General features: G+C 57.8%; 102 protein-coding genes and 1 pseudogene (1 of these 103 running past the window's edge). 38 read left to right on the forward strand and 65 right to left on the reverse strand.

Going from position 1 to position 115,343, the window contains the following annotated elements; translation table 11 throughout:
• From LG383_RS11435 to LG383_RS11480, 10 genes are all read right to left on the reverse strand, one after another.
• Window positions 1-1,139: the 5' portion of a winged helix-turn-helix domain-containing protein gene (locus LG383_RS11435; protein ID WP_225759153.1), read on the reverse strand. Its footprint begins 91 nt before the window's first position; the window shows 1,139 of its 1,230 coding nt (coding positions 1-1,139); its start codon is at window positions 1,137-1,139; its stop codon lies off the left edge, out of view.
• Window positions 1,140-1,150: 11 nt separating this feature from the next.
• A complete protein-coding gene (gene lpxK, locus LG383_RS11440) occupies window positions 1,151-2,149 on the reverse strand; it encodes a tetraacyldisaccharide 4'-kinase (protein WP_225759154.1) in 999 nt (332 codons plus the stop codon).
• Window positions 2,146-3,894 carry a lipid A ABC transporter ATP-binding protein/permease MsbA gene (gene msbA / locus LG383_RS11445; RefSeq protein ID WP_225759155.1) on the reverse strand — a complete coding sequence of 583 codons (1,749 nt, stop codon included), beginning with the start codon at window positions 3,892-3,894 and terminating at the stop codon, window positions 2,146-2,148. Before msbA ends, lpxK begins: the two co-directional genes overlap by 4 nt.
• Before the next feature lie 36 nt (window positions 3,895-3,930).
• Window positions 3,931-6,195, reverse strand: a complete 2,265-nt coding sequence (locus tag LG383_RS11450) for a ComEC family protein (protein ID WP_225759156.1) — start codon at window positions 6,193-6,195, stop codon at window positions 3,931-3,933.
• A 215-nt stretch (window positions 6,196-6,410) separates the two neighbouring features.
• Window positions 6,411-6,698 carry an integration host factor subunit beta gene (gene ihfB / locus LG383_RS11455; RefSeq protein WP_032617358.1) on the reverse strand — a complete coding sequence of 96 codons (288 nt, stop codon included), beginning with the start codon at window positions 6,696-6,698 and terminating at the stop codon, window positions 6,411-6,413.
• A gap of 120 nt (window positions 6,699-6,818) precedes the next feature.
• A complete protein-coding gene (gene rpsA / locus LG383_RS11460) occupies window positions 6,819-8,492 on the reverse strand; it encodes a 30S ribosomal protein S1 (protein WP_004860074.1) in 1,674 nt (557 codons plus the stop codon).
• A 111-nt stretch (window positions 8,493-8,603) separates the two neighbouring features.
• Window positions 8,604-9,287, reverse strand: coding sequence for a (d)CMP kinase (gene cmk / locus LG383_RS11465; RefSeq protein ID WP_032617356.1), 684 nt, complete (start codon window positions 9,285-9,287; stop codon window positions 8,604-8,606).
• 187 nt (window positions 9,288-9,474) lie between these two features.
• Complete coding sequence (aroA, locus tag LG383_RS11470; protein WP_225759157.1) at window positions 9,475-10,758, reverse strand: 3-phosphoshikimate 1-carboxyvinyltransferase; 1,284 nt, start codon at window positions 10,756-10,758, stop codon at window positions 9,475-9,477.
• Window positions 10,759-10,826: 68 nt separating this feature from the next.
• A complete protein-coding gene (gene serC / locus LG383_RS11475; RefSeq protein ID WP_106992583.1) occupies window positions 10,827-11,915 on the reverse strand; it encodes a 3-phosphoserine/phosphohydroxythreonine transaminase in 1,089 nt (362 codons plus the stop codon).
• A gap of 162 nt (window positions 11,916-12,077) precedes the next feature.
• Entirely contained in the window at window positions 12,078-12,770 is a 693-nt protein-coding gene (locus tag LG383_RS11480; protein WP_106992582.1) for a DUF421 domain-containing protein, read from the reverse strand.
• 139 nt (window positions 12,771-12,909) lie between these two features.
• Here LG383_RS11480 and ycaO point away from each other — a divergent pair, with 139 nt between their 5' ends.
• From ycaO to pflA, 4 genes are all read left to right on the forward strand, one after another.
• On the forward strand, window positions 12,910-14,670 hold the full coding sequence (ycaO, locus tag LG383_RS11485; protein ID WP_106992581.1) for a 30S ribosomal protein S12 methylthiotransferase accessory factor YcaO: 1,761 nt from the start codon (window positions 12,910-12,912) through the stop codon (window positions 14,668-14,670).
• Between the two features lie 405 nt (window positions 14,671-15,075).
• On the forward strand, window positions 15,076-15,933 hold the full coding sequence (gene focA / locus LG383_RS11490) for a formate transporter FocA (RefSeq protein WP_142488914.1): 858 nt from the start codon (window positions 15,076-15,078) through the stop codon (window positions 15,931-15,933).
• A gap of 51 nt (window positions 15,934-15,984) precedes the next feature.
• Window positions 15,985-18,267: a formate C-acetyltransferase gene (gene pflB, locus LG383_RS11495; RefSeq protein WP_225759158.1), complete on the forward strand. Its 2,283-nt coding sequence runs from the start codon at window positions 15,985-15,987 to the stop codon at window positions 18,265-18,267.
• A 203-nt stretch (window positions 18,268-18,470) separates the two neighbouring features.
• Entirely contained in the window at window positions 18,471-19,211 is a 741-nt protein-coding gene (gene pflA, locus LG383_RS11500; RefSeq protein WP_225759159.1) for a pyruvate formate lyase 1-activating protein, read from the forward strand.
• Between the two features lie 34 nt (window positions 19,212-19,245).
• On the opposite strand, the gene LG383_RS11505 is transcribed toward pflA, so the two are convergent.
• The 10 genes from LG383_RS11505 to lrp all read right to left on the reverse strand — a co-directional run bounded on the left by LG383_RS11505 (window position 19,246) and on the right by lrp (window position 33,417).
• Complete coding sequence (locus LG383_RS11505) at window positions 19,246-19,752, reverse strand: anti-virulence regulator CigR family protein (RefSeq protein WP_225759160.1); 507 nt, start codon at window positions 19,750-19,752, stop codon at window positions 19,246-19,248.
• A 124-nt stretch (window positions 19,753-19,876) separates the two neighbouring features.
• Window positions 19,877-21,025, reverse strand: a complete 1,149-nt coding sequence (locus LG383_RS11510; protein WP_225759161.1) for an MFS transporter — start codon at window positions 21,023-21,025, stop codon at window positions 19,877-19,879.
• Between the two features lie 274 nt (window positions 21,026-21,299).
• Entirely contained in the window at window positions 21,300-22,163 is an 864-nt protein-coding gene (locus LG383_RS11515) for a dimethyl sulfoxide reductase anchor subunit family protein (RefSeq protein WP_225759162.1), read from the reverse strand.
• A gap of 1 nt (window position 22,164) precedes the next feature.
• Window positions 22,165-22,782, reverse strand: coding sequence for a DMSO/selenate family reductase complex B subunit (locus LG383_RS11520; protein ID WP_106992574.1), 618 nt, complete (start codon window positions 22,780-22,782; stop codon window positions 22,165-22,167).
• Between the two features lie 10 nt (window positions 22,783-22,792).
• Window positions 22,793-25,237: a dimethylsulfoxide reductase subunit A gene (gene dmsA / locus LG383_RS11525; protein WP_225759163.1), complete on the reverse strand. Its 2,445-nt coding sequence runs from the start codon at window positions 25,235-25,237 to the stop codon at window positions 22,793-22,795.
• A 209-nt stretch (window positions 25,238-25,446) separates the two neighbouring features.
• Complete coding sequence (gene serS, locus LG383_RS11530) at window positions 25,447-26,739, reverse strand: serine--tRNA ligase (RefSeq protein ID WP_106992572.1); 1,293 nt, start codon at window positions 26,737-26,739, stop codon at window positions 25,447-25,449.
• 93 nt (window positions 26,740-26,832) lie between these two features.
• The gene (rarA, locus tag LG383_RS11535) at window positions 26,833-28,176 is read right to left on the reverse strand and encodes a replication-associated recombination protein RarA (protein WP_225759164.1); all 1,344 of its coding nucleotides are present in this window, start codon (window positions 28,174-28,176) and stop codon (window positions 26,833-26,835) included.
• Window positions 28,177-28,185: 9 nt separating this feature from the next.
• Window positions 28,186-28,800: an outer membrane lipoprotein chaperone LolA gene (gene lolA / locus LG383_RS11540; protein ID WP_225759165.1), complete on the reverse strand. Its 615-nt coding sequence runs from the start codon at window positions 28,798-28,800 to the stop codon at window positions 28,186-28,188.
• 131 nt (window positions 28,801-28,931) lie between these two features.
• Window positions 28,932-32,789 carry a DNA translocase FtsK gene (gene ftsK, locus LG383_RS11545; RefSeq protein WP_225759166.1) on the reverse strand — a complete coding sequence of 1,286 codons (3,858 nt, stop codon included), beginning with the start codon at window positions 32,787-32,789 and terminating at the stop codon, window positions 28,932-28,934.
• A 133-nt stretch (window positions 32,790-32,922) separates the two neighbouring features.
• A complete protein-coding gene (gene lrp, locus LG383_RS11550; protein ID WP_002439523.1) occupies window positions 32,923-33,417 on the reverse strand; it encodes a leucine-responsive transcriptional regulator Lrp in 495 nt (164 codons plus the stop codon).
• Between the two features lie 550 nt (window positions 33,418-33,967).
• Between lrp and trxB the strand changes: the two genes are divergently transcribed.
• From trxB to infA, 6 genes and pseudogenes are all read left to right on the forward strand, one after another.
• Complete coding sequence (trxB, locus tag LG383_RS11555; RefSeq protein WP_106992567.1) at window positions 33,968-34,936, forward strand: thioredoxin-disulfide reductase; 969 nt, start codon at window positions 33,968-33,970, stop codon at window positions 34,934-34,936.
• Between the two features lie 113 nt (window positions 34,937-35,049).
• Window positions 35,050-36,816: a cysteine/glutathione ABC transporter permease/ATP-binding protein CydD gene (gene cydD, locus LG383_RS11560; RefSeq protein ID WP_225759167.1), complete on the forward strand. Its 1,767-nt coding sequence runs from the start codon at window positions 35,050-35,052 to the stop codon at window positions 36,814-36,816.
• Window positions 36,816-38,537, forward strand: coding sequence for a cysteine/glutathione ABC transporter ATP-binding protein/permease CydC (cydC, locus tag LG383_RS11565; RefSeq protein WP_225759168.1), 1,722 nt, complete (start codon window positions 36,816-36,818; stop codon window positions 38,535-38,537). The genes cydD and cydC overlap by 1 nt, the downstream gene beginning before the upstream one ends.
• A 47-nt stretch (window positions 38,538-38,584) precedes the next feature.
• Window positions 38,585-39,289, forward strand: a complete 705-nt coding sequence (gene aat, locus LG383_RS11570; RefSeq protein WP_225759169.1) for a leucyl/phenylalanyl-tRNA--protein transferase — start codon at window positions 38,585-38,587, stop codon at window positions 39,287-39,289.
• Window positions 39,290-39,462: 173 nt separating this feature from the next.
• A pseudogene (locus LG383_RS11575) lies at window positions 39,463-39,648 on the forward strand (hypothetical protein); the annotation flags it as partial.
• Window positions 39,576-39,794, forward strand: a complete 219-nt coding sequence (infA, locus tag LG383_RS11580) for a translation initiation factor IF-1 (RefSeq protein WP_001040187.1) — start codon at window positions 39,576-39,578, stop codon at window positions 39,792-39,794. The pseudogene LG383_RS11575 and the gene infA, both read left to right, overlap by 73 nt.
• A gap of 73 nt (window positions 39,795-39,867) precedes the next feature.
• On the opposite strand, the gene LG383_RS11585 is transcribed toward infA, so the two are convergent.
• The 3 genes from LG383_RS11585 to clpS form a co-directional block, all read right to left on the reverse strand.
• The gene (locus tag LG383_RS11585; protein ID WP_106992819.1) at window positions 39,868-40,287 is read right to left on the reverse strand and encodes a hypothetical protein; all 420 of its coding nucleotides are present in this window, start codon (window positions 40,285-40,287) and stop codon (window positions 39,868-39,870) included.
• Between the two features lie 765 nt (window positions 40,288-41,052).
• Entirely contained in the window at window positions 41,053-43,329 is a 2,277-nt protein-coding gene (gene clpA, locus LG383_RS11590) for an ATP-dependent Clp protease ATP-binding subunit ClpA (protein ID WP_225759170.1), read from the reverse strand.
• Window positions 43,330-43,359: 30 nt separating this feature from the next.
• The gene (gene clpS, locus LG383_RS11595; protein WP_032617325.1) at window positions 43,360-43,680 is read right to left on the reverse strand and encodes an ATP-dependent Clp protease adapter ClpS; all 321 of its coding nucleotides are present in this window, start codon (window positions 43,678-43,680) and stop codon (window positions 43,360-43,362) included.
• Window positions 43,681-44,001: 321 nt separating this feature from the next.
• Here clpS and cspD point away from each other — a divergent pair, with 321 nt between their 5' ends.
• Window positions 44,002-44,223, forward strand: a complete 222-nt coding sequence (cspD, locus tag LG383_RS11600; protein WP_225759171.1) for a cold shock-like protein CspD — start codon at window positions 44,002-44,004, stop codon at window positions 44,221-44,223.
• A 79-nt stretch (window positions 44,224-44,302) separates the two neighbouring features.
• Here the strand turns inward: cspD and macB are convergent, their stop codons facing one another.
• Together macB and macA are read right to left on the reverse strand one after the other, a co-directional pair.
• Window positions 44,303-46,243: a macrolide ABC transporter ATP-binding protein/permease MacB gene (gene macB / locus LG383_RS11605; protein ID WP_225759172.1), complete on the reverse strand. Its 1,941-nt coding sequence runs from the start codon at window positions 46,241-46,243 to the stop codon at window positions 44,303-44,305.
• A complete protein-coding gene (gene macA / locus LG383_RS11610; protein ID WP_225759173.1) occupies window positions 46,240-47,355 on the reverse strand; it encodes a macrolide transporter subunit MacA in 1,116 nt (371 codons plus the stop codon). Before macA ends, macB begins: the two co-directional genes overlap by 4 nt.
• A gap of 159 nt (window positions 47,356-47,514) precedes the next feature.
• On the opposite strand from macA, the gene LG383_RS11615 reads away from it, so the two are divergent.
• Window positions 47,515-48,471, forward strand: coding sequence for a VirK/YbjX family protein (locus LG383_RS11615; protein WP_225759174.1), 957 nt, complete (start codon window positions 47,515-47,517; stop codon window positions 48,469-48,471).
• Here LG383_RS11615 and LG383_RS11620 read toward each other — a convergent pair.
• Window positions 48,468-50,126, reverse strand: coding sequence for an ATP-dependent endonuclease (locus LG383_RS11620; protein ID WP_225759175.1), 1,659 nt, complete (start codon window positions 50,124-50,126; stop codon window positions 48,468-48,470). The genes LG383_RS11615 and LG383_RS11620 overlap by 4 nt on opposite strands.
• Window positions 50,127-50,495: 369 nt before the next feature.
• Between LG383_RS11620 and aqpZ the strand changes: the two genes are divergently transcribed.
• The 4 genes from aqpZ (at window position 50,496) to hcr (ending at window position 55,042) form a co-directional block, all read left to right on the forward strand.
• Window positions 50,496-51,191, forward strand: coding sequence for an aquaporin Z (gene aqpZ, locus LG383_RS11625; RefSeq protein WP_106992557.1), 696 nt, complete (start codon window positions 50,496-50,498; stop codon window positions 51,189-51,191).
• Between the two features lie 175 nt (window positions 51,192-51,366).
• Window positions 51,367-52,266: a lysine exporter LysO family protein gene (locus LG383_RS11630; protein ID WP_166182002.1), complete on the forward strand. Its 900-nt coding sequence runs from the start codon at window positions 51,367-51,369 to the stop codon at window positions 52,264-52,266.
• 143 nt (window positions 52,267-52,409) lie between these two features.
• Entirely contained in the window at window positions 52,410-54,062 is a 1,653-nt protein-coding gene (gene hcp / locus LG383_RS11635) for a hydroxylamine reductase (protein WP_225759176.1), read from the forward strand.
• Window positions 54,063-54,073: 11 nt separating this feature from the next.
• Window positions 54,074-55,042: an NADH oxidoreductase gene (hcr, locus tag LG383_RS11640; RefSeq protein ID WP_166182000.1), complete on the forward strand. Its 969-nt coding sequence runs from the start codon at window positions 54,074-54,076 to the stop codon at window positions 55,040-55,042.
• A gap of 74 nt (window positions 55,043-55,116) precedes the next feature.
• Here the strand turns inward: hcr and LG383_RS11645 are convergent, their stop codons facing one another.
• Window positions 55,117-55,551, reverse strand: a complete 435-nt coding sequence (locus tag LG383_RS11645) for a DoxX family protein (RefSeq protein ID WP_106992553.1) — start codon at window positions 55,549-55,551, stop codon at window positions 55,117-55,119.
• 152 nt (window positions 55,552-55,703) lie between these two features.
• On the opposite strand from LG383_RS11645, the gene poxB reads away from it, so the two are divergent.
• The 4 genes from poxB (at window position 55,704) to LG383_RS11665 (ending at window position 61,014) form a co-directional block, all read left to right on the forward strand.
• Window positions 55,704-57,422: a ubiquinone-dependent pyruvate dehydrogenase gene (poxB, locus tag LG383_RS11650; protein ID WP_225759177.1), complete on the forward strand. Its 1,719-nt coding sequence runs from the start codon at window positions 55,704-55,706 to the stop codon at window positions 57,420-57,422.
• Window positions 57,423-57,460: 38 nt separating this feature from the next.
• On the forward strand, window positions 57,461-58,462 hold the full coding sequence (gene ltaE, locus LG383_RS11655) for a low-specificity L-threonine aldolase (RefSeq protein WP_106992551.1): 1,002 nt from the start codon (window positions 57,461-57,463) through the stop codon (window positions 58,460-58,462).
• Between the two features lie 9 nt (window positions 58,463-58,471).
• Window positions 58,472-59,908, forward strand: a complete 1,437-nt coding sequence (locus LG383_RS11660; RefSeq protein WP_225759178.1) for an SDR family oxidoreductase — start codon at window positions 58,472-58,474, stop codon at window positions 59,906-59,908.
• A 92-nt stretch (window positions 59,909-60,000) separates the two neighbouring features.
• Window positions 60,001-61,014, forward strand: a complete 1,014-nt coding sequence (locus tag LG383_RS11665; RefSeq protein WP_106992818.1) for an NAD(P)-dependent oxidoreductase — start codon at window positions 60,001-60,003, stop codon at window positions 61,012-61,014.
• Here the strand turns inward: LG383_RS11665 and iagB are convergent, their stop codons facing one another.
• From iagB to gspC, 14 genes are all read right to left on the reverse strand, one after another.
• The gene (gene iagB / locus LG383_RS11670; RefSeq protein WP_225759179.1) at window positions 61,015-61,455 is read right to left on the reverse strand and encodes a type III secretion system invasion protein IagB; all 441 of its coding nucleotides are present in this window, start codon (window positions 61,453-61,455) and stop codon (window positions 61,015-61,017) included. It abuts the gene before it with no gap.
• Window positions 61,456-61,517: 62 nt separating this feature from the next.
• Entirely contained in the window at window positions 61,518-64,199 is a 2,682-nt protein-coding gene (locus LG383_RS11675; RefSeq protein WP_106992549.1) for a glycosyl hydrolase family 18 protein, read from the reverse strand.
• A gap of 158 nt (window positions 64,200-64,357) precedes the next feature.
• Window positions 64,358-65,128 carry an A24 family peptidase gene (locus LG383_RS11680; RefSeq protein ID WP_225759180.1) on the reverse strand — a complete coding sequence of 257 codons (771 nt, stop codon included), beginning with the start codon at window positions 65,126-65,128 and terminating at the stop codon, window positions 64,358-64,360.
• Window positions 65,125-65,610, reverse strand: coding sequence for a type II secretion system protein GspM (gene gspM / locus LG383_RS11685; protein ID WP_106992548.1), 486 nt, complete (start codon window positions 65,608-65,610; stop codon window positions 65,125-65,127). Before gspM ends, LG383_RS11680 begins: the two co-directional genes overlap by 4 nt.
• On the reverse strand, window positions 65,607-66,749 hold the full coding sequence (gene gspL, locus LG383_RS11690; RefSeq protein WP_225759181.1) for a type II secretion system protein GspL: 1,143 nt from the start codon (window positions 66,747-66,749) through the stop codon (window positions 65,607-65,609). Before gspL ends, gspM begins: the two co-directional genes overlap by 4 nt.
• Window positions 66,750-66,764: 15 nt before the next feature.
• Window positions 66,765-67,781, reverse strand: coding sequence for a type II secretion system minor pseudopilin GspK (gspK, locus tag LG383_RS11695; protein WP_225759182.1), 1,017 nt, complete (start codon window positions 67,779-67,781; stop codon window positions 66,765-66,767).
• Window positions 67,778-68,464, reverse strand: coding sequence for a type II secretion system minor pseudopilin GspJ (gene gspJ, locus LG383_RS11700; protein WP_106992545.1), 687 nt, complete (start codon window positions 68,462-68,464; stop codon window positions 67,778-67,780). Before gspJ ends, gspK begins: the two co-directional genes overlap by 4 nt.
• Entirely contained in the window at window positions 68,461-68,835 is a 375-nt protein-coding gene (gene gspI / locus LG383_RS11705; protein WP_225759183.1) for a type II secretion system minor pseudopilin GspI, read from the reverse strand. Before gspI ends, gspJ begins: the two co-directional genes overlap by 4 nt.
• The gene (gene gspH, locus LG383_RS11710) at window positions 68,828-69,313 is read right to left on the reverse strand and encodes a type II secretion system minor pseudopilin GspH (RefSeq protein ID WP_225759184.1); all 486 of its coding nucleotides are present in this window, start codon (window positions 69,311-69,313) and stop codon (window positions 68,828-68,830) included. The genes gspI and gspH overlap by 8 nt, the downstream gene beginning before the upstream one ends.
• Window positions 69,313-69,756: a type II secretion system major pseudopilin GspG gene (gspG, locus tag LG383_RS11715; RefSeq protein WP_304608145.1), complete on the reverse strand. Its 444-nt coding sequence runs from the start codon at window positions 69,754-69,756 to the stop codon at window positions 69,313-69,315. Before gspG ends, gspH begins: the two co-directional genes overlap by 1 nt.
• 2 nt (window positions 69,757-69,758) lie before the next feature.
• Complete coding sequence (gene gspF, locus LG383_RS11720) at window positions 69,759-70,967, reverse strand: type II secretion system inner membrane protein GspF (RefSeq protein ID WP_225759185.1); 1,209 nt, start codon at window positions 70,965-70,967, stop codon at window positions 69,759-69,761.
• Window positions 70,967-72,445 carry a type II secretion system ATPase GspE gene (gene gspE, locus LG383_RS11725; protein WP_225759186.1) on the reverse strand — a complete coding sequence of 493 codons (1,479 nt, stop codon included), beginning with the start codon at window positions 72,443-72,445 and terminating at the stop codon, window positions 70,967-70,969. Before gspE ends, gspF begins: the two co-directional genes overlap by 1 nt.
• Before the next feature lie 14 nt (window positions 72,446-72,459).
• The gene (gspD, locus tag LG383_RS11730; protein WP_225759187.1) at window positions 72,460-74,367 is read right to left on the reverse strand and encodes a type II secretion system secretin GspD; all 1,908 of its coding nucleotides are present in this window, start codon (window positions 74,365-74,367) and stop codon (window positions 72,460-72,462) included.
• 13 nt (window positions 74,368-74,380) lie between these two features.
• Window positions 74,381-75,109 (reverse strand): type II secretion system protein GspC, encoded by a 729-nt coding sequence (gene gspC / locus LG383_RS11735; RefSeq protein ID WP_106992815.1) that lies wholly within the window; start codon window positions 75,107-75,109, stop codon window positions 74,381-74,383.
• Window positions 75,110-75,407: 298 nt separating this feature from the next.
• Between gspC and LG383_RS11740 the strand changes: the two genes are divergently transcribed.
• Together LG383_RS11740 and LG383_RS11745 are read left to right on the forward strand one after the other, a co-directional pair.
• Complete coding sequence (locus LG383_RS11740) at window positions 75,408-76,985, forward strand: peptidoglycan-binding protein (RefSeq protein ID WP_225759188.1); 1,578 nt, start codon at window positions 75,408-75,410, stop codon at window positions 76,983-76,985.
• On the forward strand, window positions 76,985-77,584 hold the full coding sequence (locus LG383_RS11745; RefSeq protein ID WP_225759189.1) for a hypothetical protein: 600 nt from the start codon (window positions 76,985-76,987) through the stop codon (window positions 77,582-77,584). Before LG383_RS11740 ends, LG383_RS11745 begins: the two co-directional genes overlap by 1 nt.
• Here the strand turns inward: LG383_RS11745 and LG383_RS11750 are convergent.
• The 3 genes from LG383_RS11750 to LG383_RS11760 all read right to left on the reverse strand — a co-directional run bounded on the left by LG383_RS11750 (window position 77,559) and on the right by LG383_RS11760 (window position 79,610).
• Window positions 77,559-78,182, reverse strand: coding sequence for a helix-turn-helix domain-containing protein (locus LG383_RS11750; protein WP_225759190.1), 624 nt, complete (start codon window positions 78,180-78,182; stop codon window positions 77,559-77,561). The two genes, LG383_RS11745 and LG383_RS11750, sit on opposite strands and share 26 nt — an antisense overlap.
• A 277-nt stretch (window positions 78,183-78,459) precedes the next feature.
• A complete protein-coding gene (locus tag LG383_RS11755; RefSeq protein WP_225759191.1) occupies window positions 78,460-79,290 on the reverse strand; it encodes an N-acetylmuramoyl-L-alanine amidase in 831 nt (276 codons plus the stop codon).
• Complete coding sequence (locus LG383_RS11760; protein WP_106992536.1) at window positions 79,287-79,610, reverse strand: heavy metal-binding domain-containing protein; 324 nt, start codon at window positions 79,608-79,610, stop codon at window positions 79,287-79,289. The genes LG383_RS11755 and LG383_RS11760 overlap by 4 nt, the downstream gene beginning before the upstream one ends.
• Window positions 79,611-79,726: 116 nt before the next feature.
• On the opposite strand from LG383_RS11760, the gene LG383_RS11765 reads away from it, so the two are divergent.
• The 6 genes from LG383_RS11765 (at window position 79,727) to artJ (ending at window position 84,236) form a co-directional block, all read left to right on the forward strand.
• Window positions 79,727-80,245: a lipoprotein gene (locus tag LG383_RS11765; protein ID WP_225759192.1), complete on the forward strand. Its 519-nt coding sequence runs from the start codon at window positions 79,727-79,729 to the stop codon at window positions 80,243-80,245.
• Between the two features lie 213 nt (window positions 80,246-80,458).
• A complete protein-coding gene (gene artP, locus LG383_RS11770; protein WP_106992534.1) occupies window positions 80,459-81,187 on the forward strand; it encodes an arginine ABC transporter ATP-binding protein ArtP in 729 nt (242 codons plus the stop codon).
• Between the two features lie 19 nt (window positions 81,188-81,206).
• Window positions 81,207-81,938 carry an arginine ABC transporter substrate-binding protein ArtI gene (gene artI, locus LG383_RS11775; protein WP_106992533.1) on the forward strand — a complete coding sequence of 244 codons (732 nt, stop codon included), beginning with the start codon at window positions 81,207-81,209 and terminating at the stop codon, window positions 81,936-81,938.
• 6 nt (window positions 81,939-81,944) lie between these two features.
• Window positions 81,945-82,661 (forward strand): arginine ABC transporter permease ArtQ, encoded by a 717-nt coding sequence (artQ, locus tag LG383_RS11780; RefSeq protein ID WP_106992532.1) that lies wholly within the window; start codon window positions 81,945-81,947, stop codon window positions 82,659-82,661.
• On the forward strand, window positions 82,661-83,329 hold the full coding sequence (artM, locus tag LG383_RS11785; RefSeq protein WP_106992531.1) for an arginine ABC transporter permease ArtM: 669 nt from the start codon (window positions 82,661-82,663) through the stop codon (window positions 83,327-83,329). The genes artQ and artM overlap by 1 nt, the downstream gene beginning before the upstream one ends.
• Before the next feature lie 175 nt (window positions 83,330-83,504).
• Window positions 83,505-84,236 carry an arginine ABC transporter substrate-binding protein ArtJ gene (gene artJ, locus LG383_RS11790; protein WP_106992530.1) on the forward strand — a complete coding sequence of 244 codons (732 nt, stop codon included), beginning with the start codon at window positions 83,505-83,507 and terminating at the stop codon, window positions 84,234-84,236.
• 107 nt (window positions 84,237-84,343) lie between these two features.
• Here the strand turns inward: artJ and LG383_RS11795 are convergent, their stop codons facing one another.
• The 11 genes from LG383_RS11795 to nfsA form a co-directional block, all read right to left on the reverse strand.
• Window positions 84,344-85,798 carry a sensor histidine kinase KdpD gene (locus LG383_RS11795; protein ID WP_225759193.1) on the reverse strand — a complete coding sequence of 485 codons (1,455 nt, stop codon included), beginning with the start codon at window positions 85,796-85,798 and terminating at the stop codon, window positions 84,344-84,346.
• The gene (locus LG383_RS11800) at window positions 85,795-86,487 is read right to left on the reverse strand and encodes a response regulator transcription factor (RefSeq protein ID WP_166181977.1); all 693 of its coding nucleotides are present in this window, start codon (window positions 86,485-86,487) and stop codon (window positions 85,795-85,797) included. Before LG383_RS11800 ends, LG383_RS11795 begins: the two co-directional genes overlap by 4 nt.
• Window positions 86,488-86,659: 172 nt before the next feature.
• Window positions 86,660-87,787 (reverse strand): 23S rRNA (uracil(747)-C(5))-methyltransferase RlmC, encoded by a 1,128-nt coding sequence (rlmC, locus tag LG383_RS11805; RefSeq protein ID WP_225759194.1) that lies wholly within the window; start codon window positions 87,785-87,787, stop codon window positions 86,660-86,662.
• A gap of 40 nt (window positions 87,788-87,827) precedes the next feature.
• The gene (locus LG383_RS11810; protein ID WP_106992526.1) at window positions 87,828-88,316 is read right to left on the reverse strand and encodes a YbjO family protein; all 489 of its coding nucleotides are present in this window, start codon (window positions 88,314-88,316) and stop codon (window positions 87,828-87,830) included.
• Between the two features lie 59 nt (window positions 88,317-88,375).
• Window positions 88,376-89,221, reverse strand: coding sequence for a putrescine ABC transporter permease PotI (gene potI, locus LG383_RS11815; RefSeq protein WP_106992525.1), 846 nt, complete (start codon window positions 89,219-89,221; stop codon window positions 88,376-88,378).
• Window positions 89,218-90,168, reverse strand: coding sequence for a putrescine ABC transporter permease PotH (potH, locus tag LG383_RS11820; protein ID WP_106992524.1), 951 nt, complete (start codon window positions 90,166-90,168; stop codon window positions 89,218-89,220). Before potH ends, potI begins: the two co-directional genes overlap by 4 nt.
• 9 nt (window positions 90,169-90,177) lie before the next feature.
• Entirely contained in the window at window positions 90,178-91,311 is a 1,134-nt protein-coding gene (gene potG / locus LG383_RS11825) for a putrescine ABC transporter ATP-binding subunit PotG (protein ID WP_106992523.1), read from the reverse strand.
• Between the two features lie 96 nt (window positions 91,312-91,407).
• Window positions 91,408-92,520, reverse strand: coding sequence for a spermidine/putrescine ABC transporter substrate-binding protein PotF (potF, locus tag LG383_RS11830; RefSeq protein WP_166181972.1), 1,113 nt, complete (start codon window positions 92,518-92,520; stop codon window positions 91,408-91,410).
• A gap of 349 nt (window positions 92,521-92,869) precedes the next feature.
• Window positions 92,870-93,346: a YbjN domain-containing protein gene (locus LG383_RS11835; RefSeq protein ID WP_106992521.1), complete on the reverse strand. Its 477-nt coding sequence runs from the start codon at window positions 93,344-93,346 to the stop codon at window positions 92,870-92,872.
• A 44-nt stretch (window positions 93,347-93,390) separates the two neighbouring features.
• Window positions 93,391-94,293 (reverse strand): 30S ribosomal protein S6--L-glutamate ligase, encoded by a 903-nt coding sequence (gene rimK / locus LG383_RS11840; RefSeq protein WP_106992520.1) that lies wholly within the window; start codon window positions 94,291-94,293, stop codon window positions 93,391-93,393.
• Window positions 94,294-94,364: 71 nt separating this feature from the next.
• The gene (nfsA, locus tag LG383_RS11845; protein ID WP_106992519.1) at window positions 94,365-95,087 is read right to left on the reverse strand and encodes an oxygen-insensitive NADPH nitroreductase; all 723 of its coding nucleotides are present in this window, start codon (window positions 95,085-95,087) and stop codon (window positions 94,365-94,367) included.
• A gap of 180 nt (window positions 95,088-95,267) precedes the next feature.
• Here nfsA and LG383_RS11850 point away from each other — a divergent pair, with 180 nt between their 5' ends.
• Window positions 95,268-95,537 (forward strand): GrxA family glutaredoxin, encoded by a 270-nt coding sequence (locus tag LG383_RS11850; protein WP_032617267.1) that lies wholly within the window; start codon window positions 95,268-95,270, stop codon window positions 95,535-95,537.
• A gap of 13 nt (window positions 95,538-95,550) precedes the next feature.
• Here LG383_RS11850 and LG383_RS11855 read toward each other — a convergent pair whose 3' ends face one another.
• On the reverse strand, window positions 95,551-95,940 hold the full coding sequence (locus tag LG383_RS11855; RefSeq protein ID WP_106992518.1) for an inner membrane protein YbjM: 390 nt from the start codon (window positions 95,938-95,940) through the stop codon (window positions 95,551-95,553).
• Between the two features lie 274 nt (window positions 95,941-96,214).
• On the opposite strand from LG383_RS11855, the gene LG383_RS11860 reads away from it, so the two are divergent.
• Together LG383_RS11860 and LG383_RS11865 are read left to right on the forward strand one after the other, a co-directional pair.
• Entirely contained in the window at window positions 96,215-97,900 is a 1,686-nt protein-coding gene (locus LG383_RS11860; protein ID WP_039029554.1) for an aspartate:alanine antiporter, read from the forward strand.
• A 265-nt stretch (window positions 97,901-98,165) separates the two neighbouring features.
• The gene (locus LG383_RS11865; RefSeq protein ID WP_225759195.1) at window positions 98,166-98,702 is read left to right on the forward strand and encodes a sterol desaturase family protein; all 537 of its coding nucleotides are present in this window, start codon (window positions 98,166-98,168) and stop codon (window positions 98,700-98,702) included.
• Here the strand turns inward: LG383_RS11865 and crtB are convergent.
• The 6 genes from crtB to LG383_RS11895 form a co-directional block, all read right to left on the reverse strand.
• A complete protein-coding gene (gene crtB, locus LG383_RS11870; RefSeq protein WP_225759196.1) occupies window positions 98,641-99,567 on the reverse strand; it encodes a 15-cis-phytoene synthase CrtB in 927 nt (308 codons plus the stop codon). The two genes, LG383_RS11865 and crtB, sit on opposite strands and share 62 nt — an antisense overlap.
• On the reverse strand, window positions 99,564-101,042 hold the full coding sequence (locus LG383_RS11875; protein WP_225759197.1) for a phytoene desaturase: 1,479 nt from the start codon (window positions 101,040-101,042) through the stop codon (window positions 99,564-99,566). Before LG383_RS11875 ends, crtB begins: the two co-directional genes overlap by 4 nt.
• Complete coding sequence (crtY, locus tag LG383_RS11880; RefSeq protein WP_225759198.1) at window positions 101,035-102,210, reverse strand: lycopene beta-cyclase CrtY; 1,176 nt, start codon at window positions 102,208-102,210, stop codon at window positions 101,035-101,037. The genes LG383_RS11875 and crtY overlap by 8 nt, the downstream gene beginning before the upstream one ends.
• Entirely contained in the window at window positions 102,210-103,238 is a 1,029-nt protein-coding gene (fni, locus tag LG383_RS11885) for a type 2 isopentenyl-diphosphate Delta-isomerase (protein ID WP_106992512.1), read from the reverse strand. Before fni ends, crtY begins: the two co-directional genes overlap by 1 nt.
• The gene (locus LG383_RS11890; protein ID WP_225759199.1) at window positions 103,235-104,155 is read right to left on the reverse strand and encodes a polyprenyl synthetase family protein; all 921 of its coding nucleotides are present in this window, start codon (window positions 104,153-104,155) and stop codon (window positions 103,235-103,237) included. The genes fni and LG383_RS11890 overlap by 4 nt, the downstream gene beginning before the upstream one ends.
• A 228-nt stretch (window positions 104,156-104,383) precedes the next feature.
• Window positions 104,384-104,956, reverse strand: coding sequence for a DUF2239 family protein (locus LG383_RS11895; protein WP_225759200.1), 573 nt, complete (start codon window positions 104,954-104,956; stop codon window positions 104,384-104,386).
• Between the two features lie 309 nt (window positions 104,957-105,265).
• On the opposite strand from LG383_RS11895, the gene LG383_RS11900 reads away from it, so the two are divergent.
• On the forward strand, window positions 105,266-106,006 hold the full coding sequence (locus LG383_RS11900) for a hypothetical protein (protein WP_225759201.1): 741 nt from the start codon (window positions 105,266-105,268) through the stop codon (window positions 106,004-106,006).
• On the forward strand, window positions 106,003-107,679 hold the full coding sequence (locus tag LG383_RS11905; protein WP_225759202.1) for a hypothetical protein: 1,677 nt from the start codon (window positions 106,003-106,005) through the stop codon (window positions 107,677-107,679). Before LG383_RS11900 ends, LG383_RS11905 begins: the two co-directional genes overlap by 4 nt.
• Window positions 107,680-107,702: 23 nt before the next feature.
• On the opposite strand, the gene LG383_RS11910 is transcribed toward LG383_RS11905, so the two are convergent.
• Complete coding sequence (locus tag LG383_RS11910) at window positions 107,703-108,245, reverse strand: TetR/AcrR family transcriptional regulator (RefSeq protein WP_225759203.1); 543 nt, start codon at window positions 108,243-108,245, stop codon at window positions 107,703-107,705.
• A gap of 81 nt (window positions 108,246-108,326) precedes the next feature.
• Here LG383_RS11910 and LG383_RS11915 point away from each other — a divergent pair, with 81 nt between their 5' ends.
• Complete coding sequence (locus tag LG383_RS11915; protein WP_225759204.1) at window positions 108,327-109,544, forward strand: MFS transporter; 1,218 nt, start codon at window positions 108,327-108,329, stop codon at window positions 109,542-109,544.
• Window positions 109,534-110,346: a Cof-type HAD-IIB family hydrolase gene (locus tag LG383_RS11920; protein WP_225759205.1), complete on the forward strand. Its 813-nt coding sequence runs from the start codon at window positions 109,534-109,536 to the stop codon at window positions 110,344-110,346. The genes LG383_RS11915 and LG383_RS11920 overlap by 11 nt, the downstream gene beginning before the upstream one ends.
• A gap of 54 nt (window positions 110,347-110,400) precedes the next feature.
• On the opposite strand, the gene LG383_RS11925 is transcribed toward LG383_RS11920, so the two are convergent.
• Window positions 110,401-111,636, reverse strand: coding sequence for an MFS transporter (locus tag LG383_RS11925; protein WP_225759206.1), 1,236 nt, complete (start codon window positions 111,634-111,636; stop codon window positions 110,401-110,403).
• Between the two features lie 167 nt (window positions 111,637-111,803).
• On the opposite strand from LG383_RS11925, the gene LG383_RS11930 reads away from it, so the two are divergent.
• The 3 genes from LG383_RS11930 (at window position 111,804) to deoR (ending at window position 113,974) form a co-directional block, all read left to right on the forward strand.
• Entirely contained in the window at window positions 111,804-112,532 is a 729-nt protein-coding gene (locus LG383_RS11930) for a phosphatase PAP2 family protein (RefSeq protein ID WP_225759207.1), read from the forward strand.
• Window positions 112,533-112,539: 7 nt separating this feature from the next.
• Window positions 112,540-113,148, forward strand: a complete 609-nt coding sequence (gene ybjG / locus LG383_RS11935; RefSeq protein WP_106992502.1) for an undecaprenyl-diphosphate phosphatase — start codon at window positions 112,540-112,542, stop codon at window positions 113,146-113,148.
• Window positions 113,149-113,215: 67 nt separating this feature from the next.
• On the forward strand, window positions 113,216-113,974 hold the full coding sequence (gene deoR / locus LG383_RS11940) for a DNA-binding transcriptional repressor DeoR (RefSeq protein ID WP_225759208.1): 759 nt from the start codon (window positions 113,216-113,218) through the stop codon (window positions 113,972-113,974).
• Between the two features lie 96 nt (window positions 113,975-114,070).
• Here deoR and dacC read toward each other — a convergent pair whose 3' ends face one another.
• Entirely contained in the window at window positions 114,071-115,276 is a 1,206-nt protein-coding gene (gene dacC, locus LG383_RS11945; RefSeq protein ID WP_106992500.1) for a serine-type D-Ala-D-Ala carboxypeptidase, read from the reverse strand.
• Window positions 115,277-115,343: the final 67 nt, after the last annotated feature.

Below are 115,343 nucleotides of genomic sequence, written 5' to 3' on the forward strand. Positions count from 1 at the left end.
CCTGCAAAGTCGCTGATTGCGGCAGTGAGCCCCTTTTCCAGCCCGGCACTGACCCGGATGCCCTCTTCCAGATAGAGAGCGATAATCTGCAGCTCGCCAGTTTTGCGGTGCATTTTGGCATCCATCCGCCCCACCAGTTGCCCTTTGTGCAGCAGTGGCAGGACGAAATAGCCGTACTGACGTTTCGGGGCCGGGGTGTAGCACTCCAGCCGGTAGCTGAAGTTAAACAGCTGCTCCGCACGCTTGCGATCCCAGACGACAGGATCAAACGGCGACAGGACGGCGCTGTGGGTGGCGGTGAGCTTGCCTTCCTCTGCAAGGGGGAGCAGCGGCAGTAGATCGGCATGCAGCCACATCTCTCCCAGCGTCTCAACCTCAACGCGCACCACCTGCTGCTGCGCCTGCCAGCGCTCAAGCAGCGGAGCCAGCACCGGCTGACGCAGGCGATAATAATCGGCCAACCACCGGACGTGGAAAATGCCTAAGCTGCGGGCGCTGTTTTCCAGCATTACGGCTTCGGCCGCCGCCTGGGTCAGCATATCCCGGCTGTCATCCCACTCCGGCATCACCCGGTGCGTGAGATCGTAGACGCGCTGGAAGTTTCGCCTTTCAACCACCATCACCTTTCCGGCGGTAAACAACCCCTCAAGATGACGTTTATGCGGCTTCCACTCCCACCATCCGCTGGTTCCTTTGCGGGGATGTTCGAAATCGGCGGAACGTACCGGGCCCTTCTCCTGAATAAGGGCGATCAGCTGCTCAATCTCCTCCGCGTGCTCCTGCATCCAGGCCTGACGGTATTTCCAGCCCATTTTGTCGGGAGAGAGCATCCGGTGACGCACCAGCGCAAAATCGCTGCGCGGCAGAAAGCACGCCTCGTGCGCCCAGTACTCCATCAGCTCGCCCTGACGCAGGGCGTTATCAAGCCATTCGGGCTGATAGTGACCGAGACGGCTGAACAGCACCAGATACGGGCTGCGGGCAACGATATTGATGGTGTCGATTTGCAGGAGCGACATGCGCTGGATGGTAGTAAGAATATCGGCGGGCTGCGCGCGGCGGCGGGGCTTTTTCAAAAGCCCCTGCGCGGCGAGATGAAGATGACGTGCGGCTGAAAGCGTAAGTTGCGGTAAAGCCATGCCATCTCCTGTTAATGAGTGCGCGGTGAAACCTCTTCTGCCAGGGCAACCAGCGCCTGCAGGAGTTGTTCGGGCTGTTCGCCCTGCAGTTCAGCGTCAACCGGCAAATACCACCAGTTATCGCGGGCAAACGCCCGGCATTTCACCGCGTCTTTTTCGGTCATGATCAGCGTCTGACCGGGAGCGGTAAAACCTGCAACCTGTGCCAGGCTTAGCGCCTGGTGGTCGGCCAGCGGCACCCTGGTGAGGAGCCGGGCACCGGAGGCTTCGAGGGTCGCGAAAAAGCGTGGAGGATGACCGATTCCGGCCATGGCCACCAGATCAGGGAGTTCAGCGACGTCACGCCGTTCGCCGGTCAGCAGATTTACTGCCTGGCTGGGGCGCAGCTGCATCGGGATCTCTCCCGTCTGAGCCGTACCACCGTTGACGATGACCGCATCCACAGAACGCAGACGAGAAGCGCGCTCGCGCATCGGCCCGGCGGGTAACCACCAGCCGTTACCAAAGCGGCGCACGCCGTCAATCACCACGATCTCTTTATCCCGGGCCAGGGCGTAGTGCTGCAGCCCGTCGTCGGTAATCACCATCTGCACATCAGCATGGGCTAGCAGGGCCTGAACCGCCTCACTACGTACCGGCGAGACTGCCACCGGCGCACCGGTGCGCTGAAAGATCAGCACCGGTTCATCACCCGCTTCCGCGGTGGTGGTTTGCGCGGTCAGCAGCAGCGGATAGCGCTCCGCCTTGCCGCCGTATCCCCGGGAGACGACCCCCACGCGGATCCCGCGTTGGGTCAGCTGTTCCACCAGCCAGATCACCACCGGCGTTTTACCGTTGCCGCCAGCGGTAAGGTTCCCCACCACCACCACCGGTACGGGTGCACGCCAGGCCCGTTTGAGCCCCACTTTATAGCTGAGGCGGATCAGGCCGCTGACCAGGCCATACAGCCAGGAGAGCGGCAACAGCAGCAGCCAGAGCGGAGACTCACCGGACCAGATGCGGGCAATCATGCGCCAAACTGCATCTTATGAAGTTGCGCATACACGCCCTGATGCGCCAGCAGGTCGGTATGGCTACCGCGTTCGACGATGCAACCATCTTCCACCACCACGATTTCATCGGCTTTTTCGATGGTCGACAGGCGGTGCGCGATCACCAGCGAGGTACGGTTCTTCTGCAGCTCATCCAGCGCAGACTGGATAGCACGTTCAGACTCGGTATCCAGCGCCGAAGTGGCTTCATCAAGGATCAGGATCGGGCTGTCACGCAGCAGCGCGCGGGCAATGGCGATACGCTGACGCTGACCGCCGGAGAGCAGCACGCCATTTTCACCGATAATGGTATCCAGGCCGTTATCCATCTTATTGATGAAGTCCATGGCGTAGGCCATCCGCGCCGCCGCTTCAATCTGCTCACGGCTGTACTCTTCGTTACGGGCATATGCAATGTTATTGGCGACAGTGTCGTTAAACAGATGCACATTCTGGGAAACCAGGGCGACCTGGTTACGCAGCGACCGCAGGGTATACTCACGCAGATCGTGGCCATCGATCAGGATTTCGCCTTCATCGATATCGTAGAAGCGGGTGATCAGGCTGGCGATGGTCGATTTACCGGAACCAGAGCGGCCTACCAGCGCCACGGTCTTGCCTGCCGGGATTTTCAGATTGATGTTACGCAGAGCAGGCGTATCGCGACCCGGATAGGTGAAGGTCACGTTGCGGAACTCCACATCGCCGGTTGAGCGCTCGATGACGCGCTTACCTTCGTCTTTTTCCTGTTCGGAATCGAGAATAGCGAACAGCGTCTGACAGGCTGCCATCCCGCGCTGGAACTGGGCGTTAACGTTGGTTAACGATTTCAGCGGGCGCATCAGGGCAATCATCGACGAGAAGACCACGGTAATGGTACCGGCGGTTAAGGTTTCCATCACACTCGGGAAGCTGGCGGCATACAGTACAAACGCCAGCGCCAGAGAGGCAATAAGCTGAATGATCGGATCGGAAATGGAAGAGGCGGAAACCATCTTCATCCCCTGCAGACGCATCTTATTGCTGACCTTATCGAAGCGCTTAGTTTCCACTTCCTGGCCGCCAAAAATCAGCACCTCTTTATGCCCTTTCAGCATCTGCTCGGCGCTGGTGGTCACCTGCCCCATCGTGTTCTGCATGTTCTTACTGATGCTGCGGAAACGTTTGGAGACGACGCGGATAGCGATCGACACAATTGGTGCCAGCACGATCAGGATCAGCGACAGCTGCCAGCTGTACCAGAACATCAGGATGAACAGGCCAATAATCGAGGCCCCTTCACGCACCACGGTAATCAGTGCGCTGGAGGAGGAGGAGGCTACCTGCTCGGAGTCGTAGGTAATACGCGACAGCAAGGTGCCCGTCGACTGCTTGTCGAAGAACGCCACCGGCATGCCCATCATGTGACTGAACAGGCGACGGCGCATGGTCATTACCACTTTGCCGGATACCCACGAGAGGCAGTAGCTGGAGATATAGCTGGTGATGCCGCGTAAAATCATCAGGCCGATAACCACCAGTGGCATCCAGAGCAACACTGAGCGATCCGTTTTACCAAAACCGTCGTCCAGTAACGGTTTGAGGAGCGATAACATGAAGGTATCGCTGGCTGCGTTGAGGATTAACGCTACGCCCGCCACGATAAGGCCCGTTCTGAAGGGTGCAATCACCGGCCAGAGTCGGCGGAAGGTCTGCCACGTGGAGAGATCTTTGTCGTTATGCATTCAAAAAACCAGCATTTGTTGAAATAGCCGCATATTCTACCCGTTATCTCCGGGCGCGCCAAACCACTGATGATACCAACGGGGGAAAATTTGATCCCGTAAGCGTTGGATTTGCCAGCCATGTTGCGAAAACGACACAGTGATTTGTCCAGATCGGGGCGTGGTTAACCAGAGATACCCCTCCTTTCTGTAACGGCGAGCCACCTTGTTCGAGGGCAGTCGCCACGCGTTATAGCGGGATGCAGACACCAGGGCGATGCGCCCACCCACGCGCTGCACCAGAGGGAGTGACGAAGAGGTATTACTGCCATGGTGCGGCACCTGGATAAGTGTAGACGCAAGATATTGCCAGTGATGACTGAGCATCGCTTTTTCTCCCTGCGCCTCAATATCCCCGGTTAACAACAGGCTATGGGTGCCGTCCTCAATTTTTACCACGCAGGAGCCGTTGTTGCCGCGCTGCGGTGTGGTGGCAAGAGGCCAGTGCGCGCTGAAGGTCAACCCCTGCCACTGCCAGCGCTCACCGCGAAAACAGGCTCTATGTCCCTCCTGGCGCAATGGGCTGCGTATCCACATCTTCGGCCACGCCTGACGTAGCGACGCCAGCCCGCCAATATGGTCCAGATGATCATGGCTGACAATCACCCCCTCCGGGCGTAAGTTGTGCCAGCGAAGCCAGGGAATAATTAGCTGTTGGGCGCTGTCCCCGCCCGGCCATGCAGGCCCGGTGTCATATAAAATCGCTTTCCCCTGCCGCTCAATTACCACTGCCAGCCCCTGCCCGACATCCAGCATATGCACCGCCCACCCTTCCGTTTTGTTGGCCCTCCATAACGGACTGGCTGCCAGCATCAGTGCCGACACACAGACCACCGGGTAAGTTCGTGCGCCGCGCATCCGCCAGGCGATAATGACGACCCAGGGCAGCAGGGTCAGCCACAGCCAGCGCTTATCGACCGGGATCCAACCGTCAGGCAGCGTGGTCAGGAAGCCAAACAGCATTGACAGTGAGCCATCCGCCAGTGTCCAGACGCCGTTTTCCGCCAGCGGCCATATCCCGAGATGCAGCCACATCCCCAGCAGAATGAGCGGCACCGAGATAAAGGTCACCAGCGGTACTGCCACCAGGTTCGCAACCAGTGATGACAGGCTAAACCCGTGAAAGACCATCACCTGCACCGGCAGCAACAGCAAAAGCATGCCGAGCTGGAGATGCAGCAGATTAACCACCGCCTGGATCGCCCATGGCCCGGATAAACGGGGCCTGGGCACCCACTGATACCAGAAAATCAGCACCGCCACCGCAAAGGCCGACAGCAAAAGACTATGGGATAACACCGCCAACGGGTCGACCAACAGAATAGCGGCGATGCAAACCCGCCATATCTGCCATGGCGACCAGAGACGGCCGCTCAACTGTAGCGCCAGATACGCACCCAGCGAAACGACGGTGCGCAGCGCGGGTGGCTGCAATCCGGTGAGCCAGGCGTAAAAAGCGGCAAAACAGAATCCCGCCACCAGCGGAGCATGCCAGCCTACCCAGCGCGCCGGAACGAAAAATTGTATGCCACGTACCAGCAGCCAGATAACCGACGCCGCCAGCGCAATATGCAATCCTGAAATTGCCATCAGATGCGCGGTGCCCGTTTCCCGCATCAGATTTTTGATGTCGGACGTCACCGCCAGACGCTCCCCCATGCCGAGGCCCAGCAGAACCGGCCCCCAGGTATAAGACGAGAGCGTATTCGTTAGCGTGGCAAGATACCGGGCGCGTAAGCTGCAGCGGGCATCCATTACCTCTGCATGGGTAAAACGCCCGGTCAGCGGCTGGTGCTGTGCCAGAGCATAGCGCTGGGCATCGAATCCCCCGTCGTTGAGCTGACCGTGCACGGGCCGCAGCGTCAGGGTCATCTTCCAGCGTTGCCCGGCACAGCCCGGCTGCGGTAGCGTATTGCCATACAGCGCGACGCCTGGTGCGGGCAGCATCGCCCTGCCGTTAAGCCGGATGATACGGGCCTGATACCGCGTGTCGCTTCCGGTCGCCAGGATCTCCACTTCAGCTTTCTGCGGCCCGCTGGTCAGATGCTGCATAGGCCAGACTGCGCTCAGCGCGGCCAGCCCACCCCAGGCAAAAAAGAGCAGCCAGAAGTCCAGATAGCGCGCAATCTGATGGCGAATTAAGGCCAGCAGGATGCCGGCAACGATCGTGGCCTGGATAACCGGTAGCGCCGGCAGCACGGGCAACCAGAGCAGCGGTAAGATGGCCAGGATTAGACATGTCGCGAGCGTTGACAGACACATTTACACCTCCCTGTATCAGAGCAGTGTGCGCCGGGTCGTTAATCATGTCAGGTATGGAAGTGTGAGGTTGCAGCCAGGGCTGGCGAGAAATGATCGGTTTGCAGCAACCGGCCGAAAAACGTGCGGTGCCGGTTCAGGATCGGGGAATAAAGAAACAAAAAAAGCACCCGCAGGTGCTTTTCTTTTGATGACTCAGTTTCGCCCGCAGGCCAGACTCAGTCGCCGTAAATATTGGCGCGATCGCGCAGTTCTTTACCCGGCTTAAAGTGCGGAACGTATTTACCTTCCAGCTCTACTTTGTCGCCAGTCTTCGGGTTACGCCCGGTGCGTGGAGCACGATAGTGCAGAGAAAAACTACCGAAACCGCGGATTTCAATGCGCTCGCCCTGTGCAAGAGTGGTCGCCATATGCTCCAGCATCTCTTTTACGGCATCTTCCACTGCTTTCGCAGGAATGTGCGATTGCTGGCTGGCAAGTCTTTCAATCAATTCTGACTTGGTCATGATTCCTCCGGTTCCTTCAAACCCATTAGCTAATCAGCTTAAACAAGGGCGGCCGTAGCCGCCCTTTGTTATTGATTACAGGACGAATCCTGCAATCTGTCAAGTTACTCTACGAGTAACTTATTCGCCTTTAGCTGCTTTGAAAGCTTCAGCCATTGCGTTGTTAGAGAAGTTTGCATCTTCCTGTTTGTTAACAGTTGCGATTGCATCTTTCTCATCAGCTTCGTCTTTAGCACGAACAGACAGGCTGATTGCACGGTTTTTGCGGTCAACGCCGGTGAATTTAGCTTCAACGTCGTCGCCTACGCTCAGAACCAGAGTTGCATCTTCAACGCGGTCACGTGAAGCTTCAGAAGCGCGCAGATAGCCTTCAACGCCGTCAGCCAGTTCTACGGTTGCGCCTTTCGCGTCAACTGCAGTCACTTTACCGTTTACGATTGCGCCTTTCTTGTTCAGTGCAACCCAGTTGTTGAACGGATCTTCTGCGAGCTGTTTAACGCCCAGAGAGATACGCTCACGCTCTGCGTCAACCTGCAGAACAACTGCTGCGATTTCGTCGCCTTTTTTGTATTCACGTACTGCTTCTTCGCCTGCAACGTTCCAGGAGATGTCAGACAGGTGAACCAGGCCGTCGATGCCGCCGTCCAGGCCGATGAAGATACCGAAGTCAGTGATAGACTTGATTTTACCTTCAACACGGTCGCCCTTGTTGTGGGTTTCCGCGAACTGCTGCCATGGGTTGTTTTTGCACTGCTTCAGGCCCAGGGAGATACGACGACGTTCTTCGTCGATATCCAGAACCATAACTTCCACTACATCACCAACGTTAACAACTTTGGATGGGTGGATGTTTTTGTTGGTCCAGTCCATTTCGGAAACGTGCACCAGGCCTTCAACGCCTTCTTCGATTTCAACGAAGCAGCCGTAGTCGGTCAGGTTGGTAACGCGACCAGTCAGTTTAGTACCTTCTGGGTAACGTTTAGCGATAGCAACCCATGGATCTTCGCCCAGCTGTTTCAGGCCGAGGGATACACGAGTACGCTCGCGGTCGAACTTCAGCACTTTAACAGTGATTTCGTCGCCCACGTTCACGATTTCGCTTGGGTGCTTAACGCGTTTCCACGCCATGTCGGTGATGTGCAGCAGGCCATCAACGCCGCCCAGGTCAACGAATGCGCCGTAGTCAGTGAGGTTCTTAACGATACCTTTGACTTCCATGCCTTCCTGCAGGTTTTCCAGCAGCTGATCGCGTTCTGCGCTGTTTTCGGATTCGATAACGGCACGACGGGAAACAACAACGTTGTTACGCTTCTGGTCAAGCTTGATTACTTTGAACTCAAGCTCTTTGCCTTCCAGGTGCAGGGTGTCACGAACTGGACGAACGTCTACCAGTGAACCTGGCAGGAACGCACGAATACCATTCAGCTCAACAGTGAAGCCACCTTTAACTTTGCCGTTGATAACACCGACTACAGTTTCAGCTTCTTCGTAAGCTTTTTCCAGCGTGATCCAAGCTTCGTGACGTTTAGCTTTCTCACGGGACAGCAGGGTTTCACCGAAGCCGTCTTCTACTGCATCCAGAGCAACGTCAACTTCGTCACCAACCTGGATTTCCAGCTCGCCCTGGGCGTTTTTGAACTGCTCTGCCGGAATGGCGGACTCAGATTTCAGACCGGCGTCAACCAGTACGATATCTTTGTCGATAGCAACAACAACACCACGAACGATGGAACCCGGACGGGTTTCGATTGTTTTTAAGGATTCTTCAAATAGTTGAGCAAAAGATTCAGTCATGTTTAATCTTCAGGTTAATATTAACGTCCACCTGGCTCCATGCCGGATGGGGTTGTTTCACATACCCGCCGTCAATCCATTGCAGCGGGGGTACTGCTAAATCTGTCGCGATTACGCGATTGCCAGTTTTTGGCGCGCATATTGTAGCGCTTTTTCAATCACTTGCTCAATAGTTAAACTGGTAGAATCCAGAACTAATGCATCATCTGCGGGAACAAGCGGCGCAACGGCGCGATTACGGTCGCGGTCGTCGCGTTCTTTTATCTCGGACAAAAGACGTTCAAAGTTAACACTAAAGCCCTTTTCCTGCAACTGTAGCATGCGGCGCTGCGCGCGCTCTTCCGAGGACGCGTCGAGGAAAATTTTGACCGGCGCATCCGGGAAAACCACGGTGCCCATGTCGCGTCCGTCGGCGATCAGGCCCGGTGCATCGCGGAAGGCGCGCTGGCGGCGTAAAAGCGCCTCGCGAACGCGCGGGAAAGCAGCAACCTGGGAGGCGGCATTCGCCACGTCCTGGGTGCGGATCTCACCGCTGACGTCTTCCCCTTCCAGAATCACTTCCAGGTTGCCGTTAGTAGAGACAAAACGCACGTCCAGATGAGCGGCCAGCGGCACCAGCGCCTCTTCAGAAGCCACATCAACATGGTGATGCAGAGCAGCCAGCGCCAGCACACGATAGATTGCGCCCGAATCTAAAAGATGCCATTGCAATGCTTCCGCCATTGCTTTGCACAGAGTACCTTTCCCTGCACCACTCGGCCCGTCAATGGTGATAACCGGGGCAATTGCCGTCATCTTTTTCTCCTTAAAGTAGGCATACCGTTGTGTAAACGCCGCGCATTATACGCATCAACGTGCACAACTGTTACCTTTGCGTGCAAATTACGGAATGATTGAAGCTGAGTGTAGAAGAATTGGACGATGACAGCGTCATGAAGTGTAAGTAATTAAGTGCCGCACCGGGCGGTGCGGCAGAGGATCGTCAGGCAAGCGTACTGATACGCGCCAGCTGGTCGAAATAGTCCGGGAAGGTTTTCGCGGTGCATTTCGGATCGAGAATGGTGACAGGGGTATCCGACAGCGCCACCAGCGAGAAGCACATCGCCATCCGGTGGTCGTTGTAGGTGCCAATTTCCGCCGCCTGCAGCTGGGCCGGTGGCGTCACGCGGATGTAGTCCTCGCCCTCTTCCACTTCGGCACCCACTTTGCGCAGTTCAGTGGCCATCGCGAACAGGCGATCGGTCTCTTTAACGCGCCAGTTATAGATGTTACGCATCGTGGTGGTGCCTTTGGCAAACAGTGCCGCCGTGGCAATGGTCATCGCCGCATCCGGGATATGGTTCATGTCCATATCGATGGCGTTCAGTTCACCGCGGGTACAGGAGATGAAGTCATCGCCCCAGGTGACCACCGCGCCCATCTTCTCCAGCACATCGGCAAAGCGAATGTCGCCCTGCACGCTGTTGCGGCCGATACCGGTCACTTTGACAGTGCCGCCTTTAATGGCGCCTGCGGCCAGGAAGTAGGAGGCCGATGAGGCATCGCCTTCTACCAGGTAGTTACCTGGTGTCTGGTACTGCTGCCCACCGCGCACCACGAAACGCTGGTAGCTGTGGTTTTCAACTTCTACGCCAAAGGTCTTCATCAGATGCAGAGTGATATCGATGTAAGGTTTGGAAACCAGCTCACCTTTGATGGTGATAGTGGTGTCCTGCGGCGCCAGCGGTGCGGTCATCAGCAGCGCGGTCAGGAACTGGCTGGAGACGCTACCGTCCACCGCCACTTCGCCACCGGTAAAGCCACCGCGCAGACGCAGCGGCGGATAGTTTTCCTGTTCCAGATACTCAATCTGCGCGCCGCCCTGACGCAGCGCATCCACCAGGTGGCCAATCGGGCGCTCTTTCATGCGCGGCTCGCCGGTCAGTACGATGTCGTTGCTGCCCAGGCACAGGGCCGCCGCCAGCGGACGCATTGCCGTACCGGCATTACCGAGGAACAGCTCCAGCGCCTCAGCGGAGTGCAGGGCCCCGGCATTGCCGGTCACTTCGCAGCGGGTGCGATCGGCGGACAGGGTATAGTGGACTTCCAACGCTTTCAGCGCATTGAGCATATGGCGAACGTCATCGCTGTCCAGCAGGTTAGTGAGAACAGTGGTGCCGTTGGCCAGCGCTGCCAGCAGCAAGGCGCGGTTCGAGACACTTTTTGAACCAGGCAGATTAATGGTGCCATCTACCCGCGCGATAGGTTGTAACGTCAGGGATTCCATGAAACTTAACTCTCAATTCAACATAATAAAAACCCCGCAGCCTGGCCGCGGGGTAAACAGGGGCGCAATTAACCGTGGCGACGTTCGAAGTCAGTCATGAAGTCGGTCAGGGCCTGAACGCCTTCGAACGGCATGGCGTTATAAATAGATGCACGCATTCCGCCCACCACACGGTGGCCTTTCAGCGCGTGCAGACCTGCGGCGAAGGACTCTTCCAGGAACAGTTTATCGAGATTGCTGTCGGCCAGCTGGAACGGGATGTTCATGCGGGAGCGGTTAGCTTTGGCGACGTCATTGCGGTAGAAGTCGCTGCCGTCGATCACGCTGTACAGCAGCTCAGATTTCTGCTGGTTGATCTTGTTCATCTGCGCCACGCCGCCGTTATTTCGCAGCCATTTAAAGACCAGGCCAGAGAGGTACCAGGCAAAGGTCGGCGGGGTGTTGAACATGGAGTCGTTATCGTTCAGCACGGTGTAATCGAGAATCGACGGGCAGGATTTGTGGGCTTTACCCAGCAGATCTTCACGCACGATCACCAGGGTCAGACCGGCCGGGCCGATGTTTTTCTGCGCGCCGGCGTAGATCACGCCATAGCGGCTGACATCCAGCGGGGCAGAGAGAATGGTAGAGGAGAAGTCCGCCGTCACCACTACGTTCTCGCCAAAGTTGGGCTCTTCATGGATGGCGATGCCGTCGATGGTTTCATTCGGGCAGTAGTGCAGGTAGGCTGCATCCCGGGAGAGCTGCCATTCGCTCATTGGCTTCACCGCGCGTAAACCGTCGACGGTGACTTTGGCATCGATCACATTCGGAGAGCAATATTTGTGCGCTTCTTTTACTGCGCTGGCCGCCCAGTAACCGGCATCAACGTAGTCCGCGGTGGTTTTGTCACCCAGCAGGTTCAACGGAATGCCCGCGAACTGACCGCGTCCGCCGCCGTGGCAGAATAATACTTTGTAATTTGAGGGGATATTTAGCAGGAAGCGAAAATCTGCTTCTGCCTCTTCTGCCACCTGAATAAACTCTTTACCACGGTGGCTGACTTCCATCACCGAGGTGCCAAGACCGTTCCAGTCGCACAGCTCCTGTTGAGCCTGTTTGAGTACATCCGCCGGTAACATTGCCGGACCTGAACTAAAATTAAAGACCTGAGCCATTTCCCCTCACCACGCTAAAAGCCATAAGTTATAACTGTGGATATCGGTTTTATCATTCAGTGACACGCGCCGCAATGTCTAAAACTTATGACCCAGGAAATGTGCCCGCCGTCACACAATACATTCTGCCAGCGGGTTGTCACAAAACCGACAAAATGGCTGTCAGGTGATGCGTTTGGCCCGGCTAACCTTCGTCCATTCCGGATTCGTGCAGCGTGGACATAATTGATGCGCCCCGGCCTGTAGCATCTCAACATGGCCGCAACGTCGACAGGCATAGTCGCCGACTTCGGGTATTGTCATAAAACGTTCCACAAATTCATCCGGCAATATGCACAGCCCGGGCTTAACCTGGTCATCGTCGTAAAAATAGACGCTTATCTGCCCGTTGGTCTCCATAATGGCCAGCTTCACCTGTCCAAGCTGCTCGACGCTGCTCACCCGCAGTTCCATAAAGAACTCAAACTCGGTCATGTTGGCGCGCTTAACTTTTTCCCAGGCCAGCTTGCCCTCTTCGACAATGGCGACCGGTTTACCCTCAAGCAGATCTTCCAGCTTTTCACTTTTCGACATCAGCCACATCACCAGCCGATAGAGCAACGCCAGGGTGACAAAAACGATAAAGACGGGGATCATCGGTACGTCGTCATAAAAGGCCACGTCACCCGCCGCCGACCCCAGCGTCAGAATGATTAACACTTCGAAGAGCGACATCTGACGCACGCCGCGCCGCCCTGTAAGTTTGAGGAACAGGAAAACCAGTACAAAGGTATAGAGACTTCGCAGCGCGACCTCACCTAAAAACTCAACGGGTACTTTATCAAAGGCCATTCGGTGAAGATCGAATGCTTTCATTTTTTATATTCCTTTACAGTAGGTTACTGAATATAAGCATAGCCCAGCCTTTTATTTTCGCCGAAACCGCTGGGGAGATAGCGCCTGCCATGTAAAACCCGTATCATTGCGCGCTTTCCGTACGATATAAGTGATCGCCATGACTCAAACGTTTATCCCCGGCAAAGACGCCGCCCTAGAAGATTCCATCGCTCGCTTCCAGCAAAAACTGACCGACCTGGGCTTTAATATCGAAGAAGCCTCCTGGCTTAACCCGGTCCCTCACGTCTGGTCTGTGCATATTCGCGATAAAGAGTGCGCGCTGTGCTTTACCAACGGCAAAGGTGCCACCAAAAAAGCGGCACTGGCCTCTGCGCTGGGTGAGTATTTTGAGCGTCTGTCCACCAACTATTTCTTTGCCGATTTCTGGCTGGGCGACACCGTGGCGAATGGCCCGTTTGTTCACTATCCAAATGAAAAATGGTTCCCGCTGACGGAAGACGACGAACTGCCGGAAGGGATCCTCGACGATCGCCTGCGCGCGTTTTACGATCTGGACAATCAGCTGACCGCCAGCATGCTGATCGACCTGCAGTCAGGTAATGAAGATCGCGGTATCTGCGCCCTGCCGTTTACCCGTCAGTCTGATGAGCAAACCGTCTATATTCCGATGAATATCATCGGCAATCTGTATGTCTCCAACGGCATGTCCGCCGGTAACACCCGCAACGAAGCGCGTGTTCAGGGCCTGTCCGAGGTGTTTGAGCGTCATATTAAGAACCGCATTATCGCGGAATCCATCAGCCTGCCGGAGATCCCGGCTGACGTGCTGGCCCGCTACCCGGGCGTGGTGGAGTCTATCGCCAAACTGGAAGCCGAAGGTTTCCCAATCTTTGCCTATGACGGCTCCCTGGGCGGTAAGTACCCGGTGATCTGCGTGGTACTGTTCAACCCGGCGAACGGCACCTGCTTCGCCTCCTTCGGCGCGCACCCGGACTTTGGCGTAGCGCTGGAGCGTACCGTCACCGAGCTGCTGCAGGGTCGTAGCCTGAAAGATCTCGACGTGTTCACCCCGCCGACCTTCGATGACGAAGAAGTGGCTGAGCACGCCAACCTGGAGACGCACTTCATCGACTCCAGCGGCTCTATCTCCTGGGATATGTTCAAGCAGGACGCGGATTATCCGTTTGTTGACTGGAGCTTCGCCGGCACCACGGAAGAAGAGTTTGCCACCCTGATGGCGATCTTCACTGCCGAAGGCCAGGAAGTGTACATCGCGGATTACGAGCACCTCAGCGTCTATGCATGCCGTATTCTGGTCCCGGGCATGTCCGATATCTATCCGGTGGAAGATCTGTGGCTGGCGAATAACAGCATGGGTGCGCACCTGCGCGAAACCCTGCTGGCCCTGCCGGAGAGCGCATGGGAGAAAGAGGATTACCTGAACCTCATCACCCAGCTGGACGACGAAGGCCACGACGACTTTACCCGCGTGCGCGAGCTGCTGGGCCTGGCGACGGGCAAAGACAACGGCTGGTACACTCTGCGTATCGGTGAGCTGAAGGCGATGCTGGCACTGGCGGGCGGCGACCTGGAGCAGGCGCTGATCTGGACCGAGTGGACTATCGAGTTCAATGCCTCAGTATTCAGCGCAGAGCGTGCGAACTACTACCGTTGCCTGCAGACGCTGCTGTTGCTGTCCCAGGAAGAGGATCGTCAGCCGCTGCAATATCTGAACGCCTTCACCCGCATGTACGGTGCCGAAGCGGTAGAGAACGCCAGCGCGGCCCTGAGCGGCGAAGCGCCATTCCACGGCCTGCAGGCGGTGGATAGCGATCTGAAAGCCTTCCCTGCTCACCAGTCGTTGCTGAAGGCCTATGAGAAACTGCAGAAGGCCAAAAGCGCTTTTTGGGCTAAATAACGTTACATAACATTACAGATAGTAGGCGTATACATTCGCCTACGTTATATTACGGGGCAATTTTATTGCCCCGTTTTTTATTTCTACGGCGATAAAATTTAATTGTAATAATAAAGTTAAATATTGGTAGCTATAATAATGGCGACCTGACGGTTATTGTTACTTTTTATATGAAATACTCCATTATAATTAACTGTCCGGGAGAGCGTCGGAAGAAAAAAATCAAATCATTTTGTAAGATTTAAAATTTATTTTTATACGGATAATCAAATACTTACTCCGCATTTGCCGAAAAACCACGCACTTTGCGGGCCTATAAGCCAGGCGAGATATGATCTACATCAATTTCTCTTCTATAATGCTTTGTTAGTATCTCGTCGCCGACTTAATAAAGAGAGAGTTAGTGTGAAAGCTGACAACCCTTTTGATCTTTTACTCCCAGCTGCCATGGCGAAAGTTGCCGAAGAAGCGGGTGTCTATAAAGCAACGAAACAACCGATGACGACGTTCTTCCTGGCCATCACTGCCGGGGTGTTCATCTCCATTGCCTTTGTTTTCTATATCACCGCCACCACCGGTACTGCCGGGATGCCTTTCGGTATCGCCAAGCTTATCGGCGGCATCTGTTTCTCACTGGGTTTGATCCTGTGCGTTATCTGCGGCGCTGACCTCTTTACCTCTACGGTGCTTATCGTCGTCGCGAAAGCCAGCGGTAAGATTACCTGGGGCCAACTGGCAAAAAACTGGCTCAACGTTTACGTTGGAAACCTGATTGGCTGCCTGCTGTTTGTCCTGCTGATGTGGTTGTCGGGTGAATATATGACCGCTAACGGCGCGTGGGGGCTTAATGTCCTGCAGACCGCCGACCACAAAGTACATCACACATTTATTGAAGCCGTTGCGCTTGGCATTCTCGCCAACCTGATGGTCTGCCTGGCCGTCTGGATGAGCTACTCCGGACGCAGCCTGATGGACAAAGCCATGATCATGGTTCTGCCTGTCGCCATGTTCGTTGCCAGCGGCTTTGAACACAGTATTGCAAACATGTTTATGATCCCTCTGGGTATTGTAATCCGTGATTTTGCCAGCCCGGAGTTCTGGACCGCAGTAGGTTCCAGCCCGGAAAGTTTCTCTCACCTGACCGTTATGAACTTCATTACTGATAACCTGATCCCAGTCACAATCGGGAACATTATTGGCGGTGGTCTGCTGGTTGGGTTGACATACTGGGTCATTTACCTGCGTGGCGATAACCATCATTAATGGTTTTCTCAGGCAGTAAATAAAAAATCCACTTAAGAAGGTAGGTGTTACATGTCCGAACTTAATGAAAAGTTAGCCACAGCATGGGAAGGTTTTGCCAAAGGTGATTGGCAGAATGAAGTCAACGTTCGTGACTTCATCCAGAAAAACTACACTCCATATGAAGGTGACGAATCCTTCCTGGCCGGTGCTACCGACGCTACCACTGCCCTGTGGGACAGCGTTATGGAAGGCGTTAAGCAGGAAAACCGCACTCACGCGCCTGTTGATTTCGACACCTCCATCGCGTCTACCATTACTTCTCACGACGCGGGTTATATCAACAAATCCCTCGAGAAGATCGTTGGTCTGCAAACTGAAGCGCCACTGAAACGTGCGATTATCCCGTTCGGTGGTATCAAAATGGTTGAAGGTTCCTGCAAAGCGTACGATCGCGAGCTGGACCCGATGCTGAAGAAAATCTTCACCGAATACCGCAAAACCCACAACCAGGGCGTGTTTGACGTTTACACCAAAGACATCCTGAACTGCCGTAAATCAGGCGTCCTGACCGGTCTGCCAGATGCATATGGCCGTGGCCGTATCATCGGTGACTACCGTCGCGTTGCGCTGTACGGTATCGACTTCCTGATGAAAGACAAATACGCCCAGTTCGTGTCCCTGCAGTCTGACATGGAAAACGGCGTAAACCTGGAAGCGACTATCCGTCTGCGTGAAGAGATCTCCGAACAGCACCGTGCGCTGGGTCAGATCAAAGAGATGGCAGCTAAATACGGCTACGACATCTCCGGTCCTGCGACCAACGCTCAGGAAGCTATCCAGTGGACCTACTTCGGTTACCTGGCAGCGGTTAAATCTCAGAACGGCGCAGCAATGTCCTTCGGTCGTGTATCCACCTTCCTGGATGCCTACATCGAACGTGACCTGAAAGCAGGCAAAATCAACGAGCTAGAAGCACAGGAAATGATTGACCACCTGGTCATGAAACTGCGTATGGTTCGCTTCCTGCGTACCCCTGAGTATGATGAACTGTTCTCTGGTGACCCAATCTGGGCAACTGAATCTATCGCCGGTATGGGCGTAGATGGCCGTACCCTGGTGACCAAAAGCAGCTTCCGTTTCCTGAACACCCTGTACACCATGGGGCCGTCTCCGGAGCCGAACATCACTATTCTGTGGTCTGAAAAACTGCCACTGAACTTCAAAAAATTTGCCGCTAAAGTATCCATCGACACCTCTTCTCTTCAGTATGAGAACGATGACCTGATGCGTCCTGACTTCAACAACGACGACTACGCGATCGCTTGCTGCGTAAGCCCAATGGTTGTTGGTAAGCAAATGCAGTTCTTCGGTGCTCGCGCTAACCTCGCGAAAACCATGCTGTATGCTATCAACGGCGGCGTTGATGAAAAACTAAAAATCCAGGTTGGTCCTAAATCTGAACCAATCAAAGGCGATCTGCTGAACTTCGACGAAGTGATGGAACGTATGGATCACTTCATGGACTGGCTGGCTAAACAGTACGTTACCGCACTGAACGTCATCCACTACATGCACGACAAGTACAGCTACGAAGCCTCTCTGATGGCGCTGCACGACCGTGACGTTGTTCGCACCATGGCATGTGGTATCGCAGGTCTGTCCGTTGCTGCTGACTCCCTGTCCGCTATCAAATATGCGAAAGTTAAACCAATTCGTGACGAAGACGGCCTGGCTGTAGACTTCGAAATCGACGGTGAATACCCGCAGTTTGGTAACAACGACGCTCGCGTTGATGACATGGCGGTTGACCTGGTAGAACGTTTCATGAAGAAAATTCAGAAACTGACCACCTACCGTAACGCTATCCCGACTCAGTCTGTTCTGACCATCACCTCTAACGTGGTTTATGGTAAGAAAACCGGTAACACCCCAGACGGTCGTCGTGCTGGCGCGCCATTCGGACCAGGTGCTAACCCAATGCACGGCCGTGACCAGAAAGGTGCTGTTGCCTCTCTGACCTCCGTTGCTAAACTGCCGTTTGCTTACGCGAAAGATGGTATCTCTTACACCTTCTCTATCGTGCCAAATGCGCTGGGTAAAGACGACGAAGTGCGTAAAACCAACCTCGCGGGTCTGATGGATGGTTACTTCCACCACGAAGCGTCCATCGAAGGTGGTCAGCACCTGAACGTGAACGTCATGAACCGTGAAATGCTGCTCGATGCGATGGAACATCCTGAGAAATATCCTCAGCTGACCATCCGTGTTTCTGGCTACGCAGTACGTTTCAACTCGCTGACTAAAGAACAGCAGAAAGACGTTATTACCCGTACTTTCACTCAGTCCATGTAAGTGGATTTGACTGAAATGACGCCGTAAAACGCGTACAATAAAGGCTCCACGCAAGTGGGGCCTTTTTAACACCTCCCGTACCGCAGTCTCTTTTGCCCGCTATCTATAATGAATGGATAACAGCCAAAACAGACTCGACACAGCCGATTGAGTTGTGCGTATACACAGGCCCCGGACGGGCCGAATCTGGAGATATCACCGCAATGTCAACTATTGGTCGCATTCACTCCTTTGAGTCCTGTGGCACCGTCGATGGCCCGGGCATCCGCTTTATTACTTTCTTCCAGGGCTGCCTGATGCGCTGCCTGTACTGCCATAACCGCGACACCTGGGATACCCACGGTGGCAAAGAAGTCACAGTTGATGAATTAATGAAAGAGGTGGTGACCTATCGCCACTTTATGAATGCCTCTGGCGGCGGCGTGACTGCTTCCGGCGGGGAAGCGATCCTGCAGGCAGAGTTTGTTCGCGACTGGTTCCGCGCCTGTCATAAAGAGAGTATTCATACCTGCCTGGATACCAACGGCTTTGTCCGTCGCTACGATCCGGTGATTGATGAGCTGCTGGACGTCACCGACCTGGTGATGCTGGATCTTAAGCAGATGAACGACGAAATTCACCAGAATCTGGTCGGCGTCTCTAACCATCGCACCCTGGAGTTCGCGAAATACATTTCTGGCAAAGGGATTAAAACCTGGATCCGTTATGTGGTGGTACCGGGTTGGTCAGATGATGACGATTCTGCACACCGCCTGGGTGAGTTCACGCGTGATATGGGCAACGTTGAAAAAATTGAATTACTGCCGTATCACGAGCTGGGCAAACATAAATGGGTGGCGATGGGCGAAGAGTATAAACTCGATGGCGTTAAGCCGCCGAAGAAAGAGACCATGGAACGCGTCAAAGGCATTCTCGAGCAGTACGGTCACAAAGTCATGTATTAATAAAACGCCCGGTAAAAGCCGGGCGTTTTGTTGTCTAGTTAAAGACGCCATTAATAATGGTGGTCACAATTGCAGTACTCAGCGCAATTAAGACCAGATCTTTTCCGACCACCCGCCATTCATAGCCCGGATAAGAAGGTAATTGACCTAACATCGATGCCGGAACGGTCTTTTTCGCGATACCCGGAGGCAGCGGTTTACCACGTGCCAGGTTTTTCGCAATGCCCGGCGGCAGCGAATCATACCCCGTTAAGCCGTAATTCAACGCCAGGTGCCGGGCATGGTCGTAACTGACGCGTGCATCGACATCGTCTTTAACGCTCTTATTTGATTTGCCGGAATTCTGGTGACCATTATTTTGTTTATGGTCCTGGTTACCAGCATTCCCTTTACCGGAATTGCCATTACCATGATTGCCGCTATTACCTTGCCCGTGGCCATTTCCATTTCCGTTACCCGGATTAGCCATAGCAGGTGCAGTTGCAAAGGTTAAAGATAATACTACTGCCAGCGCTGTAGGGGTAAAACGACGAGTAGACATGATCGCTGCCTTTTTAGTGATAAAACACATCCGAATTATCACCCGGCGCGATACACAAACAATGCGTAAAACTCTTAGATGTGACAGAGACAAAAAAGCCTGTCATCGACAGGCTTTTATTTAATCAGGCATGCGCCACCGGCGTTGGATGTTCGCCCACTTTACGCAGAAGCATTAACAGATAAATAAATGACACGCTGGCAATCATGATAAACAGCAGATTGTCGGAAAAGTTCTGCATCAGCATCGAGGTAAAAGTCGGCCCCAGCAAGCTGCCGATGGTATAGCTCAGCAACAGCGCCTGGTTCATCGCCACCAGCTGATGGTGCTCGACTTTCTCACAGGCCCAGGCCATCGCCACCGGATAGAGGGTAAAGCCCGCCGCACCCAGAATAAACAGCGCCGGCGCCATCGCGGCATTGCTCAGCATCGCGAGACAGCCCATGATCACTACAAAGACCTGAACGCGCAGCACCAGCAGGCGTCCAAAGCGGTCGGCAAGACGGCCAACCGGCCACTGCCCGACAATCCCGGCGCTGACCATCACCGCCATCCAGAAACCGATCCCGGAATCACTGACTCCCTGATGGTTCAGATAGAGCGGCATCAGGCCATACAGCGAGCCCAGCACAATCCCGGAAATAATGCAGCCGTTCACCCCCAGACGCGCCTGACGCAGTCTGAGCATCGGCCAGATGTGGGTCGCCTCCTGATGCTCGCTGCTCTGGTTCACAATACGCGTAAAGAGCAGTGGCAGAATGGCAGCCAGCACCATGCCGGTCACCCACGGCAGGACGCTCATCAGGTCGGTTGGCAGTTTGCTGACCATCAGCTGGCCCAGCACGGTGCCGACGTAATAGACCATCATATAGGCCGCCAGCAGACGCCCCCGGTTGCGGGAAGTACCGCTGCACATCAGGGCGCTTTCAACCACCACCCAGATCATGGCGCAGCCAACGCCGGCGATAAAGCGCCAGACCATCCAGCTCCAGAAACCGACCATCAGCCCTAACCCGGCACAGCCGACGGCAAAAATAAGCGAGGCCAGATAATAGCTGCGATTAAAACCAAAACGTTTAATCAGGCTTCCCGTCATCAGGGTGCCCAGCAGATTACCGGTAAAAAAGGACGAGCTGACCATACCCACCTGCCAGGTAGGTAAGTTTTCATGGGCGAGCCACAGCGGAACGAGTGTATTTAACACCGCGATCGCGAGGGTCAGCAAAAGCAGGCCACAGAGCAACAGGAGCACTGGCCGTGTATAGGTCGACATGGATTAAAAACCGTGAGGAAGTTCAGATTTCGTGCGCATCATGCCACTGGCAAAAACAAAGTCAATCCACCCGATTGTGCCGCACGCACAATATGTTCCCTGTCGATTGAAAAAACTCATCCTGCTAATGCAAAGTCCGCTATCAATATAATTTATGTGTTTGTTTTTGTTTATTTAGCTCCAAAATGAAAACCAGCCGACAGTTGAAAAATTTCATGATTGAAAAAAGAAAAGCCGGGCTCTAAGTCCCGGCTTTATATAACAATCATCAGTGTTAACTGGCGACAGCCATTCCAACCGTCATATGCAGACCGTAAAACACCCCGCGGCCAATCAACTCACCCGCCAGTACCAGCACAAATGCCAGCGACAGCAGCGGGAGCGCAGGCTGATAACCTTTCAGCTGCGGCACGATCCAGCACACCAGCGCGGCCGCCAGCAGCACCACACGCCATGCCATTAACGAGCCATAATCGGGCACCAGGGCCGAGGCCTGCTGAATGGAACTGTGAATGGTCGCCAGCTCCGCGCCCTGCACCAGGGCCACGACCGTACTCACCGCCAGCGCCAGCAGCGTCACGGCGGGCAGTAAACGCATTGCCCAGCCGTCAACGCCCGCCACACGCAGGAGCAGGAAGCCCAGCAGCGGGCCGCCGATAAACAGGGTCAGGAAGAAGCTCATCGGTGTCCAGACGCTGTACCAGGTCGGGACCGTGTCGATGGTGTTATACACACGCACCATCATCCAGACGAACACCACGCCCAACACCATGGTCACAATCAGCCACAGAGTGCGTAAGCCTGCCGGCAGTTTTTTCAGCACCGCCAGCAGCCAGCCCAGGCCCCCGACCGCAAAGAAGATCGCCCCGCTGGCGATCTCGTTGCTGAGGGAAGACGCCCCTACACGATTCAAAGAGTTGAATGCGCGCATAGGCGAACCGAGGTGCAGCGTGGAGGCGATAAAGCCGATCCCCATCAGCACCCACAGACCAAACATGCTCAACACCAGCCGCTGCTGTTGCTCCCTGTTCAGATCGCCTTTTAACAACGCCAGGGCGAGAACGATAAAACCGCCCGCCACACACTGTCCGAAAACTGTAAAAATCATTAACGGCCATTCATGCCATCCGCTTCCCATCTCACACCTCCTTCGGATTGGCCAGATAGCCGGTGGTATCACCCGTGGGTCGGCTGTTGGCATTGGGTTTAATGACGATACTCGGCTTCGTGAAGTGCGCCGACGGCAGCGGGGCGACGGCGGCCAGCTTGCCGTGTTTCTGACGCAGCTCCTCGATCGGGCCGAAGTCCAGGGCCCGCAGCGGGCAGGACTCGACGCAGATCGGTTTTTTACCGTCGGCGACACGCTCATGGCAGCCGTCACACTTGGTCATATGGCCTTTGGCGGCGTTGTACTGCGGGGCGCCGTACGGGCAGGCCATATGGCAGTAGCGACACCCGATGCAGACATCCTCATTCACCACCACAAAGCCGTCCTCGCGCTTGTGCATCGCCCCGCTGGGGCAGACTTTGGTGCAGGCCGGATCCTCGCAGTGGTTGCAGGCGATGGAGAGGTAGTAGGCAAACACGTTCTGCTGCCAGACGCCGTTGTCCTCCTGCCAGTCGCCGCCCGCGTACTCATAGATGCGGCGGAAGCTGACGTCCGGGGTCAGGTCCTTGTAATCCTTGCACGCCAGTTCGCAGGTTTTGCACCCGGTGCAGCGGCTGGAATCAATAAAAAATCCATACTGAGTGGTCATCGGCTACTCCTTACGCCTTTTCAACCTGAACCAGGTTACTGTGAGACGGGTTGCCTTTCGCCAGCGGCGACGGGCGTTGGGTGGTCAGCACGTTAATGCAGCCTGCCTGATCGACGCGGTTCGCGTCCGGGTTGTACCAGGCCCCTTCGCCTAACGCCACCACACCCGGCAGGATGCGCGGCGTCACTTTGGCTTCGATATGCACTTCGCCGCGCCCGTTGAAGATCCTTACCCGGTCGCCGTTGGCGATCCCGCGGCGCTGTGCGTCCAGCGGGTTGATCCAGATCTCCTGCCGACAGGCCGCCTTCAGCACGTCAACGTTGCCGTAGGTGGAGTGCGTGCGCGCTTTGTAGTGGAAGCCGGTGAGCTGCAGCGGGAAGTCTTTGCTCTGCGGATCGTCGTAGTTCTCAAAGCCCGGGCTGTAGACCGGGAGTGGATCGATCACATCGCCCTGCTCCAGCTCCCAGGTCGCGGCGATCTGCGCCAGCTCTGCGGAGTAGATCTCAATTTTACCTGACGGCGTGGTGAGAGGATTCGCGGCGGGATCGGCGCGGAAGGCTTTATAGGCCACGTGATGCCCTTCCGGGTCACGCTGCTTGAACATGCCCTGCTGACGAAACTCATCAAACGGCAGCAGCGCCGGAATAGCCTGGCGCGACTGCTCATACAGATGACGCATCCACCCTTCCTGGGTGCGGCCTTCGGTGAACTGCTGCTCAACGCCCATGCGTTTTGCCAGTTCAGTGGTCATCTCATAGATGGTTTTGCACTCAAAACGCGGTTTAATCGCCTGATCGGCAAAAATCACGTACGACATGTTGCCGCAGGAGGCATCCAGGGCGAAGTCCATCTGTTCAGAGGCGGTGCAGTCCGGCAGCAGGATATCGGCATATTTCGCCGACGAGGTCATATGGCAATCCACCACCACAATCAGCTCGCATTTTTTATCGTCCTGCAGAATATCGTGGGTGCGGTTGATCTGTGAGTGCTGGTTGATCAGACAGTTTCCGGCGTAGTTCCAGATCATCTTGATCGGTACGTCGAGCTTCTCTTTGCCGCGCACCCCATCGCGGGTGGCGGTCATCTCCGGGCCGCGTTCGATGGCATCGGTCCACATAAACATCGAGATACTGGTCTGAACCGGGTTTTCCAGGGTTGGCATGCGCACAAACGGCAGGGAGTACGAGCCTTCACGCGCCCCACTGTTGCCGCCGTTGATCCCCACGTTGCCGGTCAGAATCGCCAGCATGGCGATAGCACGCGACACCAGCTCGCCATTGGCATGACGCTGCGGACCCCAGCCCTGGGAGATAAAGGCCGGTTTCGCCCCGGCGATTTCACGCGCCAGCTTCACGATACGCGCTTCAGGAATACCGGTAATGGCCGCAGCCCAGGCCGGGGTTTTGGCGATACCGTCATTACCCTTTCCGAGAATATAGGCTTTGTAGTGGCCGTTCGCCGGCGCGCCTTCCGGCAGCGTTTTCTCGTCGTAGCCGACGCAGTATTTATCCAGGAATGGCTGATCGACGAGATTCTCCTCGATCATCACCCAGGCCAGGGCAGAGATCAGCGCCGCATCGGTTCCCGGGCGGATCGGGATCCACTCATCCTCGCGCCCTGCCCCGGTGTCGGTGTAGCGTGGGTCGATGACGATCATCCGGGCATTCGATTTTTGTCGTGCCTGTTCGACGTAGTAGGTCACCCCGCCGCCGCTCATTCGCGTTTCGCCGGGGTTGTTGCCGAACAGCACCACCAGCTGGCTGTTTTCGATATCCGACGGGCTGTTGCCATCGGCCCAGCCGCCGTAGGTGTAGTTGAGGCCTGCAGCAATCTGCGCGGTAGAGTAGTCACCGTAATGGTTGAGGTAGCCCCCGCAGCAGTTCATCAGGCGGGCAATCAGGGTTTTGCCCGGCGGCCAGGAGCGGGTCAAGGTTCCGCCGAGGGTGCCGGTGCCGTAGTTAAGGTAGATAGACTCGTTGCCGTAGTCTTTAATCAGGCGCTGCATATTGCTGGCAATGGTATCGAAGGCCTCGTCCCAGCTGATACGCTCGAATTTGCCCTCCCCGCGCTTGCCGACACGTTTCATCGGGTATTTCAGGCGATCCGGGTTATAGACGCGACGGCGCATCGAACGGCCGCGCAGACAGGCGCGCACCTGATGTAACCCCTCGTAGTTATCATCCCCGGTATTGTCGGTCTCAACGTATTTGATCTCACCGTCGATGACATGCATTCGCAACGGGCAGCGACTGCCACAGTTCACCGTACAGGCGCTCCAGACCACCTTTTCATCCGGCTTCACGGCAGCAACGGCTTCAGCCGCAGACGTCAGACGTGAAAAAGGCAAAGACAATGCGCTACTGGCAACTGCCAGGCCGCCAATCGCGGTGGTTTTCATCAGCCCGCGACGGCTAACCTCGGCAGCCAGCAAGGCATCAGGCGTTTTTATTTTCATAGACTCTCACTTTGATTGCTCACAAAGATCCCTGTGCGGCAGCAACCGCTATATAGTTATTTATATAAAGGAGTGATTGCATTAGCAGAGGTTTATGCTAATCAACTGCCTGGAGAGTATTACCCCTTTGGAGGGAGGGGGTATTGCCTGATGTCAAAAGCGGGGCATAAAAAAAGCGCCCGCAGGCGCTTTTTTTATGTTAAGGCAGATTAGCCGATGTACTGCTGGCCTTTCATGTAAGGGCGCAGAACTTCAGGAATTTCGATACGACCGTCAGCCTGCTGGTAGTTTTCCAGCACTGCCACCAAGGTACGACCCACTGCCAGGCCGGAGCCGTTCAGGGTGTGCACCAGGCGGGTTTGCTTAGCGGACTTGCTGCGGCAGCGTGCCTGCATACGACGCGCCTGGAAATCGCCCACGTTAGAGCAGGAGGAGATTTCACGATAGGTGCCCTGCGCCGGAACCCACACTTCCAGATCGAAGGTTTTGCAGGCGCCAAAGCCCATATCGCCGGTGCACAGCGCCATGCGGCGGTACGGCAGACCCAGCAGCTCAAGCACTTTTTCCGCGTGACCGGTCATCTCTTCCAGCGCCTCCATAGAGGTTTCCGGACGCACAATCTGTACCATCTCAACTTTGTCGAACTGGTGCATACGGATCAGACCACGGGTATCACGGCCATAAGAGCCAGCTTCAGAACGGAAGCACGGTGAGTGTGCGGTCAGTTTGATCGGCAGGTCGTCTTCGTCGATGATCTCATCACGTACGAGGTTGGTCAGCGGCACTTCTGCGGTTGGGATCAGCGCGTAGTTGCTGCTGTCGGCCTCTTCGTCCAGCGGACGGGTATGGAACAGATCGCCGGCAAATTTCGGCAGCTGGCCAGTACCGTACAGCGTATCGTGGTTAACCAGATACGGAACGTAGGTTTCGCTGTAGCCGTGCTGCTCGGTGTGCAGATCCAGCATAAACTGGGCCAGCGCACGGTGCAGATGGGCAATCTGGCCTTTCATGACCACGAAGCGGGAACCGGTCAGCTTAACGGCCGCCGCAAAATCGAGCCCCGCGTGCATTTCGCCCAGCGTGACGTGATCGCGAACCTCGAAATCGAACTCGCGTGGGGTGCCCCAGCGTTTCACTTCGACGTTGTCATCTTCGTCTTTACCGACAGGGACGCTGTCGTCAGGGGTGTTCGGGATCGCCAGCGCGATATCACGAATCTCGGCCTGAAGAACGTCCAGATCCGCTTTCGCCTGATCCAGTTCTTCACCGAGTTTGTTCACTTCCAGGCGTAATGGCTCAATGTCTTCCCCGCGCGCTTTCGCCTGGCCGATGGATTTCGATCGAGAGTTACGCTCTGCCTGCAAGTTTTCGGTTTGTACCTGCAGAACTTTACGACGCTCTTCAAGAGCGCGCAGCTTATCTACATCCAGTTTAAAGCCCCGGCGTGCCAGTTTTTCAGCGACTGCGTCTGGCTCGTTACGCAGCAGATTGGGATCGAGCATGCTTATCCTGTGCTTATCGAATTAAAAAATAGGAGGAAATGACCGCAGCCTGCGGTCATCAGATACATTGCCAACATTACCGCAACGATAGCCCTAACGGTAGCGTTTTATAGGGCTATTTTGATCCTGTCCGGCAAGCCAGGTGAGCTTTTCACCAATCTTGCCCTCAAGGCCTCTGTTTGTCGGGCGATAATAGCGTGTTTGTGCCATTTCCTGCGGGAAATACTCCTCCCCGGCGGCGTAGGCGTTGGGCTCGTCGTGGGCGTAGCGATATTGCTGACCATAGCCCATCTCTTTCATCAGTTTGGTCGGGGCATTACGTAAGTGGTCAGGTACATCGTAATCAGGGCGTTCGCGGGCATCGGACATCGCCGCTTTGAATGCGGTGTAGACCGCATTGCTTTTCGGGGCGCAGGCCAGATAGACAATCGCCTGGGCGATGGCGCGCTCGCCTTCAGCGGGCCCGACGCGGGTGAAGCAGTCCCAGGCTGATAGCGCCACCTGCATGGCACGCGGGTCGGCATTGCCGACATCTTCCGAGGCAATCGCCAGACAGCGACGGGCCACGTACAGCGGATCGCCCCCGGCGGTAATAATGCGCGCATACCAGTAGAGCGCGGCATCGGGCGCGCTGCCGCGCACCGATTTATGCAGCGCTGAGATCAGGTCGTAGAAACGGTCACCTTTGTTATCAAAGCGCGCACTGCGTTCCCCGGCGATTTCGGTCAGCAGCGCCGGGAGCAATACCCGCTTGCCGCTGTCGTCGGCTTCGGCCATATCGGCCATCATCTCCAGGGTATTCAGCGCCCGGCGCGCATCCCCGTTCACCAGCTCAGCAATGGCGCGACGGGTATCGTCTGGCAGCACAATATTCTGGCTGCCGTAGCCCCGGGCCTTATCGTCCATCGCCTGGGTCAGCACCTGCTCAATGTCGTCGGTGGTTAACGATTTCAGGAGATAGACGCGGGCGCGGGACAACAGTGCAGAGTTAAGTTCAAACGAGGGGTTTTCAGTGGTCGCACCGATAAAGGTGATGGTGCCGTCTTCAATGTGCGGCAGGAAAGCATCCTGCTGGCTCTTGTTGAAGCGGTGGACCTCATCGACAAACAGGATAGTGCGGCGACCGGCGTTACGGTTCTGGCGGGCACGCTCGATGGCTTCGCGGATCTCCTTCACCCCGGAGGTGACGGCGGAGATACGCTCGACGTCGGCATCGGCATAGCGGGCAATCACTTCCGCCAGCGTCGTTTTACCAGTGCCTGGCGGCCCCCAGAGGATCATGGAGTGCAGATGCCCGGCCTCAATGGCGCGTGGCAAGGGTTTGCCCGCAGCCAGCAGGTGCTGCTGGCCAATATACTGCGCTAAATTTTCTGGCCGCATACGGGCGGCCAGAGGTTGAAACGCATTATCTGAAAAATCGAGCGACAGGTTGCTCACGCACGCCTCTTACTTATTACGTTGGTCATCCACCGTCACGCCCTTCGGCGGGGTAAAGGTGAATTTGGATGCATCAACCGTCCCGTTCTGCTGGGATTTCAGCTGATAGCTGCTGCGCTGATCGTCCTGCTCAACCGCACCGAATTGATTGATGGTCCCATTAGTGCTGACGTTAATGGTGAACTGCTTCAGGTTGCCGCTGCTGCCTTTCGGGGTCAGCACGAAGTCATCGCCGTTCTGTTTAATGTTGTACTGCTGCCAGTCGCTGGACTGGTTACGGGCAATTAGCATAAACGGCGTGTTGCTGGCGGCATCTTTCAGCCAGGTCGCCGTGGCCTGCTCAACAAACGGGTTGAAGAACCACAGGGTTTTCCCGTCGGACACCAGGATGCTTTCGTCCGGCTGGGTCATGTGCCAGTTGAACAGATTTGGACGTTTCACCCAAAGGTCACCCTGACCTTCCTGCACCGCATTGCCGCTGCCGTCAGTCACTTTCTGGGTGAAGCTGGCGTGGAAGCTGCTCACTTTATCCAGACGGTTTTTCAGGTCGCTGGCGGCGTCAGCCCAGACGCTGCTCGCCACAACGCTGGTCAGTAATGCACAGGTGATTGCAATTTTTTTCATTGGTAGTCCTTACAAAGCGTCATCCCGAAATGGGGGTTTTCTGTCAACTATTCTGGACCTGCCCGCAGGCAGGCGACAGAAGAAAATGCTTAATTATTCCTGATTTACCCATCTTTGCAATCGAGGGGGCATTATTCAAACGGCGGCGGGGCCAGTACTTCACGGTTGCCGTTGTGCCCCTGCTCGCTGACGATGCCCTGGGCTTCCATCTGCTCAATGATACGCGCCGCGCGGTTGTAGCCGATACGGAACTGGCGCTGAACCCCGGAGATGGAGGCTTTGCGTTTCTCGGTGACGAAGTTAACTGCCTGATCGAACAGTGGATCGAGCTCTTCACCGCTATCCGCGCCGCCACCACCGCCGCCTTCGCTTTCGCTGTCAGAGGTGATGCCATCGACATACTGCGGACGACCGCGCGCTTTCCAGTCCTGCACCACGGCATGCACTTCCTGGTCACGCACAAAGGCACCATGGACACGCACCGGAGAGGTGGAGTTCGGGCCGGAGTAAAGCATATCCCCCATACCGAGCAGCGATTCCGCGCCCCCCTGGTCGAGAATGGTACGGGAGTCGATTTTGCTCGACACGGTAAAGGCGATACGGGTCGGGATGTTGGCCTTAATCAGGCCGGTGATCACATCCACCGACGGACGCTGGGTCGCCAGCACCAGGTGGATGCCCGCTGCACGCGCTTTCTGCGCCAGACGGGCGATCAGCTCTTCCACCTTCTTACCGACGGTCATCATCAGGTCGGCAAACTCGTCTACCAGCACCACGATGTACGGCAGTTTTTCCAGCACCGGATGCTCGGCATCCATGCTGTCGCCCGGCTTCCAGTACGGATCCGGGATTGGACGTCCCATCTTCGCCGCTTCGGCGATGATCTCGTTATAACCCGCGAGGTTACGCACGCCCAGCGCGGACATCAGCTTGTAGCGGCGCTCCATCTCGTTGACGCTCCAGCGCAGGGCGTTGGCGGCATCTTTCATGTCGGTCACGACTTCGGTCAGCAGATGCGGAATACCTTCGTATACCGACAGTTCCAGCATTTTCGGGTCGATCATGATGAAGCGCACATCTTCCGGCTGCGCTTTATACAGGATGCTGAGGATCATGGCGTTCACGCCGACAGACTTACCGGAGCCTGTGGTACCTGCCACCAGCAGGTGCGGCATTTTGGCCAGATCGGCCACCACCGGTTCGCCGGCGATGTCTTTACCCAGCACCACGCTCAGCGGCGACGGGTTATCGCGGAATTTAGCGTGATCCAGCACTTCGCGCAGGTAAACGGTCTGACGTTTTTTGTTCGGCAGCTCCAGGCCAACATAAGGTTTGCCCGGAATAACCTCGACCACGCGCACGGCCACGGTGGACAGCGAACGCGCCAGGTCGCGGGAGAGGTTGGAAATACGCGCGGCTTTCACACCCGGGGCCAGATTCAGCTCAAAACGGGTGATCACCGGGCCCGGTGAATAATTCACCACATCCGCTTTAATACGGAAGTCGGCCAGGCGGAGTTCAACCAGGCGCGCCATCTGATCCAGGGCGAAGGTATCAACCGGCTCGACTTCCGTTGGCGGCGGTGTTAGCAGGTCAAATGACGGCAGCGGCGTGGTCGGTCTTTGCAGCGGACGGCTGTCACCGTTACGCATCAGTAACGGATGGATCAGGCTCTGCTGCTGCGGTGGAGGCTGAACCGCAGGCTGCTGCTGTGCAGGCTGCTGAGGTTGCGCGTATTGCTGCGGCTGTACAGGCTGCTGAGGTTGCGCATATTGCTGCGGCTGTACAGGCTGCTGAGGCTGCGCATACTGCTGCGGCTGTGCAGGCTGTTGTGGCTGCGCGTACTGCTGCGGCTGTGCAGGCTGCGGCGGCGTGAACGCCTGGCGCGGCGGCTCGGCTTCCGGCATTACCCCTGGCGTGAACAGCGGTTCACTCGGCGTATCATCCACCAGATCTTTCATCGGTGAGAATTCAAAATCCGCCAGCGAGAACGGGTTCGCCCCTGTCGGTTGTTCCCCGGCGTAACGCTGCTGCTGCGTGGCAGCAAACTGGCGAGCCAGCTCCGCCTCGGCGGCATCATCTTCGTTGTCCTGGGCCTGATATTGCTGTGGCTCAGGCTGGTACTCCTCGCCATAACGCTGCTGTTGTTGCTGGGCGAACTGGCGAGCCAGCTCATCCTGCTGCATTTCATCGGCATCATCGTCATACTGGTCGTCATCATACTGCTGACTCCCGGCTTTACGTGCTTCCTCTTCCGCCATTCGCTGAGAAGGCAGCTTGATGCCATACGAGGCCAGTTCACGGCGGGTTGGAACGCGTACGCGGTTAGGACGCGGCAGCTGTGGACCAATGCCCTCTTTTACCTGTGGACGCGGTGCGCCACTGGTCGCCAGGCTGAATAATGGTGCTGCAGCGCTGGCCGCAGCGGCTCCTGCGGCTGTTGCCTGCTGCACGCTTGCCGCCACCGGTGCGACAACGGATGCAGGCTCTACGGCCGGAACCGGTACAGACGGGATCTCAGCAGGTTTTACCGGGGCAGGTTCTTGTACCGCCTCGGGCACTGGCTGATACCAGGCCGCAAGCTGCTCGCGCTCACGGGCACGTTTCTCTTCCACTTCTTCGAAGTAGTAAAGCGGCGGACGGGTCGGTTTCACCTCTTCAACCGGCGGCGCCTCGACGACCGGCTCAGGCTGATAGACGGCCTGCTGCGGTTCATACTGCTGTGGCTGCTCGTATTGAGGCTGCTCGTACTGAGGCTGCTCGTACTGCGGTTGCACATGCTGCGGTTGTTCGTACTGCGGCTGCGCGTACACCGGTTCAGGTTGATAAGGCGGCTGCCACTGCTCCTGCGGCGCGACGGCGGCATAAGGTTGTGGCTCCGCATAGATCGGCGCGGCTGGCGCTGCGGGTTCCGCTTGCCATTCAACCGCAGGCGGCTGCAGATGGGCATCCGGCATCGATGGCGTTGGCGGGGTCACCGGATCAACCGGGGCAGCAAAGGCCTGAGTGGCGGTGGTCGCTGCGGCAGCGGCGGCAAGCGGCTCAGCCACCGAGTGACCGTTGAGCAGCGGATCGTACTCATCATAGTCGGAGGCCAGCGCACGATTGCCGGAGAACAGGACATCATCCGGATCGGCGGCCACGCCGCGGGCGCTGTATGCCACCTCTTCGTCGTCCATCCGTTTCCCGGAGAACAAGGCTGCATCCGTCTTGCAACCTAATGGATTCGCGAACTTCTCGGCCATGCGCTTACGGCGCGCCAGCGCGCCACGCATAATGCGTGCGCGGCGGGATTCACGACGCGCGGGGCTCGGCTCAACGTCGTCGTAGTCATCGTCTTCGTACTCTTCGTCGACCCAGGTGTCATCGCGACGGGTACGGTTGCTGGCAAAGGTCAGGATATTCAGGATCACGCTGCCAATTTTTTCAGCAATGCTGACCCATGACCAGCCGGTAAACAGCGTCAGCCCTGCGCCCCAGACGCAGAGCAGCGCGATGGTGCCACCGCTGCTGTGCAGCATCGGCTGCAGCGCGGTACTCAGCAGGCTGCCAATCACCCCGCCGGAGGCAAAGTACCAGATGTCATCGGCGTTAATGGACGCCAGACCGCAGGAGGTGAGGATCAGCGCCAGCGCACCAATCAGGCGCAGCGAAACGGCAAAATAGTCGATGTAGTCATCGTTCTGGCGATGGCGCCAGGCAAACCAACAACCACCAATAATGATGACAGGAAGGGTGTAGGCCATCACGCCAAAGATAAAGAACAGCGTATCCGCCAGCCAGGCGCCCGGTACGCCGCCTAAATTATGGATAGGCTCGTGCCATGCGGTCTGTGACCAGCTGGGATCGGAGGGATTGAAACTGAGTAAGGCTGCCATCAACCAGACGGCAAAAAGAGCAACAAGGATCAGTAACGCCTCAAGGAGTCGGCGCCCACTGCTGAGCTTGGTTAAATTGACTTCTTTGTCTTCGGTATATTCCTGGCTCAAAACAGGCTCTCCAGGTATCAGGCAATTCCTGCCTGAGTGCTAAACGGACAACAGTGCCGGGAGGCCCGACACTGTTGCTGTATGGATTACCAGGAGTGTAATCAAAGTACGCTGATAATGCACCTGTTCCGTGTTAGCGCGTCTTAATAACCAGACGATTGCTCTGTTTGACTTCTTCCATTACCACGTAGGTACGGGTGTCGTTCACGCCAGGCAGTCGCAGCAGGGTTTCGCCCAGCAGCTTACGGTATGCAGACATATCAGGTACGCGGGTTTTCAACAGGTAGTCGAAATCACCGGAAACCAGATGACACTCTTGAATTTCTTCCAGTTTTTGTACGGCGGAATTGAACTGCTCAAACACATCCGGCGCACCACGATTCAGAGTAATCTCAACAAATACCAGAAGTGAGGCATCCAGATAATGCGGGTTCAGCAGCGCTGTATAGCCCTGAATAAAACCCTGTCTTTCCAGTCGGCGCACACGCTCGAGGCATGGCGTCGGGGAAAGTCCCACACGTTTTGAAAGCTCGACGTTGGAAATACGCCCATCCTTTTGCAATTCATTAAGAATGTTACGATCGATACGGTCGAGATCTTTGCCAGGGCGCTTCTTGCTATCTACCATTATTATTGTCTCTCTGTATTCCTTCCCTAACTCCTGCCAGGACCCTGTGCACTTCACTGTTCAGAGTCTTTCCCCGCGGTTAATCGCATCGCCTGTTTTATAGTTTGCGCGATTCGATTGGGGTTTATGTGGTATGAAGACCGTTGCCCAGAGGCGGCCATCAACATCACGTATGGCATCTGTCCACACCATGCGTAGATTTCGCTGACCCGGTAAAAATGGTGATTTTGTGCATGACTATGCGTTACACAAAGACCGTTTTTTTTCTTCCTTGAATGTTTTCGCAAAAGCGCAGGGGATTGTCAAAGCAAAACATCGATTTTTAGTACAACATGCCGGATATTCATTACGTCCGGCGATTAATCCTCATTTTATCGCCGTCGTTTCGAGCGATTAGCCATGGTAATTGTTATAAAATCACTTTCCCTGCCCCGCCGTTGATTGGCGATTTCTATTACACATATCGTTAACAAAATCGCTGCGCCCTTTTTTTACGGCCATAAATTCCCTACAATCCGGGAAAATGTCTGCCAACAACAATGGGGTTCTCATGGGCACGGCCAAACACAGTAAACTTCTCATCCTTGGTTCCGGACCTGCGGGATACACCGCTGCGGTCTACGCTGCTCGCGCTAACCTGCAACCGGTACTGATTACGGGCATGGAAAAAGGCGGTCAGCTGACTACCACTACCGAAGTGGAAAACTGGCCTGGCGATCCTGAAGGCCTGACCGGACCGCTGCTGATGGAGCGTATGCACGAGCATGCCACCAAATTTGATACTGAAATCATTTTTGACCACATCAACAAGGTCGATCTGCAAAACCGTCCGTTCCGTCTTACCGGTGACAACGCGGAGTACACCTGCGACGCGCTAATCATTGCGACCGGCGCCTCTGCCCGTTATCTGGGCCTGCCGTCTGAAGAAGCCTTCAAAGGCCGCGGCGTTTCCGCCTGCGCCACCTGCGACGGTTTCTTCTATCGCAACCAGAAGGTCGCGGTCATCGGCGGCGGCAACACCGCTGTGGAAGAGGCACTGTACCTGGCGAATATCGCCTCTGAAGTGCACCTCATTCACCGCCGTGATACCTTCCGCGCGGAAAAAATCCTGATCAAGCGTCTGATGGACAAAGTGGCCAGCGGCAATATCGTGCTGCACACCCACCGCACCCTGGAAGAAGTGACCGGCGATCAGATGGGTGTGGCCGGTCTGCGTATCCGCGATACCCGCAACACTGATAACGTCGAAACACTGGAAGTCGCGGGTCTGTTTGTAGCCATCGGCCACAGCCCGAATACCGCGATCTTCGACGGTCAGCTGGAACTGGAGAACGGCTACATCAAAGTGCAGTCCGGGATCCACGGCAATGCGACCCAGACCAGCATCCCGGGCGTGTTCGCTGCGGGCGACGTGATGGACCACATTTATCGTCAGGCGATCACCTCTGCGGGCACCGGTTGTATGGCGGCGCTGGATGCAGAACGTTATCTCGACGGACTGGCCGATCAGAGTAAATAATTTTTACAAATCAGCAACAAACGTAAAAAAGGCGGCGATAAGTCGCCTTTATTGTCTCTGCGATGTAACATTGCCGTGCCCAATACCTAATAACATCACCTGCAAAGCACGCAATGGAAAAAACCCGTCAACAAGAGTTAACACGCTGGCTTAAACAGCAAAGCGTTCTTTCCCGCCGCTGGCTGAATATTTCCCGTCTTTTAGGGTTTATCAGCGGCGTGTTGATTGTCGGTCAGGCATGGCTGCTGGCCCGCATTCTTAACCATATGATCATGGAAAACATCCCACGCGAGGCGTTGTTACTGCCTTTCATTGTGCTGATTCTGGTCTTTATTCTGCGTGCCTGGGTCGTCTGGCTGCGTGAGCGCGTGGGTTTTCACGCCGGGCAGAATATTCGCTACGAAATTCGCCGTCAGGTGCTCGACAGATTGCAGGAAGCCGGCCCCGCCTGGATTCAGGGTAAACCCGCCGGTAGTTGGGCAACGCTTATCCTCGAGCAAATCGACGATATGCATGACTACTACGCCCGCTATCTGCCGCAGATGGCGCTGGCCGTATTCGTTCCCGTGCTGATCGTGCTCGCGATTTTCCCGTATAACTGGGTTGCGGCGCTGATCCTGCTGGGCACCGCCCCGCTGATCCCGCTATTTATGGCGATGGTCGGCATGGGTGCCGCCGATGCCAACCGCCGTAACTTCCTGGCCCTGGGTCGTCTCAGCGGTCACTTCCTCGACCGCCTGCGCGGCATGGAAACGCTGCGTATTTTTGGTCGCGGTGAAGCCGAAACCGACAACATCCGCCACGCTTCTCAGGACTTCCGTCAGCGCACCATGGAGGTGTTGCGCCTGGCGTTCTTATCCTCCGGGGTGCTCGAGTTCTTTACCTCCCTGTCGATTGCGCTGGTCGCCGTCTATTTTGGTTTTTCCTACCTGGGCGCCCTCGATTTTGGACATTACGGCACTGCCGTGACCCTCTCGGCGGGCTTCCTGACGCTGATTCTGGCGCCGGAGTTCTTCCAGCCGCTGCGCGATCTGGGCACCTTCTATCATGCGAAGGCCCAGGCCGTGGGCGCGGCAGATAGCCTGAAAACGTTCCTCGAAACGCCGCTGGCCCATCCGCAGCGCGGGGACGTGACCCTGAGCACCAGCAAACCGGTTAGCATTGACGCAGAAGATTTCTGCGTGCTGTCGCCGGAGGGCAAGGTGCTGGCGGGGCCATTAAACTTCAGCCTCGCGGCTGGTCAGCGGGTGGTGCTGGTGGGCACCAGCGGCTCGGGCAAGAGCTCACTCCTGAATGCCCTATCCGGTTTTATGGCTTACAGCGGCTCGCTGCGCATCAACCAGGCCGAACTCTCTGCGCTCGATCCTGATGAATGGCGCACCCATTTAAGCTGGGTGGGTCAGAACCCGCAGCTTCCGGCAGCCACGCTGCGAGAAAACGTGCTGCTGGCGCGCCCGGATGCCAGCGACGAAGAGCTGCAGTCGGTGCTCGATCGCGCCTGGGTGAGTGAATTCCTGCCCCTGCTGCCAAACGGGGTAGATACGATTGTCGGCGATCAGTCGGCGGGGCTGTCCGTCGGTCAGGCACAGCGTATCGCCGTGGCCCGCGCCCTGCTCAACCCCTGCCAGCTTTTACTCCTGGATGAACCCGCTGCCAGCCTGGATGCGCACAGCGAACAGCGTGTGATGCTGGCCCTGGATGCCGCCTCGCAGCAGCAAACTACGCTGATGGTGACCCACCAGTTGGAGGGCATTGCCCACTGGGATCAGATCTGGGTCATGGACAACGGACAGCTTGTCGAGCAGGGCGATTACGCCACGCTCGCAGCGGCACAGGGGCCGTTTGCGGCTCTGCTGGCGAACCGTCAGGAGGAGATCTGATGCGCGCTTTACTGCCTTATCTGGCGCTCTATATGCGCCACAAATGGATGCTGATCCTTGGCGTGGTGCTGGCGATCGTTACCCTGCTGGCCAGTATCGGCCTGTTAACCCTTTCGGGCTGGTTCCTCTCTGCCTCCGCGGTCGCCGGGTTTGCCGGGCTGTACAGCTTCAACTATATGCTACCTGCTGCGGGGGTGCGCGGCACGGCCATCACCCGCACCGCCGGGCGCTACTTCGAGCGTCTGGTCAGCCATGACGCCACCTTCCGCGTGCTGCAGCACCTGCGCGTCACCACCTTCAGCAAGCTGCTGCCCCTCTCCCCTGCCGGGCTGGCGCGCTATCGCCAGGGTGAACTGCTGAACCGCGTCGTCGCGGATGTCGATACCCTCGATCATCTTTACCTGCGCGTTATCTCCCCGCTGGTAGGGGCGCTGGTGGTGATTGTGGTTGTTACACTCGGGCTGAGCCTGCTGGACGTCAACATCGCTCTGGTGCTCGGCGGGATCATGATTCTGACGCTGTTTCTGCTGCCGCCGCTGTTTTACCGCGCCGGGAAGCCGACCGGTGAAAACCTGACCCGTCTGCGCGGCGAATATCGCCAGCAGCTGACGGGCTGGCTGCAGGGTCAGGCAGAGCTGACGATTTTTGGCGCCAGCCGTCGCTACCGGGCGCAGATGGAAAATACCGAGCTGAACTGGCACGAAGCCCAGCGCAAACAGTCGGAGCTGACGGCTCTGTCCCAGGCGTTGATGCTGTTGATTGGCGGGATCGCCGTGATGGCGATGCTGTGGTTGGCTTCCGGCGGCGTGGGCGGTAACACCCAGCCGGGCCCGCTCATTGCGCTGTTTGTCTTCTGTGCGCTGGCGGCGTTTGAAGCGCTGGCGCCGGTGACCGGAGCCTTTCAGCATCTGGGCCAGGTGGTGGCCTCCGCGCTGCGCATCACCCAGATCACCGGCCAGCAACCGGAAGTAAAATTCAGCACCACCCCGTCCGAGGTGCCTGAGCACCTGGCCCTCCGCCTGGCGGATGTCAGCTTTGCGTATGAAGGCCAGGCGCAACTGGCGCTGGACCACATTAACCTGACCATCCCCGCAGGCGCACACGTTGCGGTGCTGGGTCGCACCGGCTGCGGGAAGTCGACCCTGCTGCAACTCCTGACCCGGGCCTGGGATCCGGCTCAGGGCCAGATCCTGTTCAACGACACCCCTGTGTCAGAGATGAGCGAGCCCGCGCTGCGTAAAACGGTAAGCATGGTGCCGCAGCGGGTCCATCTTTTCAGCGCTACCCTGCGGGATAACCTGCTGTTAGCCGCCCCCGGCACTGGCGATGATCTATTAACCGCGATGCTGGAAAAGGTGGGTCTGCACAAGCTGCTGGAAGACGAGGGGCTGAACAGCTGGCTCGGTGAAGGGGGTCGTCAGCTCTCCGGCGGGGAACTGCGTCGCCTGGCAATTGCGCGCGCGCTGCTGCACGATGCGCCCCTGATGTTACTGGACGAACCTACCGAGGGGCTTGACGCCACAACAGAGCGGCAAATCCTTGATTTACTGGAAAAAGAGATGCAGGGCAAAACGGTGCTGATGGTGACGCATCGCCTGCGCGGTCTGGTGGATTTCGATCAAATTATTGTGATGGACAACGGACAGATTATTGAGCAAGGTAGTCACGCAGAACTGTTGGCAAAACAGGGTCGCTACTACCAGTTCAAACAGCGTCTGTAGTCTATATTTGAACCGATCCCCACTTCGCGTACTGGAGTTTTGTTGTCATGCGCCTGGTCCAGCTCTCACGTCATTCTCTTGCGTTCCCTTCTCCGGAAGGGGCGCTGCGCGAACCTAATGGTTTGCTGGCCCTGGGTGGCGATCTGAGCCCGTCGCGTCTGTTAATGGCCTACCAGCGGGGGATTTTTCCGTGGTTTTCACCCGGCGATCCGATCTTATGGTGGTCACCCGACCCCCGCGCCGTTCTGTGGCCCGCGCAGTTTCATATCAGCCGCAGCATGAAGCGCTTTCACGCCCGCTCCCCCTATCGCGTCACCCTCAATCACGCGTTTGGTCAGGTGATCGAGGGGTGCGCCGCCGACCGCTTTGAAGGGACATGGATCACCCCTGAGGTGATCACCGCCTATCACCGCCTGCACGAGCTGGGTTACGCCCACTCGATTGAGGTGTGGGATAAGGACGAGCTGGTGGGCGGAATGTACGGCGTGGCGCAGGGCACCCTGTTTTGCGGCGAGTCGATGTTCAGCCGCGCGGTGAATGCCTCCAAAACCGCGCTGCTGGTTTTCTGCGAACGCTTTACCCGCAACGGCGGCCAGTTGATGGATTGTCAGGTGCTGAACGAGCATACCGCCTCGCTGGGTGCGGTTGAGATCTCCCGCCATGAATATCTGGCGCAGCTGGCAACGCTGCGCATGCAGAAATTACCGCAGAATTTCTGGGTCCCCGGCACGTTATTTACGCCCCAGAGATAAATGTTTTCCGCATATTTTTCCTCAAGGTGCTATAATTCTGCCGCAGAGTAGGTTCTGCCTGTTGCCCCGCCGCCGTTTGGGAATAGTTCGCATCCGATAACGCCCTATCGTTTATCCTGCCACCTCCCCTTTACGTATGCGCTTTTCGTACGGTCGAACCGTGACGTCCGGGTAATACGCTGAAACTGCTTTGCTGCGTTTTAAACGCACAAATCTTTACTTAATTGATGAATTTCGGCATTATCTTGCCGGTTCAAAACTTGGTAGTGATACCCCAGAGGATTAGATGGCCAAAGAAGACAATATTGAAATGCAGGGTACCGTTCTTGAAACGTTGCCTAACACCATGTTTCGCGTAGAACTGGAAAACGGTCACGTCGTTACCGCGCATATCTCCGGTAAAATGCGTAAGAACTATATCCGTATTCTGACGGGCGACAAAGTGACTGTCGAGCTGACCCCGTACGACCTGAGCAAAGGCCGCATTGTCTTCCGTAGTCGCTAAGAGTTTTTCGCCGCGAATGGCGTAGAGAGAATACTAAAGGCCGGGTTATCCCGGCCTTTTTTTATGCGTAGCGTCAGTGGACACGCACCACCGTCAGATCGGCCAGCATCGCATGGCTGATCTCATGCAGCAGGCCGGTGAGATGCGGCAGCATTTCGCGGTCAAAATGCGACACCAGCAGCACATGGTTTAACGCCCGGCAGTAATCGCACTGGGCTTCGGTGCTGTCCAGCAGCCACTCCTGTTTGTGTGCTGGCGGTATCTCATCCTCATCCAGCACGCGGAAATCGGTCATCGATTTTTCCAGCTCACTTCTGAATGCGTCCAGGTATGCCGCAAGACAGCGGCAGACGGGCTGCGTCTGCGGCAGCGAATTGCAATCGACCAGGATTTCGGTGAGCAGGTTGCAGCGCGCGGCGAGCGTGGAGAGATCGGGAGTGCTGAGTTCGAGTTCGCTATAAAGCTGGGTGATGCTGTAATTTTCCATAATCATAATCTCCGAAAGTAATTTTTTGCTGACCACCCGAACGCCAACTCAGGCGGTGGACTGAACCAGGTTGGCGTACCGACTACCCTCGGAAAAATCGGCGCTTCAGAGAAGCCCAGGCCCAGCCCACCATAATATGAACGTACGGATTATATCCGCAGCTTTCAAAAGAGTGAACGAAACCGCTGATAGTTGCGCATGCAACATCATTTCCGAGGTTTGGTCAGGACGCCAATCCTGGCACCTGATTTTGCAGGTGCATCGCCATTCTATTACTGGGGTTTTATCCAGCAATATCCCTGTTTAAATTCTGGATAACGCCTCGCAAAATTTTGACGAACGTGTGTGCGGTTCCCCCTCACCCTAACCCTCTCCCTCAAGGGAGAGGGAACCGATCGAGCTTGCAGCGATGACAGAGTAAAAGATTGGTTCGGTAACTACAGCGATGGCACGGTCCGGCTGAAAATCGCCGAAGCGTTTCCGTAAGGCCGGGGCGAGGCGCATGGACGCGCCGAGAGGGCATAGCCTGCAGGGATGCAGGCTGGTGCCCGACCCGAAAGCCTGAAGGAATAAGCTGAGGGCACCGCGAAGCGGCGATTTTCTTTGCCGGGAGCCGGGATTGCTAAGGGGGTGGCGGCGAGCCCCCTTAGCACGTTCACGGGTGACGTGTTTAACAGAGAAATACAGAACGTAAAGTGAACGGAACCACCACCAAAGCTACATGTTCACAGACATAAAAAAAGGCAACCGAAGTTGCCTTTTTGCTTTTATCTAGTGAGCCGCTTCCGGCTTATGCTTCGCCGCACTCTGGAAGTCATACGTCAGCTCGTTCTTCGCCTGATCCAGCGCCACGGTCACCTGCCCCCCATCCACCAGCGAACCAAACAGCAGCTCGTTAGCCAACGGTTTCTTCAGGTTGTCCTGGATGACTCGCGCCATCGGACGCGCACCCATCGCACGATCGTAGCCTTTCTCAGCCAGCCAGTCGCGGGCTTCCTGACTCACTTCCAGGGAGACCCCTTTCTGATCCAGCTGTACCTGCAGCTCGACGATGAACTTATCCACCACCTGATGGATCACCTCGGTAGACAGGTGATCGAACCAGATAATGTTGTCCAGACGGTTACGGAACTCCGGCGTAAAGACCTTCTTGATCTCTTCCATCGCATCGGTGCTGTTATCCTGGTGGATCAGGCCGATGGATTTACGCTCGGTTTCACGCACCCCGGCGTTGGTGGTCATCACCATCACCACGTTACGGAAGTCCGCCTTGCGCCCGTTGTTGTCGGTCAGCGTCCCGTTATCCATCACCTGCAGCAGCAGGTTAAAGACGTCCGGGTGCGCTTTCTCGATCTCATCGAGCAGCAGAACCGAGTGCGGATGCTTGATCACCGCATCGGTGAGCAGGCCGCCCTGGTCAAAGCCGACATAGCCCGGAGGCGCACCGATCAGACGACTGACGGTGTGACGCTCCATATACTCGGACATATCAAAACGCAGCAGCTCAATGCCCAGCGCTTTGGAGAGCTGAACCGTCACCTCGGTTTTCCCCACCCCGGTTGGACCGGCGAACAGGAAGGAACCGACAGGTTTATGGTCATGCCCCAGCCCGGCGCGGGCCATCTTAATGGCTTCGGTTAAGGCCTCGATGGCTTTATCCTGACCAAAGACCAGCATTTTCAGGCGATCGCCGAGGTTTTTCAGCGTATCGCGGTCGCTCTGAGAAACGCTCTTCTCAGGGATACGCGCGATGCGGGCCACCACGGATTCGATATCCGCCACGTTGACCGTTTTCTTGCGCTTGCTGACTGGCATCAGACGCGCACGCGCGCCCGCTTCGTCGATCACGTCAATCGCTTTATCCGGCAGATGACGGTCGTTGATGTATTTCACCGCCAGCTCCACCGCCGCACGCACCGCTTTGGCGGTATAACGCACGTCGTGGTGCGCTTCGTACTTCGGTTTCAGGCCGTTGATGATCTGGACTGTTTCTTCCACCGACGGTTCAGTAATGTCGATTTTCTGGAAGCGACGCGCCAGGGCGCGGTCTTTTTCGAAAATATTGCTGAACTCCTGGTAGGTGGTCGAGCCAATCACCCGGATCTTACCGCTGGAGAGCAGCGGTTTGATCAGGTTGGCCGCATCCACCTGGCCACCCGATGCCGCACCGGCGCCGATGATGGTATGGATCTCGTCGATAAACAGGATGCTGTTGGTATCCTGCTCCAGCTGTTTCAGCAGCGCTTTGAAACGTTTTTCAAAATCACCACGGTATTTGGTCCCGGCCAGCAGGGAACCGATATCCAGCGAGTAGATGGTGCAATCGGCGATCACTTCCGGAACGTCGCCCTGCACGATGCGCCAGGCCAGCCCTTCGGCAATCGCCGTTTTACCGACGCCCGATTCACCCACCAACAGCGGGTTGTTCTTGCGGCGGCGGCACAGGACCTGAATCGCCCGTTCCAGCTCTTTTTCGCGGCCAATCAGCGGGTCAATACCGCCGACGCGGGCAAGCTGGTTAAGATTGGTGGTGAAGTTTTCCATACGTTCCTCCCCGCCTGCTTGCTCTTCGCTGTTGGCCTGATGGCCGGAATCCGATGCCTGATTCGGCTCGTCTTTTCGCGTTCCGTGAGAGATGAAGTTCACCACATCGAGGCGGCTGACTTCGTGTTTGCGCAGCAGGTAGGCGGCTTGCGACTCCTGCTCGCTGAAGATGGCAACCAGCACGTTGGCACCGGTGACTTCGCTACGTCCGGAGGACTGGACGTGAAATACCGCACGCTGGAGTACACGCTGGAAGCTGAGCGTCGGCTGGGTGTCGCGCTCCTCTTCACTGACGGGCAGTACAGGTGTGGTCTGTTCGATGAAGGCTTCAAGTTCCTGACGCAGCGCCACCAGGTCCACGGAGCAGGCTTCAAGCGCTTCGCGGGCGGATGGATTGCTGAGCAGTGCAAGCAGCAAGTGCTCGACCGTCATAAACTCATGTCGGTGCTCACGCGCTCTGGCGAAAGCCATGTTTAAACTGAGTTCCAGTTCTTGATTGAGCATAGGCACCTCCCCCAATTTTCATTGCCTTATTCAGGCTTTTTCCAGCGTACACAGCAACGGATGCTCGTTCTCCCTCGCATACTGGTTCACCATCGCCACCTTCGTCTCTGCGACTTCTGCAGTAAAAACACCGCAGATGGCTTTGCCATGATAGTGAACGGTAAGCATCAGTTGCGTTGCACGTTCTACATCATAAGAAAAGAACTTTTGTAGCACGTCAATAACAAATTCCATCGGCGTGTAGTCATCGTTCATTAACATAACTTTATACATAGATGGCGGTTTTAGCGCGTCGCGCACTTTATCTTCCGCCAGCTTGTCGAAATCGAGCCAGTCGTTCGTCTTACCCATTGTCAGTCGTCATCTTCGTTTACGCTCTCCGGTCGCGGTTCTGATGCTGACTGGAGGCTATACATAACCTGAATCTACCTCAGATGTCAGATAACTCACATCTATTATTGCCATCCGCGATGTCTGTCACAATACCCGTCAATAGCGTTAACTGCTTCAAATTTTGACGCATTTTTCCCCTCCCTGCCCCGGCAAATGCTTGACGCTGCCTTTGGTTTATCTAAATTGTACAGGCGTGAGTTGGCGAGGTTTTGAACAGCCCCCACTTCACCACCGGTTCATTACATCTAACTCAATAAGATTTACGAAGGATGTCGAAGCATGGAAACGGGTACAGTTAAGTGGTTTAACAACGCCAAAGGGTTTGGTTTTATCTGCCCTGAAGGCGGCGGCGAAGACATCTTCGCGCATTACTCCACCATTCAGATGGATGGTTACAGAACGCTGAAAGCCGGACAAGCCGTTCAGTTTGATGTACACCTCGGGCCAAAAGGCAATCATGCCAGCGTTATTGTGCCCATCGAAGTTGAAGCGGTGGCATAGCCCTCTGTTTCATTGTGTACACCCCGCACTCAAAATGCCAGCCCGATGCGCTGGCATTTTTATTTGCGGGCCAACAGACTTATTCCCGGGCTAACGCATCCACCGGATCCAGCCGGGCGGCATTTCTGGCCGGCAGCCAGCCAAACAGCACCCCGGTAAAGGTAGAACAGAGGAAGGCGGTTAACAGCGCCATTGGTGAAAAACCAATTTCCCAGCCGGGTAAAAACAGCTGCAGCGTAAAGGCGATAAGCAGAGAAAGTGTGATCCCCAGCGCACCGCCCACCAGACAGACCAGCACCGCCTCAATTAAAAACTGCTGCAGCACGTCGCTGGCTCGGGCGCCCACCGCCATGCGGATGCCGATCTCGCGCGTACGCTCGGTCACCGACACCAGCATGATATTCATCACCCCAATCCCCCCGACCAGCAGGGAGATGATCGCCACCAGCGTGAGGAAGAGCTGAAGAGTACGTGTGGTCTTTTCAGCCGTTTTCAAGAGCCCGTCCATGTTCCAGGTGAAGAAATCTTTCTTCCCGTGACGTAGGGTCAGCAGGCGCTCGAGCTGTTGTTCCGCCTGGGCGCTGTCGTAGCCCTCCTTCACCCGAACGGTGATTGAGTTCAGCCAGGACTGCCCCATAATGCGCCCGGAGATGGTGGTGTACGGCAGCCAGACGCGCAGGATCTTGCTGCTGCCAAACATCGACTGCTTCTCCTCCGCCACGCCGATCACCGTCGCGGGCATATTCCCCACCAGGATAATTTCGCCCACCACTTTCGCTTTATTGGGGAACAGCTGCCGCCGGGAGTTGGCATCCAGCACCACCACCTGCGACCGGCCCGCCAGCTGTTCCGCATTGAAAGTTGTCCCCTCGCTGAAGGTCATGCCGTAGACGTTAAAGTAATCGCCGCTGACGCCGTTGGCGCTGGCCGCCACGTCAATATTGGCGTAGCGCAGACGCAGGTTCTGTGACACCGCCGGGGTGGCGGAGTTGACCCACGGCTGCTTCTGGATCGCCGCCAGATCGTCATATTTCAGCGCCTGCTGATACTGCGGCTCATCGTCGCCAAAATCTTTGCCGGGATAGACGTCAATGGTATTGGTGCCGATGGAGCGGATATCCGACAGCACCAGCTGTTTGGCGGCATCGCCCACCACCACAATCGACACCACCGAGGCGATACCGATGATGATCCCGAGCATGGTCAACAGGGTGCGCATCTTGTTGGCGGCCATCGCCAGCCAGGCCATGGTCAGCGCTTCGCGGAAGCTGCTGGCAAACTGCCGCCAGCCGGACGGCGGAGGCAACGCCACCTCCTGACGTCGGGTGGCGTTGAGGCCGGGAGGTGGATTGCTGACCAGCTCGCCGTCGTGGATCTCCACGATCCGTCCGGCCTGCGCGGCCACCTGCGGATCGTGGGTGACGATGATCACCGTATGTCCCTGATCCCGCAGCTGGTGCAGGATCGCCATCACCTCTTCGCCGGAGTGGCTGTCCAGTGCCCCGGTCGGTTCATCAGCGAGGATCACCTGTCCGCCGTTCATCAGCGCCCGGGCGATACTCACCCGCTGCTGCTGGCCGCCGGAGAGCTGCGAAGGCTGGTAATCCACCCGCTCCCCCAGCCCCAGCCGGGTAAGCAGCGCCTGAGCCCGCTCAAGGCGTTTTTTGCGCTCCACACCGGCATAGACCGCCGGCACTTCGACGTTCTGCGCCGCACTCAGGTGCGAGAGCAGGTGGTAACGCTGGAAGATAAAACCGAAATGTTCCCGCCGCAGCTTAGCCAGCGCATCGCTGTCCAGGGTGGCGACATCGGTGCCGGCCACCCGGTAGGTGCCGCTGGTGGGTTTATCCAGGCAGCCGAGAATGTTCATCAGCGTCGATTTACCCGAGCCCGAGGCCCCGACAATCGCCACCATCTCTCCGGCCTCGACCTGCAGAGTGATGCCCTTCAGCACCTCCACCGGCCCGTCGCCGGAGGGGTAGCTCCGGCGGATATCAATCAGCTCCAGCAGGGACGTCATTTGGCCGCCCCGGGCTGGCTCTCGCTGATGACGACCTCTTCACCCTCTTCCAGCCCTTTCACCACCACCACGTCGGTGTCGTTGCGCGAGCCAAGGCTCACCTCACGCTCGCGGGTCTCGCCGTTACGCAGCACCTTCACGTTGTAGCGGTTGTCGCCCGCCGGTTCCCCCAGCGCCGCCAGCGGAATGGTCAGCACGTTTTTAACCCCGGCCAGCTGGATATGCACCTGAGCGGTCATGTCCAGGCGCAGCACGCCTTGCGGGTTGGGCACCTCGAAACGGGCGTGATAGAAGATGGCGTCGTTGACCTTCTCCGGGGTCGGAAGAATGTCCTTCAGCACCCCTTCGTAGCGGGTTTGCGGATCCCCCAGCACGGTAAACCAGGCTTTTTGCCCCGGCTTAAGGTGGATCACATCCGCCTCGGAGACCTGGGCCTTCACCAGCATGGTGCCCATATCCGCCAGGGTCAGGATGTTCGGCGCCTGCTGGGCGGCAATCACCGTCTGCCCCTGCAGGGTAGTGATTTGCGTCACTTCCCCGGCCATCGGCGCGACGATACGGGTGTAATCGAGGTTGGTTTTGGCGCTGTCCAGCGAGGCCTGGTTGCGTTTGATCTGCGCGTCGATGGTGCCGATCTGCGCCTGCTTGACCGCCAGTTCGGTGGTCGAGGTATCCAGATCCTGCTGCGAGATCGCCTGAGTGGTGGCCAGCTGACGCTGACGGTTCAGGGTCACCTGGGCCAGCTTACGTTCTGCTTCGGCCTGGCTACGCTGGGCCCGCAGCTCCATCAGGGTCGCTTCCACCTCTTTGATCTGGTTTTCAGCCTGCTCCGGGTCGATGACCCCCAGCAGTTGCCCCTTTTTCACCTTATCGCCAATCTCCACCGACAGCGTTTTCAGCTGACCGCTGACCTGGGCCCCGACGTCCACCTTGCGCAGCGCGTCCAGCTTGCCGGTGGCAAGCACGCTCTGTTGCAGCTCGCCCTGACGGACAATCAGCGTCTGATAGTGCGGCACCGGGGCGTTAAGCACCTGCCACAGCCAGAATCCAGCCACCAGTACAATCAGCACCAGCAGCAGAAACAGCTTCCTGCGTTTTCCCTTAAAGTTCATAAATATTCCAAATAGCTATTCTGGCTTACATAACTGTTGATTCTAACTAAACCGTTCCTCAACGAAACCCCTGCTTTTAAGGATGGGTGAAAATCGTTGAGGAGAGGTTGATTAAACCCCTGCTGAAATAGAGTTCTGGCAACAAGACCGGAATTTATTATGTCATCCATCGCAGAGTCATCTTATTCACTCCAGCCGCAACCCACATCGGGCTGGCAACTCTTTCAACGTCTGGCCTCCGGGACATTAACCCCCGGGCTGGCCTGGCGCAATCCGGCCTACCGCCGCAAGTTTATGCTGCGATCGCTGATGACGCCATTCAGCACCGCCCGCCTGCTGACAAACCTGGCGCAACAGCCGCAATTACTGCAGCTGTTGCAGGTTCAGCCTGGGCTGCCCTGCCGCCTGCACCGCCCGTGGTTGTCCGTCGCCATTAACCGTCAGCAAACCCTGCAGGCGCTGAGCTGGCACTATCAGACGATGCAGCGTCTGCTTCCGGCCGCGCTGATGAACGGCTATCTCTCCCGGGAAGGGGTGACGCTGCTGACCCTGACCGGCAAAGACGAACAGCAGTTTACCCTGCGCCTGTGCGCCGATGCGTTTCTGGATAAAGAGGGTGAAGCCACGCTGGCGTTTTGCGACGCGGAGCAGACGGTGCTGGCGGAGATAACCTTCACGCTGTGCCAGATTAACGGTACCGCGACGCTGTTTATCGGCGGGATGCAGGGAGCGAAAGCCTTTGTCCCGCACGAGGCGATCCAGAGCGCCACCAAGGCCTGTCACGGCCTGTTCCCGAAACGCCTGCTGGTGGAGGCTGCCATGACGCTGGGCAGCGCCCTTGCCGTGGAGCAGATCGTGGCCGTCAGCAACAGCACCCATATCTACCGCAGCTGGCGCTACCGGAAGAAAAAAGAGGGCAAACTGCTGGCCGATTACGACAGCTTCTGGCAGTCACTCGGCGGCGAGCGCACCGACGAGGGCAACTTCCGCCTGCCGCTCGCCATGCCGCGTAAACCGATGGACGAGATCGCCAGCAAAAAGCGCGCCGAGTACCGCCGCCGCTTTGCCCTGCTGGAGAGCCTGATCGATCAGGTCAACCAGGCGACCCGCCGTTAATCGGCTCTCCCGCGCGCCAGCCACAGCACGCGGGAGAACATCTTCCGCAACAGGGGCGGCACCGCTTCAACCCCGCGCCGCCCGGCTTCCATCGCCACCTCAATCGCCAGATCGGGCTTCGACGAGCGGTGAATGGCTTTCACAATCACCCGCCGTATGTTCATCGGAGCATTCTCGGGGATCATCGCTACCCGGTGAAAGACGTCCGCGAAGCCCTGGCGGTACATGAAGTGCTCCATGTCCATGGCGGGCAGCGTCGTCAGGTGCTCGCGCTCCTCTTCCCGGTCGTTGTTGATCAGCCCGCGCACGGTGGCAGCATATTTCTTGCCGGCCTCGTCGCCGTCCACCAGCACGTGCCACTCAATGCCCATCCGCCGGGCAAATTTGATCAGCGGTTTTAAGCCCGACTGGGCGAACTCAATCACCTTGATCCCCTCGGCATCGAAGTGGTGACCGCACTGGCGGGCAAGCTCGTTAATCACCCAGGTTTCGGTCTCCCCTTCCACCAGCAGCCAGCAGCGGGCGAACAGAGAGGAGGCGCGATTAAAGCGAATGTGGAAGGCGATTCGGCGGCTGTCTTCGGCGTTCATCCCTCCCGGCCCAAGGCGGAAAGCGGTGACGCGCGACGACTCACGCACCAGACGACAGACGTGCTCCACCGGGGTTAACGACAGCAGCTCGCCGGAGTTGGTGGTGGTGATGCGCTGCAACGGCAGCAGATTCAGCAGGTGCCACGCTACCGAGAGCATAATCGGGTGCAGGCGCGTCTCGGGATCTTCCACCAGCAGCAGCGGGCGGGCATCCCGGTCGAGCCGGACGGTGCCTTTGGCCTGCAGGAGCGTCGAGAAGAGCCCCAGCAGGATCACCCGGTGCGAACGGCCGCCGGGGCGGTCGATCATCCGGTTGATGATGTCGAGGTAGCGCCAGCTGCGCTGTTCATCGTGGGAGCGCCGCCGCATCAGGCGGTTACGGACCGGCGAGGTGCCTTGCTCGGTAAAGTAGTGCTCCAGCAGCTGCACCATCGCCGACAGCCCCTGGCGGATCTGGCCATCGGTGAGATTTTGCGGACGGGCTACCAGCTCGCGGGCCAGATAATCCAGCTCGCGGGCGGTAACCTCCACGTCGGGCATGTTGGGCACCGTGCCGTTGCGGATCCGGCGCATAAAGCGGGCGTCGCGCAGGCGCAGCACCGGCATCAGGCGCACCAGATGCCGCGCCAGCTCGTCGATATCCGCCAGCGGCAGAGGATTGCCGTCGTTGCCGAGAAAACTGCGCAGGGTCAGCACGCTGTCGTCATCAGCCAGTTCACCTTCCAGACGATAAAAGATGCGCTGATAGTTGTCCTGGCACGGCACCCAGCAGTCGGCCAGGGGGCGGTAGCGACGAACGCGGTGACGGCCCGGCTCGGCTTCACGGAAGGTGAGAATAATATGCAGATGGTGTTCGCGTCCCAGCAGATCCCCGGGAGGGAACCAGAAATCTTCCCGGACAAAATGGTACAGATCGGATTCCGGGGAGAGCAGCAGCGTGAGGGCATCCAGCAGGCTGGATTTACCCCAGGCGTTTTCCCCGATCAGCACGTTATTGTGCTCCAGCATCAGCGACAGACGGTTAATGCCGCGGAACCCCACGATTTCCACACGTTCAAGCAACATGTACCCTCCGGGAGAGATGAACTTTTTCCTTTAAGTTTTCAGGAGTATAACGCCAGCGCGCCCGGACGGACACCCGATTGTCGGGGGAATAGTGAAAAGCAGAAGTGATAAATTAAGAATTTAACCAACAACTTTCATTTGAAATAATGATTCCCGGCCAATATTCTTGCTGCCGGAAATGCCACTCTGCTTTGCATGTCTTCATTTTCCAATTAAAGGCAACACATTGCCCTACATCAAACTTACCGTATTTATTTAACTGGTGAGGGGAAATGTTCATTTCTAGAATAGGGGCGTTTTAAACTCATCGCCCCTATTGGCGATAAATAACAATGACGCAGGATTGCGTTCTTTTTCTTTGAGGTGGTTATGTTCAGAAAATTAGCAGCTGAATGTTTTGGCACATTCTGGTTGGTATTTGGTGGCTGCGGCAGCGCAGTGCTGGCGGCAGGTTTCCCGGAATTAGGGATTGGTTTTGTCGGTGTTTCTCTGGCCTTCGGTTTAACAGTATTAACCATGGCGTATGCCGTAGGACATATTTCCGGCGGGCACTTTAACCCGGCGGTAACATTAGGTCTGTGGGCGGGCGGTCGTTTTCCGGCAAAAGATATTCTCGGCTATATTATTGCCCAGGTCATTGGCGGGATTATTGCTGCCGCTATTCTGTATGTTATTGCCAGCGGTAAAGTCGGCTTTGATGCCGCAGCCAGCGGTTTTGCTTCAAACGGTTTTGGCGAGCACTCCCCGGGCGGTTTCTCCATGCTGTCTGCCATCGTGATTGAAATCGTGCTGACGGCCGGTTTCCTGCTGGTGATCCACGGCGCCACCGACAAACACGCCCCAGCCGGTTTTGCCCCGATTGCGATTGGCCTGGCGCTGACCTTGATCCACCTGATCAGCATTCCGGTCACCAATACCTCGGTTAACCCGGCGCGCAGCACCGCGGTTGCCATCTTCCAGGGCGGCTGGGCCATTGAGCAGCTGTGGCTGTTCTGGGTGATGCCGATTGTCGGCGGTATCCTTGGCGGCGTGCTGTATCGCACTCTGCTTGAGAAGCGCGGTTAATAAAAGCAAAACGGCAACCTGCGGGTTGCCGTTTTTAGTGTGTGCGCCCTCTCCCTGTGGGAGAGGGATGGGGTGAGGGCATCAGGCCGCATTGTTCCGGCACTGTTTTCACCTTTACTGAACCGTCTGAATTGGGTAGTGTCACAGCGCCACTCATATAAAGGACCGGTTGTTCATGTTTTCAGGACTCTTAATCATTCTGATCCCGCTGATTGTGGGTTATCTCATTCCTCTTCGTCAGCTGTCAGCGTTAAAACTGATCAACCGTTTACTGAGCTGGATTGTCTACGTCATTCTGTTTTTTATGGGCATCAGCCTCGCGTTCCTCGATAATCTGGCGGCCAACCTGCTCTCGATCCTGCATTACTCCCTCATTACGATGACGGTTATTTTGCTGTGCAATATTGCGGCCCTGTTCTGGCTGGAACGCGTTATTCCGTGGAAAAACCACCACCATCAGGAGAAATTACCGTCGCGTATCGCCATGGCCCTGGAGTCACTGAAATTATGCGGCGTGGTGGTAATTGGCTTTTTACTGGGGCTGAGCGGGATGGATTTTTTACAGCACGCCACCGAGGCCAGCGAATATACCCTGATCTTCCTGCTGTTCCTGATTGGTATTCAGCTGCGAAATAACGGCATGACCTTAAAACAGATCGTCCTCAACCGCCGGGGTATGATGGTCGCCGTGATCGTGGTGGGCAGTTCGCTGGTGGGCGGGGTCATCAACGCCTTTATTCTCGACCTGCCGCTCAATACCGCGCTGGCAATGGCCTCCGGTTTTGGCTGGTATTCTCTGTCCGGTATTCTGCTAACCGAATCCTTTGGCCCGGTAATTGGCAGCGCTGCCTTCTTTAACGATCTTGGCCGGGAGCTGATCGCCATTATGCTGATCCCGGGTCTGGTGCGCCGCAGCCGCTCCACGGCGCTGGGCCTGTGCGGGGCCACGTCGATGGACTTTACCCTGCCAGTGTTACAACGTTCTGGCGGGCTGGAGATGGTTCCTGCCGCCATTGTCCACGGCTTTATTTTAAGCCTGCTGGTACCGATCATGATGGCCTTCTTCTCCGCCTGATACTTCTTTGGCGGTAGCCTGCTGCCGCCAAAATTGCGCTAAATCAATAACCCTTTCGTTTATAGAAGAAAGCCCTTCACAGGCTATCACCACAGGCATAATCTTAAACATGTATCTAAAATATAACTTTAACAGGTGTGATTATGTTTTGTGTGCAATGTGAACAAACTATCCGTACTCCAGCCGGCAACGGCTGCTCCTACGCACAGGGCATGTGCGGTAAAACCGCCGAAACTTCCGATCTGCAGGATCTGCTGATTGCGTCCCTGCAGGGTTTATCCGCCTGGGCGGTAAAAGCCCGGGAATATGGCATTGTCGACCACTACGTCGATAACTTCGCCCCACGCGCGTTTTTCTCTACCCTGACCAACGTGAACTTCGATTCGCCACGCATTGTGGGCTACGCCCGCGAAGCCATTGCCCTGCGTGATGCCCTGAAAGCCCAGGCTCTGAACGTGGATGCCACTGCCCGCGTCGATAACCCGATGGCGGACCTGCAGCTGGTCAGCGACGACCTCGGTGACCTGCAACGCCAGGCGGCAGAATTTACCCCGAACAAAGACAAAGCGGCGATCGGCGAGAACATTCTCGGCCTGCGCCTGCTGTGCCTGTACGGCCTGAAAGGTGCCGCGGCCTATATGGAACACGCGCACGTTCTGGATCAGTACGACAACGACATCTACGCTCAGTATCACAAAATCATGGCGTGGCTGGGGACCTGGCCTTCCGACATGAACGCGCTGCTGGAATGTTCAATGGAAATCGGCCAGATGAACTTCAAAGTGATGAGCATTCTGGATGCTGGTGAAACCACCAAATATGGCCACCCGACCCCGACCCAGGTCAACGTCAAGGCGACCGAAGGTAAGTGCATCCTGATCTCCGGTCACGACCTGAAAGATCTCTACAACCTGCTGGAGCAGACCGACGGCACCGGCGTGAACGTCTATACCCACGGTGAGATGCTGCCTGCCCACGGCTATCCGGAGCTGCGCAAATTCAAACACCTGATCGGTAACTACGGCAGCGGCTGGCAGAACCAGCAGGTGGAGTTCGCCCGCTTCCCTGGCCCAATCGTGATGACCTCTAACTGCATCATCGACCCAACCGTGGGCGCCTACGACGACCGTATCTGGACCCGCAGCATTGTCGGCTGGCCGGGCGTGAGCCACCTTGAAGGTGACGATTTTGGTCCGGTGATTGCCCAGGCACAGCAGATGGCGGGCTTCCCGTACAGCGAAATTCCTCACCTGATCACCGTTGGTTTTGGCCGTCAGACCCTGCTGGGCGCGGCGGATTCCCTGATTGACCTGGTGAGCCGCGAGAAACTGCGTCACATCTTCCTGGTCGGCGGCTGCGACGGTGCACGCGGGGAGCGTAACTACTTCACCGACTTCGCCACCAGCGTGCCGGACGACTGCCTGATCCTGACTCTGGCCTGCGGTAAGTACCGTTTCAACAAGCTGGAGTTCGGGGATATCGAAGGCCTGCCGCGTCTGATCGATGCTGGTCAGTGTAACGATGCCTACTCGGCGATCATCCTGGCCGTGACCCTGGCGGAAAAACTCGGCTGTGGCGTGAACGACCTGCCGCTGTCGCTGGTACTCTCCTGGTTCGAACAGAAAGCGATTGTGATCCTGCTGACCCTGCTGTCGCTGGGCGTGAAAAACATCGTCACCGGCCCGACCGCGCCTGGCTTCTTTACCCCTGACCTGCTGGCGGTCCTCAACGAGAAATTTGGTCTGCGTTCCGTGACCACCGTTGAAGAAGACATGAAGCAACTGCTGAGAGCGTAAGGAGTAAAACTATGACAATGCCAACCCATCAGTGCCCATGGCGGATGCAGGTTCACCACATCCATCAGGAAACGCCGGATGTCTGGACGATTTCGCTGCTGTGTCACGACTATTATCCGTACCGTGCCGGGCAGTACGCGCTGGTCAGCGTGCGTAACTCTGCGGAGACGCTGCGGGCGTACACGATCTCCTCCACGCCGGGTATCAGCGAGTACATTACGCTGACCATCCGCCGCATTGATGAGGGGGCAGGCTCGCAGTGGTTGACGCACGACGTGAAGCGTGGGGACTACATCTGGCTGTCGGATGCGCAGGGTGATTTTACCTGTGACGACAAGCCGGAAGATAAATTCCTGCTGCTGGCTGCCGGTTGCGGCGTGACGCCGGTGATGTCGATGCGTCGCTGGCTGGCGAAGAACCGCCCGCAGGCCGACGTGGCGGTGATCTTCAGCGTGCGTTCGCCGCAGGATGTGATTTTCGCTGACGAATGGCGTAACTACCCGGTCACGCTGGTGGCCGAAACCAACGCCACCGAAGGTTTCGTGGCCGGTCGCCTGACCCGCGAGCTGCTGCAACAGGTGCCGGATCTCGCCTCACGCACCGTGATGACCTGTGGTCCGGCGCCGTATATGGACATCGTTGAGGAAGAGGTGAAAGCCCTCGGTGTGACCCGCTTCTTTAAAGAGCAGTTCTTTACCCCGGTCGCGGAAGCCGCCACCAGCGGGCTTAAGTTCACCAAACTGCAGCCGGCGCAGACCTTCTTTGGCCGCGTGGGCAGCACGCTGCTGGAAGCGCTGGAGAGCAATAACGTGCCGGTGGTGGCTGCCTGTCGTGCGGGCGTCTGCGGCTGCTGTAAAACGAAGGTGGTGGACGGGAACTATACCGTCTCCAGCACCATGACGCTGACGGATGCCGAAGTGGCGGAAGGCTATGTGCTGGCCTGCTCCTGTCATCCGCAGGGGGATTTGGTGCTGGCCTGATAAAACGCCCGGTGGCGCTACGCTTACCGGGCCTACGGAACTCGTAGGCCGGGCAAACGCAGTGCCGCCCGGCGTTACTTCCAGACGGGATCGCTCACCACCCCGTACCGCCCTGCCCCTAAAAATGCCACCGCCAGCGCACCCACGAAGAAGTAAACCAGGCTCTCAATCGCCCAGGCTCCCACCGCATCCAGCGCGAAGGTTTTGCCAGTGCCCACCATCAGCCACGCCACCACCATGGTAAAAGCCAGCACCAGCGCCGACGGACGGGTGAGAATACCGAGGATAATCAGGATCGGCGCCACCACTTCGCCAATCAGCACCCCGTAAGCAATAAAGCCCGGCAGCCCCTTCGCCGCCAGCATACCTGCAATGCCGCCTACCCCGTCGATGGCCTTATGCAGGCCGTGAAACAGCATCAATCCCCCTACCGCCAGACGCAGTAACAGCTTGCCCGCATCGTCACACATTAGCTTTTTATTAACAGCAATTAACAATGATTTAACCATTTGAATTTATTCCTGTTTTCACCTGAGGTCACACCAGAATATGACGAAATATTGCACATTGAAAGCAACTATTAATCAGGGGGATTAAACCAGCATGCCGGTCAGTTTCATCTAAGCTTGAAAGCGTTAACACATTCAGGAGACGGACTACCATGAAACAAACCGTGGCGAACTACATCGCGAAAATGCTGGAACAGGCCGGAGTAAAACGGATCTGGGGTGTCACCGGGGATTCCCTCAACGGCCTGAGCGACAGCCTGAACCGGATGGGCACCATCGAGTGGATGCCGACCCGTCATGAGGAGGTCGCCGCGTTCGCCGCCGGGGCCGAGGCCCAGCTCACCGGCGAGCTGGCGGTGTGCGCCGGATCCTGCGGACCGGGCAACCTGCATCTGATCAACGGCCTGTTTGACTGCCATCGCAACAACGTCCCGGTGCTGGCTATCGCCGCGCATATTCCGTCGAGTGAAATCGGCAGCGGCTATTTTCAGGAGACGCATCCTCAGGAGCTGTTCCGTGAATGCAGCCACTACTGTGAGCTGGTCTCCACGCCGGAGCAGATCCCGCAGGTGCTGGCTCTGGCCCTGCGCAACGCTATTTTAAATCGCGGCGTCTCGGTAATTGTACTGCCAGGCGACGTCGCCCTGCAGGCAGCCCCGGAAAGCGCCAGCAGCCACTGGTATCCCGCTCCCCTGCCGGTGGTCACGCCCGCTCAGGCGGAACTGAAAAAACTGGCGCAGCTCCTGCGCTACTCCAGCAATATCGCCCTGATGTGCGGCAGCGGCTGTGCCGGGGCCCATGACGAGCTGGTGGAATTTGCCGGTATGCTCAAGGCGCCGATTGTCCACGCTCTGCGCGGCAAAGAGCACGTGGAGTACGATAACCCTTACGACGTGGGGATGACCGGACTGATCGGCTTCTCGTCCGGGTTCCACACCATGATGAACGCCGACACTCTGGTGCTGCTCGGCACCCGCTTCCCGTATCGCGCGTTTTACCCTACCGACGCCAAAATCATTCAGATCGACATCAATCCGGCCAGCATCGGGGCGCACAGCAAGGTGGATATGGCTCTGGTGGGCGATATCAAGGCCACGCTCACCGCGCTGATGCCGCTGCTGGAGGAGAAAACCGATCGCACGTTCCTCGACAAGGCCCTGAGCGATTACCGCGATGCGCGTAAAGGGCTGGACGACCTGGCGAAACCCAGCGACAAGGCGCTGCACCCGCAGTATCTGGCGCAGCAGATCAGCCACTATGCCGATGAAGATGCCATCTTTACCTGCGACGTGGGCACCCCGACCGTCTGGGCGGCGCGCTACCTGAAGATGAACGGCAAGCGCCGTCTGATTGGCTCCTTTAACCACGGCTCGATGGCCAACGCCATGCCGCAGGCGCTGGGGGCCAAAGCCACCGCGCCGGATCGTCAGGTGGTGGCGATGTGCGGCGACGGCGGCTTCAGCATGCTGATGGGCGATTTCCTCTCGGTGGCGCAGATGAAGCTGCCGATCAAAATCATCGTCTTCAACAACAGCGTGCTGGGCTTTGTGGCGATGGAGATGAAGGCCGGGGGGTATCTGACTGACGGCACCGAACTGCACGACACCAACTTCGCCGCCATCGCCGAAGCCTGCGGCATCACCGGCATCCGCGTGGAGAAGGCCTCCGAAGTGGATGACGCCCTCCAGCGCGCCTTCGCCACCGACGGTCCGGTGCTGGTGGATGTGGTGGTCGCCAAAGATGAACTGGCGATCCCGCCGCAGATCAAACTCGAGCAGGCCAAGGGTTTTAGCCTGTATATGCTGCGCGCCATCATCAGCGGCCGTGGTGACGAAGTTCTGGAGCTAGCCAAAACCAACTGGCTCAGGTAAAACAATCGGCATCGCCTTTAAAATAATAAGGAAATGCCATGATTGATTTACGCAGCGACACCGTTACTCGTCCGACGCAGGCCATGCTCAAGGAGATGCTGGCCGCGCCGGTCGGGGACGACGTTTACGGCGACGACCCGACCGTTAACGAACTCCAGCGCTATGCCGCCGAGCTGAGCGGCCACGAGGCCGCCCTGTTCCTGCCAACCGGCACCCAGGCCAACCTTGTGGCCCTGCTCAGCCACTGCGAGCGCGGGGAGGAGTATATCGTCGGCCAGGGGGCGCATAACTACCTGTACGAAGCCGGGGGTGCAGCGGTGCTGGGCAGTATCCAGCCGCAGCCGATCGATGCCGCGCCTGACGGCTCCCTGCCGCTGGACAAAGTCGCCGCCAAAATCAAAGCCGACGATATTCACTTCGCCCGCACCAAACTGCTCAGCCTCGAAAACACCCATAACGGCAAAGTGCTCCCACGCGAGTACCTGAAAGCGGCGTGGGACTTTACCCGCGAGCGCAAGCTGGGGCTGCACGTCGATGGCGCACGTATTTTTAACGCCGTGGTGGAGTATGGCTGCGAGCTGAAAGAGATTACGCAATATTGCGACTCGTTCACCATTTGCCTCTCCAAAGGGCTGGGCACGCCGGTGGGTTCCCTGCTGGTGGGCAATGCCGACTACATCAAGCGCGCCAACCGCTGGCGTAAAATGACCGGCGGCGGCATGCGCCAGGCCGGATTCCTCGCTGCCGCAGGTCTGTACGCCCTGAAAAACAACGTCGCCCGTCTGAAGGACGATCACGACAATGCGGCGTGGATGGCGACGCAGCTGCGCGAGATCGGTGCAGATGTGATGCGTCACGACACCAACATGCTGTTTATCCGCGTCGGGAACGACAACGCTGCGGCGCTGGGTGAGTTTATGAAGGCGCGCGGGGTGCTGATCAACGCCTCGCCGGTGGTGCGTCTGGTAATGCATCTCGACGTTAACCGCGAGCAGCTTGCCGAGGTGGTTGCTCACTGGCAGGCATTTTTGCAGCGCTAAGGAGCTAACGTGCCGCAACGTATTCTGGTCCTGGGTGCCAGCGGGTATATCGGTCAACATCTGGTGACCGCTCTGAGCGCACGCGGGCATCAGGTGCTGGCTGCGGCACGCAACGTTGAGCGTCTGCAAAAGCAGAGCCTGCCCAACGTGACCTGCCATGCTGTCGATCTCAACTGGCCACAGGAGCTGGGGGCGCTGCTTGAGGGGGTGGACACCCTCTACTATCTGGTCCACAGCATGGGCGAAGGCGGGGATTTTATCGCCCACGAACGCCAGGTGGCGCTGAACGTGCGCGACCTGCTGCTGGAACATCCGGTTAAACAGATCATCTTCCTCAGCTCCTTGCAGGCACCCGAGCATGAGCAGTCCGACCACCTGCGCGCCCGGCAGCTGACCGCCGAGGTGCTGCGCAGCGCGGGGATCCCCCTCACCGAACTGCGGGCCGGGATCATCGTCGGGGCAGGCTCCGCCGCCTTCGAGGTGATGCGCGACATGGTCTATAACCTGCCGGTGCTGACGCCCCCGCGCTGGGTGCGATCCCGCACCACCCCGATTGCGCTGGAGAACCTGCTGCACTATCTGGTGGAGCTGCTTAAGCACCCGGCCACAGCGCACCGGGTGCTGGAGGCCGCCGGACCCGAGGTGCTGAGCTACCAGCAGCAGTTCGAACACTTTATGGCGGTGAGCGGCCGCCGCCGTCCGCTGATCCCCATCCCCTTCCCGACCCGCTGGATCTCGGTGTGGTTTTTAAACGTTATCACCTCCGTGCCGCCGACCACCGCTAAAGCTTTAATTCAGGGGCTGAAGCACGATCTGCTGGCCGACGACCGCGACCTGCGGGCGCTGATCCCCCAGCAATTAATCCGCTTCGATGACGCGGTGCGCAATACGCTGAAAGAGGAGGAGAAGCTGGTCAACTCCAGCGACTGGGGCTACGACGCGCAGGCCTTCGCCCGCTGGCGTCCGGAGTACGGTTACTTCCCGAAACAGGCCGGTTGTACGGTAAAAACGCCCGCCAGCCTGGCCGCCTTATGGCAGGTGGTGAATCAGATCGGCGGCAAAGAGGGCTACTTCTTTGGCAACATCCTGTGGCAAACCCGGGGGATGATGGACCTGCTGGTCGGGCATAAGCTGGCGAAAGGCCGTCCGGCGGCACCATACCTGCAAACCGGCGATACGGTCGACAGCTGGAAGGTGATCATCGTCGAGCCGGAAAAGCAACTGGCGATGCTGTTTGGCATGAAAGCCCCCGGTCTTGGCCGGTTGTGCTTTACCCTGAAAGATAAAGGCGACCACCGGGAGCTGGACGTGCGCGCCTGGTGGCATCCGCACGGCATGCCGGGCCTGTTTTACTGGCTGCTGATGATCCCGGCGCACCTGTTTATCTTCCGCGGCATGGCCCGGCGTATTGCACTTCTGGCAGAACAAAAGTCAGAAAAAGTCTGATTAAAACTCCGAATCTTTCACGTTTCCCATTGCATAGCGCCGTAATTCACGGAAGAATGCGCACGAAATTCTTTTCAAAACAGTGGATCGATATGAAGGTACTGGTTACCGGCGCCACCAGCGGCTTAGGCCGCAATGCGGTGGAGTTTTTGCGCAATAAAGGCATCAGCGTTCGGGCCACCGGTCGCAATGAAGCGATGGGTAAGTTGCTGCAAAAAATGGGCGCAGAGTTTGTCCATGCCGACCTGACGGAACTGGTCTCTTCCCAGGCAAAAGTGATGCTGGCCGGGATCGATACGCTGTGGCACTGCTCCAGCTTTACCTCGCCGTGGGGAACCCAGGAAGCCTTCGATCTGGCGAACGTGCGCGCCACCCGCCGTCTGGGCGAGTGGGCCGTGGCCTGGGGAGTGCGCAACTTTGTCCATCTCTCCTCCCCGTCGCTCTATTTCGACTATCACCACCATCGCGATATCCAGGAAGATTTTCGTCCGGCGCGCTACGCCTGCGAGTTTGCCCGCAGCAAGGCCGCCAGCGAACAGGTGATCGATCTGCTGGCGCAGTCCAACCCGCATACCCGCTTCACCATCCTGCGCCCGCAGAGCCTGTTTGGTCCGCACGACAAAGTGTTTATTCCGCGCCTGGCGCAGATGATGCACCACTACGGCAGCGTGCTGTTGCCGCGCGGCGGCGATGCGCTGGTGGATATGACCTATTTCGATAATGCCATTCACGCCATGTGGCTGGCCAGCCAGAGCGAGTGCGACGGTCTGCCCTCCGGGCGGGCGTATAACATCACCAACGGCGAACCGCGCTCCCTGCGCAGCATTGTGCAGAAGCTGATCGATGAGCTGAATATTGAGTGCCGGATCCGCTCGGTGCCCTACCCGATGCTGGACATCATTGCCCGCAGCATGGAGCGGCTGGGGAATAAGGCGGCCAAAGAGCCTGCCCTGACCCACTACGGGGTGTCGAAACTGAACTTTGACTTTACCCTCGATACGCAACGCGCCGAGAGTGAGCTGGGCTATAAGCCGCTGGTGACGCTGGATGAAGGCATTGAGCGCACCGCCGCCTGGCTGCGGGATCACGGTAAGCTGCCCCGCTGATTAACGCCTGCTGCGGGATTTGAGCTGCTGGTATTTGTGCCACACCTTGTGGGCGTAGATCATCCGCTGCGGGTAGTTCTCTTTTTTTAATCCGGCGTTATAGGCCCCCACCGCTTCCCAGTTGTAGCCATACACCCGGATCATCCCCGACAGAATCGAGGCCCCGACCATGATCGAGGTGCAGGGCTCGGCGATCAGGCGATACTCGTCGATCCCGGCGCGCTGCAGTTCGGCAAAGTGGATGCTGTTAATCTGCATCAGCCCGACATCACGGGTGCCGTCATGGTTCCAGCCCACCGCATAGGGATTCATCCCGGACTCCACATTGGCAATGGCAAACAGCAGATAGGGATCGACGTGATAGCGCTGCCCGGCGCTGTCCCAGCAGTTTGCCAGCGCGCTTTGACTGAGCAGCAACAGCAGAAGAAGTAAGCGTTTCATTTTCATACCCGCCAGACGCAAAAAGACGGGGGCAAAGCCCCCGTCATATCAGGTGCGGAAGATTATTGACAATCTGATGCCGCGCCCACTTTCACCCAGACGTCGTTCTGGCCTGGTTTGTCACCTTTGGTCCACCATTTGGCACGGTACTCGTTGCCTTCGTAGGTGGTGGTATCACCGCCGTTGTAGACCATGGTCGGCATCCAGCCCATTTTCACGTTGCTCATCAGCTCCCAGGCATCCACGCCGAAGCCCGGCTGGTTACCCTGAGTCCAGTACTTCGCTTTCCAGACCAGGTTATCGAAGCTGACGGTGTTGCCGCTGGTGTAGACCTTGCTGCTGCTCCACGCTGCATATTTGCTGGCGTTAGCGTCAACCGGGCTGCTGTCACAGCTGCCGTTGTCGGTCGCATCATCCGCAGGCGGAGTGACGTCGTCGGCTGGTGGGGTCACGTCATCGGCTGGTGGCGTGACGTCATCGACGGGCTCTTGTGCTTTTGGCGTAACGGTCACGACCACGTTACCCTGCACCGCAGTTTTGCCGTCGCTCACCACCACACTCAGGGTGTAATCAGTGTCGCTGCTCACCTCTGGCGCGGTAATGCTCAGGTTGGCGGTATCGGCGCCGGTAGCGTGCATGTCACCCGGTACGCTCCAGGCGTAGGTCAGGGCATCGCCATCCGGATCCGCAGCCTGGGCATGCAGGGACAGAGGCTGACCCGCTTCAACCGAGACCGGTGCCATGGTGTTAATCACCGGAGCCTGGTTAGCTTTCGGCGCTTTGTTCACCACCTGCACGTCAGCGGTGCTGCTCAGCCCTTTGCTGTCGGTCACGGTCAGGCGGAAGGCCTGAGTCTGGTCATTCGCCACGGCCGCCACGCTGAAGCTGGCCTGGGCGCGGGTGCTGTTGGTCAGGGTGACAGAAGGACCGGCGATCTGCGTCCACTTATAGGTCAGGGTATCGCCGTCCTGATCGCTGGAGGCAGAGCCGTCCAGGGTCACGTTCGCCGGACCGGTGACCGTCTGATCGCTGGCGGACGCGACTGGCGCATGGTTGGTCACCACCGGTACGTCAGAGGAAGAGCCGCTCAGCAGGCTTTCGTTCATCGCATTGAGGATGTCGCCGTTATCGGATTCCAGGGACCAGGCAAACAGGCCGCCCAGGTTTTTGTTCAGCACAAACTTGCCTTTCGCCTCGACGGAACGGGCATCGTCATAGGTGATCAGGGTGCCGGTGCTCTTGTTGAACAGGTATGGCGCTTCGGCGGTGGCGTCGTATTTGTATTCCCAGCCCGCTTTGCCTTTGTATTTGTTGACGATATCGCGGTAGTCGACGATGCCAGCCTCCCAGGAGCCAGGGATCGCGCCGGTGGCGGTGCCGGTGAACGGATTGTCGCCGGTGTAGCCGTGAACGCCAGTCCAGCCGCGGCCGTACATCGCCGCGCCGACCACGATTTTGCCCGGCTGAACGCCCTGGGCCAGCATCGCGTTAACGCTGCCTTCGGTGGTTACGCTATCCGGTTTCCAGGTTGGGGCGTGCAGCGCGGTCTGGTGGCCGAGGTCGGTCATGCTCCAGGAGCCGTAGAAGTCGTAGCTCATCAGGAAGATGTAGTCCATGTACTTCTGCGCCGCGTTGTAGTCAACGTTGGCGATTTTCGAGGTGCCTGCGCCAATGGCGGAGGTCAGCTCGTAGGTGCGACCGGTCTGGGCGGAGAGCTCATTGAGCATCGCGCGCAGATCGCGCATCAGCAGGGTGTAGGTCTCTTTATCCACCTGCGGGTTGCCGAGAGATGGGTTCTCACCGCCGCCGCCCGGGAACTCCCAGTCGATGTCCACGCCGTCATAGAATTTCCAGGTTTGCAGGAACTCTTTCACCGAGGAGACAAAGCGGGCGCGGATGGCGTTGTCGTGCATCTGGAAGAACGGATCGGAGAGGGTCCAGCCGCCGATAGATGGCAGAATTTTCAGGCCCGGATGCGCTTTTTTCAGCGCCATCATCTGGCCGTAGGTGCCTTTGTAGGGGTCATCCCAGTTCGAGACGCCAGCCTGTGGCATCTGCAGCGCGGCCCACGGATCGTGGATCGCCAGGGTGTAATCCGGACGGCCCTGGCAGGCTTTCTTCAGGGCTTCCAGCGCGTTACCGGCGCTGGCGTTGATGTTGTCGCCGCACATCGGAATGAAGCCATAAATAATGTGGTTTACGTTGTCAGCAGCAATTTGATCGATGTTGAACTTACGATCGTAGACACCCCATTCCGGATAGTACGCCGCCACCACTTTATCGGAGTGCTGGGCGAAGGATTTGTTGTTTTCCTTCATGGTGGTGTTCAGCGGCAGCAGGTGGCTACCGTCGGTATCAGCAACGATGATCAGCTTGCTGTCGCTGGTGCTGCAGCCGCTGTCGTTACACAGCTGGACCTGCTCCTGGTAGCGACCGCCTTTTTTCACCTTGAAGGTGGCTTTGCCGGAGGCGCTACCCGCCCCGCTCCAGACTTCCTGGCCGTCCAGCAGCACTTTGGCCGATGTCGGGACATCGCCGCTGTAAACGTTCCACTCTACGGTCACGTCAGCGCCGTCCTTGACCTTAATCAGCGAGTTATAGGCCTGCGCTGACTGGTCCACCTCAACAATGGCAAATTTGTCATTCCCGTTACTCAGCGACGGTTTACCCGGCACTGCGGCAAATACCGGGCTGACCGCCGCAGCGACAAATAAAGCCAGATATTTAGGCTGCATGATTTTCATTATTCATTCCTGTTGATATACGTGAACTTAAATAGACCATGCGATCCATTCGGCATGGTAAAAGGGTTATTTAACCCGGAGTTACGATATCGCTCCCTGCATTATTTTTCGCGCCTTCGCTTTCACGAAAAAAACTCAGGAAAAACTTGACCGATGAATTAAAAAGTGAAGATGGCGTGCTGCAGAATAAAGATGGTCAGCCCGGAAAACGCCAGAAAAGGGCCGAAGGGAATAACGTTGTCATTGTCCTGATGCCGGAAACAGATCGCCCAGCCGAGAATACCGCCCAGCGCCGCCAGCAGCAGGATCGAGGGTAACGCCTGCCAGCCGCACCAGGCCCCCAGCGCCGCCAGCAGCTTGAAGTCGCCGTAGCCGAGCCCTTCCCGCCCGGTCACCAGCCGGTGCCCCTGGTAGACCAGCCACAGCGCCAGATAGCCCGCCACTGCGCCATACAGGGCATCGGTGAGCGGCAGCAGGTGGGTATGCAGATTCAGCAGCAGCCCGGCCCACAGCAGCGGCTGGGTCAGGCAGTCCGGCAGCAACCGCTCCCGCAGGTCGATCATTGCCAGCGGCAGCAGGCCGCACCATAACAGCCACAGAGCCAGCAGCACCGGGAGATCGGGTGTCAGCCAGGCGCTGAGGGCGAAAAAGAGCGCGCTGAGCAGCTCCACCATCAGCACCCGCAGGGGGATTGCTGAGCGGCAGCAGCGGCAGCGCCCGCGCAGCATCAGCCAACTGACCAGCGGGATGTTCTCCCACCAGCGCAGCCGGTGCTGGCACGCCGGGCAGTGCGAAGGCGGATACAGCAGGTTCCCGGCCCCCTCCTCTTCCCGCATCCACCCCGGGAGGCGTTCCACCACCACCCCAAGAAAGCTGCCGAAGATCGCCCCCAGCACGCCGCTGGCGGCACACAACGCCGGGCTCATCATGCGCTTTTCTTCCAGCTCAGCTGGATATCCGCCTTCACGTCGCTGAGGTGATCCACCGGGGTCAGGTTCATCTTCTCCAGCTGCACGCCGGTGGCGAGATTCATCTCCCGCAGCCAGTTTTTCAGCACGTAGACGTTCACCCGATTAATGGCGAAGGTCAGGGACTGTCCGTCCTGACGCACGTCGCTGAGGGTCAGGTTGATCTCATGGGCGCTGTTTTCCACCGCGCTGCGCGGATTGCTGGTTTTCAACTGCTGAACCTGAAGATGATTTTTGGTAATTTCATCGCGCATCCAGCGCAGCGTCTCCTGCTGTCGGTTCAGCGTCGACTGGCTGCGCCCGATCATCGTGTCCAGCGGCACCATGCCGCCGTAGTACACCGCAGCACAGCAGAGCGCCGCTGCGCCCACCTTAATCAGGTTGCGCTCGCGCACGCTGTACTGCTGATAGCGATTTTTTAACTGCGCTATTTTTGTTTTCATTTATATTTCCCTGTCACCATCGCGGTATAAGGTGGTGTCGTGGAACCAGGCAGTAAAGAAAAGGCAAAACTGGCGCTCGCCTGCTGCACAAATTCCTGCAACTGCTGCGGGTTTTGTGCTTTGACGCTGAGCGTCAGGTTATTTTGCGCGTTGTCATATTCGATACTGTCTATTTCCATGCCCGGCACCCGCCGTTTAATTTGCTCCAGCGCATCCAGCTGCTGGAAAATACCTTTTTTCTGTTTCTTCAGATTCTGACCAAAATGGTATTTGATGTTGCTCTGCTGGCGCACGCTGGGAAAATGGTGCTGATAGAGCTGCACGATCTCCTGCTGGAGCTGGTTCTCCTTCTGCACCAGCATCCACGCCGTGGCGGCACGCGGCCCGGTCAACAACCCGACGCACAGCAGCGCCATCAGCGCCGTGGCGATCCGCAGCTTTTTCGCCGCGCCGCTGTCGGCCACCCGCAGATCGAACTCGCCGTGCAGGAGGTTCACCCGGCAGGTTTTCCAGCGGGCCTGGATCAGCGCCAGCGGATGCTGCCCCGGCAGGATTTCGCTGCAGGCTACCCCGTCCGGGGCATCGCCGTAGCAGCGGATCTCCCCGGCGGTTTTCGCCAGCAGCAGCGGCAGCATAGCGGCGTCTACCTGGCAGGCACCGCCCCCGGCGAGGCGCAGCCAGACCTGCTCCTCCAGCGGCACCAGGGTGCTGCTCTCCGCCTCGCCCGGCAGCAGCCAGGCGTCCGGCAGGACCTGCACCACCTTCAGCCCGGCGTCCTCGAAGCGCGCCAGCCACTGATGCAGACGCGGAGCGTCAATCGCCACCGCATCCACCTCGCGTCCGGCTTTGCCCAGCACCGTCCAGTGGAGGGTGTCGACATCGCCGATCAGCGTCTCCTCCGCCATCCACGAGAAAGGGGTGTTCTGCGCCGACAGCGTCTTTTTCGCCAGCGTGAAGTGGCGGAAGATCATCTCACTCGCCGGTAACAGCAGGCAGACGCGGGACGCCAGCGGGTGTGAGGCCAGCTCGCTGAGCGCCTGATGTCCGTTCAACGCCATCACCTGCTGACTGCCCGATTCACACCACCATACTTTTGCGTCCTCGCGACTATCGGGACGCACAAAAATTACCTGTTTCATAGACTCAGACTTTTGTTATTCAATCATTCGGTAACGGCGCTGCCAGGTTCTGACCTCGCCCGCCTCGCGCTCTGCCCGCAGCTGGCTGACCACGCGCAGGGTTAACTCGTCGGTATTGCCGGTGTAGTTGACGCGGAAAAAGCGGCTGTTGACGTCGAGCAGATCGGCGGCCTGCTTCAGGTCGTCCTTCAGCTGCGGGGCGTTACGCTCCAGCTGCTCGCTGAACGCCTTCACGCTCTCCCAGCCCTCGTCCGGGCGAGAATCAATCACCCGCTTCGCCTCTTCTTCGGTCAGCTTGCCGGGGAACAGCGCCGCCAGCAGGCCCGCCTGCTGCGGCGTCAGGGTATTGACGTCCACCCGGCTGGCGGTGGTCGGCAGGGCGCAGAACAGCCTGCTCACCTTCGGCCACGCCGCCGCCGGAAAGGCGGGCAGCTGTTTAAGTTCGTTCAGGCTGAGCATCATCCGGTTGGCCGGCAGGCGCGCGGGCTGGAGCCCGGCCCAGGCGTCATCCTCCTGCCCCGCTCTGGCGGTGGTGGTGTCCTCATCGAGGTAATCCACCAGCTGGAGGTAAATCTCTTCTGCCGTGAGGGTGCTGACCCCGCTGTCGGTGAGCAACTGCTCAACGATCTGCTGCTGACGCGGCTTTTCCGTTACCGCAGGCGCGGGGGTCTCGTCCTTCCCGGCGCTGGCTGGCACCGCCAGCAGGTTATTGACGTTAAAGCAGTCCTGGGCGTCCTCCACCTGGCTGACCACCGTGTAATACTCGCCCTGAGTTTCCAGCGGCTCATGCCACTCACCTTTCAGGGTCAGGACGGTTTTTTCACCGCTGATGGCGGCCAGCAGCCGATCTTTAACCACCCCCTCCTGACGCTGCATCGCCCAGCGCAGCTGCTGCTGGCTCACCTGATAGTGGGTTTTCTGCAAATTGCGGCAGAACTGCTGGCTGATTTTGGCCGCCAGGGCCGACATCATCACCAGCAGGATCAGCACCACCAGCAGGGCAACCCCCTGCTGTTTACGCACCCGGCTCATGGCTGTGCCTCCGGGGCGGGCGGGGTCTCTGGAGGGGTCTGCGCATCTGGCGGCGTCTCTGCCGGGACATCCGTCGGTTTATCCGCCGTCGGTTCCGCCGGTTCCGCCGGTTTTGCCGCTTCTGCCGGTAGCTCGCCTGGGGTGGTAAAGACCCAGCGCCAGCGGTCGCCACTCTCCATGGTCAACGTCAGCTCCACGCCGTCCGGCTGGGTGTCGCTGTCGCGCCACGCGTTTTGCCACCCCCCCTGCCAGAAGCGCCACTGCACGGCTTTCACCTCGTTAACGATCGGCACTTCGTCCGGTTTAGCGTTGGCCGGGCCGTCAAAGGTCGGCCAGACGTCACGCCACAGGCGGCCACCCTCCAGCCGCCAGCGCACGCGCTCCAGCTGCACCTGGCCGCTGACGCCGTTGAGGGTCGTCATCTCCAGGGCGTTATTTTTCAGGCGAAATACGCCGGTCCCGTTACGCGGTGCGCGCCCCTGGAGCTGAAAAAAATCCCGCTCCAGCAGGTTCCAGGCGCGCTGGAGCTGGTTGAGCTTCGCCGCGCTGGCATCGGTGGCGGAGCTGGTACGCATCGCGCCATCCAGAATCTGCCAGGCCAGGGTGCTGATCACCGCGAAGATGGTCAGCGCAATCATGATCTCCAGCAGGGTGAACCCTTGCTGACGCCGTGTCTGTTTCACTTTTCCTCTCCCGGCGGGATGATATCCACGTTGATGACCGGCTGGCTGTCGTCGCCTTCGGCCCAGACGCGGATCTCATCCACCCGCCCGTGGTCGGCGGATTTCACCCGCTGCTTGCGCCAGGTCCAGCTGCGCCCGCCCTGGGTTTCCGTGCCCTCTTCCTCGCTATCGGGGAAGTCGCTCTGCATCAGCTGCGCTTCCGCGAGCTGGTTTTCCGCCACCCAGCTGGCCTGTAGGGTATCCGCCAGCCCGTAGGTAAAGCGCACGTTGAGGGAGACCGAGTTCATCAGCGCCAGCGCGGCGGTGGAGAAGATCACCAGCGCGACCATCACCTCCAGCAGCGTCATGCCCTGTTGTTTAGCCTTAGCCATCGTTTTCTACCGTTACCGGGGCTGCGCCCTGGGAGATCACGCGGAAGCGGTGCTGTTTATCGTCACTTTGCAGCGACAGGGTGAAACGGCTGATTTCGCCATCCGGCAAAAAAAGGATCTGCGGTTCGGCATCCAGGGTCGCCGCCAGCCGCTGGGGGGACAGCGAAACGTGCATCGCCTCCGGGAAATCGCCGCGGGTCGTAATTCGCCCGGCGGTTAACGGCACCCAGCCCCGTTTGCCGTTTTTCTCTTCGAAGGTCACCAGTTGATAACGATCGGTAGTCATCGTCAGGCCAATAATATTGCCGTCCATCACCGCGCGATCGGAACCATATTCCACAAGGGCTTTTAACTGCTGGCCAAATATATCCGCGCCGCTGCGGGATGGAATCGTCGAGACCACCATCATCGCGCAGCTGGCAAATATCACCAGCGCGAGAATAATTTCCAGCAGGGTAAAGCCGCGTTGCTTACTCATTATTTTTTCGCGAGCGACCAGTTAGTAATATCGTCGGCGGTATTGGCTTCGCCATCCGGGCCGGCAGAGAAGACATCGATCGCGCCATGTTCGCCCGGGCTAACCAGCAGATAGTCGTTGCCCCATGGGTCCTGTGGCAGGCGGCGGATATAGCCGTCGGCGCGGTAGCCGTTCGGAATAGGCGCGATTTCCGGTTTGGTGACCAGCGCCTGCAGGCCCTGCTCGGTGGTCGGGTAGCGGTGGTTATCGAGCTTATACATATCCAGCGAGCCTTCGAGGGCGACAATATCGCTGGTCGCTTTCTGGCTATCGGCTTTCTCTTTATTGCCCATTAAATTCGGCACCACCATGCTGGCCAGTACCCCGAGAATAACAATTACCACCATTAATTCGAGCAAAGTGAAGCCCGCCTGACGGGTCAGGTTTTTACGTTTCATCGCCATGATTAACCTACCATGTTATTAAGTTGCAGAAGCGGCTGTAATATTGACAGCACAATAAACAGAACAATGGTTGCCATCGACACCACCAGCGCCGGTTCAAATACCGACAGCGTTAAGGTGATGCGATGTTGCAATGCTGATTCCTGGTTTTCCGCCGCGCGGTCCATTAAATTGCCCAATTCACCGCTCTCTTCACCGGAGGCGATCATATACAGCATGGTGGGCGGGAATAATTTCGCCTGATCCAGGGCGTTATATAAAGAGGCACCCTGTCGCACGGTATCGGCCGCCTGCTCCAGCACCTGCCGGGCATACAGATTTTCGATCCCGTCCATGGCGATATACATCCCCTCCAGCAGCGGCACGCTACTGGCCTGCAAAATACTCAGAGTGCGGATATAGCGGGCGCTGTTGATGGCGCAGACCAGCTTTTTAATCGGCGATCGGTTCACCAGCCAGCTGTGCCACAGAAAACGGTTTTTGCTGTTTCGCAGCCAGGTTTTAAACCCGACAACGCCCCCGGCGAGGCTGCCAGCGATATAAATGCCGTAAGCCTGCAGAAAATCGCTCACCGCAATCAGGGTACGGGTGGTGATCGGCAGCTGTTGCTTCATGTGGGTGAACTGCTCGATCACCTGCGGGACCACCGCCACCAGTAAAATACTGATCACCGCAATGGCCACTACCGTCAGGGTGATCGGGTAGACCATCGCCTGGGTGAGCTTGCTTTTCATCTTCTGGCGCTGCTCGTTGTACTCCGCCAGTTTTTCCAGCACGTCGCCGAGGTGACCGGTTTTCTCCCCGGCCATCACCAGGGTGCAGTAGAGCTTGTCGAAGGTGCGCGGAAACTGGCTGAAGGCGTCGAACAGCGTATGCCCTTCCACCACCTTTTCGCGGATCTCCACCACCATCGCCGCCAGCTTTTTGTCTTCCGTCTGTTTCGAGATCGCCTTCAGGGCGCTCTCCAGCGGCAGCGCGGCGTTGACCAGGGTCGACAGCTGACGGGTAAACATCGACAGCACCGGCGTCGAGAGCTTCGCCCCGGTAGCCGCTTTACCGGCGGCCGCCTTCTCGCGGGTTTCGGTGATGCTGACCGGCATCAGCTTTTGCTCCCGCAGCATCTGGCGCACCTGCTTTTGCCCCTCGGCCTGCAGCGATCCGCGCCGGGTTTTGCCCGCCGCGTCGGTCGCCGTCCATGCGTAGAAGGCCATTACTCATCCCCTCCCCGCTCGGCGGTGACGCGCATCACCTCTTCCAGCGAGGTAATGCCGCTGATGACTTTCAGCAGGCCGTTCTCGCGCAGGCTGTAGGCCTGTTTGAAGAGCTGGGTTTCGATGGACATTTCGTCTTTGTCTTCATGGATGGCGCGACGCATGGTGCTGTCCACCACCAGGAATTCGTGGATGCCCGCTCGTCCCTGATAGCCGCTCTGGCGGCAGTGTTCACAGCCCACCGCGCGATAAATCGCCTTCGGCGGGGTCGCCATAAAGCTGAACAGTGCCTGTTCATTGTCGTCCAGCGGACTGGTGGTCCGGCAGTGGGTACACAGCCGTCGCACCAGACGCTGGGCAATGACACCGAGCAACGATGATCCGATTAAAAAGGACTCCAGTCCCATATCGCGCAGACGGGTAATGGCCCCGGCGGCGCTGTTGGTGTGCAGCGTGGACATCACCAGGTGACCGGTCAGCGACGCCTGGACCGCGATTTGCGCAGTCTCCCCGTCACGGATCTCACCGATCATCACCACGTCCGGGTCCTGGCGCAGAATAGCGCGCAGGCCGCGGGCAAAGGTCATATCCACGCGCGGGTTAACCTGGGTCTGCCCCACCCCTTCCAGCTCATATTCAATCGGATCTTCAACGGTGAGAATGTTGCGCTCATGGCCGTTCAGCGCCGACAGAATGGCGTACAGGGTGGTACTTTTCCCGGAGCCGGTCGGGCCGGTGACGAGGATAATGCCGTGGGGGCGGTCAATCAGCCCTTTTAGTTTTTCCAGCTCCTCATCAATCAGGCCGAGCTTGTTGATATCCGGCTTGAGATTGCTTTTATCCAGCAGACGCATCACCACCCGCTCGCCATACTGCGACGGAATGGTGGAGACACGCACGTCGATGGCCTTGCGGCCAATGCGCAGGGAGATACGCCCATCCTGCGGGAGGCGTTTCTCGGCGATATCGAGCTTCGACATCACCTTGATGCGCGACACCAGCAGCGGCGCGAGCTTGCGCGCCGGTTGCAGCACCGGGCGCAGCACGCCGTCGACGCGAAAACGGATGCTCAGGGTGCGCTCGAAGGTTTCGATATGAATATCCGAGGCCCCTTCTTTTACCGCTTCGCCGAGAATGGCGTTGATCAGGCGGATCACCGGCGAGTTTTCGTCGTTATCCAGCAGATCCTCGTTGTCGGGGATCTCCTCGGTTAACGCCATCAGGTCGATGTCGGCGTCCATATCGTCCACCAGCTGCTGGGAGACGCCGCTGTTCTGCTGCCAGATCTTGGCCAGCATCTCGTCAAAGGCCTCGGCCGTCAGGATCGTCGGGGTGAAGGATCGCCCCAGCACCCGGCGCATCTCCAGCAGGGCAAACGCCGGGGCGTCATCCCGCACCCAGACCTGATCCTGATAAAAGAGGACCCCGTGGGTTTTGGCGTAGTTGCTGGTGCATAACTCTTGACTCAGTCCGTCCATGTTGCGCCTCGTCCTTACTCTTTAAACGGGTTGCGACTGGCCGGCGTGGCGCTGGCCGCAGTCGGGTAAGCGGGCAGCACGGCGTTGCCTTCAGGGGCAACGATACCGAGCTTTTTCTCCTCCAGACGCTGCTGCTGACGGGCGCGGATCTGGTCGTATTTCTCTTTCGACGAGGCGCTGTAGGTATCGTCATCACGCAGGACGGTGGTATGGATAAAGACCATCAGGTTACGTTTCGAGGTGTCCTGGGAGGTGTAGCGGAAAAGCTGCCCTACCAGCGGCAGGTCGCCCAACAGCGGCACCTTGGAGACGTTCTGCTTGGTGTTGTTCTCCATCAATCCGCCGAGCACCACCGTCTGCCCGCTGTGGACCATCACTTCGTTGTTGATGGTGCGGGTGTTGAAGGTCGGGCCGAGGCTCGCATCTTCGGTGGCGCTGGCGTCAACGCTGGAGACTTCCTGCTCAATCTTGAGGTGAATAATGTCGCCATCGTTAATCTGCGGCACAATTTTCAGCTTGGTCCCGACGGTTTTACGCTCCACCGAGTTAAAGACGTTGTCCCCGCTGGTGGTCTGCGATCCGGCCAGCACCGGCACATCCTGACCGACGTTAAAGGAGGCCTCTTTGTTATCGAGGGTAACGACGCTCGGGGTCGAGAGAATGTCGTTTTTACCGTCGGTAGAGAGGGCGGTCATCAGGGCACCAAAGTCGCCGTTAAAGAAGCCGGTCGCCAGACCGGTAAAGCTGGCGACTTTCTGGGTGCCATTCTTAATCTGGCTGATCGGCATCCCGGTCGAGCCAAACTGCACCCCGCCGTGTTTGCTGCTCCATTGCACGCCGAGGTCAAGACCGCTCCCGTCCTGCACTTCAGCAATGATCGCTTCCACCAGCACCTGTGGGCGGCGGATATCCAGCTTGTCGATCACCTTTTCCAGCGAATTCATCACATTCGGCTGGGCGGTGATCACCAGTGAGTTGGTGGCTTCGTCTGCGGTGATGTTCAGATCGCTGCTGGCAGACGCGGTTTTGCTTTTCGCCGTGCCCGCCTTGTCTTTCAGCTGCTCGCCAATGCCGGTCAGGACCGGCACCACTTTGCTGGCGTTGGCGTATTTCAGGTAGAAGACGCGGGTGTTGCCTTCGTTGTTCTGCTCGCGATCCAGCTGGCCAACCAGTGTCCGGGTACGGGCCCGGGATTCTTCCGGGCCGCTGATGATCAGGCTGTTGGTTTCGTCGTCGGCCACCACTTTAGTCGCCAGCTGCGGCGCGTTCTGCCCTTTCTGCTCTTCGTTGTTGAGGTTGTTCAGCATCTCTGAGAGTTCTTTGGCTGAGGCGTAGCGCAGCGGGACGATCTCCCGGCGCTGCACCCCGGAGCGATCGACGCGCTCCACCAGATCCACCAGCCGGTTGACCACCGAGGCGCGCCCGGTCAGCAACAGCACGTTGGAGGGTTCAAAATGGACCACGTTGCCGATACCCGAGGCATCGTTGAGCTGACGCAGCAGCGGAGCCAGTTCGCGCACCGGCACGTTCTCCATGCGCACCACGCGAGTGATGATCTCATCGCCCTTGCCCGGATTTTTGCTGTCGGCCACCGGCACCCCGGCGGTACGCGCCACGCTGGAGCGCACCACTTTGACCATGCCGTTATCCATCGGGATCACCGACAGACCGTAGACATCCAGCACGCTGAGAAAGAACTGATAGTATTCGTCTTCGGTCAGCACGTTATAGGTTCGGACAGAAACGGTGCCCTGTACGGACGGATCGACCAGAATCGTCTTATTCAGGTTGCGGCTTACCGTATCGATAAATTCGCGAATATCGGTATTTTTAAAGCTGGCGCTAAAATTAGCCGCCAGCAATGAACTGGAATAGAGCGAGGCGGCGGTCAATACCAGACACGCCCAGGGAATTTTCTTCATGGCTTTACACTTGTTAATTGTTTAAAACATTAACCCGAATATTTTCAAGGTGAGCGTGACGTCTGACGACAACTTCCGCTTCTCTCATTTTCGACCAGCTGGCGATAATATTTTTCGCCTGTTCTTCTTTCGTCATATCGACGGCGTTCACTTTCACAACCACATCGCCTTTTTGCAGTCCGCTATGACTGAAAAAGGCGGACGCGTTCTTCGGCTTAATTTGATAGCCTTCAAGCGCCCCGTTATCGAACCACGGTTTCAACACGAAATAGTCGTTGAGATGTAAATTATCAGACCCCGCATCGACCATTGGCCGGGGGGTGGGCGTACTACTGGTATCGCCTTTAAAATAGTCGGGGCGTTTAATGGCCAACGTCTGGGCGGAGCCCTGGTAGTTGATCACCACATTGTCGGGGTTGATCTCCTCAACCCAGGCATCGCTGTAGCCCGTCAGGCTCTCGCCTTCCCGGTAGCTCTGCTGCCCGGAAGGGGTTTTGATGACCGCAAACGACATCCAGGCTTCGTCACTGTTGATAATCCCTTCCACCTCGGCACCAAGCGGCGTTTTTACCGTGCGCTGGGGGGCATCCTGATAAACGGCAGGCTGGAACAGGGCAAAATCCTGCGCCTGCACCGGCTCGCTCATCGCCGGATCGGGATCCGATACCTTGTCGCTGACTTTTTTATACTCTTTGAAGACCACATATCCCTGTTGTCCGCTAAATATCAGCAGAATAAACATCACACAGGGCATTATCAGTCCATATAAGCGCTGCATTTTCATTATTTAGCGGGCCTTTTAATGCAGAATTACGCAGCCTGATGCTGCACCAGATTTGCGCTCATACTAATAAGGTATTCCGTATCGCTCTATCGGCTTTGCCATTAACTTTAATGCAGAAAAATATTGACCCTCACCAGGGGGGATGTTAGGCCTGATATTCAGGTTATTTTTCTCCAGCCTGGAAATTGACCCTCCTTGCGCCATCCCGTACTTTCGGCAGCGAATATCTGTTTCTGTCATCCCAGGGTGTGTCGTTATGTATCTGAGCCATTTTAAATTCACCGGTCAGCCTTTCAGCAAGGTGACGCGGTCTGCGGGCGAATTCTTCGTACCTTACCATCAGGATGTGTTCGGTATGCTGAAGGACAAATCGCGGACGCCGGGGATCATGGGGCTGTTTTCCGACGACGAAACCCTGCTCAGCCAGTTCAGCAGTGAGCTGCTGGCGCAGACATCTGCCGGCGTGGCGATCAATGCCTTTCCGAAGCTGAGCGCCAGCGCCCTGCTCTATAAGCTCAACCCCAAGAACACCGATGCCAAAAACAGACTTCATGCCATTGATGCAGTGCTGCGCCAATGGCATGAGGCATTCCCGCGCTGTCGCACCCAGGGCCTGGTGCTGAGTATTTCGGCGATCCAGGCGATGCGCGACAACAGTTGGGAGGTTCTGGGCATGCTGCTGACGCGGGCGCAGGAGTGTGATTTGCCGCTGACCATCTTGCTGACCGGCACGCCGGATCAGGAGGCGCGTCTGCTGGCCGATACCGGCCTCGGCGCCCGGATGCATACGCGCCATACGCTGCGCGCCCTCACCGGCCGCGAGTCTCTTCACTATATTCAGGAACAGATTGCCCACCACGGCGCGGATACCTCGCCGTTTACCCCGGCCCGCATTCGTCGGATGCAGGCCCTGACCAAAGGTTCCGTCAGCCAGCTGAACGCGCTGGCGCACCTGGCGTTGCTGGCCGCATGGACTGAACGTGCCGGGCTGGTGGGGACACGCCATTTGCGTCTTGCGGCGGGGGAAGTGTTACCGGTCAAACGCAGCAACAAACGTCTGGCGACAGTGGGGCTGTTCGCCTGCGTGGTGTTTGCGGCCTGCGGCTGGCATTTCTCTGGGGCTATCACCGGGGCGCTGCCGTTCAAACCGCCGGTACCCGCACGCTGGATCACTAAGGTGAGTAAACCTCAGGCCCCGGTGCAGCCGGCGATCGACCGCGAGGTGGTGAATCAGCCGGATGCCATGCATCAGCTGTACACCATGTGGGGGTACGATGCGTCCGCCGAGGAGGCCCTGTGCCAGAATGCTGGCCGGGTGAACCTGCAGTGTAAACAGGGCAGCGCCCCGCTGGGCACGCTTGAGCAGGAGGGGTATCCGTGGATCGGCGAGCTGAAAACCGGGGATCACCTGAACTACGCGGTGGTGGCGCGGGTCGGGAAAGATTCTCTCGATCTGCTGATGAATAACCGCACCTGGCAGGTGAGCCGGACCTGGTTCACCCAGCATGCCACCGGCAACTATACCCTGCTGCACCGTCTGACGCCGTCAGGCAAAGAGGCGATCACCGCCGCCAGCGACAGCCAGGACGTGAACTGGATCGATGCTCAGTTGAGCCAGGCCCTGAATGCGCCCGAAACGCATACTCACGTCTGGACGCACACGCTGGAGGCACGAACGAAGGAATTCCAGCAAAACATGCACCTGCACGTTGATGGCCTGCCGGGGGAAGATACCCTGATGCAGCTGATGCGCGTCAACCATACCACACCCGCTATTCTGACCTCGCTGAGCGACAGCGCTGCCGCCACGCCGGTTCAGGGGAAAAAGTCATAATGTCCACGATATCTCTTGCTGCCCAGCGCAGCTATACCACTGGCGAGGCGGTGTGGTTCTCTTACCGCCTGCCGTCGATGAAGCGCGTGCTGGGAGGATTGCTGGCGACGATCCTCTGTCTGTGCGCGATGGTTATCGCCGGGCTGTACGCCCATCTTTACCATGACCTGCGTCATCCGGCGCCCGCCCCGAAACCGGCGGCCGTCGCTACACCTGACACGCAGGTGTCGGATATGCATTATGTCTATGTATCGAAACCCTTCCCTCAGCCGAAACCAAAACCGGTGCCGATGACGCCGCTACCCGCGCCGGAAGAGAGCCCGATTATGGACAGTGAGGCAGACTGGCAACAGGCTCCGGACGGAATACCCCTGGATCAGGCCCTGCCCGACACACAGGAAGAGGTTCAAACCCCCTCATTACAGGAAAGGTTTATGCAGGCCGTTAAAGAGCAGCAATTAGATTATTCTCAAGGGAAAATGCCGCCACAGCCGGACGATGAGATTCTGGATACAGGACAGGAGATAAAAAAATCTCCTCCGGTGGAATCGAAGGAGATCAGGCGGGTAAATTTCAGTAACGTTCCGGCAGACTATTGATGGTAATCAATTTGCCTTTCTCGACCACAATATAGTGACCTTTTTTGAGGTCAGAGAGAATTTTAATAATGGTGCTGCGCGCCAGGTTGGTGTATTCCTGAATATAGTCATAAACGTTCACATCGCGTTTATGTAAAACGATCAAATCGTTAATTTCGAGGAGGAATTCACGCACTACGGAATACGCGCTACGGGCAACCAGAATATCATCACGTTTAGTGAGGATACCGATATACCAGACCAGAACCTGAGTCAGCTGAGCCCAGAGGTTATTTTCACGGATGATACGTTCGAAGTCGGATTTTTTGATGGTGCGGATCACGGTGGTGGTGCGGGCAATGCCGTACATGTGGGCAGCATTGTTGTAAACGGACGCGACGCCTAAAATGCCCTGAGTACGCATGGTAAACATGCTTAACTCATCGGATATCCGGCGGATTTCCACTTCGCCACTGACCACGATATGAATATAATTCGTGTCAGCGGTAATGATTTTCTGCCATTTCTTTAACGTTTTTTCCGGACAATCAGCGGTTGCAGCAATAATCGCGTCTATCGCCTGTTGCGGACGACTATTAATACCGTAGATACTTAACATTATTATGCCTGTTTTCAATTTTTTATATATAACGGGGTGCGGCAACATAAATGTCGCAGCAATAAAAAGGGATCAGGTTCAGATAAAAAGAAGATGTACTTTATGTTGAGAGTAACTCTCATATTATTTTTTATTTGCTAAATTGCTTAGCAAGCTATGTGTACATATTAAATGCGGGTAATTTTAAGTCAATTAACTAAAAATGAATTGCGGATGTACTTAAGATTAATCTTAAGAAAAGGCGATAAAATTACTCACAAAGGGTTATTTTTCAGGGCTATTTTTGCCCGTATTTTTCCAGCAACGCTTCGGCAATGGCTATTGTTTCTTTATCAGAAACACCATTCCATAATTGCGGACGAAAATGCATTTGAAATGCCATTATTATTCTTTTCTGTTGTGCAGAAGATATATTCTCCGGCACCTCATACCCATACCGGGCTAACAGATCGAGCAATACCGACGTTTCCACCGGCTGATAGGGTGGCTGCCCGTTGAGATAAAACGCCACCCGGGCCGGATCCGGCCAGGCACCGATCCCCTGCTGGGCCAGCGCCTGCCACGGGAATAGCGGCCCCGGGTCGTCTTTGCGCTGCGGAGCGATGTCCGCATGGGCCACCACGTTCTGCGGTTTGATGTCGTAGCGCTGGATAATGTCCTTCGCCAGCGGGATCAGGGCCGCTATTTGCGCCGGTTCAAACGGGAAGAAGCGTTTTTGGCCATCGATTTTTTGCCAGCCGCGGTTTTCCAGCTCGATCCCAATAGAGGTGTCATTAATCCGGGTTGCGCCGCGCCAGAAGCTGACCCCGGCATGCCAGGCCAGATCGCGCTCCGGCACCAGCTGCCAGATCCGCGGCTTGCCGTTGTGTTGGGGCGGGATCGCCGGGATCAAATAGTGGGAGCTGACGTTTTTATCGGTGAGGGTAGCGAGGGAGCTGTCAAAGTCGTCAGCGGTGTAGTGGATCACCAGCACTTTGACGCGGGGATAGGCCGCCTGCGCCTGACGCCGGGTATCCAGCTCATAGGCGCCTTTGTCCACGACGCCTTTCTCTGTCGCACAGCCTGCCAGCAACAACGCCAGCAGGACGGGCACAATGGCACACTTCATCGGCGCGTTTTCACCGCCGTACCGCTGACGCTGACCATCAGCATGCTGGCGTCTTTCCCGACGGTTTCATAGTCGATATCGATACCCACCACGGCATCGGCACCGAGGGCCTTCGCCTGCTCGCCCATCTCTTTGAAGGCGATCTCACGGGCTTTACGCAGCTCTTTTTCATAGGCCCCTGAACGCCCGCCGACGATATCGCGAATACCGGCAAAAAAGTCGCGGAAGACATTGGCCCCGAGAATGGCTTCACCAGTCACTACGCCGCAGTATTCGCTTATCGGCTGCCCTTCCAGGGTTGGGGTGGTGGAAAATTGCATGTTTGTCTCCTTATTGCGCGTTGAGTGCCTAACCGATTAAGAACAAAACCATTATCCGATCGTTACGCTATCATTTAAAGGTTAGTTAATTATTGCAGCCTAATAAGGAAATCAACATGCGCTATTCTGCTTTGACGCTTTTAGTGCCTTGCGCGCTGCTGCTCAGCGCCTGCACCACCCCGGTCACTCCGGCCTTCAAGGATATTGGTACCCGCAGCGGCAGCTGCATCACCGGCGGTCCGGATGCCGTGGCCCAGCAGTTCTATGACTACCGCATTTCGCACCGCAGCAGTGACCTCACCGCGCTGCGCCCGTACCTGAGCGATAACCTGGCCCAGCTGCTGAGCGATGCCAGCCGCGATCCGCAGCATCAAAATCTGCTGAAAGTCGATCCGTTCTCCAGTCGCACCACCCCGCCGCAGACGGCCGTCGTCTCCAGCGCCTCGACCATCCCCAATACCGATGCGCGCAACATTCCGCTGCGGGTGAAACTGACCCAGGGCAGCGAAAGCTGGCAGGATGAAGTACTGATGATCCGCGAGGGAGAGTGCTGGGCGATTGATGACGTGCGCTACCTCGGCGGCAGCGTCCATGCCCCGGCGGGCACCCTGCGCCAGTCTATTGAGAACCGTTAAGCAGATAAAACCCCGCAAAATGTCTGGCATTTCGTGAGGAATGCCGACATTTATTCTCGTCGCCATCTCCGCTCGCTACTTTGTGCTATGTTTAGGGATAGATTCGGTTTATATTTAACTTTTAACGCAGTTATATTGCATAACTATTCTGTCAACGGTACTATTTGCGGCCTCAATTGCTATAGCTTGCCTGGATGAGTAAAGACTGCCCCGATGAGTATTCAACTAAACGGCATTAACTGCTTCTACGGCGCACACCAGGCGCTGTTCGACATCACACTGAATTGTCCTGAGGGCGAAACGCTGGTGCTGTTAGGCCCAAGCGGCGCGGGCAAAAGCTCGCTGCTTCGCGTCCTCAATCTGCTTGAAATGCCGCGCTCCGGTACGCTGGATATCGCCGGTAATCACTTTAATTTTGCCAAAGCGCCGTCTGAAAAAGCGATCCGCGATCTGCGTCAGAACGTCGGGATGGTCTTCCAGCAATACAATCTCTGGCCGCACCTCACCGTGCAGCAGAACCTGATCGAGGCCCCGTGCCGCGTGCTGGGTCTCTCTAAAGAGCAGGCGCTGGCCCGTGCCGAGAAGCTGCTGGAGCGTCTGCGCCTGAAGCCCTACAGCGATCGCTATCCGCTGCACCTCTCCGGCGGTCAGCAGCAGCGTGTGGCCATCGCCCGCGCCCTGATGATGGAGCCTGCCGTGCTGCTGTTTGATGAGCCGACCGCCGCGCTGGACCCGGAAATCACCGCCCAGATCGTCAGCATCATTCGCGAGCTGGCGGACACAAAGATTACTCAGGTGATCGTGACCCACGAAGTGGAAGTGGCGCGTAAAACCGCCAGTCGTGTGGTCTATATGGAAAACGGTCATATCGTTGAGCAAGGGGATGCGAGCTGCTTTGCCCAGCCGCAAACCGACGCGTTCAGAAATTATCTGTCTCACTAATCGAATCGAGAGAACGACAATGAAAAAAATAGTGATTGCCGCCCTGCTTGCAAGCGTTAGCCTTTCTGCCACCGCTGCCGAGACCATTCGTTTCGCCACCGAAGCCTCCTACCCTCCGTTTGAGTCTATCGATGCTAACAACAAGATCGTCGGCTTCGACGTCGACCTGGCTAATGCCCTGTGTAAAGAGATCGACGCCACCTGTACCTTCTCGAATCAGTCTTTCGACAGCCTGATCCCGAGCCTGAAGTTCCGTCGTATCGACGCGGTCATGGCCGGGATGGACATCACTCCTGAGCGTGAAAAGCAGGTTCTGTTCAGTACGCCGTACTACGAGAACTCCGCCCTGTTCATCGGTCAGAAAGGTAAATACGCGTCGATTGATGCGCTGAAAGGCAAGAAAGTGGGCGTGCAGAACGGCACCACCCACCAGAAATTCATCATGGATAAGCACCCGGAAATCACCACCGTGCCATACGACAGCTACCAGAACGCCCGTCTGGATCTGCAGAACGGCCGTATCGATGCCGTCTTTGGTGACAACGCGGTGGTCACCGAATGGCTCAAAGCCAACGACAAGCTGGCTGCGGTTGGCGATAAAGTGACGGATAAAGATTACTTCGGCACCGGTCTGGGTATTGCCGTGCGCCAGGGTAACACCGCGCTGCAGCAGAAATTCAACACCGCGCTGGAAAAAGTGAAGAAAGATGGCACGTACGATTCCATCTACAAAAAATGGTTCCAGAAGTAAGAACTGATGAACGAAATTTTTCCATTAGCAAGCGCCGCCGGGATGACCGTCGGCCTTGCCGTTTGTGCGCTGATTATCGGCCTGGTGCTGGCGATGATCTTTGCCGTGTGGGAGTCGGCTAAGTGGCGACCTGTCGCCTGGGCCGGCTCTGCACTGGTGACCCTTCTTCGCGGCCTGCCGGAAATTCTGGTGGTGCTGTTTATCTATTTCGGCTCGTCACAGCTGCTGCTGATGCTGTCGGACGGCTTTACGCTCAACCTGGGCGTGGTGCAGATCCCGATTCAGATGCAGATCGAAAACTTCGACGTCAGCCCGTTTCTGTGCGGCGTGATCGCCCTCTCCCTGCTCTACGCCGCCTATGCCTCGCAGACCCTGCGCGGCGCGCTGAAAGCGGTGCCGGTGGGCCAGTGGGAGTCCGGTCAGGCGCTGGGGCTGTCGAAAACGGCGATCTTCTTCCGTCTGGTGATGCCGCAGATGTGGCGTCATGCCCTGCCGGGGCTCGGTAACCAGTGGCTGGTGCTGCTGAAAGATACCGCCCTGGTGAGCTTAATCAGCGTGAACGACCTGATGCTGCAGACCAAAAGCATTGCCACCCGCACCCAGGAGCCTTTTACCTGGTACATCGTGGCGGCGGCTATCTACCTGGTGATCACGTTGCTCAGTCAGTACATCCTCAAGCGTATTGATCTGCGTGCGACGCGTTTTGAACGGAGACCAGGCTGATGCTGGATTACTTACCCGAACTGATGAAAGGGCTGCACACCAGCCTGACGCTGACCGTCGCCTCGATTATCGTGGCGCTGGTGCTGGCGTTGATTTTCACCATCATCCTGACGCTGAAAACGCCGGTGCTGGTGTGGATTGTGCGCGCCTACATCACCCTGTTTACCGGTACCCCGCTGCTGGTGCAGATCTTCCTGATTTACTACGGCCCGGGCCAGTTCCCGACGCTGCAGGAGTATCCGGTGCTGTGGCATCTGCTCTCCGAGCCGTGGCTGTGCGCCCTGCTGGCCCTGTCGCTGAACAGCGCCGCCTACACCACGCAGCTGTTCTACGGTGCCATTCGCGCCATCCCGGACGGGCAGTGGCAGTCCTGCGGTGCGCTGGGGATGAGCAAGAAGGACACGCTGGCGATCCTGCTGCCGTACGCTTTCAAGCGCGCCCTCTCCTCGTATTCCAACGAAGTGGTGCTGGTGTTCAAGAGTACCTCCCTGGCCTACACCATCACCCTGATGGAAGTGATGGGCCACGGACAGCTGCTGTACGGACGCACCTACGATGTGATGGTGTTCGGTGCCGCCGGGGTGATCTACCTGGTAGTCAACGGTCTGCTGACCTTGCTGATGCGTCTGGTTGAGCGTAGAGCGCTGGCGTTCGAGCGTCGCAACTAAGTATGCATACAAAGTGATTAATAAAGGCGGGCAAGTCTAACAACTGCCCGCCTTTTTTTTATGAGTTAAATAATAGTTAATCATTTTTATTGCATACAAATTCATTAAATGGCATTGTAACTCCCAGCCGCAGACACGGCATATAATGACAAGATTGACAGACGGGAGCTTCACAATGAAAAAGTTAGTTCTGGCCGCTTTACTGGCAACCTTCGCCGCCGGCGCCTCTGCCGCCGATAAAATCAGCTTCGGCGTTTCTGCGACCTATCCGCCATTCGAATCGCTGGATGCCAGCAACCAGATCGTCGGGTTTGATATCGACCTGGCGAAAGCGCTATGTACCCAGATGCAGGCCGAGTGCACCTTTACTAACCACGCCTTTGACAGCCTGATCCCGGCTCTGAAATTCAAAAAATATGACGCGGTGATTTCGGGCATGGACATCACCCCGGATCGTAGCAAGCAGGTAGCCTTCACCGACCCCTACTATGCCAACTCTGCGGTAGTGATTGCCAAGAAAGGGGCTTACAAATCCTTTGATGAGCTGAAAGGCAAGCGCATCGGTATGGAAAACGGCACCACGCACCAGAAATACCTCCAGGATAAGCACCCGGAAGTGAAAACCGTGGCCTATGACAGCTACCAGAATGCGATTATCGACCTGAAAAATGGCCGTATTGATGGTGTGTTTGGCGACACGGCGGTAGTGAACGAGTGGCTGAAAACCAACCCGCAGCTGGGCACCGCTACCGATAAAGTGACCGACCCGCAGTACTTCGGCACCGGTCTGGGTATCGCAGTGCGTCCGGATAACAAAGCGCTGGTGGAAAAACTGAACGGCGCCCTGAAAGCGATTAAAGCGGACGGCACGTACCAGAAAATCAGCGACCAGTGGTTCCCGCAGTAAGATTGTTGTGCCTGTTTTGCCGGGTGGCGCTAACGCTTACCCGGCCTACAAAACCGCAAACGCACCATCCGTAGGCCGGGTAAGGCGAAGCCGCCACCCGGCGTTACTCACAGCGGCACAAAGAAGCGAAAACTGGCTCCGTTCGCCGCTTCCATCAGCCTGATCCCTCCCCCATGCAGCTCCAGCATCCTTTTGACGATCAATAACCCCAGACCGCCGCGATTATCCCGCGCCGCCTGCTGGCTCAGCGCCGATGGGCGCATAAACAGCTGATCGCGCAGATGCTCATCGACACCCGGCCCGCTGTCATTCACCTCCACCTGTACCTGCTCATCCTCGAGCCATACTTTGAGGCCGATCTCGCCCCCCGGCGGGGTATGACGAATGGCGTTATCCAGCAGGTTGGTCACCACCCGCTCGATCATCGACAGATCGGCGTTGATCATCGGCAGCTGGCGCGGCACGTCGATATGCAGCCGGAGCTGACGGGTCTCCACCGCCAGGTCAAACTTTTGCGCCACGTCGGAGATCAGCTCCCCGATAGCAAAGCGTTCCCGCTGCGGCTTGATGCTGCCGTGCTCGAGGCGCGCCAGCTCAAACAGCTCCTGGGAGAGATGACGCACTTTGTGCCCCTGCCGCAGGGCAATAGAGAGATAGTGCTGCGTCTCCTGCGGCGAGAGGGTGCCCGCTTTCAGCGACAGGGTCTCCAGATACCCCAGCAGAGAGGTCAGCGGGGTACGCAGATCGTGGGAGATATTGGCGATAAACTCCCGGCGCTGCCGGTCGCTGTCCGCCAGCTGATCCCACTGGCTGGCAATCTGCTGCGCCAGTTCGATAAAGGTGTTGCGCAGCAGGGCCACCTCGTCAGACGGGGCGGCCTGCTGAGGCTGGGCGGCCAGTTGCTTGATGACGTGCATACTTTCCCGATCGAGGCCGCTCACCTCGTCGGTTAACTGCTTCACCGGCCGGGTGACCCAGTACCAGACCAGGCCCCCCGCCAGCGCACCGAAAATGGCCACCAGCAGCAGCGACCAGACCACCGTGCTCCACAGCGTTTTCTGCCACGCCCGCTCCGCCAGCGCGTTCAGCTCCTCGCCCTGCAAAATGATATAGAGGTAGCCGCGCAGCACGCCGTCCTGATGCAGCGGCACGGCGCTGAAGACCTTCTCTCCCGTCAGGGTGCGGGGATCGTCCCCGTAGACCGGCATCATCCCCCCGCTGAGAAACTGCTGCACCGGCGCAACAGTGAGCTTCTGCCGCTTGATATGCCCCGGCGGCGCGGCATCAGCGAGGATCTCCCCGTCCGGAGAGAGGATGTAGAGTTCCACGCTGGGGTTATAGGTCATCAGCCTGTCGAACAGCGGCTTGAGCCGGGTGCGATCCACCTGCCCGTTGGCGTCCAGCAGGGTTTCGCGCTGGGCGATGTGCTGCGCCAGCCCGCCGGAGAGGCGCTGCACCATGGCGTTGCCGTACTGCATGCTGGTCCAGAGCTGCACCGCGCAGGCCACCGCCGCACAGCCCGTCAGCAACAGAATAAACAGCAGGGTCAGACGGCGCGTCATTCCGCCTCCCTGGCAAAGCGGTAGCCTTTGCCCCAGACGGTGCGGATCACCTCTGGCTCGGCGGCGTCTTTTTCAATTTTTACCCGCAGGCGGTTGATGTGGGTGTTGACGGTGTGTTCGTAGCCTTCGTGCTGATATCCCCACACCTGTTCCAGCAGCGCCAGACGGGAGAAGACCTCCCCGGGATGACGGGCGAAAAAGTAGAGTAAATCGAACTCACGCGGCGTCAGGTCGATGGGCTCGCCGTGCAGCAGAACGCTGCGGGCCAGCGGGTCGATGGTCAGGCCGTGGGCGGTAATCAGCCCGGACGTCTGCTGACCCATCGCCTGCTGACGGCGGAACAGCGCCCGGATCCGCGCCACCAGTTCCTGCACCGAGAAGGGTTTGGCGAGGTAGTCATCGGCCCCGGTTTCGAGGCCCAGAATGCGTTCGGTTTCGCTGCTGCGGGCGCTGATAATAATCACCGGCAGGTAGTGGTCGCGCTGGCGGATCGCCCGGCAGAGGGTCAGCCCGTCAACGTTGGGCAGCATCAGGTCGAGGATCACCGCATCCCAGTGGGTTTGTCCGAGCAGGTGCAGCGCCCTGCCCCCGTCCGCCTCGTGGGTAATTACGTAACCTTCGTCTTCTAAATTGAGGCGCAGTAACGCGGCGATATCGCCGTCGTCCTCCACCAGCAGGATCTGCTTCATCGGTCAGCCTTATTGAATCTTAACAGGTAAAGCTTACCCGATTTCCGCGGCGGGAAACGTTCACATTTTGTTTAACATTGTGCGCGCTGATCCCCTCACCCTGACCCTCTCCCCATAGGGGAGAGGGAATAAACCGTAGGCCCGTGCAAGCGTAGCGCCGCCGGGCGGTTCCTCAGGATTTAACTAATAGCGTCAGCACTTCATAGTGCGCGGTATGCGGGAACATATCGAACAGCTGCACGCGTGCAACGCGATACCCCGGCAGTTCGCGAAGATCTTTCGCCATCGTCTGCGCATTGCAGCTGGAGTAGATAATAAACGGCGGGGCCATCTGGCTGAGGTAGTCGCACAGCGCTTTGCCGATGCCGCGGCGCGGGGGGTTGACCAGCACCAGATCCGGCACGTTGCCCTGACCGGTGGCGAACTGGGTGGAATCGAGCGCCTGGAAGTGCAAATTTGTCAGCCCCAGCTCGGTGGCCGACTGGGTAGCACAGGCGATCGCCTCAGCGGAGATCTCAATCCCGGTCAGCTTCATCTCCGGAGTCGCACAGTGCAGGCCAAAGCCGCCGACGCCGCAAAACAGATCCCACATATGGTTCACCGGCAGCTGGCGCACCCAGTCGCGGGCGGTGGAATACAGCTGGCTGGCGACGGTCGGGTTCGTCTGGAAGAAGCTTTTCGGGCGGATCCACAGCGGCACGTCGTTAAACCGTTCCGCCAGCGCCTGGGCGTCGGTGAGGAAAATCTCCTCCTTGCCTTCCATAATCGCCATATGCACCGGCTGAAGGTTCACGGTGATCACCTTCAGCTGCGGTAATTGTTCCTGCAACCACGGCAGCGCCGCGCGCAGCTGGGGCAGCTTAGCGTCGGAGCGCAACACGAAGCGCAGCATCATCCCGCCATCCCGCTGGCTTTCGGTGAGCAGAATGTACTTCAGCTCGCCGCGCTTGCGTTCCACGTTGTAAGGCGTGAGGCCCGCGCGGGCGATAAAAGGTTTCAGGGCGGCAAAGACCGGGGCGAATGAGTCCGGATAGAGCGGACAGTCGGTCAGATCGACAGGCGTGCCGTCCCGGTGCAGCATGCCAAGCAGCGGTTTTTCGACGCTGCCGCTGATCACCATTTTGGCTTTATTGCGAAAGGCCTGTTCCGGCCCGCTGACCGGCGCGCACCACTCCGCCACCGGCAGGTCAGACAGCAAGGTCTGCAGGTCGGCCATTTTGGCGGAAAGTTGAGAAGAGACCGGCTGCTCTATCCACTGACAGGAGCGGCAGCGACCGGCGTCATAGAGTGCGCACTGCATAACGAAACCTTAATACGTCTGGGGGCAGCGATTATACACGTTATTGCAGTCGGAAAAACCGTCGGCTGGCGGCAGGCACAAACAGCAGGCCGAGCACCAGCATGTCAGGCAGCTTTTGCATCACCAGGGTGTGGAAGATCTCGCGTTTCGACTCGCCAGGAATGCTGAACAGCTCCGGATAACCGTAGCCCAGCGACGCGGCCCACAGATAGCCGGTGGCGACAACCTGAGTGAGGAGGTAGATGAGCCGGGCCCAGTTGCGCCCTTTCACCAGCGAAAAGGCGCAGAAAATCTCGATAAACACCAGCATCAGGCTGGCAAAAAAGACCAGCGTCAGGTTCCATGTCTGGACGCTGCGGTGAATGAACTCGCCCATACCGCGCATGCCCAGGGTATTGAAAATCATAAATACATCGAGGCAGCGGATCATAATAATGGCGAGCGCCGCCACCTGCACCAAAGCAGGAACATTCAGACGGGCATGTGACTGACTTGTTTTAGTGAAAAATCCCAACGTGATGTCTTCCATGAAACGATGCCGCGTTAACGCGGCATCTCAATTACGCTTCTTTGCAGATTTTAGGAGCTTCAGCCACGTCTTGCACGCTGGATATCGCGCTGGCGCTGTTTTTCAGACCGCGCCATCAGATACCAGGCAATCAACCCGATGATGCCGACCACGCCGAGAATCAGCGTCGCCAGGGCGTTAATCTCCGGATTGACCCCCATGCGCACGCTGGAGAAGACCAGCATCGGCAGCGTGGTCGCCCCCGGGCCGGAGACAAAGCTGGCGATCACCAGGTCGTCCAGCGACAGGGTAAAGGCCAGCAGCCAGCCGGAGACCACCGCCGGCATGATCATCGGCAGAGTGATGATAAAGAACACCTTCAGCGGGGTGGCGCCCAGATCCATCGCCGCCTCTTCAATGGAGTGATCCAGCTCGCGCAGCCGTGAGGAGATTACCACTGCCACATAGGCGGTACAGAAGGTGACGTGGGCCAGCCAGATGGTCAACATGCCGCGATCCGACGGCCAGCCAATGGCGTGCCCCATGGCGACAAACAGCAGCAGCAGCGACAGACCGGTGATGACGTCGGGCATCACCAGCGGGGCGGTGATCATAAAGGCAAAGCCATTGGCGCCGCGGAAACGACCAAAGCGCACCATCACCACCGCGGCGATGGTGCCGAGGATCACCGCCATCGTCGCCGCACAGGCGGCAATGGTCAGGCTTAACCCCACGGCGCTGATCATCGCCTCGTCACGGAACAGCTCGCCGTACCAGCGCGTGGACCAGCCCGCCCACACCGTCACTAATTTGGAGCTGTTGAAGGAGTAGATCACCAGCATCAGCATCGGGGCATACAGGAAGGTAAACCCGAGCACCAGGATCAGGATCCGCCACGGCGAGCGTACTACCGGTAAGTTGTTCATCCGTGATCTCCCATCTGTTTCTGCTGGTACTTGTGGAACCACATGATCGGCACGATCAGCAGGAGCAGCATCACGATCGCCACCGCCGAAGCCACCGGCCAGTCGCGGTTATTGAAGAACTCCTGCCACAGCACGCGGCCAATCATGATGCTGTCCGGGCCGCCGAGCAGTTCCGGGATCACGAACTCCCCCACCGCCGGGATAAACACCAGCATCGACCCGGCGATAATCCCGCCTTTGGTCAGGGGCACAATCACCGTAAAGAAGGTTTTCAGCGGACGGGCACCAAGATCCAGCGCCGCTTCCACCAGCGAGTAGTCGATGCGCGTCAGGGCGGTGTAGATCGGCAGCACCATAAACGGCAGGTAGGCGTACACGATGCCGATATAGACCGCCAGATTGGTGTGCAGAATGGTCAGAGGCTGATCGATAACCCCCAGCCACAGCAGAAAGTTGTTCAGCACGCCGTTGTTTTTCAGGATCCCCATCCAGGCATAGACGCGGATCAGGAACGAGGTCCAGGAGGGTAAAATCACCAGCAGCAATAGGATGTTGCGCGTCGAGGGCTTACTGTGCGCCACCGCCCAGGCCAGCGGATAGGCCAGCAGCAAACAGCAGATCGTCGAGATGCCCGCCACCTGCAGCGACTGCAGATAGGCCTCAAAATAGAGCGGGTCCTCGGTCAGCTGCAGGAAGTTGCCCAGGTTGAGCATGATCGACAGCTGGCTCTCCCCCCACTCCACCAGATCGCTGTAGGGTGGGATGGCGCGCGCCATCTCCGACAGGCTGATTTTAAACACAATCAGGAACGGCAGGAGGAACAGCAGGATCAGCCACACGTAAGGCAGGGCGATCACCAGCTTGCGCCCGTGGGCCATCTGCATGCGGGTCAGCCAGCTGGTATCAATGCCCGCCGCTACGCGGGTCGCAGGTTCAGGTTTGCTCATCGCCGTTCCTTATACCGTCAGCACAACGCAGCTGTCCGCTTCCCAGCACAACTGCACTTCATCGCCCCAGGTCGGTAGCCCTTTGCGGTAGCGGTAAGTGTTTTGCAGCTGGGCGCTGATCATCTGCCCGCTCTTCAGCCGGACGTGATAGATGGAGAGATCGCCGAGATAGGCGATGTGCACCACCTCCCCGATGGCAAAGTTATAGCCATCGGCAGGCGGTACGTCGCAGAGGGTGATTTTTTCCGGACGCAGCGCCACGTACACCGGGACGTTGTCCACCACCGAGTTGTCGGCAGCGACCTTCAGGGGGTGGATCAGCCCCGGCGAGTCGATGACCAGGCCATCCTCTTCACGCGTTTTCAGCAGCCCTTCAAACACGTTCATGGAGCCGATAAATTCGGCGCTGTAGCGGGTGGTCGGGTGCTCATAGATCTCTTCCGGCTCGCCAATCTGCACGAATTTACCGCGGTTCATGATCGCGATGCGCCCGGCCATAGTCATCGCCTCTTCCTGGTCGTGGGTTACCATCACGCAGGTGGCGCCGACGCGCTCGAGAATATCCACCACTTCCAGCTGCATGCGGTCGCGCAGTTTTTTATCCAGCGCCCCCATGGGTTCATCGAGCAGCAGCAGTTTTGGCCGTTTCGCCAGGCTGCGGGCCAGGGCCACGCGCTGACGCTGGCCGCCCGAGAGCTGGTGCGGCTTACGCTTCGCAAACTCCTGCATGTGCACCAGGCTCAGCATTTCGGCCACGCGGGCGGTGATTTCGGCCTTTGGCAGTTTGTCCTGCTTCAGGCCAAAGGCGATGTTCTGCTCCACGGTCATGTGCGGGAACAGCGCGTAAGACTGGAACATCATATTGATCGGACGCTGATACGGCGGCACCTGAGAGAGGTCGACGCCGTCGAGCATAATCTGCCCGGTGCTGGGTTGTTCAAACCCGGCCAGCATGCGCAGCAACGTCGATTTCCCGCAGCCAGATGCGCCCAGCAGGGCAAAAATTTCGCCTTTGTAGATAGTCAGGCTGACATCATCCACGGCATTCTGACCATCAAAGGATTTGGTCAGGTTACGGATTTCCAGCAGCGGGGTCAGCGCTTTACGGGTTTTCGCCTGCGGGCGGGGGATCGCGTCGTTCACGGGGTGCTCTCCGGCATCAATCAAACTGGTGCAGGCGCACCAGAACGGTGCGCCTGTTGCCGGGGGCGCTACGCTTGCCCGGCCTACGAGGAGCGGTTATTTACCGCTTTTCACTTTGGTCCACGCACGGGTACGAACGCGGTCGATTTTCGGCTCCTGAACGCTCAGAGTGAACATCTTGGCGCGTACGTCGGCTGGGGGATAGATGCCCGGATTGTCACGCACTTCGGCGCTGACCAGCTTCGTGGCTTCTTTGTTGCCGTTGGCATAGAAGACGTGGTCAGAGATATGAGCAATGACGTCCGGACGCAGCAGGTAGTTCAGGAACTGATAGGCTTCGTCTTTGTTTTTCGCATCAGCAGGCATTGCGAAGACGTCAAAGAAGGCCATCGCCCCCTCTTTCGGGATTGAATAAGCGATATTCACGCCATTTTTCGCTTCTTTAGCGCGGTTCGCCGCCTGCAGCACATCCCCTGCCCAGCCGATGGCTACGCAGGTATCGCCGTTCGCCAGGTCGTTAATGTACTGGGACGAGTGGAAGTAACGGATATTGGGACGCAGCTTCAGCAGCAGATCGGTTGCCGGGCCGGTATAGTCATCCGCTTTGGTGCTGTTCGGATCTTTGCCGAGGTAGTTCAGAACGGTGGCAAACACCTCTTCCGGGGCATCGAGGAACGACACGCCGCAGCTTTTCAGCTTCTCGAGGTTCTCAGGTTTGAGCACCAGATCCCAGCTGTTCACCGGCGCATCTTCACCCAGCGCTTTTTTAACTTTTTCAACGTTATAGCCGATGCCGGTGGTGGCCCACATGTACGGCATGGCGTACTTGTTGTCCGGATCGTGTTTGGCGATAAGCTTCAGCAGCTCGGGGTCGAGGTTTTTCCAGTCCGGCAGTTTGCTTTTATCCAGCGGCTGGAACACGCCGGCAGAGAGCTGACGCTCAAGGAAGCTGGCTGATGGTACCACCAGGTCGAAGCCGGTGCTGCCCGCCATCAGTTTGCCTTCCAGCACTTCGTTGGAATCGAAGACGTCGTAAACGACTTTAATCCCGGTCTCTTTTTCAAAATTGGCGACGGTATCCGGCGCAATATAATCAGACCAGTTATAGATATGCAGCGTTTTTTGTTCCGCAGCAAGCGTGCCGGCAGAGACAGCCATCAGAGCACCTGCAACCAGACCCGATAACCATTTTTTATGTAAAGCGATCATAGCGTTAATCCTTCTGAAAGCGCGTTAACAAACGCGCTAAAAATGAACACTCTTAGCCTATGCAAGAAACGTGCATAATTTATCACTCTGCCTGCAGCAGAAGATGTTACTCAGGTGGCGGTATCTGCTCGCATTTAACAGCATCGCAAGAATAAACTGTAGCTTGTCTCCGTAGCTATAGCTCAGATTAAAAAACGCCTTTTAACAATTTTTTATGCAGGAAGTGTCTATGTGATAAGCCGAATTGGCGGGATGGCGGTGAATAATTCTTTAAAGAAAGGTTAAAGCCAGCACAAACGAGGGTGTTATGCAGCCGCCACGACAGCGACTGCCTAAAAGTCAGACAGCGTTAGTGCAGAAAATTGCCCGAAGATTCAGGTTGCTCAACGCCCTCTTCGGCGTTGTAGAGCAGATGATGGGCGCTGGCTTCAAGCATCACCATTGAGATCTGCTCTTCGCTCTGCTGCATGAAGGCGGCAAACTGCGGGAAGGTCAGCCCGACGGCTGCGTAGAAAGACTGGCAAACCACCAGTTTTGGCAGATTATCATCCTGTATATCGAGAAATGCTTTCACGGTCAAAGAACTGGCATTGATGGCGGATAAATCCGATGCTAAGGCCAGTAACGCCGAGGGTTTGACCTCTGCCAGCGCTGAAAAAAGAATCACGTCATTAATCAGATCGAGCTTGGCATCAAACACGCCGTCAAAGTTTTGCATGTGCGGCAGGTGCAGCGCCTGGCAGGTATCGCATTCAAAAAAGCTGACGCCCATGTTGTCGAGCCAGTGGCGCAAGGTATCAAGTGTCGGTACTACGAGTGAATCCATAACGGTGGAACCTCTTAAAAAAATAACAGTGCGTGGCAGGTGAGTTATCCGCCCGTTTTCAGGCAAAACTCCGGCGTGGCCTGGCGCTCTATCCAGCCGATCATCTTTCCGGCGATATCAACCCCGGTGGTTTTCTCAATGCCTTCCAGCCCCGGTGAGGCGTTAACTTCCATCACCAGCGGCCCGCGATCGGCACGTAAGATATCGACCCCGGCAATATCGAGCCCAAGGGTCTGTGCGGCCTTCAATGCGATCTCCCGCTCGCGGGAGGTGATCTCTGCTACCCGGGCAACGCCGCCCCGGTGCAGGTTGGAGCGAAAATCGCCCTCTTTGGCCTGGCGCTCGATGGCCGCAACCACTTCATCGCCCACTACCAGGCAGCGAATGTCGCGCCCTTTCGCCTCCTGGATATACTCCTGCACCAGAATGTGGGCGTTCAGGCCGCGAAACGCATCAATCACGCTCTCTGCCGCCTGGCGGGTTTCCGCCAGCACCACGCCAATTCCCTGGGTGCCCTCGACCAGCTTGACCACCAGCGGCGCCCCGCCCACCATCTCGATCAGATCGCTGGTGTCGTCGGGGGAGTGGGCAATGCCGGTGATGGGCAGGTCGATCCCCTGGCGAGCCAGCAGCTGCAGGGAGCGGAGTTTGTCACGCGCCCGGGTGATTGCCACGGATTCATTCAGAGGATAGCTGCCGAGCAGCTCAAACTGGCGCAGCGCGGCGGTGCCATAAAAGGTGATTGCCGAGCCGATGCGCGGGATAACCGCGTCGAAGTGCGGCAGCTGACGCCCTTTATAGTGAATGGAGGAGGCCGCCGGGCTGATATTCATATAGCAGGAGAGCGGATCGAGGATTTCCACCTGATGGCCGCGCCGCTCCGCCGCTTCACGCAGCCGTTTACACGACCAGAGCGTTCCATCCCGGGACAATATGGCAATTTTCACCCTGCACCTCTCAGACATGATCCGTAAAAGCCTGCGTATCATACACGCAGGCAGGCGCAGGATGAATGGACTTATCGCGTCGCCCAGCCCTGTTTATGCAAATAATCGAGGATAAACGGACGGTTCTCTTTGATGATGGTGCGCCGGATATGGTCGCTCCAGGTATCGCGGCGATTATTGGTCGCGCGGCTGAGGTAGTAGTTCGCCAGCTCTTCGTCGTACTGCGCCAACACCTCTTGATCAACCGGCTGGTAGTGATTTTCATGCACCACCATCGCCGCAGGCAGGCGCGGCTTGACGTCCGGGTTATCCGCCGGCCAGCCGAGGCACAGGCCAAACAGCGGCAGGACGTACTTCGGCAGCTGCAGCAGTTCGGTTACCGCCTCAATGCTGTTGCGGATGCCGCCGATGTAGACGCCACCCAGCCCCAGCGACTCGGCCGCCGTCATCGCGTTCTGCGCCAGCATAGCGGTATCCACCACCCCGAGCAGCAGTTGCTCTGCCAGGCCGAGCTGCGCCTCAGGGCAGATTTGCAGATGACGGTTGAAGTCGGCGCAGAACACCCAGAACTCCGCCGCCTGGGCGACGTGCTGTTGTCCGCCGGTGAGGGTCACCAGCTGTTCGCGCATCGCGGGGTCGGTGATGCGGATAATGGAGCTGCACTGCAGGAAGCTGGAGCTGGAGGTGCCCTGTGCACCGGCAATAATGGCCTCGCGCTGCGCATCGCTGATGGGTTGGTCGGTAAAATGGCGAATGGAGCGGTGGGAACGTAGCAGATCAATTACTGGCGTCATCTTCTCTCTCTTTACGGGCGTTACTGACATGTGGCCAGTATAGGCAAAGAAAAGGAGGCTGTAATTGGCCAAACATAGCCTGAAGATATCAATGTAACAGGCAGAACCTGCTTTCCATTACCGATAGTTATCGGCAATATAGCGTCATTCGCCGTCTGGCTTAGTTTCAGGAGAGAAAACATGTTTGCAGTGATTTTTGGTCGTCCGGGTTGCCCTTACTGCGTGCGCGCAAAAGATCTGGCAGAAAAACTGACCGCTGAGCGTGAAGATTTTAACTACCGCTACGTGGACATTCATGCGGAAGGCATCTCCAAAGCCGACCTGGAACAGACCGTGGGTAAACCGGTTGAAACCGTTCCGCAGATTTTCCTCGACCAGACCCACATCGGCGGCTTTACCGATTTTGAAGCCTACGCCAAAGAGCACCTGGGCCTCTTCGCAGCCCAGTAAGCCTTTCACGCCCTCACTCTGAGGGCGTTTTTACTTTCACACGGCGATGTTCCAGCGCCCGGCGTACAAACAGAAAGCACAGCGCACCTAACGCACACCAGAAGATCCCACTCAGCAGCCAGGCCAGTTCCTGCACCAGCGTCCGTGAAGAGATAAACATCATCCGCATCACGACCAGGCAGACCGGCGCGGCGAGGATCGCTCCCATCAGCGGCCTGATCACTTCTCCCCCGCGGGAGAAGAAGCTGGCAGCGATCCCCGGTACAGTGAAGAAAAGTAATCCCAGCCCAGGGTAACCCGCAGAAAAAAATGCCCCCTTCAGTTTGAACGTCAGACTGACGCACACCGCAGTGAAGAGTAAAAAGCAGCAAGCCACTCCAGACCAGTTACGTTTAATATTCAATCTATCCCCCTGCCATTTCGGACAAATACTTTTTTCGTCCCGTGGACGCCAATTAGTTGAGTCACCCGGCATTCCTTGCCAAAATCAGCACGTCTTTTCGTCATCGCTATCAAAGGGTGATATTTGTTAAAAATTAACTAATAGTTTGATATTACTTTGTGGGATATATTATAATACGCGATCGGGAGGGACCTACCTCCTCTTACAGTGCAAAACAGTAGCCTAAATATCCCACCCCTTCAACCACTTACTGGTAAACGAAAAGTTATCCTCCGTGAACATAAACGTCGCAGAATTGTTAAACGGGAATTACATCCTGTTATTATTTGTGGTACTGGCTCTGGGTCTTTGCCTGGGTAAATTACGTCTCGGGTCGATCCAACTCGGTAATTCTATTGGCGTTTTAGTCGTTTCGTTATTATTAGGCCAGCAGCATTTCAGTATTAACACCGACGCCCTGAACCTGGGCTTTATGCTGTTTATTTTTTGTGTCGGCGTTGAAGCTGGACCCAACTTTTTTTCTATTTTCTTCCGCGACGGCAAAAATTATCTGATGCTGGCGCTGGTGATGGTGGGCAGCGCCCTGCTTATCGCGTTAGGTTTAGGCAAACTGTTTGGCTGGGATATCGGCCTGACGGCAGGCATGCTGGCCGGGTCGATGACCTCCACGCCGGTACTGGTGGGTGCCGGGGATACGCTGCGCCATCTCGGGCTGGATAACGCCCAGCTGTCGCTGGCGCTGGACCACCTCAGCCTCGGCTATGCCCTGACCTATCTGATTGGTCTGGTGAGCCTGATCGTCGGCGCACGCTATCTGCCGAAATTGCAGCATCAGGATCTGCAGACCAGCGCCCAGCAGATCGCCCGCGAGCGCGGTCTGGACACCGACAGCAAACGCAAAGTCTATCTCCCGGTGATCCGCGCCTACCGCGTCGGCCCGGAACTGGTGGCCTGGGCGGACGGTAAAAATCTTCGCGAGCTGGGCATCTATCGCCAGACCGGCTGCTATATCGAACGTATTCGTCGTAACGGCATTCTGGCTAACCCGGACGGCGATGCGGTGTTGCAGATGGGCGATGACATTGCGCTGGTGGGCTACCCGGATGCGCACGCCCGTCTCGATCCGAGCTTCCGTAACGGCAAAGAGGTGTTCGACCGCGACCTGCTCGACATGCGCATCGTCACCGAAGAGATCGTGGTCAAGAACCACAACGCCGTCGGCCGCCGTCTGGCACAGCTCAAGCTGACCGATCACGGGTGCTTCCTCAACCGGGTGATCCGCAGCCAGATTGAGATGCCTATTGATGACAATATCGTCCTGAACAAGGGGGATGTGCTGCAGGTGAGCGGCGACACGCGCCGCGTGAAGACCGTCGCCGACCGCATCGGCTTTATCTCCATTCACAGCCAGGTGACCGACCTGCTGGCCTTCTGCGCCTTCTTTATTGTCGGCCTGATGATCGGGATGATCACCTTCCAGTTCAGCAACTTTAGCTTCGGCATCGGTAACGCCGCCGGTCTGCTGTTCGCCGGGATCATGCTCGGCTTCCTGCGTGCCAACCACCCGACCTTCGGCTATATCCCGCAGGGCGCGCTGAACATGGTGAAAGAGTTTGGCCTGATGGTGTTTATGGCGGGCGTGGGCTTAAGCGCGGGCAGCGGCATTGGCCACAGCCTGGGCGCGGTGGGCTGGCAGATGCTGGTGGCCGGGTTAATCGTCAGCCTGGTGCCGGTGGTGATCTGTTTCCTGTTCGGTGCCTACGTGCTGCGCATGAACCGCGCCATGCTGTTTGGCGCCATGATGGGAGCCCGCACCTGTGCCCCTGCGATGGAAATCATCAGCGATACCGCGCGCAGCAACATCCCGGCGCTGGGCTACGCAGGCACCTATGCTATCGCTAACGTGCTGTTAACCCTGGCGGGGACCTTGATTATCATCATCTGGCCGGGGCTGGGATAAGCAAGAAATTTGCGCATTGGCGAAAAATTTTCGTGATGCGCAGAACTTTTCTGTCATACGTCAGTCATAACTATTGCCACTGCTTTTCTTTGATGTCCCCAATTTGTGGAGCCCATCACCCCCGCCGTTTTGGTTCAAGGTTGATGGGTTTTTTGTTGCCTGCCGTTCAGGCAATAAATCAAGTCTACCCCCACCCACCCTTCCCCCATTTAAGTGTTACGCTTAATACCTGAGCCCCTAATCCCCCCGAGCCCAAGGAGTACCAATGCTCGCGTTGTACAACACAGTGATCGTGCTATTAACCATTGCCGCCATGGAGTTAGTCGCCGCCCTTGCGCATAAGTACGTTATGCACGGCTGGGGTTGGGGATGGCACGAGTCGCATCACGAGCCGCGCACAAGTTGGTTTGAAGTTAACGACCTTTACGCGGTGGTGTTCGCCGTGCTGGCGATTGTGCTGATTGCACTGGGGACCTGGGGCATTTGGCCGCTACAGTGGATTGGGGCCGGGATGACGGCTTACGGCGCACTCTACTTTATGGTGCACGACGGGCTGGTACATCAGCGCTGGCCGTTCCGCTATATCCCGCGCCGGGGTTATCTCAAGCGCCTGTATCTGGCGCACCGCCTGCACCACGCGGTACGGGGCAAAGAGGAGTGCGTCTCCTTTGGTTTTCTCTATGCCCCGCCGATTGAAAAATTGCAGACCACGTTACGCCAGCGCAAAGCGCGCAGTGTGGCTAACGCGGGCGCTGCCAGAGCCCGGCCGGACGCGGCGCCTGCGTCGCCAAACGAGAAGTAAGCGCCAGCCCGGCGCCTTTCAGCAGTAATCCCACCTTTTCAACACCGTTGGTCCCCTGCCGTTTATCCCAGGCGCGGGGGCCCGCGGCGCTCACCTTCATACCAATCTCGCGATATACCCCGTGCGCCGAGGCAATCGCCCAGGCGGATCGCAGCGGTAACCCCGCCAGCCCCGCACGGGCAGAGGCATAATAAGGTTCGGCTTCAGCCACCAGCCGCCGGGCAAGTCCCGCAAGGGGCTGACGCATCTGTGGCGTCGCAATCGCCTCCGGGGGGATGTTCTCTTCTGCCAGCCACTGGGCCGGGAGATAACAGCGGCCAACCCGGGCATCCTCGACGATATCCCGGGCGATATTGGTCAGCTGAAATGCCAGGCCTAAATCACAGGCACGATCGAGCACGGCGTCATCGCGTACCCCCATCACCCGGGCCATCATCAACCCCACGACGCCTGCCACGCGATAACAGTATTGCAGGGTGTCATCGAATGTCTCGTAATGGGTCTCGCGCACGTCCATGGCAAAGCCATCAAGATGATCGTAAGCCAGCTGGAGCGGGATGTTGTGGCCCAGGGCCACCTCCTGAAAGGCGGCAAAGGCGGGTTCATGCATCTCACCCCCCTCCCACGCGCGCAGGGTCTGGTTTTTAAGCATCTCCAGCCGCCGCTCTGCCTGGGCGCTGTCCACGGGGGTGGCGTTAAACCCCAGCTCTTGGCCGTCGATAACGTCGTCGCAGTAGCGGCACCAGGCGTAGAGCATCAGCACGCTACGTCGGGTCGCCGGGTCAAAAATCCTCGCCGCGGTGGCAAAGCTTTTCGAGCCCACGGCGATGGTGTCGGTGGCGTGATCCATCAGGGTGGTGTTCATCGGGAAAGTGCCTCCAGCATCAGCCCTGCCGTCGCTTTGGCCGAACCGATCACCCCGGGAATACCGGCACCCGGATGGGTACCGGCCCCAACCAGGTAAAGGTTAGGGATCCGGCTGTCGCGATTATGCGGCCGGAACCAGGCGCTCTGGCGCAGGATCGGTTCGACAGAGAAGGCCGAGCCCAGATGGGCGCCCAGCTGGTCGCGAAAATCAAAGGGGGTGAACATGCGGTGGGTCACCAGCTGGCTGCGCAACCCCGGCATGTAGTGGGCTTCAAGCCAGGCGAAAATCCGGTCGCGCAGGCGCGGCCCCTCCACGTCCCAGTCGAGATCCGCGGTGCCTAAGTGGGGCACCGGGGCTAACACGTAGTAGCTTCCGCAGCCCGGCGGTGCCAGAGAGGGATCGGTCACGCAGGGGGCGTGCAGGTAGAGCGAAAAATCCTCCGCCAGCGCGTTCTTATTAAAGATGTCGTCGATCAGTTCTTTATAGCGCGGCCCGAAACAGACGGTATGGTGCGCCAGATCGTGCTGCTTGTTAAGGCCAAAATAGAGCACAAACAAGGAGTTACTCATCCGTTTACGCTTGAGCGATGCCGCGCGCGCTGCCCCCACCGGATGATGCCCCAGCAGTTTTTCATAGGTATGCACCACGTCGGCATTGGAGGCCACCGCCGCGGTCGGGATGATCTGGCCGTCTTTAAGCTCTACGGCGGAAATGCGCTCGCCCTCGGCCACCAGCCGGGTTACCTCCGCATTGAGCTGCAACTCGCCGCCCAGATCCTGATAGAGCTTGACCAGCCCCTGCACCAGCGCTCCGGTGCCACCCCGGGCAAACCAGACGCCCCACTCACGCTCCAGGGCGTGGATCAGGGTATAAATGGACGAGGTCGCAAACGGATTGCCTCCCACCAGCAGCGAATGAAAAGAGAACGCCTGCCGCAGCTGCTCATTCTCAATAAAGCGCGAGACCATACTGTAGACGCTGCGCCAGGCTTGCAGACGGGTAAGCTGCGGCCCGGCACGGAGCATGTCGCGAAAAGAGAGGAACGGCACCGTGCCGAGCTTCAGATACCCCTCGTTAAACACCTCCCGGGAGTAGGCGTGGAATTTGCGGTAGCCCTCCACGTCACGGGGGTTGAAACGCCGGATCTGCTCTTCCAGCCGGGTCTGCACATTGTCGTAATCAAAGACCTCGCCCGTCTCCCAGCACAGGCGATAGAACGGCGTCACCGGGAGCAGATCGACATAATCCGCCATCCGTTTTCCGGCCAGGGTAAACAGCTCTTCGATGGCGCTGGGATCGGTGATCACCGTTGGCCCGGCGTCAAAGGTGAATCCTTTATCCTGATAAACGTACGCGCGCCCGCCGGGCTTATCCCGCTGCTCCAGCAGAAGTGTGGCAATGCCCTGCGCCTGCAGCCGAATGGCCAGGGCTAATCCGCCGAAACCGGCGCCAATAATCACTGTTTTATTCATGGTGAAACGCTCGCATCCGGGGAGTGAGTTTCAGTATGGCGAGCATCGCTTCGCCGACGGGGACCGGGGGCTTACCTGCCAGGATCCGCGCTTTATCGGCCAGGGTTAGCTGCCCGGCGTAAAAGCGGGCAATCAGCCCTTCGTTAAGAGAGTAAAAACGTTGCATCACCTGCCAGCGTTTATCGGCATCCCCCGCCAGAAACAGCATGCGGTTGAGGGTGCGGAAAAAGCGCTGCGCCTGCCACTGGTAGAGGGCATAGCGATGAATGACGGAAAAGATGGCGGTCGCGCTGATATCCGCGCTGCCGGCAATGACCTCGGCCAGCGCCACCGCATGCGGCAACGAATAGCCGGTGGTGGCATGAAACAGCCCGGCGCGCAGGCCGCTGCATGGCTGCTTATCCCGCGCCTGCCAGTACGCCGGAAAATCACCCGCCAGCATAATCGGCAGATGACCCTGCTCTTCCCGAATCAGGCTCTCCAGGCACCAGCCCTGCTGGCGGGCATAATCAGCGATGTTTTGCCGCGCGGCGCTGATATGCAGCCGGGCGGCGTCAATGTAGTGAGTGTCTTCGATCAGCAGTTCGGTTGCGGAAAGCGGGAGGGTATAGACAAAACGGTACCCTCCCTGCTGATTGACCGTGGCGTCCATCAGTATCGGCCGGGTCAGGCCATGCGGCTGGCGCAGACGCCACTGCTGGCCGAGAAATGACTGGCTGCCGGTATTGAGGTGCCTGTCCGGCGTGTATCCCCGGCCATCGATTACCGCGCGGGCCCGAAGCGTAGTGCCGTCAGCGAGGGTCACCGTCTCCGGGGTGAGCGCGGTGACGACGGCGTGGGTTTGCAGGTTATCGCCAGCGGCCCCGGTCAGCACCGCGGCAAAACGCGCCGAGGTGATGCTGAGATAGTCCCCGACCAGGGTCCGGTTCAGGTCGGGAAAGCGGACGTCGTACCCCTGCCAGCGATGCGCCACCAGGGGGGCAATCCACTGGTGCTGCCCGGGGGTAATGTCGCCCTCATGAAACGACCAGGTGTGATTCCCACCCGGCTGGTTGTCGGCTTCGAGAAGCAGCACGCGCAATTCCGGGCGCTGCTGGCGCAACCGTAACGCGATCAGCCCGTTCGCCAGCCCACCGCCGGCCAGAATGATGTCCCACTCGTGCGCCATTACGACTGTGCCACCAGCGTGGCCTGCCGCAGTTGGGCCAGGTTTGCGCTCCCGGTGCAGAAACAGGCGACGCGCAGCTGGTCGATGATCACCTGAAAATGGTCGATGACCGCCTCGCTGGACACCAACGCGCTTTGCAGTACGCCGGCCGCCTGGCCCACTACGCTGGCGCCTAAGCGGATCGCTTTTGCCACCTCAATGCCGTCGGCGATCCCGCCCGAGGCCACCAGCGGCATATCAGGCAGCGCCTGATGCAGATCCTGTAAGGCCGTCGCGGTTGGGATGCCCCAGTCGGCAAAGGCCATTGCCACCGCCCGGTCGTGCGCGGTCACGGCGCGTTCGCCCTCTACCGCCGCCCAACTGGTGCCACCCGCGCCCGCGACATCGAGCATCGCCACGCCCGCGGCAGCCAGCTGACGGGCAACCGGGACCGAAAGCCCATTGCCCACCTCTTTCACCACTACCGGCACATGCAGCGCCTCGACGGTCTGATGAATGGCGTCGATAACCCCGCACCAGTTGCGATCGCCCCCGTGCTGGAGCGCCTCCTGCAGCGGGTTGAGGTGAATAATCAGCGCATCTGCCGCCAGGGTCTCTACGGCACGTCTGGCATAGTCGATACCCCGTGGCCCGGCGATTTGCGCCGCACCGAGGTTGGCCATCAGCACCACGTCCGGGGCAAAGGATCGCAGTTCTCCCGTCAGGCCATAATTCGCCTCGCTCTCCAGCGCCACGCGCTGAGAGCCAACCCCCATCGCCAGCCCCAGCGCCTGTGCAGCGAGGGCCAGATGTTGATTGATCTGGCTCGCCCGGCGGGTGCCGCCGGTCATAGAGCTGATCAGCAGCGGCGCGTTGAGGGTTCGGCCAAACAGCCTGGTCGTGAGATCGATGTCATCAAGATGCAGTTCAGGCAGGGCACAGTGTCCGAAGCGCCATTTTTCAAAGCCGTTAGTACACTTTTTTGCGCCCGGTGCGCGGTTCAGTACGATATCGAGATGATCGCTTTTACGTTGCGACAGGCTGCTCATTGACACTCCGACAGGGATAACGACAGGCTCTGGCTGATAAGCGTCAGCTGTTTTTCAAACCAGACGTGGACATAGTACCGGGTGGTATTTCCCGGCTGACAGGCGGTAGCGATATGCTGATCGGCGCTGCGCACGTGCTCGCGCAGGCGCAGGAAGACGCTTTCGGCCCCGAGTACGGCGACCAGCGTCGATTTATCTTTATCCTGATGGGGATCTTTGCCGGTGGCATATGAGCCGTCCGTCAGGTCATCAATCAGCTGGAAGGCCTGGCCGAGATCGCGGGCGAAAAAGCGCAGGCGTTCGCTGACCTGGGGCGGCGCGCCGGCCGCAATGGCCGCCAGCTGCAGGGTAGCGTTAAACAGGCTGCTGGTTTTCAGCTCATTGGTGAGCAGGATTTCATCGGCATTACGGCTCTGCCGGGCCTCATTCAGATCGCGAAATTGTCCCTGCACCAGCCCCATATGGCCCACCGACGCCGAGAGTTCAGCCATCGCCCGCGCTTTTACCTCGTGGGTCAGGGAAGGCGCGCGTGAGATGACGCAAAACGCATGGCTCAGCAGCGCCACCGCCGCCAGAATCGCGACGTTTTCGCCATACTGATAGTGAACCGTCGGGCGCCCGCGTCTGAGCATGGCGTTGTCCATGCAGGGCATGTCATCGAGGATCAGGGAGGCGACATGGACCATCTCAATGGCACAGGCCAGGTCCAGAATACCGGTCTGCTCGGTTTTGTAGCCCATATCCGTCGCCGCCAGCAGCAGCAACAGAGGACGCATTCGTTTGCCGGCGACAAGCGTGGCTTCGCGCATGGCTGCATAGACCTGGCCCTCTTGCTCTCCCTCGGGCAACAGTTGTTCCAGACGTCCTTCAAACGCAGACAGCAGCATTTTTACATCATCTTCATGACTAAGGGTCATAGGGGCTTCCCCGGTGTTAGGGTGGCGACGTCCGCAGAAGGGGTAAAAACGCTTGCCGCAGGGTGATTTACAAAGCGTAGCGTATCCTTCTGCGTTTTGTTGTCCGCCGGGAAAAGGGAAAGCCAGGTATGTTTTTATTTTTATTTAAATCAATAGGATAAAATTAAAGATGTGAAATAAATTGCACAGAAATTTACATTTGTAGAGATTTTCAGGACCCCCTCTGGTTCAGGATCCCTCACCCTCCTCTTCTTTGCCAAATGCCAGCCGTAGCGCGTACTGGCGAATATCCTGCGGCCAGCTCTCAATAGACGCGGTAAACGCCGCCTCATCGTCAGCAAAAAGCGCGCGCAGGCCGGCCTCGTAATCAGGCAGATCTCCCGCCATCTCGTACATAAAGTGGTAGGCGCGATCGTGACGCTGGCGCTTATTATCCGCCGCTTTACCGGGTTTTCTGGCCCGGTCGATAAGCCTGCGCAGAGTGGCAGACGCCCCGCCGGGCTGGGTAGCCAGCCACTCCCAGTGCCGGGGCAGCAACGTCACCTCTTTGGCCAGGACGCCGAGCTTTGGCCGTCCGCGGGATTTTACGACAGGGGTCTCTGCCAGTTCAGGGTAGACCGCCAGAATATCGGCAATATCGCCATTAAGAGGAATATCGAGCCGTTTTCCGCTGCGATCGTTAAAAATGAAAACGCTTTCACGCTGAATGTTAGCGGATTGGATCTGCTGTAACAGTTCGCTCAGCGTACCGTGGGCGATCTGACGCTGCCGCCAGAAGACGGTAAGGGTGATATTTGCCATGGAGTCACCTTTTTTATCCGGGTAAAAATCGCGCGTAACGCCAACAGCGGCGTTATATGAATTATATCCGGGTAAAAATAAATGCGAGTCGCCTGGCAGCGGCTGAAGGGGAAAACCGGTAGCAGGTCGCCGTATAACCCACCAGAATTGGAAGTTGACGCATTATTTCAACATGTTAACTTTCCTGAAATTTTTATCATGGATGGTCCCCTCACGCCCGTCAGATCGCACCAGCCACTCTCAACATTATCAATGGCTCCATTGATAGCATTGCATTGAAAAAATAACGAACAAAAACGGAATTAACAGATGAGTATCTCCCGACACAATTTAATCCTGCGTAGCTTGCTGGTTCTGGCGTTCATTTTTGGGTTAAGTGGCTGCTCCGTTCGTTACGATAAAAACGGCAAAATTCTGTTTAACACTGACCTGGCGAGCGTGCTGGGGAATGAAGTCGGTCAGTTCACGCTGGCGGATGGCTCGACAGGCGCGTTACGGGAGCTGAATGGTCGCTACAGCCTGAAGTGGAGCAATCTGATGATTGAGCGCCCGATCGAGGGTGTCAGCTGGGCGAGGATCATCAGTCAGTATCACATCGAAGGACACACCTTGCTGCTGTTGAAAGTGGCTACCCGCTCCTGCCCGGCACAGTATCGCCTGGTCGATGTGCAAAACACCCGTTCCCAGGAGTGGGCCTTCACGGGCGTCTGCGATACAGGGCCGGAGATCGCCGCCAGCGCGGACAAACTGCAGCTGAATTTCACCCACGGGAACCGGATCGAACAGTACACCTGGCAGCATGGTGAGGTTTACCATCGTCGCCTCCCCCTTGAGCAACAAAAAACGGTTAAGCGTACCCGCACCGATAGCGTGACATCGTCGCGTAAAGCCAAAGCGCAGCCCGTGGCGAAGCCGGTAAAACAGACCCCGACCAAAACGGTGGCGCCACTCCCGCCTAAAGTTGCCCAGCCAGAGCTGGACAATTCCGTGCCCAACGAGATCTATGCGCCGACGAAAACCCGCCAGACCAGCCTGGAGCTGAAGTCATGACCGGGCATGTCCAGGAGCAGCCGTGGCCGCAGGACAAGATCAAGCATTCGGCCCTCCCCTGCTGGCAAAACTGGCTGGTGACGGGCATTACCCTCACCTATCTCATTTGTGAGCTGGCGTTCAACTCCCGCCTGCTGGATCTGGTCGGTAGCGTCTCGACAGCCGATGAAGTTCATAATATGGAGCGCTACGGGCGGACCTTAACCGCCATCGCGGCGGCGCTGCTGGTGTTGCAGTTCTCGCTAATGGGCCTCGTCCGGCTGAAGAAAAAAGGTATCCGCCTGACGGCAAACGTCAGCACAGCCCTGGTGCTGTTGATCTGCCTGATCGCCGGAACCCTGACGTGGCATGCCGTGGAGTGGGTGATCGAACGCCAGGTGACGAAAAGCACGGGCGAGTTTCGTCAGATGTCTCTGCTGGCGCAGCTCTACCAGCATGCATTAATTGAAGGGCAGCAGACGCTGGAAGGCATCCCGCTGGACAGCGGAGGAGGACAGGCCCGGACATGGACCAGCCCATCCGGAAAGGCATTTCTGGCCACCTTACCGGTGCTGTTAAGTTCGTCGGATCGCTACCGTAAATTACTCGAAAGCGATGCGGAGCAAAATTTACGTGACAATATTAGCGCGCAAGAAGGTGGCGTGCGGGGTTATTACGAGGCGTGGATCAAGGCTCGCGAAGAGGTGCATAAAGAGTTCGTCGCCTATTACAACGATGAGATGGATATCAGCGAAACGGTGCGACTGGAGCAGGCCCGAGCCTGGCAACGCTATGAACGCTCCTTAGAGGCGAAGCGCCTGAAAACCTGGAACGTCCCGCGACGTTATTACGCCACCGTGCGGAATCAGGTGCGCGGGCAAGGGGTTCCGGTCACCAGGGACTGGACGCCATCAGATCGTGCCGGTTTTGATGCGGCGGTAGCGAAAGCCGCCAGAGAGAAATATCTCGCCCAGCGGACCGTGGTCTACGAAGGCGTGACTATCCCGAAACGACTCGACTGGGGCGTCTTTTTCCGCCTGAACGTGGTGCAGAAAGCGTTACGCGAGAAGCTCCAGCTCCCGGGGAATACGCTTGTTCGCGAGCAGTATCCGCTAAACGATAAGCTGAAGCAGTTTGCTCTTGAGCTCCACGCGCCTCATCTTAACGAGGCGGTGAAGCAAAAATTACCTGAACTGCGTGCGGCGGCACCGAGCTACAGCGCGGGTGGGGTTAATGAGAAACTGGGGGAAGATGCCGCGCGTGCCGTCATTGTGCCGCCCGTTGCGCTGATGTTCTCTCTGGTGGGTGCCCTGACGCATCTGGCAAAACTGCTCTATCTGGTCCTCGTTCCCGTGACGGCGGCGATGTTGACCCGGCGTTCCTCGCGCTCCGTACGGCTCATGAATCGGCATCCCTTAGCCTTCCCCGTCGCGTTAATTGCCATTCTGGTGATCACCTTCGGCGTCACCAATAACAGCATCACTGAATCCCCGGCTTACCAGCATTTAAAAGACGGGTTAAAAGAGGCGGAGGTTGCAATTACCGATAAGCCCTTACCGCTCAGCGGCGGGACGTTACTGCGGGTGGTTCATGCCGTCAGTATCGGGCAGAGCTACAGCTATCCGGTCAATCACTTTCTGCGCGAACATGTGCTGCAGGGATTTGATTTCGGGTATGTGACGCGGGACGAGTAGTTCCCTGCGGGGCATAAACGAGGTTATGTCCCGGCTATCCTGCCCACCATCGCCCGCAACGCTTCCCGCGTGAGAGGCTGTCGGTCGGTGACAAAATGCAGCGTCATCCCCTCGATAAAGGCGTCCAGCGCCCGGGCGGTGACCGGATCGAACCACTGCTCAAGCGTAGTCTGGCTGGTTTTCATCCAGTCCTGCATCACGGTTTTTAACGAGGCGCTGCGGTTCATAAAGGCATACAGCTGGTACATCAGCTCCATGTTGTGCGGCGTGGTCACCTGAGAGCTGTAAATCAAGGTGGTGATCGACTCGCAAGCCATCTCCGGCCCCGTCACCCCGGCAAAGAACTCGCGGTACTGAACCGACATCTGCTGCGTAAACCAGGTGAAGGCCTCTTCGAGCAGCGCATCCATCCCGGAAAAATAGTAGGTCATCGACCCCAGCGGCACGCCGGCACAGCTGGCGATTTTGCGATGGGTGACCGCGTTCAGACCATGCTCAGCGATGGTGTCCAGGGTAGCCTGCAATATCCGTTCCCGCCGTTGCGGATCGTTGGGTCGTCTGTTCATTTTTACCTCAGCGCATTTATGTACAAATGTACACAAACTTGCTAGTGTTGTCTTCTATGTTGTCCTTCTGGTACAGAAACCATGACCGTCATCTCACCGCGCAAAATTCTGCAACGCCGCCTGTGGGCGCTGTTTATGTTCTTCTTTATCCCCGGCCTGTTAATGGCCTCCTGGGCCACGCGCACCCCTGCCATCCGCGATATTTTGTCGGTCTCGACGGCGGAGATGGGCATCGTGTTATTTGGCCTGTCGATAGGGTCGATGAGCGGCATTCTCTGTTCCGCCTGGCTGGTTAAGCGCTTCGGCACCCGGACAGTGATCCGCACCACGATGTGCTGCGCGATTGTGGGTATGATGTTGCTCAGCGTTGCGCTGTGGTTCGCCTCCCCGCTGGCCTTTGCCCTCGGACTGACCGTGTTTGGTGGCAGTTTTGGCGCCGCGGAAGTGGCGATCAACGTCGAAGGCGCCGCCATCGAGCAGGAGATGAACAAAACCGTGCTGCCGATGATGCACGGCTTCTATAGCCTCGGCACCCTGGCCGGTGCTGGCATCGGCATGGCGCTCACCGCTACCGGCATTGCCGCTACCACCCATATTTTACTGGCTGCGCTGGTCTGTATCGCCCCGGTGCTGCTGGGGATCACCGCCATTCCGGATGGCAACGGCAGAAACGTCGCGGGTGAGACGAAAACCGGTGAAAAAGGGCTGCCCTTCTATCGCGATATGCAGCTGATGCTGATTGGCGTGGTGGTGCTGGCGATGGCCTTTGCGGAAGGGTCCGCCAATGACTGGTTGCCGCTGCTGATGGTGGACGGGCATGGCTTCAGCCCAACCTCCGGCTCACTGATTTATGCCGGGTTTACGCTGGGCATGACCGTCGGGCGCTTTACCGGGGGCTGGTTTATCGACCGCTACAGCCGCGTGACGGTGGTTCGTGCCAGCGCCCTGCTGGGTGGTCTGGGCATTGCCCTGATTATTTTTGTCGATGTCGACTGGGTGGCCGGCGTGTCGGTGGTGCTGTGGGGGCTGGGTGCCTCGCTCGGCTTCCCGCTGACCATCTCGGCAGCCAGCGACACCGGCCCGGACGCGCCGACCCGCGTCAGCGTGGTCGCCACCACCGGCTATCTCGCCTTCCTGGTAGGCCCGCCGCTGCTGGGCTTCCTCGGGGAGCATTACGGCTTACGCAGCGCGATGCTGGTGGTCTTAGGATTAGTAATGATTGCCGCTCTGGTCGCCAGGGCGGTCGCCAAACCGGATTCGCAGGCTAGATCTGCCATGGAGAATGGATATGAGCGTTAAACTGATTGCGGTTGATATGGATGGCACCTTCCTCGACGATGCGAAGCAGTACAATCGCGCGCGCTTTCTGCGCCAGTACGCGCAGATGAAGGAACAGGGCATACGGTTTGTGGTTGCCAGCGGCAACCAGTACTACCAGCTGATCTCTTTTTTTCCGGAGATCGCCGATGAGATCGCCTTTGTCGCGGAAAACGGCGGCTGGGTGGTGAATGCCGGGGAAGATGTCTACAACGGCGAGCTGACGCAGGCCCAGTTCGCCACCGTGGCGGAGTTTCTCTGCGCCATTCCGGAAGTAGAAGTGATCGCCTGCGGCAAAGGCAGCGCCTACACCCTGAAACACTATGGTGAAACCTTCCATGACCTTGCCGCCAAATATTATCACCGGCTGGAAAAGGTGGACAATTTCGATAACTTCAACGACATCTTCTTTAAGTTTGGCCTGAACGTACCGGACGACGAAATCCCGCGCATCCAGGGGATGATCCACCAGCAGTTGAGCGACATTATGGTGCCGGTCACCACCGGGCACGGCAGTATCGACCTGATCCTGCCGGGCATCCACAAAGCCAATGGCCTGCGCCTGCTGCAGGAGGTATGGGGCATCGACAACAGCGAAGTGGTCGCCTTTGGCGACAGCGGCAACGACGTGGAGATGCTGACCCAGGCCGGGTTCAGCTTTGCGATGGCCAATGCCCGGGATCACATCAAAGCGGTTGCCCGCTATGAAGCGCCACACAATAACGAAGAAGGGGTGCTGGAAGTGATTGACCGCGTGTTGAACCGGGAAGCCCCGTTCAATTAAGCAGGCGTAGTTTCGTAGGCCGGGTAAGGCGTAGCCGCCACCCGGCTTGATTGTTTACTCCGGCTGTAACGAACTGCCAACCCGCTTGTCTTTCAGGAACACAAACATCAGCCCCAGCCACAGGATGCCGTTCGCCAGGTTGAACAGGCTGAACAGCCCGTTGCCGCCGCTGCTGAAGGCGTGTTTGCTGACCTCAATCCCGACGGTGAAGATCAGCATCTGTAACATCCCCATTGCCGCCGACACCGTACCTTTACTCATCTCGCTGGCAAACAGCGTCAGACGCACCAGCCCGGCATTTGCCAGCCCAATACCAAACGCATAGATACTCAGCCCGGCGGTCATCCACAGCCAGGCGTGGGATGAAACCACCGTCGCCACCGCAGCCACCACCAGCCCAATCACAATCGGCCAGCCGCCCATGATGATTAACGAGCGCACGGTGCGGCGTGACGTCAGCCGGGCCAGCACCAGGTTACCCACAATCAGCGCGCCAAAAATCGGCACCTGCAGCAGGCCATACTCGTAGCTGCTGAGCTTTTCGCCGCTGATGATGATCACCGGCGACTGGGCAATCCACGCCAGCAGCGGCAGGCAGACAAAGCCAATCGCCAGCGCCCCCGCCACAAAGCGGATATTTTTCAGCACCGCTTTATAGTCGCGCCCCAGCTCCTGCATGGAGAGCTTCTCCCCGATGCGGGTGGCGGTTTCGGGCATTGCGCGGTACAGGCCGTAAAACGAGATCGCCGCCAGCAACGCAAACAGCACGAACATCCCCTCCCACGGCGCAACGTGCACCCAGGCGGCCCCCACCAGCGGGCCGAGCAGCGGCGCAATCAGCGCTACGTTCGCCATCAGGGCGGTGATTTTGATGCACACCGCCTCCTCAAACGACTCCTGGATAGCGGCGTAACCGACGGCACCGATAAAGCACAGACTCACGCCCTGCAGGAAGCGCAGCACCATGAACTGCTCGATGTTCTGCGCCAGCAGGGTCGCCAGGCAGGTGACGATAAACCACACCACCCCGGTGAGCATCACCGGGCGACGGCCAATACGATCCGATAGCGGCCCGAGCAGCCACTGCAAAAACATCCCCCCCGCCAGATAGGCGGTCATGGAGGTGGGAACCCACTCGATCCCGGCGTTGTACTGCGCCACCACGGCCAGCATGCCGGGCTGGATCATATCGTTACCGATATAGGTGGAGAATTCGTAAAGCACCAGACACAGCGGGAACAGCAGCGCCTGACGCCCCAGGCGAGTGCTGGAAGAAGAACGGTTTAGCATGGAGTCTCAATATCCGATAAAAAATCGCGCAGAGTGTAATGAAATGGCTGCGCCAGCGATAGCAGATTAACGCAGCTGGTCAGAAATAACGCACAAATCGCCGTCGTTTAAGGTTGCCTTAAGTTAGCGCCCGTATGCTTAGGGGTTTTAAGTCATTGGCCTTAATTATGACACAATTTTCTCCGGCTTCAGAATTGTCTAAGTTAAAGACTTCTAAGACAAAACCGCTTTACCCTTTACCGGCGCGTTTTTATGGTTATCAGCTGATTACGCTGCTGGTTCTGGCCGGGCTTTTTACCTGGCTTTCGCGGGATGAAACCCTCGACAGAATGCTGACCGGCTACTGGTTTGACGCGGCCAGCCAGCACTTTCCGCTGCAGCAAAACGCGCTGCTGGATCTGCTCAATCATCGGCTGGCGAAATACCTGACCATTGCCGTGGCGGCGGTTACCCTCCTATACGGCGCGTTCCGGCGCAATGCCCAACTGGTTACGGCGGCGCTGCTGATGGGGTTGGGTACGGCGGTGGTGGGGGTACTGAAAGCCGTCAGCCATCACAGCTGTCCCTGGGACCTGGTGGAGTATGGCGGCAAGGCCCTGGCCTATCCCCTGTTTGATTCAGCTCCCCTCGGCAGTGGCCCCGGGCGCTGTTTTCCCGGCGGTCACGCTTCAAGCGGTTTTATGGTGATGGGGTTGTTCTTCGCCTTCTGGCGTGAGCGTCCGCGTCTGGCCTGGGGGCTGGTGGCTGCCGGAGTCGTGCTCGGCCTGGTCATGGGCTATGGCCAGGTGATGCGCGGCGCACATTTCTTCTCGCACAACCTGTGGGCAGGTTGGTGGGTGTGGTTTTCACAGGTGGTGGCCTACGGCCTGATCTCCATCTGGTTTGCAAAAGAGTAACGAGGATATGTTAGAGAATCTGAACTACGGACTGTTTTATCTGATCAATGCCACGCCTGCTTCGCCGGAGTGGAGCATTAATCTGGCCATCTTTGTGGCGAAAGACCTGATAACCATTATGCCCGCGCTGATCGCAATCCTCTGGCTATGGGGGCCGCGCAAGCAGGTGGGTGCCCAGCGTCAGCTGGTGATTAAGATCGCCATGGCGCTGGTGATAAGCCTGGCGGCGTCGTGGCTGCTGGGCCATCTGTTCCCGCACGACCGCCCGTTTGTCGATCGTGTCGGCTATAACTTCCTGCACCACGCCGCGGATGACTCCTTCCCGAGCGATCACGGCACCGCCATTTTCACCTTTGCACTGGCGTTCCTGTTCTGGCATCGGGTCTGGTCCGGCATTGTGTTGATGATGGTGGCCTGCGCCATCGCCTGGTCCCGCGTTTATCTGGGGGTCCACTGGCCGATGGATATGCTGGGCGGACTGATGGTCGGCCTGCTGGGCTGCCTGAGCGCGCAGATCCTGTGGAACCTGTTCGGGCAGGCTCTCTATCTCCGCCTCTCGCAGCTGTACCGCTTCTGCTTTGCCCTGCCGATCCGCAAGGGCTGGATACGTGACTAATTCAGGTCCCGCGAGGTAAACTTGAGCCCCCGGCGTAACGGGGGCTCATTTATCGCTCTGAGGACCTATGGAAACACGACGTGACGAACGGCTGGCTCAACTGATTAATGCGCTTAAGCGCAGCGATAAACTGCATCTGAAAGAGGCCGCCGCGCTGCTGGGCGTCTCTGAGATGACCATCCGTCGCGACCTCAACAGTGAAAGCGGGCCGGTTGTGCTGCTTGGCGGCTACATTGTCCTCGAACCCCGCAGCGCCAGCCACTATCTGCTGAGCGATCAAAAAACCCGCCTGGTGGAAGAGAAGCGCAAAGCCGCGCGGCTGGCCGCCTCGCTGGTGCAGCCTCATCAGACGCTGTTTTTTGATTGCGGCACCACCACGCCGTGGATCATCGAAGCCATCGATAATGACCTGCCGTTTACCGGGGTCTGTTACTCCCTGAACACCTTTCTCGCCCTGCAGGAAAAACCCGAGTGCCGGGTGATCCTCTGCGGCGGTGAGTTCCACGCCAGCAACGCTATCTTCAAACCGCTTAACCTGCATGACACCCTCAGTAACCTGTGCCCGGATATCGCCTTTTACTCTGCGGCAGGGGTGCATGTTCGCCAGGGGGCGACCTGTTTTAATCTCGATGAGCTGCCGGTTAAACAGTGGGCGATGAGTATGGCGCAGTACCATGTGCTGGTGGTGGATCACAGCAAGATGGGCAAGGTGCGTCCGGCGCGGATGGGGGAGCTGACGCGCTTTGACGCGATCGTCAGCGACTGTCGTCCGGATGAGGAGCTGGCTGCCTGGGCTAAGGCGCAGCAGATTAAATTGATGTACTGAGTGCGGTTTATTGCCCGGCGGCGCTGCGCTTGCACGGGCCTGGGAACTCCGTAGGCCGGGTAAGGCGAAGCCGCCACCCGGCACTGCACGGAAGCTTTAGTTGAACCAGCCGCCAAACCACTCGTGGAATTTCATCAGCACGTAATCCCACATCCGGCCAAAGAACCCGCCCTCTTCCACCGCTTCCATCACAACCAGCGGCCGCTGCTCAATGGATTTGCCGTTCAGCTGGAAGTCGATAGTGCCGACCACCTGGCCTTTTTTCAGCGGCGCAGTGAGCTGCTTGTCGGTCAGGGTGTAGCTGGCTTTCAGGTTTTTCAGCTGGCCGCGCGGAATGGTGACCGAGCCGCTTTCACCGGCGCCGAGCTTGACCTCGCTCTTATCGCCAAACCAGACCCGCTGGCTGACAAAGGTGGCATCCGGCTTGATAGGGGTGACGGTTTCGAAGAAGCGGAAGCCCCAGGTCAGCAGTTTTTCTGACTCGTTAAAGCGGATGCGGTCGGTTTTGGTGCCCAGCACCACCGAGATCAGACGCATATCGCCCTGGGTTGCCGAGGCCACCAGGTTGTAGCCTGCCCCGGCAGTGGTGCCGGTTTTCATCCCGTCCACATTGACGTTGCTGCTCCACAGCAGACGGTTGCGGTTCTGCTGGCGGATCTTGTTGAAGGTGAACTCTTTCTCTTTATGGATCGCGTACTCTTCCGGCACATCATGAATCAGTGCCCTGCCCAGCAGCGCCATATCGCGGGCGGTACTGAACTGGCCCGGCGCGTCCAGGCCGTGAACGGTTTTAAAGGTGGTGTTGGTGAGGCCTAATTTCTGCGCGTAGCCATTCATCAAACCAATGAAAGAGTCCTGGCTGCCGGCCACATAATCGGCCAGCGCGATACAGGCATCATTCCCCGACTGAATGATTACCCCTTTGTTCAGATCGGAAACCGCCACCTGATCCCCCGGCTTGAGGAACATCACCGAGGAGCCGCGCAGCGCCGGGTTGCCCGTCGCCCAGGCATCTTTGCCGATGGTCACCATGTCGGTGAGCTTGATCTTACCGGCTTTCAGGGACTGCCCTACCACGTAGCTGGTCATGATTTTGGTCAGGCTGGCAGGGTCGAGTTTTTCATCTGCATTGCCTTCTGCCAGGACTTTGCCGCTGGCATAGTCCATCAATATCCAGGCGCGCGCATCAACCGGCGGAGCCTCAGGCGCCGCCTGTTCCGCTGCGTACAGCGAAGGTGCAAAAAGGACCAGCAGCGCAGAACCCGCTACCAGACCGCGTAAAGAAAAAGTGTTTCGCATCATAATGCCACCCGAGTTTCCATTCCAAAAATCACGTCACACCACCGTGTCGCAAGAAGCGATGAGTAAT

It is taken from the genome of Leclercia sp. Marseille-Q4284, assembly GCF_916618945.1.
Taxonomy (GTDB): Bacteria; Pseudomonadota; Gammaproteobacteria; order Enterobacterales; family Enterobacteriaceae; genus Enterobacter; species Enterobacter tamurae.

What these genes read in the sequence shown, in the direction of transcription:
- poxB (WP_225759177.1), top strand. Translation starts at nt 55,704, where the DNA reads ATGAAACAAACCGTGGCGAACTACATCGCGAAAATGCTGGAACAGGCC.
- lrp (WP_002439523.1), bottom strand. Translation starts at nt 33,417, where the DNA reads ATGGTAGATAGCAAGAAGCGCCCTGGCAAAGATCTCGACCGTATCGAT.
- dacC (WP_106992500.1), bottom strand. Translation starts at nt 115,276, where the DNA reads ATGATGCGAAACACTTTTTCTTTACGCGGTCTGGTAGCGGGTTCTGCG.
- LG383_RS11930 (WP_225759207.1), top strand. Translation starts at nt 111,804, where the DNA reads ATGACACAATTTTCTCCGGCTTCAGAATTGTCTAAGTTAAAGACTTCT.
- LG383_RS11515 (WP_225759162.1), bottom strand. Translation starts at nt 22,163, where the DNA reads ATGGGAAGCGGATGGCATGAATGGCCGTTAATGATTTTTACAGTTTTC.
- ihfB (WP_032617358.1), bottom strand. Translation starts at nt 6,698, where the DNA reads ATGACCAAGTCAGAATTGATTGAAAGACTTGCCAGCCAGCAATCGCAC.
- clpA (WP_225759170.1), bottom strand. Translation starts at nt 43,329, where the DNA reads ATGCTCAATCAAGAACTGGAACTCAGTTTAAACATGGCTTTCGCCAGA.
- LG383_RS11675 (WP_106992549.1), bottom strand. Translation starts at nt 64,199, where the DNA reads ATGAAAATCATGCAGCCTAAATATCTGGCTTTATTTGTCGCTGCGGCG.
- cmk (WP_032617356.1), bottom strand. Translation starts at nt 9,287, where the DNA reads ATGACGGCAATTGCCCCGGTTATCACCATTGACGGGCCGAGTGGTGCA.
- LG383_RS11510 (WP_225759161.1), bottom strand. Translation starts at nt 21,025, where the DNA reads ATGTCGACCTATACACGGCCAGTGCTCCTGTTGCTCTGTGGCCTGCTT.
- cspD (WP_225759171.1), top strand. Translation starts at nt 44,002, where the DNA reads ATGGAAACGGGTACAGTTAAGTGGTTTAACAACGCCAAAGGGTTTGGT.
- gspK (WP_225759182.1), bottom strand. Translation starts at nt 67,781, where the DNA reads ATGAGCCGGGTGCGTAAACAGCAGGGGGTTGCCCTGCTGGTGGTGCTG.
- LG383_RS11890 (WP_225759199.1), bottom strand. Translation starts at nt 104,155, where the DNA reads ATGACCCTTAGTCATGAAGATGATGTAAAAATGCTGCTGTCTGCGTTT.
- artP (WP_106992534.1), top strand. Translation starts at nt 80,459, where the DNA reads ATGAGTATTCAACTAAACGGCATTAACTGCTTCTACGGCGCACACCAG.
- LG383_RS11665 (WP_106992818.1), top strand. Translation starts at nt 60,001, where the DNA reads ATGAAGGTACTGGTTACCGGCGCCACCAGCGGCTTAGGCCGCAATGCG.
- crtB (WP_225759196.1), bottom strand. Translation starts at nt 99,567, where the DNA reads ATGAACACCACCCTGATGGATCACGCCACCGACACCATCGCCGTGGGC.
- LG383_RS11835 (WP_106992521.1), bottom strand. Translation starts at nt 93,346, where the DNA reads ATGGATTCACTCGTAGTACCGACACTTGATACCTTGCGCCACTGGCTC.
- lpxK (WP_225759154.1), bottom strand. Translation starts at nt 2,149, where the DNA reads ATGATTGCCCGCATCTGGTCCGGTGAGTCTCCGCTCTGGCTGCTGCTG.
- ltaE (WP_106992551.1), top strand. Translation starts at nt 57,461, where the DNA reads ATGATTGATTTACGCAGCGACACCGTTACTCGTCCGACGCAGGCCATG.
- cydD (WP_225759167.1), top strand. Translation starts at nt 35,050, where the DNA reads ATGGAAAAAACCCGTCAACAAGAGTTAACACGCTGGCTTAAACAGCAA.
- rpsA (WP_004860074.1), bottom strand. Translation starts at nt 8,492, where the DNA reads ATGACTGAATCTTTTGCTCAACTATTTGAAGAATCCTTAAAAACAATC.
- LG383_RS11745 (WP_225759189.1), top strand. Translation starts at nt 76,985, where the DNA reads ATGTCCACGATATCTCTTGCTGCCCAGCGCAGCTATACCACTGGCGAG.
- nfsA (WP_106992519.1), bottom strand. Translation starts at nt 95,087, where the DNA reads ATGACGCCAGTAATTGATCTGCTACGTTCCCACCGCTCCATTCGCCAT.
- gspL (WP_225759181.1), bottom strand. Translation starts at nt 66,749, where the DNA reads ATGAAACAGGTAATTTTTGTGCGTCCCGATAGTCGCGAGGACGCAAAA.
- iagB (WP_225759179.1), bottom strand. Translation starts at nt 61,455, where the DNA reads ATGAAACGCTTACTTCTTCTGCTGTTGCTGCTCAGTCAAAGCGCGCTG.
- infA (WP_001040187.1), top strand. Translation starts at nt 39,576, where the DNA reads ATGGCCAAAGAAGACAATATTGAAATGCAGGGTACCGTTCTTGAAACG.
- LG383_RS11680 (WP_225759180.1), bottom strand. Translation starts at nt 65,128, where the DNA reads ATGATGAGCCCGGCGTTGTGTGCCGCCAGCGGCGTGCTGGGGGCGATC.
- LG383_RS11765 (WP_225759192.1), top strand. Translation starts at nt 79,727, where the DNA reads ATGCGCTATTCTGCTTTGACGCTTTTAGTGCCTTGCGCGCTGCTGCTC.
- pflA (WP_225759159.1), top strand. Translation starts at nt 18,471, where the DNA reads ATGTCAACTATTGGTCGCATTCACTCCTTTGAGTCCTGTGGCACCGTC.
- serS (WP_106992572.1), bottom strand. Translation starts at nt 26,739, where the DNA reads ATGCTCGATCCCAATCTGCTGCGTAACGAGCCAGACGCAGTCGCTGAA.
- LG383_RS11915 (WP_225759204.1), top strand. Translation starts at nt 108,327, where the DNA reads ATGACCGTCATCTCACCGCGCAAAATTCTGCAACGCCGCCTGTGGGCG.
- LG383_RS11645 (WP_106992553.1), bottom strand. Translation starts at nt 55,551, where the DNA reads ATGGTTAAATCATTGTTAATTGCTGTTAATAAAAAGCTAATGTGTGAC.
- LG383_RS11520 (WP_106992574.1), bottom strand. Translation starts at nt 22,782, where the DNA reads ATGACCACTCAGTATGGATTTTTTATTGATTCCAGCCGCTGCACCGGG.
- gspE (WP_225759186.1), bottom strand. Translation starts at nt 72,445, where the DNA reads ATGGACGGACTGAGTCAAGAGTTATGCACCAGCAACTACGCCAAAACC.
- LG383_RS11755 (WP_225759191.1), bottom strand. Translation starts at nt 79,290, where the DNA reads ATGAAGTGTGCCATTGTGCCCGTCCTGCTGGCGTTGTTGCTGGCAGGC.
- serC (WP_106992583.1), bottom strand. Translation starts at nt 11,915, where the DNA reads ATGGCTCAGGTCTTTAATTTTAGTTCAGGTCCGGCAATGTTACCGGCG.
- LG383_RS11450 (WP_225759156.1), bottom strand. Translation starts at nt 6,195, where the DNA reads ATGTGTCTGTCAACGCTCGCGACATGTCTAATCCTGGCCATCTTACCG.
- gspD (WP_225759187.1), bottom strand. Translation starts at nt 74,367, where the DNA reads ATGAAGAAAATTCCCTGGGCGTGTCTGGTATTGACCGCCGCCTCGCTC.
- msbA (WP_225759155.1), bottom strand. Translation starts at nt 3,894, where the DNA reads ATGCATAACGACAAAGATCTCTCCACGTGGCAGACCTTCCGCCGACTC.
- LG383_RS11875 (WP_225759197.1), bottom strand. Translation starts at nt 101,042, where the DNA reads ATGAATAAAACAGTGATTATTGGCGCCGGTTTCGGCGGATTAGCCCTG.
- LG383_RS11900 (WP_225759201.1), top strand. Translation starts at nt 105,266, where the DNA reads ATGAGTATCTCCCGACACAATTTAATCCTGCGTAGCTTGCTGGTTCTG.
- LG383_RS11630 (WP_166182002.1), top strand. Translation starts at nt 51,367, where the DNA reads ATGTTTTCAGGACTCTTAATCATTCTGATCCCGCTGATTGTGGGTTAT.
- artJ (WP_106992530.1), top strand. Translation starts at nt 83,505, where the DNA reads ATGAAAAAGTTAGTTCTGGCCGCTTTACTGGCAACCTTCGCCGCCGGC.
- cydC (WP_225759168.1), top strand. Translation starts at nt 36,816, where the DNA reads ATGCGCGCTTTACTGCCTTATCTGGCGCTCTATATGCGCCACAAATGG.
- lolA (WP_225759165.1), bottom strand. Translation starts at nt 28,800, where the DNA reads ATGAAAAAAATTGCAATCACCTGTGCATTACTGACCAGCGTTGTGGCG.
- LG383_RS11810 (WP_106992526.1), bottom strand. Translation starts at nt 88,316, where the DNA reads ATGGAAGACATCACGTTGGGATTTTTCACTAAAACAAGTCAGTCACAT.
- ycaO (WP_106992581.1), top strand. Translation starts at nt 12,910, where the DNA reads ATGACTCAAACGTTTATCCCCGGCAAAGACGCCGCCCTAGAAGATTCC.
- LG383_RS11925 (WP_225759206.1), bottom strand. Translation starts at nt 111,636, where the DNA reads ATGCTAAACCGTTCTTCTTCCAGCACTCGCCTGGGGCGTCAGGCGCTG.
- LG383_RS11620 (WP_225759175.1), bottom strand. Translation starts at nt 50,126, where the DNA reads ATGTTGCTTGAACGTGTGGAAATCGTGGGGTTCCGCGGCATTAACCGT.
- potF (WP_166181972.1), bottom strand. Translation starts at nt 92,520, where the DNA reads ATGATCGCTTTACATAAAAAATGGTTATCGGGTCTGGTTGCAGGTGCT.
- clpS (WP_032617325.1), bottom strand. Translation starts at nt 43,680, where the DNA reads ATGGGTAAGACGAACGACTGGCTCGATTTCGACAAGCTGGCGGAAGAT.
- LG383_RS11910 (WP_225759203.1), bottom strand. Translation starts at nt 108,245, where the DNA reads ATGAACAGACGACCCAACGATCCGCAACGGCGGGAACGGATATTGCAG.
- LG383_RS11740 (WP_225759188.1), top strand. Translation starts at nt 75,408, where the DNA reads ATGTATCTGAGCCATTTTAAATTCACCGGTCAGCCTTTCAGCAAGGTG.
- rlmC (WP_225759194.1), bottom strand. Translation starts at nt 87,787, where the DNA reads ATGCAGTGCGCACTCTATGACGCCGGTCGCTGCCGCTCCTGTCAGTGG.
- artQ (WP_106992532.1), top strand. Translation starts at nt 81,945, where the DNA reads ATGAACGAAATTTTTCCATTAGCAAGCGCCGCCGGGATGACCGTCGGC.
- potI (WP_106992525.1), bottom strand. Translation starts at nt 89,221, where the DNA reads ATGAACAACTTACCGGTAGTACGCTCGCCGTGGCGGATCCTGATCCTG.
- deoR (WP_225759208.1), top strand. Translation starts at nt 113,216, where the DNA reads ATGGAAACACGACGTGACGAACGGCTGGCTCAACTGATTAATGCGCTT.
- gspH (WP_225759184.1), bottom strand. Translation starts at nt 69,313, where the DNA reads ATGAGTAAGCAACGCGGCTTTACCCTGCTGGAAATTATTCTCGCGCTG.
- pflB (WP_225759158.1), top strand. Translation starts at nt 15,985, where the DNA reads ATGTCCGAACTTAATGAAAAGTTAGCCACAGCATGGGAAGGTTTTGCC.
- LG383_RS11865 (WP_225759195.1), top strand. Translation starts at nt 98,166, where the DNA reads ATGCTCGCGTTGTACAACACAGTGATCGTGCTATTAACCATTGCCGCC.
- potH (WP_106992524.1), bottom strand. Translation starts at nt 90,168, where the DNA reads ATGAGCAAACCTGAACCTGCGACCCGCGTAGCGGCGGGCATTGATACC.
- LG383_RS11800 (WP_166181977.1), bottom strand. Translation starts at nt 86,487, where the DNA reads ATGAAGCAGATCCTGCTGGTGGAGGACGACGGCGATATCGCCGCGTTA.
- LG383_RS11920 (WP_225759205.1), top strand. Translation starts at nt 109,534, where the DNA reads ATGAGCGTTAAACTGATTGCGGTTGATATGGATGGCACCTTCCTCGAC.
- LG383_RS11585 (WP_106992819.1), bottom strand. Translation starts at nt 40,287, where the DNA reads ATGATTATGGAAAATTACAGCATCACCCAGCTTTATAGCGAACTCGAA.
- crtY (WP_225759198.1), bottom strand. Translation starts at nt 102,210, where the DNA reads ATGGCGCACGAGTGGGACATCATTCTGGCCGGCGGTGGGCTGGCGAAC.
- LG383_RS11480 (WP_106992582.1), bottom strand. Translation starts at nt 12,770, where the DNA reads ATGAAAGCATTCGATCTTCACCGAATGGCCTTTGATAAAGTACCCGTT.
- macB (WP_225759172.1), bottom strand. Translation starts at nt 46,243, where the DNA reads ATGACGTCCCTGCTGGAGCTGATTGATATCCGCCGGAGCTACCCCTCC.
- dmsA (WP_225759163.1), bottom strand. Translation starts at nt 25,237, where the DNA reads ATGAAAATAAAAACGCCTGATGCCTTGCTGGCTGCCGAGGTTAGCCGT.
- gspG (WP_304608145.1), bottom strand. Translation starts at nt 69,756, where the DNA reads ATGGCGATGAAACGTAAAAACCTGACCCGTCAGGCGGGCTTCACTTTG.
- LG383_RS11615 (WP_225759174.1), top strand. Translation starts at nt 47,515, where the DNA reads ATGTCATCCATCGCAGAGTCATCTTATTCACTCCAGCCGCAACCCACA.
- LG383_RS11760 (WP_106992536.1), bottom strand. Translation starts at nt 79,610, where the DNA reads ATGCAATTTTCCACCACCCCAACCCTGGAAGGGCAGCCGATAAGCGAA.
- aqpZ (WP_106992557.1), top strand. Translation starts at nt 50,496, where the DNA reads ATGTTCAGAAAATTAGCAGCTGAATGTTTTGGCACATTCTGGTTGGTA.
- trxB (WP_106992567.1), top strand. Translation starts at nt 33,968, where the DNA reads ATGGGCACGGCCAAACACAGTAAACTTCTCATCCTTGGTTCCGGACCT.
- LG383_RS11905 (WP_225759202.1), top strand. Translation starts at nt 106,003, where the DNA reads ATGACCGGGCATGTCCAGGAGCAGCCGTGGCCGCAGGACAAGATCAAG.
- gspM (WP_106992548.1), bottom strand. Translation starts at nt 65,610, where the DNA reads ATGAAAACAAAAATAGCGCAGTTAAAAAATCGCTATCAGCAGTACAGC.
- hcp (WP_225759176.1), top strand. Translation starts at nt 52,410, where the DNA reads ATGTTTTGTGTGCAATGTGAACAAACTATCCGTACTCCAGCCGGCAAC.
- gspI (WP_225759183.1), bottom strand. Translation starts at nt 68,835, where the DNA reads ATGGCTAAGGCTAAACAACAGGGCATGACGCTGCTGGAGGTGATGGTC.
- aroA (WP_225759157.1), bottom strand. Translation starts at nt 10,758, where the DNA reads ATGGAATCCCTGACGTTACAACCTATCGCGCGGGTAGATGGCACCATT.
- LG383_RS11895 (WP_225759200.1), bottom strand. Translation starts at nt 104,956, where the DNA reads ATGGCAAATATCACCCTTACCGTCTTCTGGCGGCAGCGTCAGATCGCC.
- hcr (WP_166182000.1), top strand. Translation starts at nt 54,074, where the DNA reads ATGACAATGCCAACCCATCAGTGCCCATGGCGGATGCAGGTTCACCAC.
- artM (WP_106992531.1), top strand. Translation starts at nt 82,661, where the DNA reads ATGCTGGATTACTTACCCGAACTGATGAAAGGGCTGCACACCAGCCTG.
- LG383_RS11795 (WP_225759193.1), bottom strand. Translation starts at nt 85,798, where the DNA reads ATGACGCGCCGTCTGACCCTGCTGTTTATTCTGTTGCTGACGGGCTGT.
- artI (WP_106992533.1), top strand. Translation starts at nt 81,207, where the DNA reads ATGAAAAAAATAGTGATTGCCGCCCTGCTTGCAAGCGTTAGCCTTTCT.
- aat (WP_225759169.1), top strand. Translation starts at nt 38,585, where the DNA reads ATGCGCCTGGTCCAGCTCTCACGTCATTCTCTTGCGTTCCCTTCTCCG.
- LG383_RS11505 (WP_225759160.1), bottom strand. Translation starts at nt 19,752, where the DNA reads ATGTCTACTCGTCGTTTTACCCCTACAGCGCTGGCAGTAGTATTATCT.
- fni (WP_106992512.1), bottom strand. Translation starts at nt 103,238, where the DNA reads ATGAGCAGCCTGTCGCAACGTAAAAGCGATCATCTCGATATCGTACTG.
- LG383_RS11850 (WP_032617267.1), top strand. Translation starts at nt 95,268, where the DNA reads ATGTTTGCAGTGATTTTTGGTCGTCCGGGTTGCCCTTACTGCGTGCGC.
- macA (WP_225759173.1), bottom strand. Translation starts at nt 47,355, where the DNA reads ATGAACTTTAAGGGAAAACGCAGGAAGCTGTTTCTGCTGCTGGTGCTG.
- gspF (WP_225759185.1), bottom strand. Translation starts at nt 70,967, where the DNA reads ATGGCCTTCTACGCATGGACGGCGACCGACGCGGCGGGCAAAACCCGG.
- LG383_RS11750 (WP_225759190.1), bottom strand. Translation starts at nt 78,182, where the DNA reads ATGTTAAGTATCTACGGTATTAATAGTCGTCCGCAACAGGCGATAGAC.
- ybjG (WP_106992502.1), top strand. Translation starts at nt 112,540, where the DNA reads ATGTTAGAGAATCTGAACTACGGACTGTTTTATCTGATCAATGCCACG.
- gspC (WP_106992815.1), bottom strand. Translation starts at nt 75,109, where the DNA reads ATGTTTATTCTGCTGATATTTAGCGGACAACAGGGATATGTGGTCTTC.